Below are 110,361 nucleotides of genomic sequence, written 5' to 3' on the forward strand. Positions count from 1 at the left end.
GTCCGCCTCTACAACGGCCAGCTGCCGCAATCCGTCCTGAAAGGCCGAACGCCCATCGAGGCGCTCAAGGACTGGCATCGCCAGAAGCCGGAACTATTCAAGAAGCGGCCGTACAATCACGCGGGATGCGACACCTAGGTAAATGGCCCGCGCAATCGCGATTAGCAGAAGGCCAAAGAAAACAAGGTGAAGCTTCGATGCCAAATCCAGCCCAAATGCTGAAGGCGAACTTCTTGTTACGGTCTCGAAGCCAAAGTGATCGGTGAGGAGATCATTCAAGAAGATCAGGTATCCGGCAGCAGTTGCAAAAACAGACGACTTGGCAATTCCATTTTCGAAGAGCCAAAAATAGTCGCTCCATGAAAATCGATATATGCGCCAATAAAGCCAGCCGCACCTCTCTGAAAGCCAGAGGGGATTGTCAAATGAGTCTCGAAAGCGGCGATACAGCATTTCGTGTCATCCGAGTAAAGACACTGACTTAAACATCCAGCTCCTCCACGAACCGTGCGTTCTCGCTGATATACTGGAACCGCAGCTCGGGCTTCTTGCCCATCAGGCGCTCCACGAGGTCGCCGGTCTCGCCGGGCTCGTCCTCGTCGATCGAGACGCGGATCAGGCGGCGGGTGGCCGGGTCCATCGTCGTTTCCTTGAGGTCCTTGGCGTCCATCTCGCCGAGGCCCTTGAAGCGCGACACCTCCACCTTGCCCTTGCCGCCGAGGCCGCGCTCGAGGCATGCCTCGCGCTCGGCCTCGTCGAGGCAGTAGACGCGCCGCGCCCCCTGCGTCAGCCGGTAGAGCGGCGGGCAGGCGAGGTAGAGGTGGCCGGCATCGACCATCGGCCGCATCTGCGTGAAGAAGAAGGTCATCAGCAGCGCCGCGATATGGGCGCCGTCCACGTCGGCGTCGGTCATGATGATGACCTTGTCGTAGCGCAGGTCGTCGAGCCGGAACTTCGTGCCGAGCCCGGTGCCGAGCGCCTGGGTCAGGTCGCTGATCTCGGCGTTGCTGCCCAGCTTTGACGAAGCCGCGCCGATCACGTTGAGGATCTTGCCGCGCAGCGGCAGCAGCGCCTGCGTCTCGCGGTTGCGCGCGGCCTTGGCCGAGCCCCCGGCCGAATCGCCCTCGACGATGAACAGCTCCGTGCCCTCGCGGGAGGTCGCCGTGCAGTCGACCAGCTTGCCGGGCAGGCGCAGCTTCTTGGTGGCCGACTTGCGCGCCGTCTCCTTCTCCTGCTTGCGGCGCAGCCGTTCCTCGGCGCGCAGCACGAGGAAGTCGAGGATGGCGCCGGCGGCCTTCGGGTCGGCCGCGAGCCAGGTGTCGAACCGGTCGCGCACAGCGCCCTCGACCATGCGGGCCGCTTCGCTCGTGGCCAGCCTGTCCTTCGTCTGGCCCACGAACTCGGGCTCGCGGACGAAGCAGGAGACCAGCGCGCACCCGCCCGTGACCAGGTCGTCGCGGGTGATCTGCGCGGCCTTCTTCACGTTCGCGCGCTCGCCATAGGCCTTTACCCCCTTCAGGATCGCCGCCCAGAAGCCCTGCTCGTGCGTGCCGCCCTCGGGCGTGGGCACCGTGTTGCAGTAGGAGTGCAGGAACCCGTCGCGCGCGGGCGTCCAGTTGATCGCCCATTCGACCGAGCCGGGCTGGCCGAACCTGTCGGCGAACTCGACCTTGCCGGCGAAGGGCCGCTCGGCATAGGTCGTCGCGCCGCCGAGGCTCTCGGCGAGGTAGTCGGCCAGCCCGCCGGGGAAGCGGAACGTCGCCTCCATCGGCGTGTCGCCGTCCTCGAGCGCCGATTTCCACCGGATCTCGACGCCGGAGAAGAGGTAGGCCTTGGAGCGCGCCATCTTGAAGAGGCGCGACGGCTTGAAGCGCTGGTGGCCGAAGATTTCTTCGTCGGCATGAAACGTCACCGTCGTCCCGCGCCGGTTGGGCGCGGGCCCGGCCTTCTCCACCGGGCCCTGCGGCACCCCGCGGGCGAAGTCCTGCACCCAGAGCTCGCGGTTCCGCGCCACCTCGACGCGCAGGTGATCGGACAGCGCGTTGACCACCGACACGCCGACGCCGTGCAGGCCGCCGGAGGTCTGGTAGGCCTTGCCGGAGAACTTGCCGCCCGCGTGCAGCGTGCAGAGGATCACCTCGAGCGCCGACTTGTCGGGGAACTTCGGATGCGGGTCGACGGGGATGCCCCGGCCGTTGTCGCGGATCGTCACGCTGTCGTCGGCCGACAGCTCCACCTCGATGCGGGTGGCGTGGCCGGCCACCGCCTCGTCCATCGCGTTGTCGAGCACCTCGGCCACCAGGTGGTGCAGCGCGCGCTCGTCGGTGCCCCCGATATACATGCCGGGGCGCTTGCGAACAGGCTCCAGCCCCTCCAGCACCTCGATGGAGGAGGCATCGTAGCCCTGGGGCTCCTGCCCCGACAATAGATCGTCCGGCATGGGATCACTGCTCTTGTTGCCTCTGGCCGCAGACTACGCCACATCTGGTGGGCGAGCAAAGGGTGGCCAGCCGCGCGCGATCTTTCACGAGACGGATCGCACCGGATTTTCGTACGAAGGCTCGCGGCGTGGCGAAGGAAGGATCGAGGTTCATGTGGAACGAGCGTTACGCCGGTGAGGACTACCTGTTCGGGACGGAGCCGGCCGCGTTCCTCGTCGCGCAGGCCGAGCACCTGCCCGATGCCGCGCGTGTGCTCTGCGTGGCCGACGGGGAGGGGCGCAACTCCACCTGGCTCGCCGCTCGGGGCCACGTCGTCACCGCCTTCGATCCGGCGCCCAACGCGCTCGCCAAGGCGCGCAGGCTGGCCGCGGCGCGGGGCGTGACGGTCGACATGCGCGAGGCGGGCGTCGAGAACTGGCCATGGGAGGAGGACGCGGTCGATGCCGTCGTGGCCATCTTCATCCAGTTCGCGCCGCCCGACCTGCGCGCGCGTCTCTTCGCCGGCATGGCGCGCACGATCCGGCCTGGCGGCGTGCTGCTCCTGCACGGCTACGCGCCCCGTCAGGTCGGCTATGGCACCGGCGGGCCGCCGCAGGCGGAGAACATGTATACCCTGCCGCTGCTGCACGCGGCCTTCCCCGGCTGGGCGGTGCTGCACGAGGCCGATTATGACGCCGAGATCGACGAGGGGCGCGGCCATTCGGGGCGCTCGGCGCTGGTCGATTTCGTCGCGCGGCGCCCCGCCTGAGACAGGCGGAATTCCACCGCCCCCCCCACCTGCGCGCATTGCCGCAGGAGGCCCGCGCCGCTATGCTCCCGGCCATGACGCCCCGCCTCGCACCGGTCGCCGCGCTTGTCCTCGCCGTGCCACTCGGGGTGGCCTCTGCCGGGCCGGCCCATGCGCACCCCCACATCTTCGTCGATACCGGCGTGACGCTGATCCATGACGAGCGCGGGCGCCTGACCGCCTTGCGCATCTCATGGACGTACGACGAGCTGTTCTCGCTCCTGATGCTCGAGGATCTCGGCCTCGATGCCGATTACGACGGCGTCCTTTCGCAGGAAGAGACCGACGCGCTGCAGGGCTTCGACATGGACTGGCCCGAATGGTACGAGGGCGATGTCTATCTCGAGGCGTCGGGCACCCCCGTGGCCCTCGGCCCGCCCGAACCCGGCCCCTCGGGGCTGCTGCCCAATGGCATGCTCACCTCGACGCATACCCGCCGGCTCGAGCGGCCGGTCGATGGCGCGGAAGAGAGCGTGGTGGTCAAGGTCTACGACCCGACCTTCTACACCGCCTACTCGATCCTGCCGCAGCAGGTATCGAGCGAGGCGCCCGGCTGCACCACCGCCGTCTTCACACCCGATCTCGATGCCGCCTACGCCTATCTCGATGCCGCTCTGGAGGAGCTCGGCGCGAGTATCGACGATCCCTTCGTCGAGCAGGACTTTCCGCCCGTCGGCGACCGCTTCTCCGAAGAGGTGCGTCTCACCTGCGAGAAGGCGGACGGGTGAGCGCGCCGCCTGACGTCGCCGCGCCGGAGCAGGCCGCCGCCGCCACGCGGGCCACGCCGCGGGGCAGGGGCTGGCGCCGTGCCGCGGGGCTTGCCGTGCTCGTGGCGGCGGCCACACTCGCCTTGTTCTGGGCGGGCGACGGATTCGACCGGCTGGCGCGTTGGGCCGCCGAGGGGCAGCGCGCCTTCCAGAACGCGATGGCGGGGGGGCTGCGCGCGATAAAGGGCGGGCAGCCCGGCGCGGTGGCGACGCTCATGGGCCTCTGCTTCGCCTACGGTTTCTTTCACGCGGTCGGGCCGGGGCACGGCAAGATCCTGATCGGGGGCTACGGGCTCGGTCGCCGGGTGCCGGTGCGCCGGCTCGCCGGCCTCGCCATCGCCTCGTCGCTGGCGCAGGCGGCGACGGCGGTGGGGCTGGTCTATGTCGGCGTTCTCGTCTTCGACTGGTCGCGCGAGCGGATGACGTGGATCGCCGACCACGCGCTGGAGCCGCTCAGCTACGCCGCCATCGGTGCGATCGGCCTCTACCTGCTGATGCGCGGCGGGGGGCGGCTGGCCCGGGCGGTGCGGCCGGTGACGGCCGGAAGCGGCGCGCATGGCCACCACCACGACCACAGCGACCGCCACGGCCATGCCTGCGAGAGCTGCGGCCACGCCCACGGGCCGAGCCCGGAGCAGGCGGCCGGGATCCGCTCCTGGCGCGACGCGGCGTTGCTGATCGGTGGGATCGCCATTCGCCCCTGCACCGGCGCGCTGTTTCTCCTGATCCTGACCTGGCGGATGGACATCGTCGCGGCCGGCATCGCCGGCACCTTTGCCATGGGGCTCGGCACGGCCTCGGTCACGGTCGCGGTCGCCCTCGCCTCGGTCTCGATGCGCGAGGGGGCGCTGATGGCGCTCTCGGAGGGTCGTGCGCTGCGGGTGGGGCTGCCGGTGCTGGAAGTGGCAGCCGGCGCGCTCGTGGCGCTCGTCGCCGGCCAGCTCCTTCTGCGCGCGATCTGAGCGGGGGCGGGCGGCGCATCGCCTTTGGGGCGCAGCCGGCGCTTGCCGGATGCTGCAGGCGGGCGTAGAGGCCGGACCATGCCCGCCACGCCGCTTTCCCGCCGCGCCCATGCGCGGGCCATCCTGACCCTCGGCCTGCCGCTGATCGGCGGGCATCTCGCGCAGTTCGCCATCGGCGTGACCGACACGGTCATGCTCGGCTGGTACGGGGTGGAGACGCTGGCAGCGGGCGTGCTCGCCCATTCCGTCTTCTTCGTGTTCTTCATCATGGGGTCGGGCTTCGCCTGGGCGGTGATGCCGCTCGTCGCGGCCGAGCAGGCCAACGACGGCGGCGAGACCCAGGTGCGACGGGTCACGCGGATGGGGCTGTGGCTGTCGACGCTCTTCGCTGCGCTCTGCCTGCCGGTGATGCTCTTCTCCGAGCCGCTGCTGCTCGCGCTGGGTCAGGCGGAGCCGGTGGCCGAGCGCGCCGCGGACTACCTCGCCATCGCCGGCTGGGGGCTTTTCCCCGCGCTCGTCGTGATGGTGCTCAAGAGCTACCTCGCCGCGCTCGAGCGCACCCAGGTCGTGCTGTGGACGACGGTGATCGCCGCCGTCGCCAACGCGCTGGTCAACTGGCTGCTGATCTTCGGCAACTGGGGGTTTCCGGAGCTCGGCGTGCGGGGCGCGGCCTACGCCTCGGTCGCGGTGCAGATCGTCTCGCTCGCCGTGCTGATCCCCTACGCGGTGGCGCGGTTTCCCGATCATGCGATCTTCGTGCGGCTCTGGCGGGCCGACCGGGAGGCGTTCGGACAGGTCTTCCGGCTGGGCTGGCCGATCGGGCTGACCAACCTCGCCGAGGTCGGCATGTTCTCGGCCTCGGCGATCCTCGTGGGCTGGCTCGGCGCGGTCCCGCTCGCCGCCCACGGGATCGCGCTGCAGGTGGCGACGGCCTTCTTCATGGTGCACATGGGGCTGTCGAACGCGGCGACGATCCGCGCCGGGCAGGCGCTGGGGCGGCACGACATCGCGGGCCTCGCTCGCGGCGGGCAGGTGGCGGTCGGCCTGTCGTTCGGCGTGGCGGCGGTGACGACGGTGATCTACCTCGCGTTCCCGGAGCCGCTGATCGGCCTCTTCCTCGACCCCGACGAGCCCGCGCGACCCGAGATCCTCGCGCTCGGCGTGACGCTGCTCGCGCTCGCGGCGGCGTTCCAGGCGGTCGACGGGGCGCAGGTGGTGGCGATCGGCCTGCTGCGGGGCGTTCAGGACACGCGGGTGCCGATGGTCATGGCCGCGCTCGCCTACTGGGGCGTGGGCCTGCCGGCGAGCTGGGTGGCGGGCTTCGCGCTCGGCTGGGGCGCGGCGGGGGTCTGGACGGGTCTCGTGCTGGGGCTCGCAACGGCGGCGGTGCTGCTTCTGCACCGGTTCTTCCGGGTGACCGTGCCGGCGCTCCGCGCGGGTGCCGCGCCTCCCGACGCGGGTGGCGGGCCGGGCGGCAGAGGCGCGGGCGGGCGTCCGAACGACGCCCTGCCGGGCGCGGTCGCCCCCGCGGCGCAGAAACAGGGCTGAGGGCGAGATACCCGCCCGTCGAGACGGACCGCCGTTTCGAGGGCGTCGTCACATGCCGCCGGAGGCGAGTGCAAAAGGAAGCGCCCCGAAGCATCGCTGCTCCGGGGCGGACTCTTTCATGGTCAGGCAAGGGCCTTTGGGGCGTGCCGCGGTTCGGGGCCGAGCCCCGGCTCCGCGCACACCGGCCTCAGGTCGGCTCCGGCTCCATCCCGCCGGTGTCGTCGCCCGGCTTGGACTTGGGCTTCTTGGTCTTGGGGATCGCGGTGATGGAGGGGGCCGACGGCGCGGGCGCATCGTCGTCGTCGTCGCCGCGGTGGATCGGCTCGCCCTTCATCGCCTTGAGGATCTCGGGGCCGGTCAGCGTCTCGTATTCGAGCAGCGCCTCGGCCAGCCGGTGATGCTCGTCGGCGTGCTCGGTCAGGATGCGCTTGGCCTCGGCATAGCCCTCGTCCACCAGCTTGCGCACCTCTTCGTCGATCTTCTCCTGCGTCTCGGGGCTGACATTGCCGCCGCCCGAGTAGCTGCCGAGATAGCTCTGCTGCTCGTTGGCGTAATCGACGTTGCCGAGCGCGTCGGAAAAGCCGAACTGCGTGACCATGGCGCGGGCGATCTTGCTGACCTGCTGGATGTCCGAGGCCGCGCCCGAGGTGATGTTCTCCTTGCCGAAGATCAACTCCTCGGCGACCTTGCCGCCCATCGCCATGGCGATCTTGGATTTGTACTTGGTGTAGGTCACCGAGTACTGGTCGCGCTCGGGCAGCGAAAGCACGAGGCCCAGCGCCCGCCCGCGGGGGATGATCGTCGCCTTGTGGATGGGATCGTGCTGGGGGACGTAGAAGCCCACCACCGCGTGGCCCGCCTCGTGATAGGCGGTCAGCTTCTTTTCGTCCTCGGTCATGACCATCGACCGCCGCTCGGCCCCCATCATGACCTTGTCCTTGGCGTTCTCGAAATCCTCCATCGTCACGAAGCGCCGGCCGACCCGCGCGGCCATGAGCGCCGCCTCGTTGACGAGGTTGGCGAGGTCGGCGCCCGAGAAGCCGGGCGTGCCGCGGGCGATGATCCGCAGGTCGACATCGGGGCCGAGCGGCACCTTGCGGGCATGGACGCCGAGGATCTTCTCGCGGCCCTTCACGTCGGGGTTGGGCACCTGCACCTGCCGGTCGAAGCGGCCGGGGCGCAGCAGCGCGGGGTCGAGCACGTCGGGCCGGTTGGTGGCGGCGACGATGATGATGCCCTCGTTCGCCTCGAAGCCGTCCATCTCGACGAGGAGCTGGTTGAGCGTCTGCTCGCGCTCGTCGTTGCCGCCGCCATAGCCAACGCCCCGCGAGCGGCCGACCGCGTCGATCTCGTCGATGAAAACAATGCAGGGCGCATTCTTCTTGGCCTGCTCGAACATGTCGCGCACGCGGCTGGCGCCGACACCCACGAACATCTCGACGAAGTCGGAGCCCGAGATGGTGAAGAACGGCACGCCCGCCTCGCCCGCCACGGCGCGTGCCAGCAGCGTCTTGCCGGTGCCCGGCGGGCCGACGAGCAACGCGCCCTTGGGGATCTTGCCGCCCAGCCGCGAGAATTTCTGCGGGTTGCGCAGGAACTCGACGATCTCTTCGAGGTCGTCCTTCGCCTCGTCGATGCCGGCCACGTCGTCGAAGGTGACGCGGCCCTGCTTCTCGGTCAGCAGCTTGGCCTTGGACTTGCCGAAGCCCATGGCGCCGCCGCGCCCGCCGCCCTGCATCCGGTTCATCAGGAACAGCCAGATGCCGATCAGCAGGATGAAGGGCAGGAGCGTGCCGAGATAGGCCAGGATCCCGTTCTGCTGCTGCGGCTCGGCCACCACCTCGACATCCTGCGAGATCAGCCGATCGGCCACGTCGACATCCTGCGGCTTGACCGTGCTGTACATCGTGCCGTCGTTGCCGCGCACGCTCAGGCGCTCGCCGTCGATCGTGACCTGCGCCACGTCGCCGTCATCCACCATCTGCACGAACTCGGAATAGCTGAGCGTGCGGGCGGACATGGTCGCCTGGTTGCCGCTGAACAGGTTGAACAGGGCAAGGATCAAAAGGAAGAGGACGACCCAGAATGCAATGGAACGGGCGTTTCCCAAGAGAGAGCTCCTTCGGTTCGGGCGCGCATCGGAGACGCGGGCGCCGGCGTGGCGCTTGTGCAGCAAGATAGAGACGTGACGCCCCGGTTCAATGTGAAAGAAGCGTGGCGAGGCAGTCGTCGACTGTAAAAGCCGGTTGACACGTCCAGCCCTCGCCCAGCCCGGCGAGCGGCGCGGCCACCAGCCGATCGCCATGCCACAGGGCCGGGCTCGCCATCAGGCTCTCGCGCGGGGGGCGGGCGTGGCCGGTGTCGGGCAGGGGGCCGAGGGCCCGTTGTCCGAGGGCGCGCACGGTGTCGGCACGCGCCGCGCCCTCGGTCCGCTCGAGTTGCCAGAACCCGTCCCACAGGGCGTCGGGCGGGCTCTCGAGTGCCGCAACGGCGGCATATTCGCGCGCGATGCGGATGGTGCCGCGCCGCACGCTCACGAAGCATCCGTGCAGCGTGCCGCCCCGCCCGCGCACCAGCCCCTCGGCCAGCGCGCGCAGCGGGCGGTAGCGCGGGCGGTAGGGCGAATGCGCCCGCCAGCGCAGCAGGTGCGCAAGCAGGCGATGGCGGATCTCGGCCGGCTGCGTGGCGAACGCTTCCTGCGGGAGCGTCAGGTCGCCCCTGTCCAGCGCGAGCGACGACGCGGCGACGTGTCGCGTCATCTCTTCCAGCGCCGCGCGGGCGTCGGCCATGCGCGCCGCGGTCTCGGCCAGCCGCGCGTCGTCGAGCCCCAGCGCCGCGAGCGCCCGCCGCGTGCGCACCCGGTCGAAGGCGGGGTCGTCGTTGGTGGGGTCGTCGGCCCAGGCCTGCCCGCGGGCGTTCAGCTCCTGGCGCAGGGCATATCGCTCGACGTCGAGCAGGGGGCGGAGAAACCGCACACCGTCGGCGACCCGTTCCTCGGCCATCGCCGCCAGCCCGTCGACGCCCGAGCCGCGGGCGAGCCGCATCAGGAGCGTCTCGGCCTGGTCGTTGCGGGTGTGGCCGAGCAGCACGGCGGCCAGCCCCTCGCGCACAGCCCATCCCGCCAGCAGGGAAAAGCGGGCGCGGCGCGCGGCGTCCTGCAGGTTGCCCTTCCGGTCCCACTGCCAGACGAGCACCCGGTGGGGCAGGCCGAGCGCCCGCGCGGCATTGGCCACCATCCGCGCCTCGTCGGCCGCCTCCGGCCGCAGGCCATGATCGACCGTCACCGCCTCGAGCCGCGTGCCCCGCGCCGAGGCCCAGTCGGCGGCGAGGGCCATCAACGCCATGCTGTCGGAGCCGCCCGACACCGCGAGGCCCAGCGCCTCCGGCGCGGCGCCGGGAAAGGCGCGGGCGAGGGCGGTGGCGAAGGCCTCCTTCGGCCCCGGGTCAGCCGCAGCCAAGGCGGGAGAGCTCGGCGGCGGCCTGCCCGGCCGCGTCGCTGCCGGGGAAGCGCGACTGCACTTCGCCGAGCGTCACGCAGGCATCCTGCGTCTGGCCGAGCGCGCCCAGCTTCTGCCCCAGCGCGAGCAGCGCGGCGGGCGCGTTCGGCCCCGACGGCGCCTGGCTGAACGCCTCGAGAAAGGCGCGCGCCGCATCGGCCGTCTGCCCCAGCGCGTCGAGCGCGCGACCGCGCAGGAAATGCGCCTCGCCCGTCAGCGGCCCCCCGGGATAGGTCTGCACGTGCCGGGCGAAGAGGCGCGCGGCCTCGGCGTTGTCGCCCGCCTCGAGCGCGGCGCGGGCGCGCTCGAAATCCTCGCGCTCGCCCACGGCCATCTGCGGACCGTCGCTCTCGGGCGCGGGCGTGATCGCGGGCGGCGGCGCCTCGGGCACCGGCCCGCCCAGCGTCGGCGTGTCGCGGAGGGCGCCGATGTCGCAAGACGGCTCGAGCTCGCAGAGGCGGAATTCGAGATCGCCGATCCGGTTCGTGCCGTCCTGCACGACCTGCTGGATGCGGAACGACAGCTCCTCCGCCCGCGCGGTCAGCCGCTGCAGCTCCTGCTCGATCAGGTCCACCCGCTCGATCAGGCTGCCCGACGCCTGCGGCACGCCCGGCCCGCCGGTCGTCGACAGCTCGCGGTTGAGCCGCTGGATCTCGACGTAAAGCGCCGCGAGATCCTGGCGGATGTCGGCCAGAGTCCCTCCGTCCTGCGCGGGAGCGGTTCCGGGCAGGGCACAGGCGGCGGCGATCAGCAGGGCGGCAGCGCGGCGCATCGGCGTCTCCTCAGCTGCCCGCGCCGGCCTCGAGCACCGTCACCGCGCGGCGGTTCTGGCGGTAGCAGCTCTCGTCGGAGCAGACCGCGATCGGCCGCTCCTTGCCGTAGGAGACGGTGCGCAGGCGAGTGCCGGCGACGCCCTGGCCGATCAGGTATTCCTGCACGGAATTGGCCCGGCGGGCGCCGAGCGCGAGATTGTATTCGCGGGTGCCCTGCTCGTCGGCGTGACCCTCGATGATGGCGCGGTATTCGGGGTTCTGCGACAGCCAGCGCGCCTGTGCCGACAGGGTGTTCCGTGCCACCGAGGTGAGCGACGACTGGTCGACCTCGAACAGCACGCGGTCGCCGACGGTCTCGCGGAAATACTGTGGCGAGTTGGGCGCGGCGGTCGCCTGCGCGCCTGCGCCGGGGCCGCCCGCGCCCCCTGCGCCGCCGAAGCCGCCGGGATTGGCGCAGGCCGAGAGGGCCAGCGCGCCGACAAGGAGCGCCGCGCGGACGACCGGCCGGCGGAGGGGATGGTGGCTCTGGGGTGCCATGGTGCCTGTCCTGTTCTTGTCTGCTTCGTGACTGCCGTGTCTCCGCGCCGCCCGCGGCGCGACCGTTTCCGAACAGTTAACATTTGCCCGCCGCCAAGGAAATGCTCGTCACGCCGGGGTGCGCTGTTCCGGGCGCCAGCTGTCGCTCGCCTCGCGGGAATGGCGGCGTGCTCCCGCTGACCGTCCAGCGCCGCCGCACCCGCCGCACCCGCCGCAGCGGGCGCCGGACCCGACCGGAGGAGCGCCCGCTCGGCGCGAGGGAGGGCGGAAGCCTCCCTTGCCCGATCGCGCCGCGCTGCGCCTCCATCACGGCAGGAGCGGCGACCATGCAGGGTCGGAGGCGGGGCCGGGCGTGGGCACGCGCTTGAGGTTCCGCCCCGACACGTCGACCGAGTAGATCGCGGGCTGCGCCTCGGCGCCCGCCCCCTGCCGGGTGAACATGATGACCCGACCGTTCGGCGCCCATGTCGGGCCTTCGTCGAGGAACGAGGCGGTCAGCAGCCGCTCTTCCGATCCGTCGGTGCGCATCACGCCGATGTGGAACCGCCCCGATGCCTGCTTGGTGAAGGCGATGAGATCGCCCCGCGGCGACCAGACCGGCGTGCCGTAGCGGCCCGGGCCGAAGCTGATGCGCCGGGCCTCTCCCCCGGAGGCGGGCATGACGTAGATCTGCGGCGTGCCCGAGCGGTCGGACTCGAACACGATCCGCGAGCCGTCGGGCGAGAAGGAGGGCGCGGTCTCGATCGAGGGCGCCTCGGTCAGGCGCACCGCCTGCCCGCCGCCGAGCGAGCGCGCGAAAAGGTCGGTGTTGCCCCCGCGCGAGGCGGAATAGACCACCCGGCTGCCGTCGGGCGAGAAGCGCGGCGAGAAGGTCATCGTGCCCGCCTCGTCGGCCAGCACCTGCCGCCGCACCGTGCCCACGTCGAGCAGGTAGATCTGTGGAAAGCCCGTCTCGTAGCTGGTGTAGAGCACGCGGTCGCCCGTGGGCGAGAAGCGCGGCGCGAGCACCAGCGTCGCGTCGTCGGTCAGGAACTGCACGTTCGCGCCGTCGTAATCCATGATCGCCAGCCGCTTGCGGCGCGCGTCCTTCGGCCCCTCTTCGCTCACGAAGACCACGCGGCTGTCGAAATAGCCGCCCTCGCCGGTGATGCGCGAATAGACCTGGTCGGCCACCTTGTGCGCGATCCGGCGCCAGGCCTGCGTGGTGCCCCCCAGCCGCAGGCCCTGGCCCAGCTCGGTGCCCGCGAAGACGTCATGCAGGCGGAACTTGGTCTCGACGCGCCCGTCGGCGCCGACGCTGACCGCGCCGACGATCAGCGCCTGCGCGTTGATCGCCTTCCAGTCGGAATAGGCCACCGGCTGCTCGAACGACGCGACCCGCGCGATATGCGCCTCGGCCGGGATCTCGCGGAACAGGCCGGTGCCCACGAGGTCGGCCGCGACGACACGGGTGATGTCGCGGGCGATCTGCTCGGCGGCGGCGTTCTCGGCCACGAAGACCGGCACCGCGAAGGGCAGGGGCTCGACCACGCCCTCGGTGATCTCGATGCGCAGCGGACCGTCCTGCGCGGGGGCCGGCGTGGCGAGCCAGACCGCCAGCAGGCCGAGGATGGCCATGCCCGACAGGCCGAGCTTCGACAGGAGGGTGGCGAGGACGAATCTCAGGAGAAACATGGCGGCCCCTTTCGCTGGCACCGGTCTTGTAGGGGAAACGGGCGGGGGATGCAGGCCATCGCGCTTACCGCAGCCTCATTTCTTCGGGGTTGAAGACCATCTCGATCTGCTCCCACCGGGCATATTTCTCGGCCGGCAGGTCGTAGCCGCCGCGCTGGCAGCGCAGGATCGCGCGCCGGGCCGACTGGAAGGCCGACTGGATCGCCGCGTCGGACCCGCCCGACGCCTCGAGCATCCGCAGGGTGCCGTCGATCACGGTGCCGTCCGGGCTCATCCGCATGCCGACGGTGACGGTGACGTTCGCCGCCTCCGAGCCGACATCGACCACCCAGCACTCCTGAACGGCCAGCCTCAGCGCGTCGCGCTCTCCGGCCGTCATCGGCGGGCCGGGGTCGCCCGTGGCGGCCCCGCCGCCGGCGACCGCTTCGGCAACGGCATCGGCAATCGCGTCGGCCTGCGGGTCGGCTGGCGGTTCCGGTTCGGGCTCGGGCTCGGGCTCCGGCTCTTGCCGGGCGACCGGGTCCGGCTCGGGCTCGGGTGCGGGCGCGGGGCGGTCGGGCCGGGTGCGCGGGCGGGGCGTGGCGGTCGGCGCGAGCGCGATCTGCTGCGCACCGCCTTCCTCGGTCGCCTCGGTCACGATCCGCGTCGTCGCGGCCTCGGGTGCCTCCGCCTCCTGCGGCTCGGCCGGCTCGGGCGGCGTCTCGTCGGCGGGCACGGGCTCGGCCGCCTCCTGCACCTCGGGCGCCACGGCCACGTCCCGCTCTGGGCGGTCGGCCGGGCGGGGGGCGACGCGGGGCGCCGGCGTCGGCGTGTCGCCCGGCTCTGGCGCCAGCACTGCGCCCGCGTCGTCGGGCACGGACGGGGCCGGGTCGGCCTCGGGCGCGGCGGGCTCGGCCTCCGGCTCCGGTTGTGGCTCCGGTTGTGGCTCCGGCTCGGGCAGAGGATCCGGCTCCGGTTGTGGCTCCGGCGCATCCTCGGGGTCCGCCCCGAGGCTCGGCGTGCCGCTGCCCGACCGCTCGACCAGCGCGGCGAACTCCGCCCCCGAGATCACCGAGACCTCGGTGACCTGCATCGCCTCGTCGAAATCGCCCGAGAAGATGCCCGCCACCAGCGCCCAGAGCACCAGCGCCCCGTGCGCCCCGCCGGAGATCTTGAGGGCAGTTGTCAGTTCCATGGCGGCTCAGCCGTCCCGCCCGTCGAGGCGCGGGCCGCCCGTGTCGGTGACCAGCCCGATGTCGTTGAAGCCGCCGGCATTGAGCGCGCCCATCACCTGCATCACCCGCTCGTAGGGGATCGCCCCGTCTGCCCGAAGGAAGATACGGGTGTCGGCGCGCTCGGCCGCCACCGCCTGCAGGCGGGGCACCAGCTCGCCCTGCCCGACCTCGGTCGTCATGATCGCCACGCCACCATCGGCCGTGAGGGTCACGGTCAGCGGCTCTTCCGTGATGCTCGGCAGTGCTTCGGCGGCCGTCTCGGGCAGGCGCACGGGCACGCCCACGGTCAGCAGCGGCGCCGCCACCATGAAGATGATCAGGAGCACCATCATCACGTCGACGAACGGCGTGACGTTGATCTCGGCCATCGCCTGGGTGCGCCCCCGGCGCCGGCGGCGCGATCCGCTCGCGCCGCCACTCCGGCTGCCCGACATCGCCATGTCAGGCGTCCAGCTGGCGCGACAGGATCGTCGAGAACTCGTCGGCAAAGCTCTCGTAGCCGCCCACGATCCGATCCGAGTCCGCCGTCAGCTTGTTGTAGAAGATCACGGCGGGGATCGCCGCGAGCAGGCCCAGCGCGGTCGCCAGCAGCGCCTCGGCGATGCCGGGCGCCACCACCGCGAGACTGGTGTTCTGCGCGATGGCGATCTGCTCGAAGGCGTGCTTGATGCCCCAGACCGTGCCGAAAAGGCCCACGAACGGCGCGGTCGCGCCGACCGTGGCGAGGAACGACAGGCCCCCGTTGAGCCGCTCGGCCTCGCGCGCGATTGCCACGTCCATCGCGCGCTCGATGCGGGCCTGCGCACCGGGGATGAGCGCGCCATCGTCGCGGTGGCTGCGGCGCCACTCGGTCATGCCGGCGGCGAAGACGCGCTCGGCCGCACACGAGGGCGCGTCGGCGATCTGGTCGTAGAGCTCGTCGAGCGGCTCGCCCGACCAGAACGCCCGGTCGAACCTGGCCGAGGCCCGGCGGGCCGCGCGGTAGTTCACCGTTTTCTGGATGATGATCGCCCAGCCCCAGATCGAGGCGACGACCAGCATGAGCATCGTGATCTGCACGATCGGCGTGGCGCGGGCGAACAGCGCCCACGTGGAGAAATCGACATCCGCGGCCTGGGCGGCGAGTGGTTCCATGGCGACATTCCTGCTCGGGGGGCGCGCGGCCCCGGTCCCGCATCTGACGGCGGCTTGCCGCGGATACTACAGGGTTTGAAGGGCAAAGGCCAACACGAAGCCGTGCGCACGCCCCGCGCTCACCCCTCGGCCGCGAGCCGTGAGCGGAGCTCCGCCGGCAGGCGGGCGGGGCGACCGTCGGTGCCGATGCAGGCCAGGGTCACCCGTGCCGCGAAGCACAGCCGCCCCGTGCCGTCATGCGTCACGCGCTGGTCGAGCACCAGCCGCGCCCCCGTCGCCTCGACCGCCTCGGTCGTCACGGTCAGCCGGTCGTCGAGGCGGGCAGGCGCGCGGAACGCGGCGTCGAGATGGGTGACGGCGAAGACGCGGCCGGCCTCGCGCATCGCGTTCTGGTCGATCCCGAGGCCGCGCACGAGGTCGGAGCGCGCGCGCTCGACGTATTTCAGCCAGTTGGCATGGTAGACGATGCCCGCCATGTCGGTGTCTTCGTAATAGACGGTGACGGGAAAGGTGTGCATCGGCGGTCCTGTGGCAATCTGCGTGCGGGTGTCCGGATCGGGCCGACACCGGCGCGTCTAGCGCGCAACGGGCTGCACGCCAAGATCGCCGCCCGTGACGACGCAGCTTCCCGCGCAATCCGTCTCGCGCACGAGGCGAAAGCTGGGCGGCATCCCCTCGGGGCAGACCCGCGCGTCGGTATACAGGAACGCCCGGTCGCGCCATGTCGTGCAGGCGAACGTCCCGCCCGCGGTGAGTGTGGCGAGCACCCCGGCGACCGTGGCCCATTGCAGGTGGTGGGTGTAGTCGATCGCCACCGGCGCGCCGGAGCGCGCCATCTCGGCGGCGAAGCGCTCGACCCAAGGGGTCGGCGGAACCTGCCTGTATGCATCCTCCGCGAAGACCCGGCCCGGCAGATTCTGCGGAAGCAGGGCGCCGGCGGCGAGTGCGACCGTCGCCATGAGACCGGTCGGCACAAAGACGCCGCGCGCCGGGGCGACAGTCGGGCGCGGGGCTGCGCCGCCACGCGGCAGAGCGGCTGCCTCGGCGATGATCGCCGCGCTCACGGCGCCGGCGACGACGAGCAGCGAGCGCAGGTAGAGCACCGAGTGCGACTCCAGCGGGGCCGGCGTGTCCCAGTAGGCCGCCGCGGTCGCGGCAAGCGAGGCGACACACAGAACCGACAACCGCGCCAGGCGGCCGGCCAACGGGCGCCCGGGCGGGGCGACGGCGAGCAGCGCGACGGCGACGAACAGGGCCGCGAGCAGCAGCGGCAGGTCGGGGCCGAGGCTGCCGTCAATGGCCGCGCGCAGGCCGTCCCATCCCGCCGGCGGAGCCGCGGCCTGCTCGTCGAGCGCCGCCAGGATGTCGGCGAAGTTCCCGCCCGGAAGCTTTGCCGCCTCCACGGCGATCGGAAGCAGGAGCGCCGCGCCGATTGCGAGGGCCGCCAGGCCGTGCAGCGCCAGCTTGCGCCGTGGCGGCCACGGCGCGTCGCTCACGACGGCGAGCACGAGCGCGACGGCGAGCACGAGCGGTATCAGAACCGCCATCGTGACGTAGCCATGTACCAGCAGCCCGCAGGCCAGCACGGCGGGGGCGAGGGCCCGGGCCTCGCGCTCGGCCAGCCAGGCGAGGCTGACAACGAGAAGCAGGAACGGTGCCTCGATCCGGCGCGGCATCCACACCCCGCTCAGGTCGCGCCCGAGAACGGCCACGGCGAGCAGGGCGATGCCGGCTCCAAGCGCGAAAGAGCCGCCGGGCAGGAGCAGCCGCGCGAGGCCGGTGGCGGCGCCGGCGACGAGCAGGGCGTTGAGGGTGACGCTCCCCCACATCCAGGCGTGCAGCCGCTCGACGGGCAACGGCTCGAACAGGACGTTCCAGTAGAAGAAGACCGGCCCCGGATGGTTGAACCTGAAGCGCGAGTAGTGCCCCGTCGTCAGCCACTCCGCGCGGGCGAGGGCGTCGGCATGCAGCATGTCGGCGGCGAGATCACCCCAGACCCCCACCTCGGAGAACAGATCGGGCGCCGAGACATACACGATGAGCCCGAAGCTGACGGCGAAGGCGACGGCGAACTCGGAGACGGCTTTCATGGCGCTACTCTAGGGGCTGCCGTCACCGGCTGCCAGACGGGGCGGTCTTGGCCCGCGGCGCGGTCTCCACGCGGGCGGCTGCCGCAGGGCACGGCCCCGGGCCTACCGCGCGACCACGACGAGCCCCATCCCCTCGCCCCTGGCGCGGCAGGCCCCGTCGCATGTCGCCTCCGGCACGATGCGGAAATCGGCCGCAGAGCCTTCGGGGCAGACATACGCCTCGGTGTAGAGATACGCCATGTCGCGCCACGTCGTGCAGGCGGCGATGCCGCGGGCGTCCAGCTCCACCAGCAGCCCGGCCGACACCTCCCAGTACATGTGCTCGGCCTTGTCGATGGCCACCGGGCCGGGTGCGGCGCGGCGTGGCCCGGCCCGTTCCACCGCGTCGGCCAGGCGGTCGACCACGGGGCGCACGGGATAGTTCCGGTAGACCTGCGGGTCGAACACGCGCGAGGGCAGGTTCTGCGGCAGGGCCGTGGCGACAGCGAGCGCCGCGCCCATGGCCAGCGCGCCCATGGCCGGCGCGGCGGTGCCTGCCACGGCGCCGGGCCGCGCACCGGCAACGGCCCCGTTGGCAAGGCGTCTGTGCAGGGCATCGCGCAGGGCGGCCGTCGCGACGGCGGCGGCCACGATGCCCAGCGTCCTGAGATAATGCACCGAATGTCCCTCCATCGGCGCCGGGGTGCCCCAATGCGCGACCACCACGATGGCGAAGGCGGCGAGCGAGAGGCAAGCGAGGTGCGCCACCCGCACCGCCACGGGCGGGCGGGGCGGCGCCGCGGCCAACAGCAGGACGATCAGCAGTAACACCGGCACGAGGATCGCGACCTTGCCCCCGAGGCTGGCGCCCATCGCCGCGCTGACGCCGCTCCAGCCGGCCTCGGGCGCCGACCCGGATCGGCCGAGCGCCTCGAGAATGGCGCCGAAATTGCCGCCCGGCAGGCGGCTCGCCTCGACCGCGAGAGGCAGCAGGAACAGCGCGCCAACGCCGAGCGCCGCGCCGCCATGCACCAGCAGCGCGCGGCGCGAGGGCCACGGTGCGCGGCTGCCGCGCGCGAGCACGAGCGTGACGGCCAGCAGCGCCGGCACGATCACCGCCATGGTGACGTAGCCGTGCACGAGCATCCCGCAGGCGAGCGCGGCGGGGACGAGGGCGCGCGCCTCGCGCCCGGCCAGCCACGCGAGCGATACCAGCAGCAGCAGGAACGGCGCCTCGAGCCGCGTCGGCATCCATGCCACGCCGAGGTCGCGGTCGAGATGGGCGGCGGCGAACAGCGCGACGGCGACGGCGACCGCCGCCGAGCCGCCGGGCACGAGCAGCCACGCGAGCCCCGTCGCCGCGCCGGCCACGAGCAGGGCGTTGAGCGTGACGCTGCCCCAGATCCAGGCATGCGCCCGGTCGACCGGCAGCGCCTCGAACAGCGCGTTCCAGTAGAAAAAGGCCGGCCCCGGATGGTTGAAGCCGTGGCGCGAGTAATGCCCGGTCGTCAGCCAGTCGCCGCGCGACAGCGCGTTGGCGTGCAGCATGTCGGCGGCCATGTCGCCCCAGGTGCCGACCTCGAGAAAGAGGTTCGGCGCGGCGATGTAGACGATCGCGGCGAAGGCGGTGGCGAAGGCCAGCGCGAAGGATGCGACGGGCGTCATCGGGGCGGCCTCTCGCTGCGGTCGGGGGCGAGGCTACACCGCTTTGGCTGCCGGTGCGATGCCCGGCGCGGCGCCCGGCGCGTCACCCGTAGCGTCACCGGGGGGGCGGGCTCAGGCCAGCGCGCGGGCGGCGGCGACGCCGGCGGCGACCGAGCCCGCGGTCAGCACGGTGCCCCAGGCGATGTCGGCGGCGACCATGGCGGGGTGCCAGTCGCGCATCACCGCCCAGGAGGTGAGCTCGTAGGTGCCGTAGGCGACGAGGCCCAGGATCGCCCCGTTGAGCGCCCCCGCGCCCACGCCCACGCCCTCGCGCAGCCCCGGCAGCCCGGCGAACCAGACCATGCCGAAGAGATAGACGAGGTAGAACAGGATCGCGGGCAGGTAGCGCAGCCCGTCGAGCAGCCCCGCGCCGAGGTGGCGCAGGAACAGCGGCTTCATCACGGTGGAGAGCATGAGCGCGTCGGCCACGAGGAAGACGGCGCCGGTGACGAGGGTGAGAACGAGGATCTGCATCTGGGGCAGGTAGCGGGCACGCTCTTGATTTCATCGGCGCCGTCTCGGCATCTTCCTGTGCATGTCGACGGTGCCCGAAAGATCCCCGCGACCGCGCCCTCGCGGCGACGATCTGTCGGGCGGTCCGTGGGCGGTGTGGGAGCGGCTGGGCGAGTTGTGGGAACGGGTCGAGCCGGTCTGCGCCGCGGCGCGCGCCTCGGAGTGGTTCTGGCCGTCTGTCGCCACGCTCGGGGCGCTGCTGCTCGTAGGGGTGCATGCACGCTGGCGTCGGCGCAGGCGCACCAGAAGCGTGTTCCGCACGGTCCCCGGCAAGCCGTGCGAGTGGTGGCGGCAGCCGGGCAAGCGGACCGACAATCTGCAGCGATGGGTCTGCCGAGCTTGCGGTGTGGATGCCTTCACGAGCACCGGCAAGCCGCCCGTCGAGTGCAAGCGCAACCTGCGTGAGGCGCAGCTCTAGATGGGCGTGCGGCGCGCGGAGGGCCGCGCCCGACCCTGGGTGGGCGCTGCGGGGCGCTTGTGGGGGGCGGTTTATACCGAAAGCCCCGGACGCGGGCCGTGCGGCGGGCGGCATCGCCAATGCGCCCTCCCGGGGGGAGGGTCGGGCGCGGCCCGGGCTGGACGCCCGTGCCCGGGTGGGGCTGGTGACTGGCGCGGGCCATCGGGGTGCCGGCGAACCGGGTGTCGGCCATCGTGGCGGGAAGGCGGTCGGTGACGGGCGACACCGCCCTGCGCCTCGCCGCGGCCTTCGGCACGACCCCCGAGTTCTGGATGAATCTGCAGAGCGGCTACGACCTGGCCGTGGCCCGCGACGCCTTTCCGGGCGGGGTGGAGCGGGTGGCGTGAGGGGGGGGCATGCGAGTTTGTAATTGTGGAGAAATGTCAATTTCCAGACATAATACTGGACATGCTGAGAGTAACAATAATCACAAGCGCACACGCGAGGCTGACGAGGATAACGACTTCAGCAATTTCCAAGGCGATGAAAAGGGCGCGCGCCCGTTTTGAGTTTCGCAAATATCGAGCGGCTGCAGGGTGCTCGCGGTCGTACCTTCTGTTTCTCACGGGAACAGATTGGCCCCCTTCCTCTACAATAATCAACCGAGAAGAGCCTGTGACCCGGTCGCAATTGGCCACTGGCGAAAAATGGAACGCCTCTAGGTAGGTGTCGGGTGGGATTTGGTATTCCTGACGGAAGGGTCCGACATGCTTCTCTAACTCGACTCCATGTCGCGATAGAAAGACCGTGCCAGCGCCAAGGTTTTCAAAATGAATTTTAACTGGTGCGTTCGTGAGATTCTCGATATAAAGTTCCTCAAGCCTTTTCGATTTCGAGAGCACGCCGCCCTCTAAGGCAAGATTTAATGAGAGATCAAGACTCTCTTGAGGTATGTCTCTGTCTCCATCCTTGAGGTCGAATCTTGATATTAGCTTTTTCGCGACCAATTCAGAGTATTCTAAGATCAAAATGCTCAGAACTCGCGGATCAATTGTTACAGTATTGATCGTGAGCGCGACCCTTTCGCGTTCAGCCGGCCGCTTCCATAGCCAAGTGAAAAATCCCAAAATGCATGCCGCAATTATGGCGCCAGCAACTCGAACGAAAGTTTGATTGATTAAGTCGTTGAAGCTCACGTTTAGCCAACCACCTCCAAAAACTCCCGCCATTCCCCCTTCGACATGCCAGATGTCTCCTGGGTCACCTCCTCACCCTTGAGCATCCGCCTGATGCACTCAACCCCCCGGGCGGAGAGGGTGGCGCCGCCCAGGCGGTAGTCCTCGAAGGCGGCGTAGGCGGCGGGGACCCAGTCGGCGACGATCCGGCAGATCGCCTCGGCGTAGACGCGGATCTCGTATTGCGCGTGGGCGTCCGCGCGCAGGCGGAGGAAGTGGAAGAGGTTGTGCAGGTCGCACTTCCAGTACCACTGGGTGTAGATGTTGGCGGGCAGGTTCATCCGCGCGAGCTCGCGCGCGAGGCCCTGCTGGCCCTCCTGGCTCAGCATCGCCTCGTAATGGTCGTAGGCGCGGCCCGCGTCGTCCTTGAGCATCCGCAGCACGCGCTCGGCCTCCTCCCCCTCGAGCACGTCGCCCCGGCCCTGGTTGTTGACGGTCGACTGGGCGGCGAGCGCGTCGGGCGCGGGGATGTAGAACTCGCGGTCGAGGATGGAGTAGCGAGCGGAGTATTCGTTGACGTTGGCGGTGCGGTGGCGGATCCACTGGCGGGCCACGAAGACCGGCAGCTTGACGTGGAACTTGACCTCGCACATCTCGAACGGGGTCGAGTGCCAGTGGCGCATGAGGTAGCGGATCAGGCCCTCGTCGCCGCGCGCGTGCTTCGTGCCGGCGCCGTAGGAGACGCGGGCGGCCTGCACGATGGCGGCATCGTCGCCCATGTAGTCGATCACCCGCACGAAGCCGTGGTCGAGCACCTCGTGGGCGGTGTAGAGATGCGCCTCCATCCCCTCGGAGACGGCGCGGAGCGTGGGGCGGGGCGTGGCGCGGGCCTGGGCGATCTCGGCCTGCTGGTCGTCGGTGAGGGGCATCGGGGCCTCCGGTCTGCTGACTCGGGGCCTACTCTATCTGGTGGGGTGCGCCGGGGGAACCACCAGATGCAGCCGCAGCCCCCACATCTGACGGGTGGCAGAATGGCCGCACTCTGCGGTGGCGGGCCTGCGCATTCCCTTGGCGACGTTGACTTTTCGGGGCGTGGGCGGGAGCGTGCCGCCAAAGACGGGGCTAACCCGAGCAGGCAAAAACCGAATACAGGCAGCGTCATGACCAAGCATTGGCTAATGCTGGCCGCCGTTCTCGCGGTGGCCGCGTGCGACGGCTCATCGCCCAACCCGGTGAACGGGCCGGGGCGCGAGACGGACGAAGGCGGCGAGGGCGGCACCGAGGCCGGTGTCGTCGTGCCCGAGGGCATCGCGGCGAACGTGGGGTCGATCGAGTGGGTCCGCGGCGAGGCGGGCGACGCCGACGACCGGCTGATCATCTCGGGCGTCCCGCTCGACGACAGCCCTGTCGCGGGCGTCTACGAAAGGGCGCCCACGGCCGATCAGGACGGCTACCTTGCCTTTTCCAAGCAGGACGACCGACTCGACCGCATCTTCGTTGCGCTCGCGGGCGAGACGCCCGACGGCGCGGTGCGCGGCGTCGTGGTGGCCGACGGCGGGCAGTTCGGTATCGAATACGGCGGCATCGACTATGCGCGCACCGGCGAGTTCACCCCGCCGGATCCGGGCACGACCAACGGCCTCGTCTCCTATGCCGGGCGCTACGCCGGCGTGACCGACCTCGCCGACCTCGACCAGGACCTGCGGCTGAACCCCGGCGGCAGCGACGGCACCCAGCCGGTGCCGGCCGACGCGGTGCCCGACCAGCCCCGGACGGTCAGGGGCAAGGTGTTCATGAACGTCGATTTCGCCGACAACACGCTCAACGGGGTGATCTACGACCGCACCTACAGCGACGGGGCGCCGCTCGGCGACGAGCAGTTCCTGCGCCTCTCCCCGGGCAACATCGACCAGGCGGGCAACTTCGCGGGCACCGTCGAGCAGAAGGTCGCGGCGGAAGATGCGCCGAGGGTCTACGGCGCCTATGCGGGCACCTTCGGTGGCGAGAACGCAAGCGGCATGGTGGGCGGTCTGCAATCCCAGGAAGGGGTGCTCCGCAGACAAACGGCGGACGGCGATTTCGAGAACATCGAGTTGAGCTCGGAACGCGGCATCTGGGTGATCCCCCGCTGCTCCGGCGCGAACGCCGACCCGGTCTGCGGCGAGGTCAACGACATCGACGGGCTGATCCCGTCCCGATGATATCGGCGCGCGTGCGACCCCTCGCGATGACAACGATCAAGGCCGCCCTCTTCGGGGCGGCTTTGGCGCTTTCGGGCCTCGTCGGCGCTGACCGGGTCGCAGCGCAGGGGGCGGCGGGCGAAAGCGTCGCGCTCAGCTTCGACGAGGCGCTGGCGCTCGGCCAGCGGGCCTGGCTGGCGGGCGATGCCGCGCTGTCGAACCGGATCGCCCGCGCTCTGGCGGAGGCACGCCCCGAGAACGTGCCCGCCCTGCTGATGCTGGCGGCCTCGGAGAACGCGCTCGGCCGGCCGGCCGAAGCGCGCGACGCGGCGCGGCGGGCCTTCGCGCGATCCGAGTCGAACGGCGCGCGTTACGAGGCGTCGTATCTCGTGGCCTCCAGCGCGATGGCCGAGGATCGCTACCTCGCCTCCCAGTTCTGGCTGCGGCGTGCCTACCAGGCGGCCGAGACCGAGGCCGAGCGCGAGACGATCGCCCGCGCCTTTTCGGCCGTGCGCCGCGAGTCGCCCTGGGCCGTGCGCGTCTCGTTCGAGGTCGCGCCCTCGTCGAACGTCAACGGCGGGGCCCAGTCGCCGCTGCTGATCATCGACGATTCGCCCTATGTCGGCTTCCTGAGCGGAGCGGCCCGCGCGCTGTCGGGCACCGAGGCACGCCTTTATGCCCGGCTGGGCTACACCCTGTCGGAGAGCCAGACGCACCGCACCCGGCTGACCTTCCGCGGCTATCGCAGCCTGGTGGCGCTTTCCGACGAGGCGCAGGAGATCGCGCCGCGTGCCAAGGGGCGCGACTTCGAGTACGGCATCGCCGAGCTTGGCGTCCAGCACCGGCTCGCCGAGGTGCCGGGGCCGCTGCCCGACAGGCTCGGCCTCGCGGTCGGGCAGACGTGGTATGGTGGCGAGCCGCTCGACAGCTTCGTGCGGCTGAACTTCGGCCGCACCGTTCGCCTCGCGCCGCGCACGGCGCTTACCTTCGGGGCGGAGAGCGAGCGGCGCTGGTCCGACACCGATGCCGCCGACCGCGTCGGGCGCGAGATCGACGCCTGGGTGACCCATCGCCTCGAGGGGGGCATGCGCCTCCATGCGGGGCTGGCCCTGTCGCGGGTGACGTCGGACGACGCGAACCGGGAATACGAGGCCGCCACCGCGACGGCCGGTTTCTCGATGGGCGAGCCGGTGATGGGCGTGCACCTGTCTGGCAGCCTGTCCTATGCAGAGCGCGATTACGACAGCTACGCGGTCGGCTTCATCGACGTGCCGGGCGGGCGGCAGGACAGCGAATGGTCGGCGCGGCTCGACATCGAGATCCACCATGTCGACGTGATGGGCTTCGTGCCGGTCCTGTCGCTCACCGGGCGGCAATCTGTGTCCAACGTGTCGCGGTTCGAGGGCGACAGTGCGGGCGTCTCGATCGGTTTCTCGTCGGCGTTCTGAGCCGCGCGTGGCGTGGGCCGCGCGCCGCCTTGCGCTCTCGCACCCTCGGGCTAGGGTCGCGGGTGCGAGGCGCAGCACCGCGCCGTGCGACAGCAAGGAGGCCGCCCATGAAGATGGAATATCTGCACACGATGGTCCGGGTGAAGGACCTCGAGGCGTCGCTGGCGTTCTACAAGCTGCTCGGGCTGAAGGAGCGGCGGCGCAGCGAGAACGAGAGCGGCCGTTTCACCCTCGTCTTCCTTTGTCCCGAGGGCCAGGAGGATGGCACCCACGACCTCGAGCTCACCTACAACTGGGACGGCGACGAGGGCCTGCCCTCGGACTCGCGGCATTTCGGCCATCTGGCCTACCGGGTGGAGGACGTCTACGCCAAGTGCCACGAACTGATGGAGGCGGGCGTGACGATCAATCGCCCGCCGCGCGACGGCTACATGGCCTTCGTCCGCTCGCCCGACAACGTCTCCGTGGAATTGCTGCAGATGGGCGATCCGAAGCCCCCGCAGGAGCCCTGGGCGAGCATGGGCAACACCGGTCACTGGTGAGGCGCGCGCGGCCGGGATTGGAGCGGTGATGCGCGCGCTCGCGCTCGCCGCGGGGCTGGCGGCGGCAGCCTCGCCGGCTGCGGCCTGCCGGGTCGCGCTGGCGCTCGCGCTCGACGTGTCGGCCTCGGTCGATTCGGGGGAATACCGGCTTCAGCTCGATGGTCTCGCCGCGGCGCTCAACGCGCCCGCCGTGCAGGCTGCGCTGTTCTCGGGCGGCGGGCCGGTGGCGGTGGCGGTGTATGAATGGTCGGGATGGGAGGACCAGCGCCTGCTGCTCGACTGGACACTGGTGACGGGGCCTGACGTGCTCGCCGGTATCACCGCCCGCCTGGTCTCGACCGGGCGCGAGCGGATGTCGGACTCGACCGCGCTCGGCCAGGCCATGCTCGCGGGCGGCGCCCTGCTCGGGCGGGCGCCGGGGTGCCTGCGGCAGGTGCTGGACGTCTCGGGAGACGGAAAGAACAACGACGGCCCCGACCCCGACATGCTCGACGGCGATCCCGGGCTGCTTGGCGTGACCGTGAACGCGCTGGTGATCGGCAATGACGGGCGGAGACCGGGCGACCTGCGCGCCGTCGAGATCGGCGAGCTTGCGCGGTACTTCGAGACCAGCGTGATCCGGGGGCCCGGGGCGTTCGTCGAGGTGGCGCTGGGCTTTGCCGATTACGAACGGGCGATGACGCGCAAGCTGGTGCGCGAGCTCGCGCCGGCGGCGATGAGCGCGCTGGAGTGATGCCGGTGCCGGCGATGGGAGCATGGCGGGACGGGCGGCGCAGCGCATGGGGCGCGGCATGGACGGTGCCGGCGGCAGGCGAGGCGCAACGCCGGGGGCCGGGGGCAAATCCCTTGCAGAAAGGGATTTTCAAATGCCTTCCTCAAGGCATTTGGCGCCCGTGGCGCCGGGTGCGCTCTGTCCCGCGGGGAGCGCGGGCGGCCGGGCGGCTCAGTAGATGTAGCGGATCTGGTCGGACCAGTAGCGCTCCACCCGGCGGAGCGCGGTCGTGATGTCCTCCATCCCCTGCATGTCGATGATCTCGCGCTCGATCAGGCCGCGGGCATGCCGGTCGAACAGCTCCGACACGATGTCGCGGATCCCGCGGCCCTTCTCGGTCAGGCGCACGCGAACCGAGCGACGGTCGACCTCGCAGCGCTGGTGGTGCATGTAGCCCATGTCCACCAGCTTCTTGAGGTTGTAGCTGACGTTCGAGCCCTGGTAATAGCCCCGCGTCTTGAGCTCGCCCGCCGTCACCTCGTTGTCGCCGATGTTGAACAGCAGGAGCGCCTGCACGGCGTTGATCTCGAGCACGCCGACCCGCTCGAACTCGTCCTTGATGACGTCGAGCAGCAGGCGGTGCAGGCGCTCCACCAGCGCGAGCGTTTCGAGATAGCCCGCGAGAAACGCGCTGCGCTGCCCAGGCACGACCGGGTCGTGTATGCTCATCGAGATCCTCCGAGGCTCCTCAAGCGAGGTGGACCCTAGGCGGACGGATGCGAATGCCCGGTTAATACGCGCAGGAAAAACCGGGAAATTGCGGTAAGTTGGGCCGTGTTTCCTGGGGGCGCCGCGGCGGCGAGGATCGGCGGGCACGGGCGGGGCCCGGCGCCCCGTCGGCACGTGCCCTCAACGCGCGCCGGCATGGGCGGCGATGCGCGCCACCAGCGGCAGGTAGGCGAAGGGTGGCGTGGCGCGTCCGGACACCCAGTCGTAAAGGTCCTGGTCGTTTTCCTCGAGCAGGGCGTCGTAGAGCGCCAGCTCGTCGCCCGAGAGACCCGCGAGCGCGGCATCGGCGAAGCGGCCGAGGATGAGGTCCATCTCCTTGATGCCGCGCCGCCAGCTGCGCATCCGCAGACGCCGCAGGCGGGCGTCGGCGCTCTCGGTCGCCGCCGCAGCCCCGCCGCCCGCCCTGGCGCTCATGCCTCGCGCCCCGTTTCCTTCAGCATCTGGCGCAGACGTTTCTCGATGCGCGCCAGCCGGTCGGCGCCGCGATCCATCTCCGTCTGCACCGCGCGCAGCTCGATCAGCAGGTCGCGGATCTGCTCGGGGGTGCCGGACGCGTCCGCCTGGGGCGGGTCGACCCCCTCGCCCTCGCCGGTGAGCAGCCACATGATCGAGACGCCGAGCAGGCCTGCGAGCATCTGCAGCTTGTTGGCGCGGGGCTCGGCGAGGTCGTTCTCCCAGTCGCGGAGGGTCTTTACCTTGACGCCGAGCCGGCGGGCGAGCTCCGGCTGGCCGATGCCGAGCGCCTCGCGGGCACCGGCCACGCGGTCGCCGAAGGTGGCCGTCTCGGCGCCGTACCAGTTGTCGACGATGGCATCGGCGGTCGTGTCGTGGGCGGTGTCCATGGGCTCTGCTCCTCGCGCGGTCACGCGCCTTGCCGGCGCGCGCGGGGCCGGGGGCGGGACCCTGTCCGGGGGATATGGCTTGAACGGGTTCGGGCGCCAGCCTAAGGGTCCGGACAGGTCAATACAACCGGAGGCGGCCATGACTTTCCTTTCCGCGACGCTCGACCGGGTGAAACCGTCGCCCACGATCGCCGTCACGACGAAGGCCGCCGAGCTGAAGGCCGCGGGGCGCGACGTGATCGGCCTCGGCGCGGGCGAGCCGGATTTCGACACGCCCGAGGGGGTGAAGGCCGCCGCCAAGGCCGCGATCGACGCCGGCAAGACGAAATACACTCCGGTCGACGGCATCCCCGAGCTGAAGCGGGCGATCTGCGACAAGTTCGAGCGCGACAACGGCCTCGCCTACGAGCCGGCGCAGATCTCCGTGGGGACGGGCGGCAAGCAGGTGCTCTACAACGCGCTGATGGCCACGCTGAACCCCGGCGACGAGGTGATCATTCCCGCGCCCTACTGGGTGAGCTACCCCGACATGGTGCTGCTCGCGGGCGGCGCGCCGGTGGTGGCCGAGACCTCGAGCCAGACCGGCTACAAGCTGACGGCCGACCAGCTGGAGGCCGCGATCACGCCGAAGACAAAGTGGTTCATCTTCAACTCGCCGTCGAACCCCACCGGCGCGGGCTATTCGGCGAGCGAGCTGCGCGCGCTGACCGACGTGCTGATGCGCCACCCGCATGTGCACGTGATGTCCGACGACATGTACGAGCACCTCGTCTACGACGATTTCGAGTTCTGCACGCCCGCGCAGGTGGAGCCGGGCCTTTACGACCGGACGCTGACTGTGAACGGGGTCTCGAAAGCCTATGCCATGACAGGCTGGCGGATCGGTTACGCGGGCGGCCCGAAGGAGCTGATCGGGGCGATGCGCAAGATCCAGTCCCAGAGCACCTCCAACCCCTGCTCGATCTCGCAATGGGCGGCGGTCGAGGCGCTGTCGGGCCCGCAGGATTTCATCCCCGCCAACAACGCGATCTTCAAGCGCCGCCGCGACATGGTGGTCGAGATGCTGAACGCGGCCGAGGGCGTGACATGCCCGGTGCCCGAGGGGGCGTTCTACGTCTATCCCACGATCGGCGGCTGCATGGGCAAGACCAGCGCCGGCGGCGCGCGGATCGAGACCGACGAGGACTTCGCCACCGCGCTGCTGGAGGAGAAGGGCGTGGCGGTCGTGTTCGGGGCGGCCTTCGGCCTCTCGCCCTGCTTCCGGGTGAGCTACGCCACCTCGGACGAGGCGCTGCGCGAGGCGTGCACCCGCATCCGGGATTTCTGCGCCGGGCTGACCTGAGCCCCGGTCGGCACGCGGCGACACGCGATGGACGAGCTTCCGCGCCTCTATTTCCGCACGCGCGAGAATGGCGCGGCGGTGTTCCGCGTCGAGACAGCGACGCGGGACGGCCGGCTGGGGCTGCGCCAGATCGCGGTCGTCAACGCGCGCAGCGGCGAGGTGAAGCCGCAGGGCGGGCCGCTCGCGCCGGAAGATGCGGCGGCCATCGGGGCCTGGCTCGCCGAGCGGCGCGCGGAGCTCGCGGCACGGGGCCTGGAGGACGCGCGCGACTGCGTGGAGCGGATTGGGCGCGTGGCGCACTGGGCGCAGTCGAAGGCGTCGCCGGCCGAGCTGGACGAGATAACCGACGCGCTGATGCTGGCCATGCACGATCTGCGCGGCGTACTCCTGCGCCGCAAGGCCGAGCGGATCGAGGCCGCGCGGGCTGCGGGGCACCGAGCGGACGAGCCCGACGACGAGGCGTGAGGGCGCCCCGCCCCGGAGCGGGGCCCCCGTGGCCGCAAAAGGGGGGCGCTGCCCCCCGTCGCCTGCGGCGCCTCCCCCCGGAGTATTTCGGCCAAGATGATGGGGCAGGCCTGCCTGCGCTGCGCCGCCAGCGTCCGGGCCGCGCGGTGCTCACGTGCGCGACGGGCTTGCGGATCGGGCGATGCGCCGGGATGAAGGGGCGGGTTCGACGGAGCCCTGCCAGGCCGGCCTTGATCCCGGCCGAGTTGGCGGCGCGCGTCGCGTGGCTCGGCATTGTCGAGAGCGACGATCGCCGGGAGCGGTAGGCCCGCGCGGTCGACGGACGGGATCTGACCTTGGAGGGTTGCGGGCTCGGTCCATGCGGGGGCGACGCGGGCCGCGTGCTCGCGTGTGACCTCGCAGCACCCGACGGGCCCCACGATCCGCAACTTGCGGCAGCTTTGGATCGCTTCGGCGAAGGAGGTGTCGCGGATCGCCGCCGCGCTCGGCCTGCCCGGGATCGCCCCGGCTGGACCCGGCGCGGCTCGGCGCGACCCTTGTCGTGACGCGGATCGAGGATTTCACCCGTCCGCCGCCGTGTTCACGGCTGCAGGGGGCCTCGGGCGTGACGCTGGTGGTCGACATGCTCAACCAGCCCTGCCGGTTTCCCGCCCGCCCGCCCGCTCGCGTGCACGACGACGCCATCGCACGCGCCGGGCGGGCGGCGGAGGGCAGGTGCGGCGTGACTGCCTGGGTGGAGCGCGAGGGTGCGCTGGCCGTGGGCAACAGGCCCGGGCTGCACGTGCCGGGCCAGCGAGCGTGGCGCGGCGCGGTCGCCGGCGGCACGGACGGCCGCGCCCGCCCGCCTGGGCCGGGGCGTCTGCAGCGGGCCGGAACTGGCCGGGGCGCGGACACCCCGCCCCGCAGGGCGCGCTGCTCTACATCGGCTCGTCGTAGCGGTAGTAGACCACCGGTGCACCGGCGGACGTGTCGGCGCCGGCTTCCCTGGCCCGGGCCTCGGCTTGCTGGCGCTTCCACTGGTGGAAGCTGGCGAACTCGTCGGCGTCGAGCGTGCCCGAGGAATCGGCGTCGGCCTGCTCGAACTCCATGTTGAGCACCTCGGAGAGATCGTTCTTCAGCGCCTCCGCGTCGGCCCACTCCTCGGCCGAGAGGCGGTCGTCGGCATCGGCATCGAGTGCATCGAATGTCATCGCGGCGCGCGCGGCGACCTCTTGCGGCCCCATGCCCAGAACGTCGGTGTCGGTGTCTGCGGCCGGCACGTAGACGAACATTTCCAGCTCGTTCAGCGCCGCCCCCCGCGACATGCTGTCGGCGGCGCTGCGCGCCCCGGCGGCACCGAAGAGGAACTCCACCCGGTCGATCCAGCCGTCGCCATCGGCATCGGCCTGCGGGAAATTGGTCTCGCTGCGGTCGGTGGCGCGCGAGGGCTCGCCGGCGAGGGCGTTGCGGCAGGCCGCGTATTCGGCGGGGGAGACGTCGCCCGAGGCGTCGGCGTCGTAGGCGGCGAAGGCCGCTTGGGCGGCCCGCTGCACCTCGTCTTCGGTCACGGTGCCGTCGTCGTTCAGATCGACGTCGACGAAACCGCTTTCGCAGGGGTCGGTCGCGCCCGACTGATCCTGCGCCGGGGCGGGCGCGCTGGCGAGCGCGGCCAGCGCGAGGCCGGTGGCGGCGGTGCGGAGGGTGGGGGCGGTATGGAGACTCATCTGCTTCTCCTCGTGATCGAATGTCGGGGATCGGGTGCGCCGCCCAGGGGCGGGCGGCGCACGGTCGGTCACATCACGTGCGGGTAGCGGTAGTAGACGACCGGTGGCCCGACATCGCCCCCGGCGTCCTGCCCGCCGGCCTGCTCCAGCGCCTCCGCGGCCTCCTGCCAGCGGCGCCGCTCGCCCTCGACGTATTCCTGTGGGGTCAGCGTGCCCGAGGCGTCGATGTCGTCGCGGTTGAAGCGGGTGGTGAGCAGGTCCGACAGGTCTTGTCTGACGGCGCGGCTCTGCGCCCATTCCACCGGGTCGAGCCGGCCGCTGCGGTCGCGGTCGAGGGCACCGAACATCTGCAGCGCGCGCTGCGTCGCCTCTTCGCGGGGCATCAGCGTCGGGTCGCGGTCGGCCTGCGCCTCGGGGATGAACAGGAAGCGGCGGAGCACCACCACGGGCGCCTCCTCGCCCTGGGCACTGCCGTCACCTGCGACGGTCGGGCTTTCGTCGCTGCCGGTTGCGGAGGCGTCGCCGCCCTGCGCCACGCCGGTCTGGATCTGGTCGCCCGTCGCATCGTCGCCCGTCGCATCGTCGCCCGTCGAGCCATCGCCAGCCGAGCCGTCGCCCGCCGCGGCGGTCTCGGTGCCGTCCCTCGTGCCGCCATCGGTCGAGGCGTCGCCGCTGGTGGCTTCGCTGCCGTCCGGTCCGGGCGCGCCGGCGGCGTCCGGCAGGGTCGCGGACTCGCCGGTATCGAGGTTGGCCTCGATGCGGGCCTGATCGTAGGCGTCGCCGGCCGCGTTCATGAATTCCTGCTGGCTGAGCTGGCCGTCGCCATTGGCGTCGTATTCCGGCAGGTTCGACTTGATCCGCTGCGCGGGCACGCCGACGACGCCGGCGCCGGCATTGGCGCAGGCCTCGTATTCGGCTTGCGTCACGTCGCCCGACCCGTCGGTGTCGAAGCGGGCGAAATCGGCCAGTGCGGCCTCTTCCAGTTCCTCTGCCGTGATCGTGCCGTCGCGGTCTTCATCGGCGAGATAGAAGCCACCCTGGCAGGGGGTGATGTCGTCTTCGCCGCCTTGCTGGGCGAGCGTGGGGCCGGGGGCCGCGAGCGCGGTGCCGAGCGCGAGCAGGGCGATGTGGCGATGCGCCATGATCTCCTCCTTCGGTTGCTGTGCCGTGCCCCTGTCCGCACGTCCCGTCTGGCGGGGCGAACAGGGGGCGGGGCGGCGTGTTCCATTCGGCCCGATTTCGCCGTATGCCGCGGTGGACACGGGATGCGTCGGAAACACGCCCGTGGCGCCGAGCGCCACCCGCTAGAGGATCGGCCGAGAACGCACCGCCAAGCAGGGACAGCCCCCATGAGTTTCAAGTCTGACATCGAGATCGCCCGCGAGGCGCAGAAGCGACCCATCCAGGAGATCGGGGCGAAGCTGGGCATCCCCGAGGGCGACCTGCTGCCCTACGGCCACGACAAGGCCAAGGTGAGCCAGAGCTTCATCGACGGGCTTGCGGGGCGGGCCGACGGCAAGCTGGTCCTCGTGACCGCGATCAACCCCACGCCCGCGGGCGAGGGCAAGACGACGACGACGGTGGGCCTCGGCGACGGGCTCAACCGCATCGGGAAGAACGCGGCGATCTGCATCCGCGAGGCCAGCCTCGGGCCCTGCTTCGGGATGAAGGGCGGCGCCGCAGGGGGCGGCTACGCGCAGGTCGTGCCGATGGAGGACATGAACCTCCACTTCACCGGCGACTTCCACGCGATCACCAGCGCGCACAACCTGCTGTCGGCGATGATCGACAACTCGATCTACTGGGGCAATCCGCTCGACATCGACATCCGCCGCGTGACCTGGCGGCGCGTGATGGACATGAACGACCGCGCGCTGCGCGACATCGTGACCTCGCTGGGCGGCGTGGCCAACGGCTTCCCCCGGCAGGCGGGTTTCGACATCACGGTGGCGTCCGAGGTGATGGCCTGCCTGTGCCTCGCCGCCGACCTCGCCGACCTGCAGGAGCGTCTGGGGCGGATCATCGTAGGCTATACGCGCGACCGCCAGCCGGTCACCGCACGCGATCTCAAGGCCGACGGGGCGATGACGGTGCTGCTGAAGGACGCGATGCAGCCCAACCTCGTGCAGACGCTCGAGAACAACCCTGCCTTCGTGCATGGCGGGCCGTTCGCCAACATCGCCCATGGCTGCAACTCGGTCATCGCCACGAAGACGGCGCTGAAGCTGGCCGATTACGTGGTGACCGAGGCGGGCTTCGGCGCCGATCTGGGGGCCGAGAAGTTCATGGACATCAAGTGCCGCATGGCCGGCCTCGCGCCCGCGGCCGTGGTCGTGGTCGCCACGGTGCGCGCGATGAAGATGAACGGCGGCGTGGCCAAGGCCGACCTCGGTGCCGAGAACGTGGAGGCCGTGCGCGCGGGCTGCGCCAATCTCGGGCGCCACATCGAGAACGTGAAGGGCTTCGGCGTGCCCGTGGTCGTCTCGATCAACCATTTCGCGGGTGACACCGAGGCCGAGATCGCCGCGGTGCAGGACTACTGCACCGCGCAGGGCGCCGAGGCGGTCGTCAGCCGGCACTGGGCGCAGGGCTCTGCCGGGATCGAGCCGCTCGCGCACAAGGTGGTCGAACTGGCCGACACGCCCTCGACCTTCGCCCCGATCTACCCGGCGGAGATGGGCCTGTGGGAGAAGATCGAGACCATCGCAACCCGCATCTACCGCGCCGACGGCGCCTCGGCCGCGGAATCGGTGAAAAAACAGCTCAAGACATGGGAAGACCAGGGCTGGGGGCACCTGCCGATCTGCATGGCCAAGACGCAGTATTCGTTCACGACCGATCCCAACCGGCGCGGCGCGCCCACAGGCTTCGACATCCCCGTTCGCGAGGTGCGGCTGTCGGCCGGCGCGGGCTTCGTCGTGGCGATCTGCGGCGAGATCATGACCATGCCGGGCCTGCCCAAGGTGCCCTCGGCCGAGGCGATCCGGATGAACGTTGCGGGGCAGATCGAGGGGCTGTTCTGATGCGGCGCGCCCGCCGGGCCGGATGTCTGGCCGGCGCGCTCGCCCTCGGCCTCGCGTCGCCGGCACCGGCCTCCGACGGCGCGTGGTTCCTGCATCCCTTCGGCGAGATGCGCGCTTATTTCGGCGACTGGCTCGCCGTCTGCACCGAGGAGGGACGGGGACCCTGCCGCGCCGTGCAGATCCTGCTCGAGGGCGACGAGACGCGGGTCGGCCCTGCGCGTCTCGCCGTGTATCCCCGGGAATCGGGGGGGCACGTCCTGACGCTCTACATGCGCGGGATGCCGGAGGAGGGGCGCGATCCGGTGATTCTCGCGATCGACGGTCATGTCCTGCCACTCTCGGCCGAGGACTGGGCCCCGGGCGAGCCGGGTGCGCCCAACGTGATGGAAACGCTGACGATCGCCGATCCGGACGTCATGGGCGACCTGGTGGCGCGGATGCGGGCCGGCTTGCGACTGACGGCCTCCCATGGTGGAGGAGGCGGGCCGCGGGGCGGGGACCAGACGGTTTTCTCCCTGCGCGGCCTGACGGCGGCCCTCGACGCGATCGAGGCCAGAGCGACGGAGAACGGGGAATGACCAGCGACATCGAAACGGGCTCGAAGCTGATCGACGGCAAGGCGATCGCCGCAACCCTGCGGGCGCGCGTCGCCGAGCATGTCGCCCGCCTGCGCGATACCTACGGGATCACGCCGGGCCTGGCCGTGGTGCTCGTGGGCGAGGACCCGGCGAGCCAGGTCTACGTGCGCAACAAGAACCGCCAGACGAAGGAGGCCGGCATGGCCTCGTTCGAATACCGGCTGACCGAGGACACGCAGGAGCAGGAACTGCTCGACCTGATCGGCCGGCTCAACGCCGATCAGGCGGTGCATGGCATCCTCGTGCAGCTGCCCCTGCCGGCGCATCTGAACGCCGATCTGGTGATCAACGCGATCGACCCCGCAAAGGACGTCGACGGCTTCCACATCTCCAACGTGGGGCTGCTGGCGACGGGGCAGAAGGCGATGGTGCCGTGCACGCCCCTGGGGTGCCTGATGCTGCTGCGCGACCATCTGGGCGATCTGGCAGGGAAGGAGGCGGTCGTGGTCGGCCGCTCGAACATCGTCGGCAAGCCGATGGCGCAGCTTCTGCTGCGCGAGTCGTGCACGGTGACGGTGGCCCATTCCCGCACGCGCGACCTGGGCGAGGTGTGCCGGCGCGCCGACATCCTCGTGGCGGCGGTGGGCCGGCCCGCGATGGTGCCCGGCGAGTGGGTGAAGCCCGGCGCGACGGTGATCGACGTCGGCATCAACCGGGTGGAGCCCGAGGGCGGCGGCAAGGCGCGGCTGGTGGGCGACGTCGACTTCGACAGCGCCGCGCAGGTGGCCGGGGCGATCACGCCCGTTCCCGGCGGGGTCGGCCCGATGACCATCGCCTGCCTTCTGGCCAATACCGTTACGGCAGCCTGCCGCGCCGCCGGCCTGCCCGAGCCGGAGGGGCTGACGGCTTGAGATCGGCCCGGACGGGGGCGGACGGGGGCGCTCCCGCCTCCGCTCGGCGCTGCCGCGCCTCGCTCCGTTGGGCCCGGCACCCGCTGACGCGGGTGCGGGTGAGCGCGGGTGGGACCGGTCGGCGTCGCGCTCCGAAGGGGAGGGCCGATCCCGACTGTGCAGGAGGCAGGAACCTGGAGCCAGGAACCCGGACCCAGGAACCCGGAGCCAGGAACCCGGAGCCGGGAGCCGCGGGCTCTCGGGCCGGGAAGAGAGCGCCCCGGCCGCAGGGGGCGGTCGCGCTCCGGCACGGCTGCGGGAGATGAGGCGTCACCGTGCCATCGCGGGCCCCACTCGCCTGCGCGGCGCACCATAGAAGGCGCGCCCTGCTTCGGCCCGCTTCTTCGGGGTGCGCGCGCGTCAGACGGGGATCATGGTGCCCTGAAGCAGCGCGACCGCACCGCTCTCGGCCGTCACCTCGGCGCGCACGACGATCAGGCGGCGCCCCGCGCGGACGACCTCTCCGGTGGCGACCAGCTCCGCCCCGGTGGCGGGGGCGAGCAGGTTGATCTTCATCTCGACCGTGAGCACCTCGGCCGCCTCGTCCATGAGGGTCAGCGCCGCGTAGCCCGCCGCGCTGTCGCCCAGGGCGAAGGTCAGCCCGGCATGGGCGACCCCGTGCTGTTGCGTGACCGCCCCCGTCACCGGTGCCGCGATCACGCAGCGGCCCGGCGCCACCTCGCGCATCCCGGCGCCGAAGGTGGCCATCAGCGCCTGCCGGGCGAAGCTCGCCCGCACCTTGGCCGCGTAGCCGTCGAACCGGGGGGCGAAGCCGCTCATGCCGGGCCCCTCGCCGCGCCCCGGACCGCGCGGCGCGGCGGGCCGCCCGCCGTGCGGCGGCAGGCGGAGAGCGGCAGCGCCGCCTGCGTCGGCCCCGTCAGGATCGCCCGCGCGCCCGGACCCATCAGCCGCGCGATGGCCGGGTCGGCCGCGTCGAGCCCGCCCGTGTAGGTGCCGAAGGCGGGCAGGATCAGCCGCCGCCCGTCGGTGACGAAGGCCGGCCGCCGCACGCCGTGCGGCCCCGCCTTGGGGTGATAGTGCCCCGAGATCTCGGGCCCCGCCTCGCCCGGCTCGGCCGCGTGGCGCAGGGCGATGCCGCCGAGGCGCAGCTCGGGCGCGCAGGTGCCCCCGAGAGCCGTCGGACCGGGGTCGTGGTTGCCCTGCACCCATGTCCAGCGCCGGCCGGCCATCAGTCCGGCGAGCTCGTCCCGGTCGGCCGGGCCAAGCGCCTCGGCCGCGCGCAGATCGTCGAAGGAATCGCCAAGGCACACGACATGCGCGGGCGCGTGCGCGCGCACGAGCGCGGCGAGGCGGCCAAGCGTGTCGGCGCTTTCGTAGGGGGGCACCAGGGCACCGCCGCGCCGGGCGATCCGCTCGGATTTGCCGAGGTGAAGGTCGCTTGCAACCAGCAGACGCTCCGCCGCCCACCAGAGCGCCCGCCCCGGCAGGAGCGTGAGCGCCGCGCCCGCGATCTCCAGAGATACCCCTGCGCCGTTCATGCTTCGTTCGTGCCCCGGCCGGGCGCCGAAGGCAAGGGGCATGCGCAGCTTTTGCCGGGACCGCCGCGGGAGACGGGGCGCCATGCGTATTTTAAACAGAAAGAAGCCGCCAGGATGCGTCGGGCACCGGCGAGCGGACGCGGGCGGCAGCGGTCGCAATCCTCCTTCGGTGGCTTCGGTGGGCGGTTACTGCCGCTGCCGGCTTCTTTCTGTCCGAAATACGCACGGCGCGCGTCCTCGTCCGGTGCCACGTCATCGCGGCAGGCCCGCCGCCTCCATCAGGCGCTCGGCCGCCTCGGCCACCATGCGCTCGCGTCCCTCGCCCTCGACCGGCACCCGGCCCGGTTCGAGGAAAAGGGGAGCGGCGAGCGGGGTGACACGGTCGAGCGCCACGTGGTCGATGCGCCCCTCGACGCGCGCCAGCATCTCCTCGATGCGGCCGAAATCGACGAGGCCGCGCAACGCCTCCTCGCGGGTGATCTGCATCAGCAGGTGATCGGGGTCGTATTTCAGCAGCGTGTCGTAGAGGATGTCGGAGGAAAACGTCTGCTGCCGCCCCGACTTGCGCCCGCCCGCCCGCGGCGTGTTGCGCTCGATCAGCCCCGCGATCACGGCCGAGGCCTTGAACGTGCGCTTCATCACCGCGTTGCCGGCCAGCCATCGCTCGAACCCCTCGCGCAGCGTGGCCGGCGCGAACAGGGCCCGCGCATCGGGCAGCGCCTCGAGCCCCCAGACGAGCGTGGCATAGTCGGTGGCGACGAAGCCGAGCGGCGCGAGGCCCAGCCGCTCCATCTGCTGCGTCATGATCAGTCCAAGCGTCGCCTGCGCGTTGCGTCCGGCGAAGCCATAGGCGCAGACGTGCTGCCGCCCGTCATGGGGAAAGCTCTCGACCAGCAGACGGTCGGCGCCCGGCATCCGGCTGACCCGGCGTTGCAGGGCGAGCCACTCGGCGGTGTGTCCGGGCAGGTCGGGCCACGTCTCCTGCGCGAGGATGTCGAGGATGCGCCCGGTCAGGCGGGTCGAGGTGGCGAACTTGGTGCCCATGAAGGTGGCGATCTTCGGCTCCCGGTCGGCACGCCGCGTCACCTCGACCGTCAACTCGCGCAGGCCCTCGTAGCGCACCACGCGCCCGCCGATCAGGAAGGTGTCGCCCGGCGTGAGCGTCGCGGCGAACCCTTCCTCGACTTCGCCGAGCGGCTTGCCGCCCGCGCGGTTCTTCAGCCGCACCTTGAGCGTGTCGGTGTCCTGGATCGTGCCCACGTTCATGCGGATCGTCTGCGCGGCGCGCGGGTCGCGCAGTTGCCACAGCCCGTCGGGGCGCCTCACCAGCCGCTGCCAGCGATCGTAGGCGCGCAGCGCGTAGCCGCCGGTGGCACAGAAGTCGAGGCAGGCGTCGAAGGCGTCGCGCGCCAGACCGGCATAGGCGCCCGCGCTCGTCACCTCGGCGTAGAGCGCATCGGCGTCGAAGGGCCCCGCACAGGCGGTGATCAGGATGTGCTGGCACAGCACGTCGCGGGGCCCGTGCGCGGGCGCGTCGCCGTCGAGCGTGCCCTCGCGCACGGCGTCGAGCGCCGCCTTGCACTCGACGATCTCGAAGCGGTTGGCCGGCACCAGCAACGCCTTCGACGGCGCGTTGTAGCGATGGTTCGCCCGCCCGATCCGCTGCACGAGCCGCTTGACGTTCTTCGGGGCGCCGACCTGGATCACGAGATCGACATCGCCCCAGTCGATCCCGAGGTCGAGCGAGCCGGTGCAGACGATCGCGCGGAGCGAGCCCGCCACCATCGCCGCCTCGACCTTCTCGCGACTCTCGCGCGACAGGCTCCCGTGGTGGATGCCGATCGCCAGCCCCTCGTCGTTGGCCAGCCACAGGTGGTGAAAGAAGATCTCGGCCTGCGCGCGGGTGTTGTGGAAGATCAGCGTGGTGCGGTGCCGGCCGACCTCGCGCAGCACCTCGGGTATGGCATGGCGCCCGCCGCCCCCGGCCCAGGGCGGCGCGGCGGCCGTCTGCAGCATCGAGATGTCGGGGGCGGGGCCGGGATCGGCGTGCACGATCTCCACCGGGTCGGGGTGCTTCGCCAGGATCCGGCCCATCGCGGCGGGGTTTTCCACCGTGGCCGACAGGCCCACCCGCCGCAGGCCGGGCCTCAGGCGCGACAGGCGGGCGAGCGCCAGCATCAGCTGGTCGCCCCGCTTGCTTTCGGCCAGCGCGTGGACCTCGTCGACGATCACCCGCTCGAGCCCGGCGAAGATGCGCGGCGCGTCCTCGTAGCTTGTCAGCAGCGCGAGCGATTCGGGCGTGGTGAGCAGGATGTGCGGCGGGTCGGCGCGCTGCCGCCGCTTCTGCGTGGCGGCGGTGTCGCCTGTCCGGTCTTCCACGCGGATCGGCAGCCCCATTTCCTCGATCGGGGCGCGCAGGTTCCGCCGGATGTCCGCGGCGAGCGCCTTGAGCGGCGAGACGTAGAGCGTGTGCAGCCCCTCGCGCGCGCCATCGGCGAGTTCGGCGAGCGTCGGCAGGAAGCCGGCGAGCGTCTTGCCGCCCCCCGTCGGCGCCACGAGCAGCAGCGCGGGCGCGCCGGCCTTTTCAAGCATCTCCTGCTGGTGGGGGTGGATGCTCCAGCCCCTCGCGGCGAACCAGTCGGAAAAGCGGTCAGGCACGAAATCGCGCATGCACGCAATCTAGGCGCTTATGCCGCTCGCGCCAGAGCGGCAGCGCGCGCCGTGCCCGGCCCGGGTTGCGCACGTCACGCCAGTTGTCCTGCCCGGATCGTGCGTGCTCCCGTCGCGCTGGCCCCGTCGCGCTGGCTCCGGTTGCGCCGGCCCCCGTTGCGCCGGCCGCCGTTTTCTTCTTGCTTCAAGTATCCCGGGGGGAGACGGCCCGGAACGGGCCGGCGGGGGGCTGGCCCCCCTGGCGCCCTGTGCCGCGGGCGAGCGGGTGGTGGGTCTCGACCAGCGCGCGCAGGCGTTCCTCCAGCACGTGCGTGTAGATCTCGGTCGTCGAGATATCGGCGTGCCCGAGCAGCGTCTGGATCGCGCGCAGGTCGGCCCCGCCTTCGAGCAGGTGCGTGGCGAAGGCATGGCGAAGGGCATGTGGCGTGACCTTCGCTGGCGAGACGCCCGCCGCGACGGCCAGATCCTTGACCAGCGCATGGAAGCCCTGCCGGGTCAGGTGCCCCGCCGACCCGCGCGAGGGGAACAGCCAGCGCGAGGCGGGGCGACCGCGCGCGCGCGCTGCGTCCTCGGCGGCGTCCCTCTGCGCCAGCCACCCTGCCGTGGCGGCGCGGGCCGGCGGCGAGAGCGGCACCATCCGCTCGCGCCCGCCCTTGCCAGTGACGAGCAGCATCGCCGGGTCCCCCCGGGCCGCCGCCACGGGCAGCGAGACGAGTTCGGAGACCCGCAGCCCCGTGGCGTAGAGCACCTGCATCAGGCAGGTGTCGCGGGCGCGGTCGGCGGCGCTCCGCCCGTGCCGCCCGGCAGCGTCGAGCAGGGCGTCGACCTCGGCATGGCTCAGCGTCGCGGGCAGCGCCCTCGCCTTGCCGGGGCCGGCGATGCGCTGGGCAGGGTCGTCGGCCCGCCAGCCCTCGGCATGGGCGAAGCGGAACAGCTGGCGCGCGGCCGAGAGGCGCCGGGCGCGGGTGGCGCGGGCCAGCCCTTCGGCCTCGGCCGCGATCAGCCAGCCCTCGATGTCGGCACGGGTGGCGCGCGCCAGGCTGCCGCCCCGCGCGGCGAGCCAGTCCGACAGGGCCCGCAGGTCGCGCCCGTAGGCCAGAAGCGTGTTGCGCGCGGCGTTCAGCTCGGCCGCCTGCGCCTCGAGGAACAGCGCGATCCAGCGGTGATCGCCTTGGGGCGCGCTGTCGCTCACCGTCCGGGCCCCAGGAGACGGATCTGCAGGGCCGCGCGGCGGGCGGTGTCCTCGAGCCCGGTCGCCCGAAGGAAGGCGAGCGCGCCCGACAGATCCGCGGGGTCGGCCTGCGCGCCGACGGCCACGGTGGCGAGCGCCTCGATCAGCGCCTCGCCCAGGCGGTCGTCCTCGGCCAGCCGTGCAAGGCGCGCGGGTGCCTCGGGCACGGGGAGGGCGAAGGCCCGGGCGAGGGCGGCGGCGATCGGGTCGTCGCCGGTCACGGCGGTCATCTCGCCGGTCATCTCGTCGGGTCCCCGTTCGGGCAGCATGCCGCGGGCGAGCGCCACGGCGAGCGGGTCGGCGCCGTCGGGCGCCGAGAGGGCCGCCGCCTCGTAGTCGGGGCCGAGCAGCGCGATGCGATGGGCGAGCCGCGCCTCGGGGCCGGCGAGGTCGAGCGCCGCGATGCGTGCCCCGTAGAGCGCGGCGAAGGCGGGGCCGAGGCCCGCGCGCTGCATCTCGCGCCACGCTGCGGGGAGGGCGCGTGCCACGGCGCGGGGCGTGCCGGCCTCGAGCGCCTGCTCGAAGGCCTGCAGCGTGGCCACCCGCTCCCACACTCCGCCCGAGGCCGCGGGCGCGCGCTCGGTATGGGTCGCCGAAAGTCGGCTGGGGGGCAGGGCGCCCGCGCGCACCAGCCGCTCGGTCGCCTCGAGCCGCGCCTTCCACCCGGCGGTGGGGCGCAATTCGGCATGGGCGAAGGCGAGCGGCAGCCCGGCGGTCGACCGTCGCTCGCCGATCGCCTCGAGCATCCGCCAGTCGAGCGGCGTGACGGTGGCGCGGGCGGGCAGGGGCGGCAGCAGGCCGTCGCTGTCGTCGAGCTCGAGGAAGCGGGCGAGCAGCGCCTCCTCCTCCGCGCTCACCTGCCCGAGCGCGTCGGCCGTCTCGAGCGTCAGCGCGGCGGCCGCCCAGTCGCCTGACCGCGCGAGGCAGAAGATGCGCGCGGGAATGGAGGGCGCGATGCCCGGCGCGGTCCGGAGGCGGTCGCAGGCCGCGTTTTCGCGCTCCTGCAACAGCGCGATGTCGAAGGCACGGCGGAAGAGCTCGGGCCGGTCGGTGCCGGCGCGCTCGATCAGCGCCGCGGCCTCGTCGAGCGCCCCCCAGCGCAACAGCGTGTCGATCCGCGCGAGCGCCAGCACGCCCGGCGTGCCGCCGCCCCGCGGCGGGTCGAGCCGGGCCAGAAGCAGCCGCTTGAGCGCGTCGCGCGCCGCCGGCAGGGGCCGGTCGGGCAGGCGCGCGAGGCGGCGCGCGATGTCGTCGGTGCTCGAGGCGCCCCACAGGCCCGGCGGCAGGCCGGCCGCGGCCGGGTCGACGAGGCCCACCGCGTCCGGCGCGGGCGCGTCGAGCGGCGCGACCGTCACCTCCGGGGCGAGGGCGGTGCCGTCGGTCGCCACCGGGGGCGCGCGCCGCTCGGGGCGCAGGGCCACGTCGTCGGCGAGGCTGTCGGACAGCCAGTCGATCGACGAGAGCGGCGGCGACTGGGCCAGCCCCGCGCCCGGCGCGACGGCGAGGGCAAGCGCGAGCGTCGCGGCCAGGACCGGGACCGGGACCCGGCGCGCGCGGCTCATCCCGAAAGCTCCAGCTCGACCGGTTCGGTCACGCGCTCGAGCACCGGGTCGAGATCGCCCAGATAGGCGAATCCCACCAGCCCGATCGCCCCGATCACGATGAGCACCAACAGCAGCTTGAACAGCTTGCCCCACATCCTGCCTGCCTCGCCTGCCTTGTCCGTTCTTCCGGCCCCGCGGGCCATTGTCGCCGGTCGCGCCGCGCCTCTGCCGGGCGCGCTGCCGCCGCGATCATAGCTGGCATCCCGGCAGCTTTCACGTCATTCATGGGCGCGTTTCCGCGAACCGGCGAGAGAGCGCCGGCAGAAAGGAGCCGATGGCCCCCAGACTCCGCAAGACGGTCGCCCTAGTGGGCATGATGGGCGCAGGCAAGACGGCCGTCGGCACCGCGCTCGCCCGGCGGCTCGCGGTGCCCTTCCTCGACAGCGATGCTGAGATCGAGGCCGCCGCGCGCATGGAGATTTCCGAGATCTTCGCCCGCGACGGCGAGGCCTTTTTCCGCCGCAAGGAATCGCAGGTGATCGCCCGGCTTCTCGCGGGGGCGCCCTGCGTGCTCTCCACCGGCGGGGGCGCCTGGCTGCAGGATGCCAACCGGCGCACGATCTCGGCGCGCGGCGTGGCCGTCTGGCTCGACGCCGACATCGAGGTGCTGTGGGCCCGCGTCCGGGGCAAGGAGACGCGCCCCCTTCTGCAGACCGACGATCCCCGCGCGACGCTCGCGGCGCTTGCCGAGGCGCGGCGCCCGTCCTACGCCCGGGCCGACCTCGCCGTGCGCTCCGACGCAGAGACGAGCGTGGCCGACATGGTCGACCGGGTGATGAAGGCGCTGGCGACGCGCCCCGACGTACTGGAAGGAGGCTGATCCGTGGCCGATGCGCAGACAGTCCACGTGCCGCTGGGCGCACGGGCCTACGACATCCGCATCGGCGCGGGTCTGCTGGGCCGCGCGGGCGCCGAGATCGCGCCGCTGCTCGCCCGGCCGCGCGTGGCGATCCTGACGGAGGAGCGGGTGGCGGCGCTGCACCTGCCGGCGCTCGAGGCCGCGCTCGCGGCCGAGGGGATCGAGAGCGCGGCGCTCGCGCTGCCGCCCGGCGAGGCGACCAAGGGCTGGGCCCGGCTCGAGCAGAGCGTCGAGTGGCTGCTGTCGGAACGCGTCGAGCGGCGCGACGTGGTGGTGGCGCTGGGCGGCGGCGTGATCGGCGACCTTGCGGGCTTCGCCGCTGCCATCCTGCGGCGCGGCGTGCGCTTCGTGCAGGTGCCGACAACCCTGCTCGCGCAGGTCGATTCGTCGGTGGGCGGCAAGACCGGCATCAACTCGCCCCACGGCAAGAATCTCGTGGGCGCCTTCCACCAGCCCTCGCTGGTGCTGGCCGACACGGGCCTGCTCGATACGCTGCCCCGGCGCGACCTGCTGGCGGGCTATGCCGAAGTGGTGAAATACGGTGCGCTGGGCGACGCGGAGTTCTTCGCCTGGCTCGAGGCGACCGGGCCGGCCCTCGCCGCGGGCGACCCGGAGGCGCGTGCCCATGCCGTGCGCCGCTCCTGCGAGATGAAGGCCGAGATCGTGGTGCGCGACGAAACCGAGCAGGGCGACCGGGCGCTGCTGAACCTTGGCCATACCTTCGGCCACGCGCTCGAGGCCGCGACCGGCTATTCCGACCGCCTCCTGCACGGCGAGGGCGTGGCGGTGGGCATGGGGCTGGCCGCTGCGCTCTCGGCCCGGCTCGGCCTCTGCCCGCAGGAGGAGCCGTCGCGGCTCTCCGCCCACCTGCGCGCGATGGGGATGCCGGCCGCGCTGTCCGACATTCCGGGCGAGCTGCCTGATGCCGACGGGCTGATGGCACTGATGGCGCAGGACAAGAAGGTGGAGGCCGGCCGCGCCCGCTTCGTGCTGCTGCGGCGGCTGGGCGAGGCCTTCGTCACGGCCGACGTGCCCGCCGGGGCGGTGCGCGCGCTGCTGGCCGAGGAACTCGGTGCCGCCCGCACCTCGGCCTGAGCGCCCCCGCGAGACCGGATCGGGGGCGCTCCCGCCTCCGCTTGGGGCCGTGCGGCCCCTCGCTCCGTTGGGCCCGGCTCGCGCCGGGGCGCGAGCCTGCCGCGCGCCGGGTGCGCCCGCCCGCGTCGTCTGGCCGATGCAGGGCGGGGCGGCGGGCCGAGACGGGCGGCGGGCCCATACGCGGCGGCCCTCGGTCGCGTCCGGCCGCAGGGCGTGTTAGCCGACGGGTCGGGACAGCTCGGCACAGACGGGAGGCAGACATGGACATACCGCGACGGACATTCGGCAGGACGGGCTGGCAGGTGTCGGAGATCGGCTTCGGCGCCTGGGCGATCGGCGGCTCATGGGGCGAGGTGACCGAGGACGATGCGCGCGCCACGCTGCACGCCGCGCTCGATTCGGGGGTGACCTTCCTCGATACCGCCGACGTCTATGGCGACGGACGGTCGGAACGGCTGATCCGCGCCGTCCTCGCCGAGCGAGGCGATCTCGGCCGCGCGCCCGGCGCGCGGCCCGTGGTGGCCACCAAGGCGGGCCGGCGCCTCGATCCGCACGTCGCCGAGGGCTACACCGAGGCCGCGCTCGGCGGCTTCATCGACAGGTCGCGCGACAATCTGGGGATGGACACGCTCGACCTGTTGCAACTCCACTGCCCGCCGCGCGAGGTCTATGAACACGCCGGCGTCTTCGACGCGCTCGACCGCTTCGTCGAGGCGGGGCGTATCCGCCACTGGGGGGTCTCGGTCGAGACGGTGGAGGAGGCGATGCGCGCCCTCGACCGGCCCAATCTCGCCTCGATCCAGATCATCTACAACCTGTTCCGGCAGAAGCCGGCCGAGGCGCTGTTTCCGCTGGCCAGGGAGCGGGGCGTCGCCGTGATCGTGCGGGTGCCGCTGGCGAGCGGGCTGCTGACCGGCAAGATGAGCGCGCAGAGCACCTTCGCCGCCGACGATCACCGCGCCTTCAACCGCGCGGGCGAGGCGTTCGACGTGGGCGAGACCTTCGCGGGCGTGCCCTTCGAGGCGGGGCTCGAGGCGGTCGAGGCGCTGCGGCCGCTCGTGCCCGAGGGGGCGAGCATGGCGCAATGGGCGCTGCGCTGGATCTTGATGGAGGAGGCGGTGTCGGTCGTCATCCCCGGCGCGCGGCGGCCCGACCAGGCCCGCGCCAACGCCGGCGCGGCCGATCTGGCGCCGCTCCCGCCCGAGACGATGGAGGCGGCGCGCGCCATCTATCTCGAGCACGTCGCGCCGCACGTCCATCACCGCTGGTGAGCGAGGCCCGGTCGGGGCCCCGCGGTCAGCAAACCGGGGTCAAGCAACCGGGGCAGGCGAGGCCCGACCGGCACCTCGAGACGTCGCCGCTTCATCGATGCGACCGGTCGCGGGGCCCTGATCGGCCGCCCGCCCGCGTGGCGCCGCGCCGGGCGCGCACCGCCCCGGCTTCTTTCTGTCTCAAATACGCACGGCGCTCCGGCCGCGTCGGGTGGCGCGGAGGGAGCGGCGCGCGTCGCGCACAGCCGCGCGCCTCCGCCGCGGGTCTGGCGCGTGCCCTCAGCCCCGCCCGTCGCGGCCGCCGAGGGCGATCAGCTCACCGATGTTGTCGCGGGTGATGTAGCCCAGGAACACGCCCTGCCGGTCGACCACGGCCACCGCCGGCCGATTGTGCGCGTAGAGCGCGTCGAGCGCCTCGGTCAGCGGCGCGCCGAGGCCGATGGCGGGAATCTCGGTCTCCATCTCGCCGGCCACGCTCGCGCCGCGCCGCTCTTCGTTGACCGCCTTGAAGATGGCGTCGCGCGTCAGCACCCCCACGAGGCGCCCGCCCTCGCCGAGCACCGGAAACTCGTGCTGCGTGGTGCGCAGGAGGGCCGCGGCCGCGGCGCCCATCCGGTCGTCGGGGGCGAGGGCCTCGTAGCCGGTGATCATGGCCTCGCGGGCGGCGACGTTGCGCGCCATGTCGCGCAGCTGCACGTCAGACGCCTCCGAGGCGGCGGCGACGAAGATGAAGAGCGCGATCAGCAGCAGGATGGGCGAGCCGCCGAAGAGCCCGAGAAAGCCGAAGAGGAAGGCCATCGCCTGTCCCGCCCGCGCCGCCGCGCGGGTGGCGCGCAGTCGTCCGAGCGGGATCGACAGCAGCGCCCGGAAGACCCGGCCGCCGTCCATCGGGAAGGCCGGGATGAGGTTGAACACCACCAGGAAGAGGTTGACCGCCGCGAGCCGCCCCCAGAAGCCCGCCGCCGGATCCTCGATGTTCGCCAGCGCGTCGAGGTCGGGCGCGGCGCCGAAGACGAAGACGAGCACCGCCCAGATCACCACGTTCACCGCCGGCCCGGCGAGGGCGACGATCACCTCCTGCCAGGGGTCTTCCGGCATCCGCTCGAGCCGGGCGAGGCCGCCGATGGGCAACAGCGTGATGTCGGGCGTGGCGATGCCGAATCGGCGCGCGGTCAGCGCGTGGCCGAACTCGTGCGCCACGACGCATGCGAAGAGCGCCAGCACGAAGACCACGTTGACGACGGCGGCCTCGGGGCCGGCCGCCGCGTAGGCCGCCGCGCCGACCCAGGCGAGCAACAGAAAGAACGTCGCGTGGATCCGCAGGTCGGAGCCGAACAGGTGGCCGATGGAGAAGGACCAGGTCATGCTCGGTCAGTTGGCCCCGCGCGGGCCCCGGGCAAGGGGTGCGAGGCTGCCTGCCGCAGCGGGCGCGGATGCCCCCTGAGACGGGTCAGAACGGGATCTCGTCTTCCATGTCGCCGCCCGGGGCGTTGCCGCCGCCGCCCGGGCCGCCCCTGTCGTCGTAGCCGCCGCCGTAGCCGCCCGAGCGGTCGTCGCTCCAGCCGCCGCCACCGCCGCCGTAGCCGCCGCCACCGCCCTCGCCGCCGCGACTGTCGAGCAGCGTCAGCTCGCCCTTGTAGGGGCGCAGCACCACCTCGGTGGAATAGCGATCCTGGCCCGACTGGTCCTGCCACTTGCGGGTCTCGAGCTGACCCTCGAGATAGACCTTCGAGCCCTTGCGCAGATACTGCTCGGCGATGCGGGCCAGCGGCTCGGAAAAGATGGCGACCGAGTGCCACTCGGTCCGCTCGCGGCGCTCGCCGGTGTTGCGGTCCTTCCATTGCTCGGAGGTGGCGACGCGCAGGTTGCAGACCTTGCCGCCGTTCTGGAACGTCCGCACCTCGGGATCGCGGCCGAGATTGCCGACGATGATGACCTTGTTGACCGATCCGGCCATGACTGCGCCTCCTTGCCCCTTGGTGCGACTCGCCTCTCGCGCCCATCGTTAGCAGATGCGGCGCCCGAGGCCACGCCGTGCCGTGTCGCGGCACGCGATGCTCGCCAAGCGCGCCGCTTTCGGCTATCCCTCGAAGTAGGTGTGGTTGACGAACGAGGAAGCGCATGGCGGGAAGACCTGTGGCGCTCGCGCGCGCGGTAAGTGCATGTCTCCTGGCGGCCGGGGTTTCGGGGGCGCCGGGGCCCGTCCTGTCGGACACGACCGCCTCGTCGAAGTCTCGGGCGCAACTCTTCGCAAGCCAGACGCGCCTGCTCGACACCCGTGCGGCCACGCAATACGCCAACGCCGCGCGCCTCGCGCCGACCTCGATCGCGCCCGAGCCGGTCCCGCGCTTCGATGGCAGCTACCGGGGCGAGTTCCTGCCTGTGGCCCGCCGCGCCGCCCGCCAGCACGCCATCCCGGAGGATCTGTTCCTGCGTCTCGTGCAGGCCGAGAGCGCGTGGCGCCCGGCCGCCGTCTCGCACAAGGGCGCCATCGGGCTCGCGCAACTGATGCCGGGCACGGCCGCGCTGCTGCGCGTCGACCCGCGCGACCCCCGTCAGAACCTCGAGGGCGGCGCCCGCTATCTGCGGATGATGTATGACCGCTTCGGCACGTGGCGACTCGCGCTCGCGGCCTACAATGCCGGGCCGGGAGCGGTGGAAAGGCATGGCGGCATCCCGCCCTACCGCGAGACGCGCAACTATGTTCGCGTGATCCTCGGCGAGTGAGGGGGAAGGGGGCATTCTGCCCCCTGCGCGCGCCGCGGGCCCGAGGCCCGGTCTCTCGATCTCGTCGCCCCACCCGCGATCTTCCCGGCCACAACGACCGCCGTGCCCTGAGAGACGAGCCCCGGCATCGTGCCGCTGCCCGTCATCCTCTTTGCCGCCGTCGTCTTGGCCGCGCGCGGCCCGTCCGTGCCGCGGCCCGATGCTCCGGCCGACCTGTCCGCCCTGCCGGATCACCGGCACGCGGGAGCCGCCGGCCGCGGTCCGGGTGAGCCGGCACGCCCGCGCGGCAGATGCGCAGCAGCGGCACCGCCCCGAGGACACGGCCGCAGGGGAAACGCCGGAGGATACCGCGCGCGCCACGCCGCGCGGCGCGCGGCGGCAAGGGGGCGGGCCGCGTCCGGGGCCGCGGCGGTCCTCCGCCGGGGAGGGACGGATCGTCACCGGCCGGTTTGCACGCGCGGGCCGGAGGCATAGGTGTCGGCGTGGGCGGCGTCGCCGCCCTGTTCCGCAACCCGAAAGGAGCGACATGACCTTCGGACGTATCCTCGCCACCACGACCGCCACCGCCGCGCTCGCGCTGGCGCCCCTCGCCCCTGCCGTCGCGCAGGACGGCTCCGCCACCGGTTCCGCGCCCGAAAGCGGGGTGCAGGGCGGCGCCGACATGGCCGTGCCCGACGCGCTGCTCGACAGCTTCGTGACCGCCGCGCTCAGCGTCTCGTCGGTCGCGGAAGACTATCAGGGCCGCATGCAGGCCGCCGAGACCGACGCCGCGCGGCAGGATCTCGCGACCGAGGCGCGGCAGGAGATGATCTCGGCCGTCGAAGGCACCGACGGCATCACGGTCGAGGAATACGTCACCATTGCCGAGGCGGCGCAGACAGACGAAAGCCTGGCCTTGCGCTTGCAGGCGGAAGTTGACAGGCGGTCTGGCGCCGAGTGAGCGCTTCCGGCACGGATCGTCGACGCGGCGCTTGATCCGCGCGGCGATCCGTCCATGTTGGTGACGTGATGACGACATTCGCCGCACCTATCGCCCCGCCCTTCGCCCCTGGTTCCGTTCGCCTGCCGGTTGTCGGGGTCGCCCGCGCCGCGCGCGATGCCACCCTGGCCGCGCTCGTCGTGCTGTGCGCGACGGCGCTCGCCTGGGCAGAGATGGCCTTGCAGGACTGGATCCCGGCCGAGCTCGATTTTCCCGCCGACGCCCAGGTGGTGACCGATCGTGAGATCGGCTCGACCGTGCGGATGTTCTCGGTCGCGACCGGCGAGGAGACGGGACCGCTGCTGGAACGTTGGGAAGAGGCGCTGCGCACAAGCGGCTACGCCATCGAGCGCGAGAGCGAGGAGCTGGTCGAGGGGTCGATCGAGTTCTCCGGCCCCGGCATCGCCAATGCCAAGATCGTCGCAAACCGCGTCGCCGAAGACGGCCAGACCCTCATCGAGTTCGACGCGACGCTGGATTGAGCCCCGCGCCTGCGCTCCCGGCCAGCCGATCGGTCGCGGTCCCTTACATCCTCGCGATCGACCCCCTCACTTGCTCTTGGCGCCGGCCCTGAGCAGGCAGACCTCGCCTCGGAGGTCGTGCCCTTCCGGCCGGATCATTTCACCACCGCGCGCATGCCTGCTGCGCGTCTGCTCCGGGGCCGCGCGCTCGTCGTGCCGAGTCTGCCATCGGGACCCACCTGGTGGAGGTGCCTGCCGCGTAGGGGTGGCCTGCCGCCTTGCCTTCGCCATCCCCCGCCGTGTGGTGCGCAAGTTGCGCCAGTGCCGGACAGGTCCGAAAAGAGCGTGAGTTGGCGGCGATGCTCGGGCCGCCCGCGACGTGCTCTGAAAGCACTGGCCCGGGCCGTCACTCGGCCGCGATCTTGATCACCGGCTGCATCTGGTCGAGTTCCGCCTGCGGCAGGTGACACTTGATCTGGTGCCCCTCGGAGAGCGTCACCATCGGCGGCACTTCGGTGTCGCAGAGATTGCCCGGCACCTTCGACTTCCAGCGGCAGCGCGTCTGGAAAGGGCAGCCCGGCGGCGGGTTCATCGCCGAGGGGATCTCGCCCTCGAGCACGATATGCTCCTTGGATACGGAGGTGTCGGCGATTGGCACCGCCGAAAGCAGCGCCTCGGTGTAGGGGTGGTAGGGCGGCGTGAAGACCTGGTCGGTCGAGCCGATCTCGACCACGTGGCCCAGATACATCACCATCACCCGGTCGGAGAGGTAGCGCACGATCGACAGGTCGTGGCTGATGAACAAGAGCGTGGTCTTCTCCTTGCGCTGGATCTCCATCAGCAGGTCGGTGACGGCGGCCTGCACGCTCACGTCGAGCGCCGAGACCGGCTCGTCGGCCACCACCACCTTGGCGCCGCCGGCGAAGGCGCGGGCGATGCCCACCCGCTGCTTCTGTCCACCCGAGAGCTGCCGGGGCATCCGGTCGGCGAACTCGCGCGGCAGCTTCACGAGGTCGAGCAGCTCCAGCATCCGCTCGCGCCGCTCGGCCACCGTGCCGCCGTAGCCGAAGATCTCCAGCGCCCGGATGATCTGCGCGCCCACGGTCATCGAGGGGTTCAGCGTGTCGAACGGGTTCTGGAACACCATCTGCACCGACGAGATGGTGCCCGTGTCGCGCGCCTCGATCGGCACGTCGCCGATCGACCTGTTCTCGAGCGTGATCGTGCCGTCGGTCGCCGTCTCCAGCCCCATCAGCACCTTGGCGAAGGTCGACTTGCCACACCCCGACTCGCCGACGATGGCCAGCGTCTCGCCCTCGCGCGCCTCGAAGCTGATCGTCTCGTTGGCCTTGACCACCTTCTTGTGGCCGCCGCCGAACAGGGCGTTGGCACTGACCTCGTAGTATTTCTTCAGCTCGTCGATCTTCAGCACCGGATCCCCGATGCGGCCTCCCTCGTGGGTGTCGGCCAGTTCCACCGGCGCGTTCCAGTCGATCTCGGAGAAGCGCACGCAGCGCGTCTCGTGACGGTCGTCGCCCTCGACCGTGTACATGGGGATCTCGCCCTTGTCGCAGCGCCCCGCCTCGAAATAGTCGCACCGGGGGCCGAAGTTGCAGCCCGGCGGGCGCTCGTGCGGCAACGGAAAGTTACCGGGGATCGCGCGCAGGGGGCGGGCGTTCTTGTCGGCGCCGGGCAGCGGGATCGAGCGGAAGAGCGCCTGCGTGTAGGGGTGGCGCATCTTGTCGAACACGTCCTCGATAGAGCCCGTCTCGACCGCCTCGCCCGAATACATCACGCAGATCCGGTCGCAGGTCTCGAGCACGAGCCCGAGATTGTGCGAGATGAACAGCATCGAGGTGCCGTATTTCTCGCCCAGCGCCTTCACGAGATCGACGACGGCCGCCTCCACCGTCACGTCGAGGGCGGTGGTGGGCTCGTCGAGGATCAGCAGCGACGGCTTCGACATCAGCGCCATGGCGATGACGATGCGCTGCTGCTGCCCGCCCGACAGCTGGTGGGGGAAGGACTTGAGAATGCGCTCGGGGTCGGGCAGGCGCACGTCGCTCACCACCTCCAGCGCACGCTGCCAGGCCTCCTTCTCGCCGAGCCCCTCGTGGATCATCGGCACTTCCATGAGCTGCTTGCCGATCTTCATGGCGGGGTTCAGCGAGGCCATGGGTTCCTGGTAGATCATGGCGATCTCGCGACCGCGGATCCTGCGCAGCTGGTCGTCGTTCATCTCGTTCAGGTCGCGCCCCTTGAACCTGATCGAGCCGCCCACGATTCTCCCGTTCACGCCGAGGTCCTGCATCACGCCGAGCGCCACGGTGGACTTGCCGCAGCCCGACTCGCCCACGAGTCCCATCGCCTCGCCCGGCTGCACCACGGTCGAGAAGTCCATCACCGCGGGGATCTCGCGCAGGCGCGTGAAGAACGAGATCGAGAGGTTCTCGATCTCGAGGATGGGACCGTCGTAATCGGGGGTGGCCATGGCGTGCTCCTCGGCGGGCGGTGGCTCTTGGTGCAAGGGGCGGACCGGGGGTTTTGCATCCCCGGACCCCCGCAGGATATTTTCAGCAAGAAGAAGGGGCTGGCGCTCGCGCTCCAGTCTTCTTCTTGCTCGAAATATCCCGGGGGGTCCGGGGGGCTGGCCCCCCGGTCCTGTCGGTCGTGGTCGGGCGGGGCGGCCTGTGCATGGTCAGTCCCTCAGGCTCTCTTCGCGCAGGCCGTCGGCCAGCAGATTGAGCCCCAGCACCAGCGTCATCAGGGCCACGGCGGGCACGATGGCGGGGTGGGGGTAGATCGACAGCAGCCGCCGGCCGTCGTTGATCGTCGTGCCCCAGTCGGGGGACTCGGGCGGCAGGCCGAGGCCGAAGAAGCCCAGCGTGCCGAGCAGGATCGTGGTGTAGCCGATGCGCAGGCAGAAATCGACGATCAGCGGCCCGCGCGCGTTGGGCAGGATCTCCCACAGCATGGTGTACCACGGGCCCTCGCCGCGGGTCTGGGCGGCGGCGACATAGTCGCGCGTCTTCACGTCGAGGGCGATGCCGCGCACGATCCGGAACACGGTGGGCGAGTTCACGAACACCACCGCGACGAAGACGATCAGGATGCCGCCGGGAATGTCGAAGAGGTCGAGCGCGTCGGGCCAGAAGTCGATCGGCGTGCGGTCCTGGCTGATGAGCGACAGGTAGAGCAGGCCGCCGATCCCCGCGATCCCGGCGAGGTACACCTTCTGCTTGGCAGGCTGGGTGTAGAAGCGCGAGTTGAACAGCACGCCGAGGAAGATGAGCGGGAACAGGAACAGCACCATCGCCATGAACGAGGGCAGCCCCGTCTGCACGATCTCGGGGGTCACCAGCAGGTAGAAGAGCAGGATGACGGGGAAGGCGAGGATCAGGTTGGCGAGGAACGACAGCACCGTGTCGAGCCGCCCGCCGTAATAGGCCGCCGGCAGGCCCAGCGTGATGCCGACCATGAACGCGAACAGGGTGGCGAGCGGCGCGATCTGCATCACCACGGTGGAGCCCGCCACCATGCGGCTGAACACGTCGCGCGCGAGGTTGTCGCCGCCGAGCAGGTAGTAGGCGCCGCCTTCGGTGCCCTCCGGCACCGGGCTGCCGGGGACGGCGTTCTTCAGCCCCGAGACCTGCGCGAGCGGGTCGTGGGTGACGATGCCGTCGGCGAAGATCGCGGTGAAGACCCAGAACAGCACCAGAGCGAATCCGATCATGCCAATCGTGGAATCGAACAGCTTGCCGTAGAGGCCAAGCCGCCGCTTGAAGGCGATCGACGCCGCGAAGACCGCGACCATCCCGATCCAGACAGGCGTGAACTGGACGAACACCTGGGCGGCGATGGCGCCCCAGCCGAGCGGTTCCATGTCAGTCGCTCCTCACGAGATCCGGATGCGGGGGTTGAGGTAGACGTAGCCGATATCCGAGATCAGCTGCGTCACCAGCACGACGATGACCGAGACGACCGAGACCGCGAGCAGCAGCTCGATGTCGTTGTTGCCGGCCGCCTGCACCAGGGTCCAGCCGAAGCCCTTGTAGTTGAACAGCGTCTCGACGATCACGACGCCGTTCAGCAGCCAGGGGAACTGCAGCATGATCACCGTGAAGGGAGCGATCAGCGCGTTCCTCAGCGCGTGCTTCATCACGATGTTGCGGAAGCTCACGCCCTTCAGCCGCGCGGTGCGGATGTACTGCGCGGTCATCACCTCGGTCATCGAGGCCCGCGTCATCCGCGCGATGTAGCCCATGCCGTAGAGGGCGATGGTGACGACCGGCAGCGTGAAGTTCTGGAACGTCACGTTCTCCATCGCGCTCGTCGCGGTGCCGTTGAACCATCGCAGGCCCACGGCCGACGAGGCGAAGACGGCGATCAGGATGACGCCCGAGACGTATTCGGGCGTGGCGGTGGAGATGATCGAGACGGTCGAGAGCGAACGGTCGGTGCGCGACCCCTCGCGCATGCCCGCCAGCACCCCGATCAGCAGCGCCATCGGCACCATCACCACCATCACCCAGAACATCAGGATGCCGGTCAGGCCGAGGCGGGTCGAGATGATCTCGCCCACAGGGGCGCGGAACACGGTCGACCATCCCCAGTTGCCCTGCAGGACCCCGCAGAAGGCCGGCGGCGCCTCGCCCTCGGCCAGCGGCGGCATCCCCTCCGCCGTGCAGCGGCCCACCGGCTCGCCCTGCGACGTCTCGCCCACCCATCCCGGCAGAACCCCGAGCCACTCGCCGTAACGCACGAACACGGGTCGGTCGTAGCCGCGGTTGGCGAGCCAGATCTCCACCTGCTCGTCGGTCATCCGCATGTTGCCTTGCGTCTTCGCCAGCTTCTCGAGGTTGGGCTGGAGGTTCGTCAGGAAGAAGACGACGAAGGTCAGGCAGAGAATGGTCAGGAGCATCACGCCGAGACGGCGCAGGATGAACAGGGCCATGGGCACTCCTGTCGGTAGGGCGGCCGCGTGGGGCGCGGCCCCCGGTCAGGGGGGCGAACGGGCGGCCGGGGCGTGGTGCCCCGGCCGCCCGGCCGCGTCAGGAGGCGAAGCCGAAGCTGTAGAGATGGAACTCGTGCGACGGGTGCTTCTCGGCGTTCACGACGTTGCCGTTGTGATGATTGTAGAGCGACCGCCAGTAGGGCTGGATGATGACCGCGTCGTCGCGCATCTTCTGCTCGATCTTGGCCATCACCTCGCGCCGCGCGTCGGCGTCGGCGATCGACAGGGCTTCGGCCATCAGCGCGTCGAACTCGGGGCTGGCATAGGCGCTCTCGTTCCACGCCTCGCCCGAGCGGTAGGCCAGCGCCATGACCTGCACGCCGAGGGGCCGGTGGTTCCAGCTGGTGGCGCTGAACGGGTATTTCGTCCAGTCGTTCCAGAAGGTGGCGCCGGGCAGAACCGTGTGGCGGATGTTGATGCCCGCGTCGCGGATCTGCGCGGCAACGGCTGCGCCCGAGTTGCGCTCCCACTCGTCGTCGACGGTGATCAGCTCGTGCTCGAAATCGGCGAACTCGCTCGCGTCCATCATCTCCTTCGCCGTGGCCGGGTCGAAGGGCGCGGGGCCGATATCGGCATAGGCGGGGTGGATCGGGCAGACATGGTGGTTTTCCGCCACCGTGCCGCGATCGGAATAGCCGAGCTCGAGCACGGTCGCGTTGTCGACGGCCAGAGCCAGCGCCTTGCGCACGTCGACATTGGCGTAGGGCACGCGGCCGCCGACCTCGGCGACCTGGTTGGTGCGGAAGACGAGCGTGGCGGCGGTGACCGTCTCGGTGCGGGTCCAGCCGATGCCGTCGAGGATGTCGATGAAATCGCCGACGGATTCATAGAGCAGGTCGACTTCGCCCGATTCGGCGGCCGCCAGCCACGCGGCCGGGTCGGTGCCGTAGTCGATGAACTCGATCCGGTCGAGATAGGGGCCGCCATAGACCTCGGTGCCCCACCAGGTGTGGTCGGTCGCGCGCTCGATCACAGCGCGCACGCCCACTTCCATCTCGACGGGGCGGAACGGTCCGGTGCCGATGCCGTGGTCGAAGACGTCGCCGCCGTCGTAGCTCGCATGGGTGATCGCGGCCGGGTAGTCCGACATGTTGGCGATCACCGAGATGTCGGGCGACGACAGGTTGAGCCGCACGGTCAGGTCGTCGACCACCTCGACCGAGCCCTCGCGGGCCTGGCCGGTGTCGGGGTCGATCAGGCCGGTCATGCGCGCGGCCATCGAGTTGTCTTCCATCGCGGTGTCGCACCAGCCGCGGATGTTGCGCGCCACGTCCTCGGCGGTGAAGGGGTCGCCGTTGTTCCAGGTCACGCCGGGCCGGACGTTGAGGATGTATTGCGTCGCGTCCTCGTTGGCCTCCCAGCTTTCCAGCAGCATGCCCCGGAACGAGCCGTCGCGCTGGTATTCGACGAGATACTCGAGGAATCCGCGCGACTGGTTGCCGACCTCGGACCAGTCGTAGGCGCGCGGCTCCTTCATCGCCTTCACGCTGGTCTGGATGCGCAGCGTCCCGCCCTGCACCGGCGTCTGCTGCGCCTGCGCGGGCCGGGGCACGCCGATCAGCGCGTAGGCGCCTGCCGCCGTCACGCCGAGCGCGGTGGCCCGGGTCAGGAACTCCCTGCGGCTCAGCTTTCCGGCCAGGTGCTCGCGGGCGTACATCTCCGCACCGGGGTGCACGCGCCGCCCCGTGTCGATCGACTTCGTCATGGTTCTCTCCCTGTCACCAACTGTCCTGGACAGTCTCGCATGTTGCCGGCCCGGGCCGGAAACCCCGCACGCCGACCGCAGGGCGGATCTCCGCCGCGTCGCGCAGGGTATCGACAGGTATTCGGCCCCATTAACGGCCGGGCGTCAACCGCCGCGATTGGCGACGCGAGGTCTGGAAACGACGGGTCGATGCGACAAAAACGACATCGGCACGCCTCTGCCGGGCCCGCGCCACGGGCGGCAGAGGGGCGCGCGACCGGGGCTGCACGGGGCGATCACGCGGCCGAGCGGAACTGCGTCGGCGTCTGCCCGGTGCGGTTCTGGAAGGCGCGGGTGAAATAGGCCGCCGAGCCGTAGCCGAGGATCTGCGCCACCTGCTTGACCGGCAGCGTCGTCTCGGCGAGCAGCCGCCGCGCCTCGAAGGTCACCCGGTCGGCGAGGATGTCGGAGGCCGAGCGCCCGCAGGTCTCGCGGCAGACGCGGGAGAGGTGGGTCGGCGTGACGCCGAGCGCCTCGGCGTAGTCGCCCACGCCCTGGCCGGTGTAGAGTTGCGCCTCCACCGCCTCGGTAAAGCGGCGCACCAGCCGCAGGCTGGCCGTGTCGGGGCGCGCGTCGTCGGCCACGGCGATCTGCCGGTCGAGCCAGACCGACATGAGCCCGGCGTGGTGGTGGATGGCGCGTGCGCGCAGCGGGCGGTCGCCCTCGATCTCGCGGCCGAGCTGCTCGAGAATCGTCGTGATCTCGCCCTGCGCCATCGCATCGCGCACCCGCAGGTGGACCGGGTGTCCGGGAAGGGGAAGGCTCGGCGCCTCCTCGAAGAAGACCGCCGTGCCGTAGACCTGCGCCGTGACCTCGAAGCCGTGCATCGTGCGGGGCGGCACGAAGACGGCGTTGTGCGCGCCGTAGCCGCGGGTGAAACCGGCGACCGTGATCCGGCCCTGCCCGCGGGTGAACCACAGCATCAGCGGCATCCGGTAGGAGCGCATCGCCTCGGTCCGCCAGCGCCCGCCCTTGGCCAGCGCCTGCAACGGCACGAGGCGCAGCGTGCCCTCGGGCGGCTGCGGGGTGAGCAGCGTGCCGGTGGGCCGCGCCCCCTCGGGCGGGCGGGGCGAGGCGCCCGAGGCGAGCGGACGGGCGGGCCGTGCCGGCGCGCGGCCGGCGGGGGGCGCCGCCCGCACAGGTGCCGCCTGTCGCCGCGGCGCGTCGGCCGGGCTCGGCTCCGCCGGGGCGGCGGTGTCCGAGACCGGCCCCGCCTTTTCGGCGGCTGGGTGTTGCTCGCCGCCGGTCGGCGCGGCAGTGGCGCTCCGATCCGGGTCGCGGCCGGCGCCGCCGTCGAGGTCGGCCGCCCCGCCGCTCGGCGTCTCCGCCTCGCGGCGGATCTGCACAGGCTGGGCGCCCTCGCCCGAAAGGTCGGTGGAATCCGACCCGACGCCGGGAGCGGCGAGCGACTGGGCGGCCGGCGCGACCGCCGGCGACGCTCGGTCATCTGCCGGGTCCGCCGGCGTTTCGGGCGTGCCTTCGCCGGCCCCTTCCACGTCTCGCCGGGCCTGCGGGGGCGGGACCGGCATCTGCGAACGGGAGGCGGGCGCCGGGGCCTGCAGCGACTCCGCCGAAGGGGCGGGCGGGCGCGCGAGGGCGCGGGCGCCCGGCGCCCTGAAGATCCCCGGACGCGGCGGGCGGCCCTCGAAACCGGCGGGTTCCTCGGCCATGCCCCGCGCCTCGGCATCGCGCGGCTCCCGGACGCTCCCGGCGGCCGGTTCTTCCGGCGCGGGGGAGGCAGCCCCGGGGGTAGCGGGCCGACCCGCCGCGCCGGAGCTCTCGCGCGACGGTCTCCGCTCCCGCGCAGCCGCGTCGTCGCGCGGCGGCTCCGCGCGGCGGGCGGCGGCGCGGTCGGCGAAGGACCGGGCAGAGAACAGCGAGCGCATGGGCGACCTCCGGTCGGTTCGGGGCGGGCTGGCCAGTCGGCGCGGGGGGCGCGCCGGGCGGCCGGCGTCGAAACCCGTGCAAGGTCTCCCCAAGAGCGCGTCGCATCAAGCCCGAATCACTCCGGAGACCTCCATGCGCGGAAAGGTGCGGCGCCGGTGCCCCGGCCTCGGCCATCGCGTGCCGGTGCCACCTCATGGCATCGCCAGCCGGTCCCAGCCCTTCATCCGGGCGCGGAACCATGTCCGCTGCCGCTTCGCATAGCGCCGTGTGGCCACGATCGCGGCTTCGCGCGCCGCCTCGAGCGTGATCTCGCCGCGCAGATGCGCGACGAGTTCCGCGGCGCCTATGGCCCGGTCGCCCGGGCGGCGCGGGGTCCAGCCGGGCAGGGCGGCGCGCACTTCCTCGAGCGCCCCGCCCGCGAGCATCGCGTCGAAGCGGGCGGCAAGCCGGGGGGTCAGCCGCTCCTTCGGCGCCTCGATCACGAAGGTCGCGACGCGCTCGGGCGGCAGAAGCGGCGGCGGCGTCGCATCCTGCCATCGGGCGAGGCCCCGGCCCGTGGCGCGCAGCACCTCCCAGGCGCGCCGCAGCCGGGCAGGGTTCGCGCTGTCGATCCGCGCCAGGGTTTCGGCGTCGAGGCCCGCCCGCAGCGCCTCGGGCGACAACGCCTCCGCCTCCGCCCGCACCTCTGCCGGCACCTCGGGGATCTCCGCCAGCCCCTCGGTCGCCGCGGTGAGGTAGAGGCCGGTGCCGCCCACGACGATGGGCCGCTCCGGCCCGGATAGAACCGGCGCCACCTCGCGCAGCCAGTGGCCGACCGAATAGGGCGCGGTGCGCGCCACGTGCCCGTACAGCGCGTGGGGAACGCGCCTCTCCTCCCCGGGCCCCGGCCGGGCCGTCAGCACCCGCCAGTGCGCGTAGACCTGAAGCGCGTCGGCGTTGACGACCACGCCGCCCGCCCGCTCGGCCAGCGCGAGCGCGAGGCCCGACTTGCCCGAGGCCGTCGGACCCGCGATGATCACCGGCCGGTCGGCCGGTACGGCGGCCAGCGCGGGCGGGAGGTCTGGCGGCCGGTCCTGCGGCCGATCTTCGGGCGAGGGCACGCACGCTCCTTGACGGTTGAAGCCCACGCGCTTTTCCGACACAGAAGCGCCGGACGAAAGAGGGAAGCGCGCGCATGGGCGAGATCGCCGAAGCAGAGGCCCGACCGACGCCGCCGCCCCGCTATTCCCGTGTTCTGCTGAAGATCTCGGGCGAGGCGCTGATGGGCGACCAGGGCTACGGCCTGCACCCGCCCACCGTGAATCGCATCGCCCGCGAGGTGAAGAGCGTCCACGATCTCGGCGTGGAGATCTGCATGGTGATCGGCGGCGGCAACATCTTCCGCGGCCTATCGGGCGCCGCGCAGGGGATGGAGCGGACCACGGCCGATTACATGGGCATGCTGGCCACCGTGATGAACGCGCTCGCCATGCAGTCGGCGCTCGAGACGCTGGGCGTCTTCACCCGGGTGATCAGCGCCATCCCGATGGACCAGATCTGCGAGCCCTACATCCGCCGCCGCGCCGTGCGCCACCTCGAGAAGAAGCGCGTCTGCATCTTCGCCGCCGGCACAGGAAACCCGTATTTCACCACCGACACCGCGGCGACGCTGCGCGCCAACGAGATGGCCTGCGAGGCGATCTTCAAGGGCACCAAGGTCGACGGCGTCTACGACAAGGACCCGATGCAGCACGCCGACGCGGTCCGTTTCGACCGCGTCAGCTACGACGACTGCCTCGCCCGGCACCTCAAGGTGATGGACGCCTCCGCGATCGCGCTGGCCCGCGACAACGACCTGCCGATCATCGTCTTCTCGCTCGACGAGCCGGGCGGGTTCGCCGGCATCGTCGCCGGGCAGGGCACCTACACGATCGTGGACTAGGGCCTCCGTCGCGACGCGGGCAAATCCCTTGCAAAGGGATTTGCAAATTCCTTTCGGAAGGAATTTGCGCCGCGCCCGGAGACGGCCCCGGCGGGGTGCGGCGCGGGGGCGTCACCGACAAGGCGAACTGCCATCGCGCCTATACAAGGGATGCACTTGCGGCTATGACGCCGCGGGCAGTCAGTGACCCAACGAGACGCGGAAAGGAACGCGCGCATGTCCGACTACGAAGATCCCGACATCGACGATCTCAAGCGCCGCATGGACGGCGCGATGACGGCGCTCCGGCACGAGTTCGCCTCGCTCCGGACGGGCCGCGCCTCGGCCAGCATGCTCGAGCCGGTCATGGTCGAGGCCTATGGCCAGATGACGCCCCTTAACCAGGTGGGAACCGTCAACGTGCCAGAGCCGCGCATGATCACGCTCAACGTCTGGGACAAGTCGCTCGTCGGCAAGGTCGAGAAGGCGATCCGCGATTCTGGCCTCGGCATCAACCCGGTGGTGGACGGCACGATCATCCGCCTGCCGATCCCGGAGCTGAACGAGGAGCGCCGCAAGGAACTGACCAAGGTCGCCGCGCAGTACGCCGAGAACGCCCGCGTCGCCGTCCGGAACGTCCGCCGCGACGGGATGGATCAGATCAAGAAGGCCCGCGCCGACGGCATGGGCGAGGACGAGGAAAAGGTCTGGACCGACGAGATCCAGACCATGACGGACGAGCATATCGCCGCCATCGACGCGGCGCTCAAGGCCAAGCAGGCCGAGATCATGCAGGTCTGAGGGCGGCGCACCGGGCGGCCGACGCCCGCCGCCTCCCGCTCGCCGCAGAAGGACGTTCAATGACAGACCCCGCGCCGTTCTCTCTCCCGCCTGACGCGCCCTGCGGCGAGGACGCGGCCCGCGAGCAGCCCGCCTTCGGACCCCGCCATGTCGCCATCATCATGGACGGCAACGGCCGTTGGGCGCAGCAGCGGGGGCGGCCGCGCCTGTTCGGCCACCAGGAGGGCGCCCGCCGCGCCGCCGAGGTCGTCGAGGCATGTCCTGCGCTCGGCGTGCGGTACCTGACCGTCTTCGCCTTCTCGACAGAGAACTGGAAGCGCACCCAGGCCGAGGTGGCGGGCCTGATGACGCTCTTCCGCCGCTACATTTCCAAGGAGGCCCGCCGCCTCGTCGAACACGGGGTGCGCGTGCGCTTCATCGGCGATCGCGATCGGCTCGAGCCCAAGCTCGTCCAGGTGATGGACGATCTCGAGGCGCTGACGGAGGACAACGCCACCCTCCACTTTACCGTCGCCCTGAACTACGGCGGGCGCGACGAGGTGACCCGTGCCACCCGCCGCCTCGCGCGCGAGGTCGCGGCGGGCCGCATCGCGCCCGACGCGGTCGATGCCGAGACGCTCGCGCGCTTTCTCGACACCCACACGCTGCCCGACCCCGACCTCGTGATCCGCACGTCGGGCGAGGCGCGCATCTCGAACTTCCTGCTCTGGCAGTCGGCCTATGCAGAATACGAGTTCGTCGACACCCTCTGGCCCGACTTCACCGCCGACCATTTCGAGCGGATCGTGGGCGAATACGGCACGCGCGAGCGCCGTTTCGGTGCCGTGCGCGGCTGAACAGCCCTCTGCGCCACTGCCCCGCGCGGCCGCCGAGCCCGTGTCCGCGAACGGCCGGCGCGCCCCGGCCGAGCGCCGGGCGGGCCTCGCCGAGCGGCCCCGCACCCGGCGTGCTCCGCGCGCCACGTGCCGGTCGCGCCATTCTCGGGCGGCCGTGTCGCCGGTGCGGTCCCTGTGTCGCCCGCTCGGATCGCTTCCTCCTTCTTTCTGTTCCAAATACGCATCCGCCGCCGGCCGTGCGGCGCTGCCCCGTGCCCTCGGGGCAGACCGGCGCCCCCTGTTCCTCGCGCGCCGGGCGGGGTAGGTCGAGGCGACGACACGGCGAGCCCGAGGCCCCATGACCGAGACCGACCCGCGCCGATCCCCCTCCCGCTGGACGGACCTGCGGGCGCGCATGGCGTCGGGCGCGGCCATGGTCGTTCTGGGAATCGTGGCGATCCGGCTGGGCGGGGTCTGGTTCCAGATGCTCGCCGTCTTCGTCACCGCCGTCATGGTGTGGGAACTGGCCCGCATGATTCGCCCCGCCGGCGACGTGGCGGCGATGCTGCTCGCGGCGCTCACCGCCTCGGTGTTGTCGGGGCTGTTGTCGACCGATGCGGGCTGGCACCTGCTGCTGCTCTTCGTGCCCGCGGCACTGGGGGCGGCGGCGCTGCCGCGCGAGCGCTTCACCTTCTTCCTGTTCGCGCTCGGCATCGTCACCGCGGGCTGGGGGCTGGTGACCTTCCGCGAGGTTCATGGCGGCACGTGGCTGTTCTGGCTGGTCTTCGTTGTGGTGGCGACCGACATCCTTGGCTATTTCGGCGGACGCCTGATCGGCGGTCCCAAGTTCTGGCCGCGCGTCAGCCCCAAGAAGACGTGGGCGGGCACCGTGGCGGGTTGGCTCGGCGCGGGCGCGGTGGGTGCGCTATTTCTCGCATTCACGGATGCGGGCCGAGACCTGATACTGATCTCCATGGTGCTGTCCTTCGCCTCCCAGATGGGTGATATCGCCGAATCCGCCGTGAAGCGGCGGATGGGGGTAAAGGATTCCTCGGCGCTGATTCCCGGCCACGGCGGGCTGTTCGACCGGTTCGACGGCCTGCTCGGGGCGGCGCTGTTCATGCTGCTGACGGCGCTGGTCGTCGATGTGCCGGAGGTGCGGATATGAGGGGCGAGGCCGAGCGCGCGCCGCGGCGCGTCACCATCTTCGGGTCGACCGGCTCGATCGGGGTCAGCACGGTCGACCTGATCGCGCGCGAGCCGGAGCGGTTCAAGGTGGTCGCGCTGACCGGCGGGCGCAATGTCGGCCTGCTGGCCGAGCAGGCGGTCGCGCTCGGTGCCGCGCACGCCGTGACCTGCTGGCCCGAGTGCCTGGCCGAACTGCGCGAGCGGCTCGCGGGCACCGGCATCACGAGCGCGGCCGGCCCGGAGGCGGTCGAGGAGGCGGCGACGCGCCCCGCGGACTGGATCATGTCGGCCATTGTCGGTGCGGCGGGGCTCGCTCCGGGGCTGCGCGCGCTCGAGCAGGGCACGACGCTGGCGCTCGCCAACAAGGAGAGCCTCGTCACCGCGGGGCCGCTCCTGATGGGCACGGCGGCGCGGCACGGCGCGCGGGTGCTGCCGGTCGACAGCGAGCATTCCGCGATATTCCAGGGGCTTGCGGGCGAAAGCTCGAGCGATGTGGAAAGAATCGTCATCACGGCTTCCGGCGGGGCCTTCCGCGACTGGCCGCTCGAGAGCCTCGCCGCCGCCACGCCCGAAGAGGCCTCGACCCATCCCAACTGGGCCATGGGGCAGCGGATCACCGTCGATTCCGCCTCGATGTTCAACAAGGCGCTGGAAGTCATAGAAACAAAAGAGTTCTTTGGTATCGACCCCGCGAGGATCGAGGTCGTCGTGCACCCCGAGAGCCTGGTGCACGCGCTTGTCGGCTTCCGCGACGGGGCGCTGATGGCGCATGTCGGCCCGCCCGACATGCGCCACGCCATCGGCTACGCGCTCAACTGGCCCGAGCGGCGGCACCTGCCGGTGGCCCGGCTCGACCTCGCGCAGATCGCCACGCTTACCTTCCGCGCACCGTGCGAGACGCGCTGGCCGGCGCTCAGGCTGGCGCGCGAGGTGATGCAGACCGGCGGGCTGGCGGGCGCGGCCTTCAACGCGGCCAAGGAGGCGGCGCTCGACCATTTCCTCGATCGGGCCATCCGCTTCACCGACATGGGGCCGGTGGTCGAGCGCGTGCTGGAGCGCATGGATGCCGAGAATGCCCTGAAAACTGACGGATTGAGCCTTGATGCTGTCAGGCAGGCAGACCATCTGGCAAGGGCGCGCGCGGCCGAGGCCGCGGCCGATCTGGCCACCACGGCCTGACCCCGCAGGACAGGGCCCGCTCGACAGGGTTCCCCAGGAAAGGACGCCGCGACCGCATGGACCTCACCAGCCTGATTCCGACCTTTGGCGGCCTGATCTGGACGCTCGCCGCCTTCGTCGTCGCGCTGTCGATCATCGTCGCGGTGCACGAGTTCGGCCACTACATCGTCGGGCGCTGGTCGGGTATCAAGGCCGAGGTCTTTTCCATCGGCTTCGGCCCGGTGCTGTTCTCGCGCACCGACCGGCGTGGCACGAAATGGCAGTTCGCGGCGTTGCCTTTCGGCGGCTACGTCAAGTTTCTCGGCGACGCGTCGGCCGCCTCCGACAAGGCGGCCGACGATTACGACGAGCTGCCCGAGGCCGAGAAACGGCACACGATGCACGGCGCGCCGCTCTGGGCGCGGGCGGCGACGGTCGCGGCGGGGCCCGCGTTCAACTTTGTCCTGTCCATCCTTGTCTTCGGCGCGATCGGCATGGCGCAGGGCACGCCGCGCGAGCCGGTGGTGATCGACGACCTCAAGCCGCTGCCCGCCGAGATGGAGCGGCTGCACCCCGGCGACACGGTGCTCGCGGTGGGCGGCACCGAGGTCGGCACCTACGAGGAGTTCTACGCCGCCATCGACGCGCTGCCCCCCGAGCCGACCGTGTCCTACACGGTCGAGCGCGAGGGCCGGGTGCAGCAGGTCGAGGCGGCCTATCCCTTCCCCCCGCTGATCGACCAGGTCCAGCCGCGCTCTGCGGCGATGGATGCCGGGCTGGAGCGCGGCGACGTGATCGTCTCGGTGGACGGCGAGTCGATCGCGGCCTTCCGCCAGCTGCAGGAGATCGTTGCGGAATCGGAGGGCCGGGCGCTGCAGCTCGACGTGTGGCGCCCCGACCGCGACGGCGCGGGCGGCGAGGTGCTGGAATTCGCGCTCGCACCCCGCTCGGTCGATCTGCCCACGGGCGATGGCGGGTTCGAGACGCGCTGGCTGATCGGGATGACGGGGGGCCTCGCCTACGAGCCGGCCACCGCCATGCCGGGCCTGTTCCAGTCGCTGGGCTACGGGGTGAACCAGACGCTGTTCATCATCGAAAGCAGCCTGTCGGGGCTGTGGCACATGATCACCGGCGCCATCTCGACCTGCAACCTGTCGGGGCCGATCGGCATCGCCGAGGCGTCGGGCGCGGTGGCGAGCCAGGGGGCGCAGAGCTTCATCTGGTTCATCGCCGTGCTGTCGACGGCGGTGGGGCTGCTCAACCTCTTCCCGATCCCGGTGCTCGACGGCGGGCACCTGGTATTCCACGCCTACGAGGCGCTGCGCGGCCGCCCGCCCTCGGACAAGGCGTTGCGCATCCTGATGGGGGCGGGCCTGACGCTGATGCTGGCGCTGATGCTGTTCGCCATCACCAACGACATCTTCTGCCCCTGAGCGGCGCGCCGGCCCACCTCTGCCGCTGACACGCCGGCCGAACGCTGCCGATCCCCGGTGCAGCGCCCGACACGCCGCCCGATACGCCGCTCACGCGCCGGGATCGCGCCCAAAATCCGCCTCATTGGCGGGCGATCTCTCGCAGACGAACGAGGGAGCGTATCCATGCAGACCATGACCCAGGGCTACCGCAGTCTCAGCCTGATCATCGACTTGCACGGCGACAAGCTGCTCTACGCCGCGACAGTCGCCGCGGCGCTCGCGCTCGGCGCGGGTGTGGGCACGGTGTTCGCGCCGGCACCCTGATGGCCTTGCCTGCTGCCCTTTTCCCGGCATTCCTCTCGCCCCGGCGCCCCTCAGCCGGAAGCTGTGGCGTGGCGCCCCTGGCCTGACTGACCCAGACGGCCCGACGCTGATGCCCCGGTCCGTGGCCCCCCCGGTTCCACGGGTTGCGCGGGTTCGCCAGTTCCTGCGGCCGGCCAAGGCCCAAGCTCTCAGCGGGCGCATCGACCGTCGACCGGATGCCGCTTTGCACCGATCCTGCATCCGGTGTGCCGAGGCGTTTTGACAAGGCGCCGCAGGCCCGGTAGCAAGCTGGCAGTCGGGGTGCGCGAGGGGGCAGCGACATGTGCGATCGTGGCGGAGCATCGGTCGGCGGGGCGCGGCCCGTTCAACCTCGCCCCTCCTTGCGGATGGCGCTTCTGGCCTCGGCCGTCGCCGTCGCACCGGCCCTTGCCGTCGCGCAATCCTTCGTGTTCGACCGGCTCGAGGTGGAGGGTACCCAGCGCATCCAGCCCGCCACGGTGGCCGAGTTGGCCGGTATTCCGCGGGGCGAGCCCGTGGGCGCCGCCCAGGTCAATTCCGCGCTCCAGAATCTGCAGAACTCGGGCCTCTTCGAAGAGGTCGAGGTGGTGCCGCAGGGCCGCACGCTCGTCGTGCGGGTGCAGGAATACCCGACGATCAATCTCATCGCCTTCGAGGGAAACCGCTCGCTGTCCGACGACGAACTGGCCGAGGTGGTGCAGTCGCGCTCGCGCCGGGTCTACTCGCCCGCCCAGGCCGAGGCCGACGCCGCGCTGATCGCCGAGGGCTATCGCCAGCAGGGCCGGGTGGCCGCATCCGTCACCCCACGGATCATCCGCCGTTCGGAGAATCGCGTCGATCTCGTGTTCGAGATCCAGGAGGGCCGCGTCACCGAGACCGAGCGGATCTCGTTCGTCGGCAACCGCGCGTATTCCGACCGTCGCCTGCGCCGGGTGATCGAGAGCAAGCAGGCCGGCGTTCTGCGCGCCTTCATCCGGGCCGACACCCTGATCGAGGACCGCATCGACTTCGACCGTCAGCTTCTGACCGACTTCTACCAGTCGCGCGGCTACGTCGACTTCCAGGTGCTCTCGGCCACGCCCCAGGTCGACCGCGAGCGGGATTTCTTCGCCATTACCTTCACCGTGCGGGAAGGACAGCAATTCAGCGTGGGCGACGTGGGCGTGAGCAGCGAGATCGCGGCGATCGACCCCGACGTCTACGCCGACGCGATCCGCCTGCGCGAGGGTGTCACCTATAACCCCGCCCTCGTCGAGCGCGACATCGCCCGGCTCGAGCGGCTGGCGGTGCGCGAGGGGCGCAACTTCGTGCGCGTCGAGCCGCGGGTGACGCGCAACGACCGCGACCTGACGCTCGATATCGACTACGTGCTCACGCGCGGCCCCCGCGTCTTCGTCGAGCGGATCGACATCGAGGGCAACACCGCCACGCTCGACCGCGTGGTGCGGCGGCAGTTCGACGTGGTCGAGGGCGACCCGTTCAACCCGCGCGAGATCCGCGCCGCGGCGGAGCGGATCGAGGCGCTCGGTTTCTTCGCCGAGACGGACGTGAACACCCGCGAGGGCACCGCGCCCGACCAGGTGATCGTCGACGTCGACGTGGAAGAGCAGCCCACAGGCTCGCTGGGCTTCGGCGCGAGCTATTCGAGCGTCGATGGCATCGGCTTCTCGGTCAATTTCTCGGAGCGCAACTTCCTCGGCCGCGGACAGGCGTTGTCGTTCGATCTCAACGCCACCGGCGACACGACGAGCTTCGGCTTCAACTTTGCCGAGCCGGCCTTTCTCGGGCGCGACCTGACCTTCGGCATCTCGGCCTTCTACCGCGAGAGCGAGCAGAACTTCACCCGCTTCGACACACGCCGCGCCGGCATCGCGCCGCGCCTCGCCTTTCCCATCAGCGAGTCGACCCGGCTGGAGCTGCGCACCGAACTCGGCTATGCCGAGGTGTTCAACGTCGATCTCGGCTTTCCGGTCGACAGCGACGAACCCGGCGATACCGGCTCGTCGGCCATCCTGCGCGCCGAGGAAGATCTGGGCGGCCTCTACACCGCCTCGGTCGGCTACAGCCTGTCCTACGACAGCCGCCGCATCGGCCTCGACCCGACATCGAGCATCCAGCTGCGCTTCAGCCAGGATTTCGGCGTGCGCGACGACGACGCGAGTTTCATCCGGTCGGAGCTGCTCGCCCGCGGCAGGCGGGAGATCTTCAACGAGGAAATCTCGCTTCTGGCGGAGTTCGAGGCGGGCTCGCTCGCCTATTCGGGCGGCAGCTCGATCGTGACCGAGCGCTTTTCGCTCGCCCGCAAGATGCGCGGCTTCGAGCCCAACGGCCTCGGCCCCCGCGACCTCGCCGTCGAGAACGAGGACCCGCTGGGAGGCAACCTCTATGCCGTCGCCCGCTTCGAGGCGGGTTTCCCGCTCGGCCTGCCAGAGGAATACGGCATTTCGGGCGGCCTGTTCTACGACATCGGGTCGGTCTGGTCGCTCGACGACACGGCCGGCGGGCCCGACGGCAACGACGAGGTCGACGACAGCCTGATCTGGCGATCCGCGGCGGGCTTCTCGATCTTCTGGGACACCGCGCTCGGGCCGCTCCGCTTCAACTTCTCTCGGGCCCTCATGAAAGAGGATTACGACGAGGAGCAGAACTTCGAGTTCACCATCTCGACCCGGTTCTGATGGCGCGCGCCCGATGAGAGGGCGGGCGCTGATCCTCGCGGCGCTCGCGGCCGCGCCCGCTCAGGCGCAGCAGGGCGACAGCGGCATGTCGGGGCTCGTCCCCGCGCAGGGACGCGGGTTCCCCGAGTTTCCGGTCGCGCGGCCGCAGGCGCCGGTGCTGACGCTCGATCAGGAGCGGCTTTTCGCCCAGTCCGAGTTCGGCCAGAGGGTGCTGGCCGAGATCGACGCCGCCTCGAAGGCGCTGGCCGCCGAGAACCGCGAGATCGAGGCGGAGCTGCTGGCCGAGGAGCGCGAGTTGACCGAGCTGCGTGCAGAGCTTCCGGCCGACGAGTTCCAGGCGCGCGCGCAGGCCTTCGACGACAGGGCCGTCGGCTTCCGCCGGCAGCAGGATGCCAAGGCCCGCGCGCTCCAGGGGCGCGATGAGGCCGAGCGCGCGGCCTTCTTCCGCGCCGTCTCGCCGATCCTGTCCGAGCTCGTGGCCGAGCTGGGTGCGGTGGCGATCCTCGACGATCGCGCCGTGCTCTTCGCCGCGCCCGCGATCGACGTGACCGACCGCGCGATCGCCCGCGTCGACGCGCGGATCGGCGCGGGCGAGGCGCTGTCGCCCGAGGGCCCGATGGTGCCCGAGAACCCGCCCGTCGAGCCTGCCATGGAGCTCGACGACGCCGAGGGAGACGATGGCGATTCGGCCGGGCCGGGCCTCGTGCCTGGGGGTGCAGGGCCCGAGACCGGGGCCGCGCAGGGCGCCGGCGACTGAGCTGCCGGGCGCGCCCGACCAGCGCGCGCGCGGTGGTCATGCTCGTCCGGCCCCGCTCGTCCGGCCCCGCGCGTCGCGTGCCCGTCGCCTTGCCGGCCCCGTGCCGCCCGAGGTCCGCATGCCGTGCCGCGCGCGCCTCTTCGGGCAGGCCGTTCGCTTGCCGCCCGCCGCGCCGGGGTGCTAGGGGAGAGCCGAGCTTTTGCGGGGCGAACGGCCCCGCCCTGACCGAGTAGGCCCGATGAGCGCACCCGAGCACGCCGCCACGCCGCAGGTGGCCGAGCTGGACCTGATCCAGAAGATCCTTCCCCACCGCTACCCCTTCCTGCTGGTCGATCGCGTGCGCGACATCGTGCCTTTCGAATCCTGCGTCGGGATCAAGTGCGTGACGGCCAACGAGCCGCAGTTCCAGGGCCATTTCCCCGGCAACCCGGTCATGCCGGGCGTGCTGATGATCGAGGCGATGGCGCAGACCTCGGGCGTGCTGATCGGCGTGTCGCGCGGCCTGACCTCGACGCTGATGATGTTCTTCACCACTGTCGACAAGGCCAAGTTCCGGCGCGTGGTCGGCCCCGGCGACGTGCTCGAGATGCATGTCGCCGGCAAGCGCATCGGCAGCAAGGTCGGCAAGTTCGAGGGCCGCGCCTATGTCGGCGACGAGCTCGCCTGCGAGGCGGAGTTCTCGGCCATGCTGCAGGGCGCCGAGGGCGGCGCCTGATGGGCGTCGCCCCGTCCGCCATCGTCCATCCCACCGCCCTCGTCGAGGACGGCGCCGAGATCGGGGAGGGCGCCCATGTCGGCCCGTTCTGCGTGGTCGGGCCCGAGGTGCGCCTCGGCGCGCGCGTGACGCTCAAGAGCCATGTCGTGGTGACGGGCGACACCCGCATCGGCGACGAGACCGTCATCTTTCCCTTCGCCGTTCTGGGCGAGATCCCGCAGGACCTGAAGTTCGGCGGCGAGAGAACACGCCTTGAGATCGGGGCGCGCAACCGTATCCGCGAGCATGTCACGATCCACACCGGCACCGGCGGGGGCGGAGGGCTGACGCGGGTGGGCGACGACTGCCTCATCATGGCCGGCGCGCATGTAGCCCATGACTGCCGGGTGGGCGACGGGGTGATCCTCGTCAACAACGCGGGCATCGCGGGGCACGTCACGATCGAGGACGATGTGATCGTGGGCGGCCTGTCGGGCGTGCACCAGTGGGTGCGGATCGGGCGCGGCGCGATGATCGGCGCCGTCACCTTCGTCGCGCACGACGTCATGCCCTATGGTCTCGTGCATGGCGAGCGGGGGCGGCTCGACGGGCTCAACCTCGTCGGGCTGAAGCGCAAGGGGCGGAGCCGCGAGGAAATCGCCGCGCTGCGCGCCGCCTTCGCGGCGCTTTCGGGCGGCGCGGGCGCCTTCCAGGAGCGGGCGCGCGCCCTCGACACCGACAGCGCGCTGGTGCGCGAGGTGGTGGATTTCGTCACCGCCGCGAGCGGGCGCTCCTTCCTGACGCCGCAGAGGGGCGAGGCGTGACCCATATCGCCCTCGTCGCCGGACGGGGGGCGCTTCCGGCCCGGCTGATCGCCGCCTGCGAGGCGCGGGGCGACAGTGTGACCGTCTGCGGGCTCGACGGCTTTGCCCAGGACCTGCCGCGCAACGACAGGCCCTTCCGCCTCGAGACGCTGGGCCGCCTGCTGGCCGATCTGCAGGCCGAGGGCGCGCAGGAGGCCTGCCTCGCCGGCGCCGTGCAGCGCCCCCAACTCGACGCCTCTTGCATAGACCCGGCGACCCGGCCCCTCATGGAGCGCGTGACGGGGGCGCTCGCCGCGGGCGGCGACGACGGGGCGCTGCGCGTGCTGCTGTCGCTGTTCGAGGAGGCGGGGCTGGCCGTGCGCGGCGCGGCCGATCTCGTGCCGGGCCTCCTGCCGCCCGAAGGCGTGCTGACGGCACGCGACCCCGCCGAGGGCCATGCCCGTGACGCCTCCCGCGCCGTGGAGACGCTCGCGCTCATGGGCCGGGCCGATGTCGGTCAGGCCTGCGTGGTGCGCGGCGGCCATGTGCTTGCCGTCGAGGCGCTGCCCGGCACCGACTGGATGCTCGAGAGCCTCGCCGCGCTTCCGCCCGACCTGCCGCAGCACCTCTGCGCCGGGGGTCTGCTCTACAAGGCGCCGAAGCCGGGGCAGGACCGGCGGGTCGACCTGCCGCTGATCGGCCCCGACACGGTCGCTGCCGCCGCGCGCGCCCGCCTCGACGGCATCGCGCTCGAGGCGGGCGGCGTGATGGTGCTCGACCGGGAGGAAACGGTGGCAGCGGCCGACGCGGCCGGCCTCTTCCTGTGGGTGCGCCGCGCCCAGCCCGACCCGGAATGATCCGTGCCTTCCTGATCGCGGGCGAGCCCTCGGGCGACCGGCTGGGCGCCGCGCTCATGGCGGGCCTTGCGGAGCTCGCGCCGGGCACCGCGTTTTCCGGCGTGGGCGGGCCGGAGATGGCGGGGCAGGGGCTGCGCTCGCTCTTCCCGATGGAGGAGCTGTCGGTGATGGGGTTGGCCGAGGTGCTGCCGAAATACGTCGCGCTGAAGCGGCGGATCGCGCAGACCGCGGAGGCGGTCGTCGATGCGGCGCCCGACGTGCTGATCGGCATCGACAGTCCCGATTTCTGCCTGCGGGTGGCAAGGGCGGTGCGCGCGCAGCGCCCCGGCCAGCGGATCGTCCATTACGTCGCGCCCTCGGTCTGGGCGTGGCGGCCGAGGCGGGCGGAGAAGATGGCGGACCGCGTCGACCAGGTGCTCGCGCTCCTGCCCTTCGAGCCGCCGCTGATGGAGGCCGCCGGCGTGCGCTGCGATTTCGTGGGCCACCCCGTGGCCGCCGAGCCGGTCGCGACCGCGGCAGAGATCGCCGCCTTCCGCAGCGCCCACGCTCTCGGCGACGCGCCGATCCTCGCCGTGCTGCCGGGCTCGCGGCGGGGCGAGATCGCCCGGCTCGTCTCGCGCTTCGGCGCGGCGCTCGCGCGTGTCGCCCGGCCCGACCTGAAGGTGATCGTGCCGACGCTGCCGCATCTGGAGAGCCGGCTGCGGCAGGAGGTTGCAGGCTGGCCGGGCGCCCCGGTCGTGCTCGTGCCCGACGCGGCCGCCAGGCGCGCCGCCTTCGCAGCGGCCGACGCCGCTCTGGCCGCCTCCGGCACGGTGTCGCTCGAGCTCGCCGCGGCCGACACGCCCATGGCCATCGCCTACGACATGGCGCCCCTGACCCGCGCCATCGTCTCGCGCATGCTGCGGATCGACACCGTCACGCTGGTCAACCTCGTCTCCGAGACGCGCGTCGTGCCCGAATGTCTCGGCCGCGATTGCACCCCCGATTGCATCGCCCGTGCCCTCGCCTCGGTGCTGGCCGAGCCCGCCCCACAGCGCGCCGCCATGGCCCTCACGATGGAGCGGCTGGGAAGGGGAGGCGCGCCGCCCGGCCTGCGGGCCGCCCGGGCGGTGCTCGACGGGCTGGAGCAGGGGGCGCCTCCCGCCTGATTTCCGGTCACGGACGCCTGCCGACTGCCTGCCGCAAGGGCAGGTGTCGCGCCGCGGCGCGGCGATGTCGTTTTCGCTGCGTCTGCCGCCGATCATCCGTGACACTGGGCCCGTATCGGCCTGGCCGCGCCGCCCGGTGCCGACCCCGCGAAAAGAGACCTCACCGGCCCGGACAGGCCGGCCGCGTCCCACCGCGCGCCCCGAGGGGCGCCCCGTCGAGAGGTGTCCGCCCATGATCGTCTTCGTCGACATGGAGCCCCACGGCTCTCACATCGCCCCCGGGATCAGCCGGATGTGGGCGGAGCATACGCTCAAGGCCAAATACCGGCTGGAAGAGATTGCCGCGTGCCCGGTGCTCATCGTCCGCCACGATCGCTTCACGGCCGACATGCCGGCGCGAATGGGGGCGCGTGCGGTCATCCTCGGCGGCCACATGACCGAGGTGTCGGATTACGCCCCCGGCACGCGCGACGCGGTGCTGGCCTATGCGCGCGATCCCGACCTGCCGCTCCTGGGCATCTGCGGCGGCCACCAGCTGATCGCCGAGGCGCATGGCGGGCGCACCGGGCCGATCACGCCGGGCACCGTGCCGGCGGCCGACCTGCCCTGCCTCGCCTCGTCCGACCTGCGCGAGCTCCGGGTCGAGAGCCCGCACGGCCGGGTGGGTTATCTCGCCGCCCACCGCGCCGAGGCGCACCCGCTGTTCGACGCGCTGCCCGAGAGCCCGCGCTTCCTGCATGTCCATTACTGGCACGTCTGCGAGGTGCCGCCGGGCTTCCGCGTGCTGGCGCGCTCGGCCGACGGGGTCGTGCAGGCGATGGCGCACGAGAGCCGGCCGATCTTCGGCACCCAGTTCCACCCCGAGGGGTTTTCCGCCGACGTGCCCGAGGGCGCGGCGCTGCTCGCCGCCTTCCTGCACGGCGACTGGACGGCGCCGCGCCCGACGCATATGCCCGAGGCGCCCGCGCCCCGCCCGCTGCCGGCCATGATGCACCCGGCCGCGATCGGGGCGATGCCGACCACGGTCGCCGATCCGCTGGGCCACGCGCCCGAGCACCACGCGCCCCTGCACGCCCCCGCGACCGAGGGCTGATCTCCGCGGGGGGCGGGGCATGCGCGCTGCCTCGCGCGCCCGTGCCCCGCCCCCTGCTTCTTTCTGTTTCAAATACGCATGGCGAGGCGCCGGCCCGAGGACGCGGCGGTCAGCCCTTGTGGATCCAACCGCCGCCGAAGACGCGGGTGCCGCCCGTCGCGTGGAAGACGCAGGCCTGGCCTGGGCTGACGCCTTCCTCGGCCACGATCAGCTCCACCTCGCCCGTGGTCGGGCCGGTGGGGCGCAGGATCGCCTCGCGCGGCGGCCGGGTGGAGCGGATCCGGGCCGAAAGGTGCCATTCGGCGCGCGACTCGAGGGCCGCGTCGCCCAGCCAGTTGATCTCCTTCACGGGGACGGTGCGTGTGGCCAGCGCCTCCTTCGGGCCAACGATCACGCGCCGCGCCTCGGGGTCGAGCTTGACGACGTAGAGCGGCTCGGACAGCCCGCCGATGCCGAGACCCCGCCGCTGCCCGATCGTGTAGTGGATCACGCCGCGGTGTTCGCCCAGCACCCGTCCGTCGAGATGCACGATCTCGCCCGGCTCTCCCGCGCCGGGGCGCAGCTTCTCGATGACGGAGGCGTAATCGCCGTTCGGCACGAAGCAGATATCCTGGCTGTCGGGCTTGTCGGCCACCGCCAGCCCGTGCTTCGCCGCCAGCGCCCGTGTCTCGGCCTTGGTCGCGAGCCCGCCCAGCGGGAAGCGCAGGAAGGCGAGCTGCTCGGCCGTCGTCGAGAACAGGAAATACGACTGATCGCGCGCGGGGTCGGCTGCCATGTGCAGCTCCGGGCCGCGCGGTCCGGCCTCTCGGCGAATGTAGTGCCCCGTGGCCATGCAGTCGGCGTCGAGGTCGCGCGCCGTCTCCAGCAGGTCGCGAAACTTCACCCGCTCGTTGCAGCGGATGCAGGGCACCGGCGTCGCCCCGCCCAGATAGCTGTCGGCGAACTCGTCGATCACCGCTTCGCGAAAGGCATTCTCGTAGTCGAGCACGTAATGGGGAAAGCCCATAGCCTCGGCCACGCGGCGCGCATCGTGGATGTCGCGCCCCGCGCAGCAGGCGCCCTTTTTCGCCAGCGCCGCGCCATGATCGTAGAGCTGCAGCGTCACGCCCACCACGTCGTAGCCCTCGGCCGCGAGCTCGGCCGCGACCACGGAGGAATCGACGCCGCCCGACATCGCCACCACCACCCGCGTCTCGGCGGGGGGCTTGGCGAAGCCGAGCGAATTGGTCGTCACGTCGGTGTCGAGCGCCATGGGACAGGTCCGATCGGTGGGAGGGCAGGGCGGAACCGCGCGGGGAATATAGGAAAATTGCCCATACTCGCAACCGGCGCATTCAGCCAGCGTTAAGCGGCGCACGCCAAGCCTCCCTTCTGCGAGTTGGGAGATCGAGCGGATGTTCATCAAGAAGATCGACGGCCCGCGTGCCGTGACATTGCCCGACGGCTCGATCATGACCCGGGCCGACCTGCCCCCCGACGACACGCGCCGCTGGGTGGCCAGCCGCAAGGCAGCGGTCGTGCGGGCGGTGCGCTACGGCCTGATCACGCTGGACGAGGCGAAATCGCGCTACGGCCTGTCGCAGGAAGAGTTCGAAAGCTGGGCCAACGCCGTTGCCGAACATGGCGAGCAGGCGCTCAAGACGACCGCCCTGCAGAAGTATCGCTCGCCCCAGCCCCCGTCGGAGTGACCGGCCCCGCTTCCCATGGGCCGACACAGCACCGCTCGCGGCCCGCGAGACCCGGCGGCGCGATACGCTCGGAAGGCAAGAATGTCCGCCGTTCCGCGCGACCGGAGGCGCGTTGCGGCCGTGTTCGGACCTTCCTGGTGCGGCAAAACCACGCAGACCTGCGGATCGGCTGGCTCGGGGGAACGGTTTTGGCAACCATGAGTTGTGCCGATTCATGCTCAAGGCGAGTAACGACAAATTAACCATTTGCGGGGAATGTTCGTCGCGTAAGGGACGGCTAGCGGAGGTTGACGAGATGCGCGTTCTGCTCGTGGAAGACGATCCTGCGACGGCGAAGAGCATCGAGATGATGCTCACCCACGCCAATCTGAACGTCTACACGACGGATCTGGGCGAAGAGGGGATCGATCTCGCAAAGCTCTACGACTACGACCTGATCCTGCTGGATCTCGGCCTGCCCGACATGACGGGCCACGAGGTGCTGCGCGCGCTGCGCCTCGCCCGGGTCGAGACGCCGATCCTGATCCTGTCGGGGGCCGACGACACCGACAACAAGGTCAAGGGCTTCGGCTTCGGCGCCGACGACTACCTCACCAAGCCGTTCCACCGCGAGGAACTCGTCGCGCGGATCCATGCCATCATCCGCCGCTCCAAGGGCCATGCGCAGTCGATCATTCGCACCGGAAAGGTGACGGTGAATCTCGACGCCAAGACGGTCGAGGTGTCTGGCCGGCCCGTGCACCTGACCGGCAAGGAATACCAGATGCTCGAGCTGCTGTCGCTGCGCAAGGGCACCACGCTGACCAAGGAGATGTTCCTCAACCATCTCTACGGCGGCATGGACGAGCCCGAGCTCAAGATCATCGACGTCTTCATCTGCAAGCTGCGCAAGAAGCTCTCCGCCGCCACCGACGGCGACAACTACATCGAGACGGTCTGGGGCCGGGGCTACGTTCTGCGCGATCCCGAACCCGGCGTCGACGCGGGCGACGCGGTGGCGCTCGGCGCCTGAGCCGCGGCGGCCGTCGCGCCGACGCGCCTGTCCGCCCTCTCTCTTGCCCGTCTTTCGAAGCGGTGGCCGATGGGCTAAGGCCGCGCCATGTCCGACCCAGACGCGGCGCAGCCGCCTTTCGACATCGTGCCCGAACCGCTCTGCATCGCGGGCCTCGCCGTCGCCCGCGGCGGGGTGCCGGTGCTTGCCGGCCTCGAAGCCGAGGTCGCCCCGGGGGAAGCGCTGATCCTGCGGGGGCCGAACGGGTCGGGCAAGACGACGCTCCTGCGCACGCTCGCCGGCCTGCAGCCGCCCGCCGACGGTATCGTCGCCCCCGGGGCAGACGCGATGGCCTATGCCTCGCATGCCGACGGCATCAAGGCGACGCTCACGGTGCAGGAAAACCTCCGGTTCTGGGCGCGCATCCACGGCCACGCCGAGATCGCCCCCGCGCTTGCCGCCTTCGACCTAGCCGCCCTCGCCGACCGGCCGGCCGCGGCGCTCTCGGCCGGGCAGAAGCGCCGGCTCGGCCTCGCCCGGATGGTGCTGACGCGCCGCCCCGTCTGGCTGTTCGACGAGCCGACGGTCTCGCTCGACCGCGATGCCGTCGCCCGCTTCGCCACCGCCGTGACCGCGCATCTGCGCCGGGGCGGCCTCGCCGTGATCGCCACCCACATCGACCTCGGTCTGCCGCACGCCCGCACGCTAGACGTCACCCCCTTCCGCGCTACCGCGCTGCCCGGCAAGGCGGCACATGCCGCCGACGCCTTCGGCGACGACGACGGGAGCGCCTACCTGTGATCGCGCTGCTGGCCCGCGACCTGAGGCTCTCGATCCGGGCCGGCGGCGGCTTCGGCCTGGCGCTCGCCTTCTTCCTGATCGTCGTCACGCTCACGCCCTTTGCCGTCGGCCCGAACACCGCGACGCTCTCTCTCATCGCGCCCGGCATCCTTTGGCTCGGCGCGCTGCTGGCCTGTCTGCTCTCGCTCGACCGCATCTTCGCGCTCGACTGGGAGGACGGCGCGCTCGACCTCGTCGCCACCTCGCCGCTGCCGCTCGAGGGCGCCGCAGCGATCAAGGCCGCGGCCCACTGGCTGACGACGGGCCTGCCCCTGACGCTCGCCGCGCCCGCCCTCGGCGTGTTGCTCAACCTGCCGCCGCAGGGCTTTGTCTGGCTCGCGCTGTCGCTCGCCCTCGGCACGCCGGCGCTCTCGGTCATCGGCACGTTCGGCGCGGCGCTGACGGTCGGCGTCAAGCGCGGGGGCCTGCTGATGTCGCTGATCGTGCTGCCGCTCTACGTGCCCACGCTGATCTTCGGCGCCGAGGTGGCCCGCCGGGGCGCCGAGGCGCAGGCGACCGCCACCCCGCTCGCCGCGCTTGCCGCCATCTCGCTCGCCTGCGTGGCTTTGCTTCCGTTCGCGGCGGCCGCCGCGCTCCGCGTCAACCTGCGCTGAGGGAGCACGACCATGTCAGTTGCCCCCGCGTGCCCGCGCACATAAGTTCCGCCCATGTCGATCTGGGAATATGCCAACCCCACCAAGTTCATGCGCGTCACCGGCGTCGCGTTGCCCTGGCTCTGGGCGCTGACCGCGGTGTGCCTGACCGTGGGTCTGACCTGGGGCTTTTTCTTCACGCCCGACGATTTCCGCCAGGGATCGACGGTCAAGATCATCTACCTGCATGTGCCCTCGGCGCTGATGGGCATCAACGCGTGGCTTATGATGCTGGCGACCTCGCTGATCTGGCTGATCCGCCGGCACCATGTCAGCGCGCTCGCCGCCAAGGCCGCCGCGCCCGTCGGCGCGACGTTCACGCTGATCGCGCTGGCGACAGGCGCGCTCTGGGGGCAGCCGATGTGGGGCACATGGTGGGAATGGGACCCGCGGCTCACCTCGTTCCTCGTGCTGTTCCTGTTCTACCTCGGCTACATGGCGCTCTGGGCCGCCATCGAGGACCCAGACACCGCGGCCGACCTGACCTCGGTGCTCTGCCTCGTGGGCTCGGTCTTCGCGGTCCTCAGCCGTTACGCGCTGGTGTTCTGGAATCAAGGGCTGCACCAGGGCGCCTCGCTCAGCCTCGACGCGGAGGAAAACGTGGCAGACGTGTTCTGGTACCCGCTGCTCGTCTGCATCGCGGGGTTCGTGCTGCTCTTCGTGGCGCTCGTCTTCCTGCGCACGCGGACCGAGATCCGCGCCCGCCGGATCAAGGCGCTGGAAACCCGGGCGAGGATATCGGCCGCATGATGCCCGATCTTGGAAAATACGCGCTGTGGGTTCTGTCGGCCTACGGCGTGTCGATTGCCCTGCTGGCCTCGATCACAATGCTGTCGATCCTGCAGGCACGGCGGACGCGGCGCGCGCTGCAGGCGATGGAGGAAGGGCGCAAGCCCGGTCGCCGCGATGGCGCCCGATCAGAGGCCCCCGGCACCGTCAAGGAGGCCGCCAATGGCTAGGCTCTCGCCGCTCGTTCTTGCGCCGCCGCTGCTCTTTGCCGGCCTCGCGGCCTTGTTCTACGTCGGCATGAACCGCGAAGACCCTGACGCGCTGCCCTCGGCGCGGGCCGGGCAACCCGCGCCCGCGGTCGATCTCGTGCCGCTCGGCGACCGGCCGCTGCTGACCGACGCAGTGCTGGAGGAGGGGGGGGCAAAGCTCGTCAACTTCTGGGCGAGCTGGTGCGGCCCCTGCCGGGCGGAGCACCCGCTGCTGATGGACCTTGCCGAAGAGGGCGTGCCCATCCACGGGGTCAATTACAAGGACGAGGAGCGCAACGCGCTCGGCTTTCTCGCCGAGCTCGGCACACCTTACGAGACCAATGGCGCCGACCCGTCGGGTCGGACCGGCCTCGAATGGGGCCTCTACGGCGTGCCCGAGACCTACGTGATCGGCGCCGACGGAACGGTTCTGCTCCGTTATGCCGGCCCGCTCACGCCCGAGGTGATGGAACGCCGGATTCGCCCGGCGCTGGCCGAGGCCGGCGACACGGCCCCCCCCGTCAACTGACCGATCGCGTCACCTGGCCGAACCTGACCCATCGTGCTGCCCTGGCCCGGGGCCGTGTTGTGCTGTCCTGGCCCGGCGCCGTGTGCCGATCCACGGTCGCCGTGGCCATTATTGCATCAGCAAAATGCGGGCGGCCGGTGCACGTCCGCCCGAGTAGACGCGGGTGCGGCGGCAGATCAGGCCTCGTTCGCCTCGGCCTTGGGGGCGCTGTTTGCCGGCGCCGCAGCCCGCTTCGCCGTGCCCGATGCGGTGCCGCTCCCCGACGCGCCGGCGTTCAGCGGATCCTCCTGCCGTTGGACCGAACCCTCGAAATGGGCACCGGACTCGATGGCGATGGTCTTGTGGATGATGTCGCCCTCGACGCGGGCGGTGGAGGTGAGCCGCACCTTGAGGCCCCGAACGCGCCCCACGATGCGTCCGTTCACCACCACGTCGTCGGCCATGCACTCGCCGCGGATCGTGGCGCCCTCGCCAACGGTCAGCAGGTGGGCGCGGATGTCGCCCTCGACCGTGCCCTCGACCTGGATGTCGCCGGTCGTCTTGAGGTTGCCGGTGACGGTGAGGTCGGAGGACAGGATGGATGCCGGCGGCTTCGACTTCGGCGCCGCGGGGCGCGAGTCGGTGCCGGCGGCGGGCGCGTAGGACGGCTCGGCCGTCTTGGGGGCCTCGCCCTCTCTGGTGCCGGGACCGGGCTCGTTGATTCGGCTCTTAGAAAACATCGCGGGCTGCCCTTATGAAGTTCATGGGGTTGATCGGCTCGCCGTTCACGCGCGTCTCGTAGTGGAGATGCGTTCCCGTGGACCGTCCGGTGTTGCCCATATCACCGATGCGCTGGCCTTTCACTACCCTTTCGCCGTCGCTCACGCGGATTCGGCTCATGTGAGCGTAGCGCGTTTCGATGCCGAACTCGTGCTGGATCTTCACGAGCCGCCCGTAGCCCGACAGCCAGCCCGCATGCGTCACCACGCCGTCGGCGGTGGCGTAGATCGGCGTGCCGTGCGCCCCGGCAAAATCGGTGCCCGCGTGCAGCCGTCCCCAGCGCTGGCCGAAGCCCGAGGTCAGGCGGTACCCCGATTTGACCGGCATGGAAAACGGCGCCTTCTCCGCTGCGAGACGGTACAGGTTCATGCGGTCGAGCCCCCTGAGGATGGCGTTGGCGCGCAGCTCCTCCTCGGTGGGCTCGGCGGCCTTGGTCGAGAAGCTGATCGGCGTAAGCGGGCCACCGGTGCCCGAATAACCTTGCCGCACCGCGTCGAGCAGGCGCTCGGGCGGCAGGCCGGCGGCCGAGAACATCTTTTCCAGCGGCTCGACCGAGACGGTCAGCGCTTCTTCGAGCTGGGCGAAGATCTTTTCGTTGCGTGCCCGCGACAGGTCGCGCTCGAACTCCAGCTCCTCGGCGAGCGCCAGGGCCTCGGCGGCCTCGTCGGCCATCCTGTCGCGCTCGGCCGCGGTCGCTTCGAGCGCGGCGTTGAGGAAGGCGAGCGTCGTCTCCACCTCGGCGAGCTCGGCCTCGCCCTCGGGCCCCGGCATCTCGCCACCCTCGAGCGCCGCGACGAGACGGTCGCGCTCGCCGCGGGCGGCATCGCGCTCGTCCATCGTGCGGCGCAGGGTGGCCTGGATCACCCCGATGCCCGTTTCCAGCTCGCGTCGCCTGTCCTCGGAGGCGAGCAGCTGCGACTGCATCACCGAGATCTGCTCGAGCGCGGCGGCGAACCGCTCCTGCGCGGCCCGTGCCTCCTCCGCGCGGGCATCGCGGGCGTCAGAGAGGGCGTTGAGCCGCTGCTCGTAGAGCGCCTGGTTGCGCAGCGCCTGCTCGCGTGCGTCGCCGGCCGAGATCGAATCCATCAGCAGGATCGCGGTGGCGATGATCGCCCAGCCCACCACGGCGGCGGAGCCGAAGATCGCCGCGGCCTGCGTTCCGGGAGAGAGGCGGATGAAGCGGGTCTGGTCGGTATCCGACCTCAGGTAGAGCCTCTGTTCGGGCAGATAGCCCTCGAGAATGCCGCGGAAGCGGTGTGCCAAGATCCCACGCAAGACCTGTCCCCGTATGTCGCGTCGCTGCTCGATCCGGGCGTGGCGCCGTCCCCACGCGGCCGCCCGGTTCACGATCTCGATACGCAAAGCGCCCGCATTGGGCAAGTTGGCTGTCCAATTCCGGCCTCAAGAGGCCCGAAATCGGCGGCTTGCCGCCGAAAGCGCGGCCGCAGAGCCACGCCAAGGCGGCCACTCGTCGAGCGTGGCGCGCGGCGGTTCGGCGTCAGGCGCCGCCCGCGAGCGGCCAGTAGAAATCGGGGGGCAGGCCGGCCTCGGCGCGCTTTTCCTCGTTGAAAGGCGGCTTTGTGCCGCCGCGGAAGTAGCGGCGCACGAGGGCGTGGAACGTCTCGGTCGGGTCGAGGCCGTCGCGCCCGCACAGCCAGTTGAACCATTTCGAGCCGTAGGCGACGTGGTGGACTTCCTCTGCGTAGATGACCTCGAGCGCGGCGACCGCCTCCTCGGCGCCCGCTTTCCGGAAGATGTCGATCATGCCTGGCGTCACGTCGAGCCCGCGCGCCTCGAGCACCATCGGCACCACCGCGAGCCGGCCGAGCAGGTCGCCCGCGGTGTCCTCGGCCGCGCGCCACATGCCCGCATGGGCGGGCAGGGCGCCGTAGTCGCTGCCCATCGCCGCGAGGCAGTCGCAGACGAGGTTGAAGTGCTTCGCCTCCTCGTCGCCCGCGCGCACCCAGTCGTCGAAGAACGACAGCGGCACTGGGGCATCGGCGAACCGCGCGACCACGTCCCAGTGCAGGTCGACCGCGTTGAGCTCGATATGGGCGACGGCGTGCAGCAGCGCGATGCGGCCCGCCTCGGTCCCCGGTCGGCGCCTGGGCACGTCGCGCGGGTCGAGCAGCTCGGGCCGCTCCGGCCGGGCGGGGCGGTCGGGCGGGCGCGCCTGACCCAGCGGGATCGTGCGCCCCGCGGCCCGTGCCTCGGCCCAGGTGGCGGCATGGGCGCGGGCGCGGGCGGTCTTTTCTCGCCCGTCGGCGGTCGTGAGCACGTCGACGGCCATCTCGGTGAGGGTCTGCATGATCGGGGCTCTCGCGTGGCTGTGGGCTGCATCGCCCGGGGCCGATACACGGCCCGCCCGCGCGAGGGAACCGTGCGGGCCGCCTCAGGCCCTGCGCCGCCGCCGTCGCCCGCCCGCGGCCTCGCCGCCGCCGGTATTGAACGACACGTCCGGCAGCGGCACGATGCTGGCAAGTTCGGGGAACGGGTCGACCGAGTGGGGCAGCGCGTTGGCCGCCACGAAATGCTCCTGGAAGCGGGGCTCGATCGCAGTCTCGATCTTGGTGATCCGGCGCACCGTTCGTTCTATCTCGGCCCGGAGCCGCCGGTTGAGCAGCGCCATGCGCGCGCCGGTGCCGGCGGCGTTGCCGGCCGAGGTGACGTGTTCGAGCTTCGCGTCGGGGATCATGCCGAGCACCATGGCGTGCCTCGGCGAGATATGCGCGCCGAAGGCGCCGGCGAGCACGATGCGCTCCACCCGGTCGACGCCGCGCGCATCCATCAGCAGGCGCGCGCCGGCATAGAGCGCCGACTTGGCGAGCTGGATCGCGCGGATGTCGCCCTGCGTGACGGCGATGCGGGGCCCGCCCGCCGCGCTGTCGTCGTGGATCAGGTAGGCGTGCGTGCGCCCCTCGGCGACGCAGCGCGGGGTGCCGACCTGCTCGGCCGACCCGATCAGGCCGCTCGCGTCGACGATGCCCGCCATGCGCATCTCGGCCACGGCCTCGATGATCCCCGAGCCGCAGATGCCCGTCACGCCCCCCGGCCCGACGGCCTCGGCGAAGCCCGGCTCGTCGGACCAAAGCTCGCAGCCGATCACGCGGAAGCGCGGCGCCTTCGTGGCGGGGTCGATCTCGATCCGCTCGATGGCGCCGGGCGCGGCGCGCTGGCCTGCGCTGACCTGCGCCCCCTCGAAGGCGGGGCCGGTGGGCGACGAGCAGGCGAGCACCCCCTCGCGGTCGCCCAGCAGGATCTCGGCGTTGGTGCCGACATCGACGATCAGGGTGAGGGCGTCGGCCTTGTCGGGCGCCTCCGACAGCACCACCGCGGCGGCATCGGCACCGACATGACCGGCGATGCACGGCAGGATGTGTGCGCGCGCGCCGCGGCTGATCGCGGCCAGGCCAAGCTCGGACGCCGCGAGGCTCACCGCGTCGGATGTGGCCAGAGCGAAGGGCGCCTGGCCGAGCTCCACCGGGTCGATGCCCAGCAGAAGGTGGTGCATGACCGGGTTGCAGACGATCACCGCCTCGACGACCGTGCGGGGATCGACCTGCGCCTCCTCGGCGATGGCGCCGGCGAGCTCGTCGAGCGCGGCGCGCACCGCGACGGTCATCTCGCCCGCGCCGCCCGCGTTCATCATCGCGTAGGAGACGCGGCTCATCAGATCCTCGCCGAAGCGAATCTGCGGGTTCATCACGCCCGACGAGGCGAGAACGCGGCCCGTGACCAGCTCGCACAGATGCGCGGCAATGGTGGTCGAGCCGAGATCGATGGCGAGGCCGTGCAGCGGCCCCTCGACGAAGCCGGGCCAGACGTCGACGATGGTCGCCGGCCCGTCGGGCTCTGGCTGGTGAAGGGCGACGGTGACCTGCCAGCCGCCCTTGCGCAGAACCGGCTGAAGGCGGGCGAGCACCGGCAGCGGGCACTCGGCGCGCTCGATGCCCCAGCTCTCGCGCAGTGCGACGCGCAGGCGCTGCAGGTCGCCGGCCGGGTCGTGCATGTCGGGTTCGGGAACCTCGACGAAGGCAAGCCGTGTCGCGGGGGCCATCTCGATCGCGCGCTCCGTCGCTGCCTTGCGCACGACCTGCCGGTGCACCTGGCTCTCGGCGGGGATGTCGATCACCACGTCGCCCTGGATGGTCGCCTGGCAGCCGAGGCGCCGCCCGGGTCTCAGGCCCCGCTTGTCGTGGTAACGCTGCTCGACTGCGTTCCATTCCGAGAGCGCGCCCTCGCGGGAGATCACCGCGTGCTTGGCGAAGTCGCCGAAGGCGGGCGCGACTTGGCAGCGCGAACAGATTCCGCGCCCGCCGCAGACCGAGTCGAGGTCGACGCCGAGGCGGCGCGCGGCAGCGAGCAAGGGCGTGCCCACCGGGAACCTGCCCCGCTTGCCCGATGGGGTGAACACGAGGAGCGGATCCGTCATGAGCGGCCCCGGGACCGGGCCCCCAAAATTCTTGGCCAAGAATTTTGGTTAACCAGAATATTGGGCAATATTCTGGTCAGCAGATCACCGTCATGTGCCCGCGATTGCAGAGGATGACGAACTGTCCGCCAACCTCGACCATGTGAAACCCGCGCCGTCGCACCTCCAGTTCGAGGCGATCGCGGCCCAGATGCCGCTCGACGTCGCTCACTTTCCGGCGCACCACGCCGCCGGTCTGCGCCGCCTTGGCGGAGAAGATCTGCTCCAGCCAGTGCTGACTGGCCGACGTGACGGGGGGCGCTGGCATCATGTTCATGTTGCCAGACTGACCCGACCATGGTTAACGCCATGCTAACCGTCATGCGCTGCGCCGCCGGCCGCGGCGGCCGCCCCGGCCGGCGCCTGCGTCCGCGGCGGCGCGGGCGGCGTCGGGAAAGCTTGCGCCCGCGTTTACCGCTTCCGCGACGCGCGAGAAGCCGATCCACCGGCCCCCGTTCGGGTCGTGATCCATCAACAGGTTCGCCGCGCGGATCGCCTCCATCTCGACCAGGCGCACCGGGTTCATGATGGCAGACGTCATGCCTGCCCCGATCGCCATCGGCAGGAACGCCGCGTTGATCCCGTGCCGGTTCGGCAGCCCGAAGGAGATGTTGGAGGCGCCGCAGGTCGTGTTCACGCCCAGCTCGTCGCGCAGCCGCCGCACAAGGGTGAAGACCTGCCGCCCGGCGCTGGCCATCGCGCCCACGGGCATCACCAGCGGGTCGACCACGATGTCGTGCGGCCTGATGCCGTGATCCGCGGCGCGCTCGACGATCTTCTTCGCCACGGCGAAGCGCACGTCCGGGTCCTCGCTGATCCCGGTGTCGTCGTTCGAGATCGCCACGACCGGCACGTCGTATTTCTTGACAAGCGGCAGGATCGCCTCCAGCCGCTCCTCCTCGCCGGTCACCGAGTTCAGCAGCGGGCGTCCCTCGACCTCCTCCAGACCAGCCTCGAGCGCGGCAGGAACGGACGAGTCGATGCAGAGCGGCACGTCGACCAGCGCCATCACCGTGCGCAGCACCTGCCGCATCAGCGGCGGCTCGGTCTGGTTGGGGTCAGGGTTGGAATTGTAGACGACCCCCGCGTTGATATCGAGGACCATCGCCCCGCAGGCGACCTGCTCCAGCGCGTCCTTCTCGACGGTCGAGAAATCGCCCGCCTCCAGTTCGGCGGCCAGCTTCTTGCGGCCGGTGGGATTGATCCGCTCTCCGATCACGCAGAACGGCTCGTCGAAGCCGATGGTGACGGTGCGGGTCCTGCTCTCGACGACGGTGCGCGCCATTCTTGTCTCTTTCGCAGTCTCTGGGCCCTTGAGGGCGGGGGGGTCAGCGGGCGGCGGCTTCGCGCGGGCCCGGCGCGGCGGCGAGCAGGCGCGCCGCCCACTCCGCCGAGGCGGCGATGCCGCCGAGCGGGAAGACGTGGACCTGCGCGACCTGGAAGGCCGGATCGGCCCGCTTGTGCGCTGCCAGCTCGCCCAGCATCTCGTTGGGCTCGTAGGGCTTGACCAGCTTCGTGACGTCCTTCGCGCGCCGCTGCAGCACGCGCAGCGAGGGGCCGACGCCGCAGGCGATGGCATACTTGATCATCGTCTGCAGCTTCGCCGGGCCGGCCACGCCCACATGGATCGGCAGGTCGATGCCCTCGCGCCGCAGCCGGTCGGCCCACGCCACGATCGGTGCCGCTTCGAAGGCGAACTGGGTGACCAGCCCCATCTGCGCGTCGGTGCGCTCGGAGAACGCCTGCTTCCAGCGCAGCGCCTCGGTCACGCCCCGCTCGCCGCCATCGGGGTCGATGTCGCGGTTCCCCTCGGGGTGGCCGGCCACGTGAAGCCGGGTGAAGCCGGCCTTGTCGAACAGCCCCGTCTCGAGCAGCTGCATCGACGAGTGCAGCGCACCGGCAGGCTGCGCCTCGCCGCCGGCGAGCAGCAACGCCTCGCGCACGCCCGCCTCGCCCTGATACCGGGCGATCCAGTCATCGAGCGTGGCGATGTCGGGGATGTTGCGCGCAGGAAAATGCGGCATCACCTCGTAGCCCGCGCGCGCCAGCCGCTTCGCCGTCGCCACCATGTCGTCGATGGGGGTGCCGGCGATATGGGCGATGTAGACTCGCGTGGCCTCGGGCAGGAGCGCGTGGAAATCGGCTACCTTCGCGGCCGTGCGCGGCATCACCTCGATCGAGTAGCCCTCGAGGAAGGCCGCTGTGGCGGCCGGCGTGGGCGCGGGGTCGCGCATCTTGAAGCTCAGCAGGGCCATCGGGGCCTCCCATGCAACGGTGGGGTCAGGGTGTCGGTCCGCTCGCGGTGCTCACGGACCCGTCCCGGAGACGCGGGGGCGGGGCGCGGCCTCGGTGGCGAAGCCGTCGTTCTCGATCAGGGCGCGAAGCGCGGCGGCGTCGCAGGCCGCCTCGATCCGGGCGGCCTCGCGCGCGGCGATCTCCCCGGGCACGCCGTCGGCCGCGTAGGCCGGCGCCTTGCGCCATTCGGCGAGATAGGCGTCGGCGTCCTTCGCGCCGATCCGCATCGCGCAGCGATCGATGGCCTGCTCGAAGCGCTCCGGCAGCGCGACCTTCGCCGCGCGCCGGCCCTTGCCCACGATCACCTGGGCGGGAATGTCGCGCCAGTAGACGACGGTCACCTCGGGCATGGGGCGGCTCCTTGAATTCGCCCGTCCTGCATACGCGGGCATGCGGCGGCGCTCCGGTTCGTTTTCGACATGGTGAGGCGCCTTGGCGACCTCCGCGCCGCGTCGGGACACGCGGGGCAGCGCGCGCGGGTGGCGCCATCGCGCGAATCTTGCGCGGCGCGCCTTGAGCGACTACGTTCGAGACAACTCGAAAAGGAGGGCGCGACGATGGCGCCCAGGCGTCCCACGGGTGCGGGCGCGTTCCCGAGACCGGTCGATACCCCCGCGCCGACACCGCCCGATCCGGTGCAGCCCTACGCTGCGCTCGATCTGGGCACGAATTCATGCCGGATGCTGGTGGCCCAGCCCAAGGGCGCCCAGTTCCACGTCGTGGATTCGTTCTCGAAATCGGTGCAGCTCGGCGCCGGGCTGGAAGGGACGGGCCGGCTCAGCCGTGCCTCGATGGCGCGCACCGTGCAGGCGCTGAAGATCTGCAAGACGAAGTTCGTCAAGCACAACGTCCGCCGCATGCGGCTGGTGGCGACAGAGGCGTGCCGGCGGGCGACCAATGCGCGCGACTTCATCGCCTATATACGCCGCGAGACGGGGCTGGAGCTCGAGATCATCGAGCCCGAGGAGGAGGCGCGCCTCGCCGTCGTCTCCTGCGCGCCGCTGGTCTCCACCAAGACCGAGCAGCTGCTCGTGGTCGATATCGGCGGCGGCTCGACCGAGCTGGTGTGGATCGATCTCTCCCGCGTGCCGAGTCCCGAGCGTCCGCGCGCGATCATGCGGCTGCACAAGGGCTTCCAGTCGGCCTTGCACCCGGGCGCCGACCCGTTCCCCACCGCCAGGGTCGTCGACTGGATCAGCGTGCCGCTGGGCGTGGCGACGCTGCGCGACCAGTTCCGCGACGTGGCCGACGATTCGGGACGCTTCGCGCTGATGAGCTGGTATTTCGAGGAGCAGCTCGCCGAGTTCACGCCCTACCAGGCCGATCAGACGCGCGAGGGCTTCCAGATCATCGGCACCTCCGGCACGGTGACGACGGTCGCGGCCTCGCACCTGGGCCTGCGCCGCTACGACCGCTCCAAGGTCGACGGGCTGCGCATGACATCCGACCAGATCGACGCGGTGATCCGCGACTATCTCTCTCTCGGCGAGGAGGGGCGGCGCACCGATCCGCGCATCGGCAAGGACAGGCAGGCCCTGATCATGTCGGGCGCGGCGATCCTGCAGGCGCTGATGCGCGTCTGGCCCACCGACCGGCTGTCGGTGGCCGACCGTGGCCTGCGCGAGGGCCTGCTCTACGCGCAGATGTCGGCCGACGGCGTGCTGGAAGAGGGGCCGTTCTGAGAAAGCCGCCCTGCGGCGGCTTGCCTCCGGCGGGGATATTTTCGGCAAGAAGAAGGGGCGGGGCGTGCGCCGGGCTTCTTCTTGCTTCAAATATCCTCGCCGAAGGCAGCGAAGTTTCATCGCAACGGATGGCACGGGCGCGAGGATGGCGAAGAAGACGAGCGGGCGCGGGCAGCGCGAACTGCGGGTAAAGGTCAGGACGGCACGGGGGCGGAAGCTGTCGTCGACGCGCTGGCTGGAGCGACAGTTGAATGACCCCTATGTGGCGCGGGCGCGCCGAGAGGGGTATCGGGGCCGGGCCGCCTTCAAGATCATCGAGATCGACGACAGGTATCGCTTCCTCCGGCCGGGGGCGCGGGTGGTCGATCTGGGCTGCGCGCCGGGGGGCTGGAGCCAGGTGGCCGTGGCGCGGGTCAACGCCCTCGGCAAGGCGACGGGCAAGCCGGTGGGGCGCGTGCTCGGCCTCGACCTGCAGGAGGTCGAGCCGATCCCGGGGGCCGAACTCTGGCAGATGGATTTTCTGGAGGAGGGCGCGGACGACGCGGTCAAGGCGTGGCTCGGAGGGCCGGCCGACGTGGTGATGTCGGACATGGCCGCCGCCGCGTCGGGCCACAAGCAGACCGACCACCTTCGGATCGTGGCGCTCGGCGAGGCGGCCGCCGCGCTCGCGTTCGACGTCCTGGAGGAGGGAGGCACCTTCGTCGCCAAGGTGCTGGCGGGCGGCGCCGAAGCCGACCTTCAGGCCGAGTTGAAGCGCCGGTTCGCGAAGGTGGCCAACGTGAAACCGCCGGCGAGCCGTTCGGACAGTTCGGAGAAGTTCGTCGTCGCCACGGGCTTTCGCGGGCCGCGGAGGCAGGAGGGCGAGCCCGGGGCGGCGCCGGGAAGAGAGGAGACTCGGCGCGCCCCGGACCGCTGAGAGGTCAGGCGGTCTCGGTCTGCCCGGCGGACCCGGCCGGTACACGGCGGCGGGGGCCGTCGGCGGCGAGGGTCGATTTCGGGCCGCCCTCGCGGCGCTGCTTCTCGATGGCGCGCACGCTGAGATAACCGAAGGCCACCATGAAGCCAAGCGTGCCGAAAGTGAGGATGCCAAGTCCGAAGTCCATTGCCGTCTCCTTGCAAAGCTTCGTTGCGTGTCTGTCGTCTCACCGGCCGGCAACGCTGCCGTGGTGAATGTCCGGCTAACGATGGCGCAGGCGCGCCGGATCACCGGCGCGGGCCGTTCTGCCAAAGAATACAATGGCATACAGGGGCCGCGCGCCGGCGCGGTGTAAACCGACGCCGAAAAGCCGTCTCGAACGCGCACGTTATCGGGTGTCAGCGCCGCAGGACGGTCAGGTCACGAGAGTGTGAGGGGGCGGCGCGCTCAGCGCGCGACGACGACGACGGCGAGGCCGTAGAGCGCCAGGCCGACGATGCCCGCCTGTGCCGCGAGGAGGGCCAGCAGGAACAGGGCGGCGAGCACGGCGCCGACGATCGCGGCCTGCTCGCCCGTCGAGCGGGCGGCGAGGCGGCGCTCGACCTCGGCAAAGTCGCGCCCCGTCAGCCAGCCCGAAAGCAGCGTGATCGCCACCGCGCGGCAGGCGAGGCCGGCGCCACGAAAGATATCCGGAAGACTCCCGTTCATGGCTGTCGAAATAGCATGCGGTCGCATACGCCGCAACGGGAGGGCCGGGGCGCGCCCTGCGGCGGGCTGTCCCGCGACCCCGCGCCGGGCTCGCCGCCGGCGTTCCGATGCGACACGATCATCGCCGGCGCCCCTGCGGCGCCATGCCCGCCTGCCGGGGCTGGCGCGCCGCGCCTATCCCGACTATATTTGTAGGTAACCAGAGGGACGCTGCACCGCCAATGACTGCCACCGCCCGAACCGACGCCCTTCGCCTTCTTTCCCCCGCCGAGCGGCGCCGCGAGATCGCGCCGCCCCCCGCCGTTCCGGTCGAGGCGCTGGCGGGAGAGGCGCCGATGCTTGAAAAGCTGCGCCAGGCGGCACGCCGCGCCCGCGCGGGGCGCCAGATGTCGCTGGCCGAGGCGCAGGCCTGTCTCGCCTGTCCGGGCGCCGCCTCTGGCGCGGCCGAGGTGCTGGTGCGCGTGCTGGCCGAGGTTCTTGGGCGCCGCCCCGTCTTTCACGCGCCGGGCGCCCGGATGGCGTCGTTCGACGAGGCGTGGCTGTGCCGGTGCCGGGCCGCGCAGGCCGCCCGCGACAGTGACAGTCTTGCCCTGCTGACCGGTCGCCGGGTTCACCCGGCCATGCGCCGCGCCTTCCTCGATCTGTTGCGCGTGGTCTGAGCGGGGCGGTCGGGATAGGTCTGTGCCGCGTCGTTCCGGGCGGCGATGGCGCGGCGCGCGTTTTTTCTCCGGTCGGGGCTGGACGCCGGAGAAAGACTAATTAGAATAATTCCAAGCTAGCCGCCGCCAGCCACAGACCGTCACCGGGCAGTCCCGCGCGGGCGGCATCCAAACGAGGGCGCCAGACGCGCCCTGACGCGACCGAGAGGACACGATAGATGACAAGCACCGCCGCCGATCTCAGCCCCGATTCCACGACCGCCATCTGCGAGGCGCTCAACCAGTCCGTCGCCGAGACCGTCGTCACCACGATGCTCGCGCAGAACTTTCACTGGAACGTGACCGGCATGGCCTTCGGCCCGCTGCACGAGATGTTCCAGGACATCTACGAGGACCATTTCGAGGGGCAGGATGATCTGGCCGAGCGGATCAAGGCGCTGGGCGGCCATGCCGAAGGCACGCTCAAGGGCATGCTCGCCCGCTCGAAGGTGACCGAACACGAGGGCCGCGCGACCGACCGCGAGATGATCGCGAAGATGCTCGAGGCGCAGCAGATCGTGGCCGCCACGCTTGCCCAGTGCGGCGAACTGTCGGCCGAGCACGGCGACACGCTGACGGAAGACCTGTGCATCGCGCGTGGCCAGAAGCACGAGAAGTTCGCCTGGATGCTGCGCGCCCATCTCGAGTGAGCGCCGCGCGCCTGCGCGGAAGCAAAAGCGCCGCTGCGTCTCGCCGCGGCGCTTTTCGACTCCGTGCGCAAGATCAGGCCCGGCACGAACGGGTCAGGCGGCGTCGCGCACCGGTTTGGGCGGCTTGATGCCCTTCTTGAGACAGCGGCGCAGATAGGCCGGCGCCCAGGCTGAATACTTGCCCATCTGCGCCTGCTGGGCGCGGATCAGGGCGATGAAGGCGATGCGCTGGTCGTCCTTCTTCAGCCCCTTGAACATCTTCTTCTGCACCTTCGTCATCGAGCAGCCGATGCAATGCTCGCCCGCCGGCCCGTCGCGGCGGAACTTGCAGACATCGATGCAGGGGCTGGGGGTTTTCCTGGCCAAGGCGATCGTCCTCTTACTTGGTGAGAATCAGCTTTCCCGCCCGCGTGATGCGGAGCGAATAGGCGGTGCCGTCGAGCATGAGCACCGCCTGGGTGCCGTTGCGCATGAGCTGACGAACGTCGTGGGCGGGCAGGGCGCGCGCGGCCCCGCCGACCGGCGGCGGGGCGGCTGCGTGCGGGGCGGGCTCGCCCGGGCTGCGCCGCGCCCCGCCCCGGCCGTCGTGCCAGCCATGGCCGGCGCCGCGCTGTGTCGCGTCGTCTCGCCGGGCGGGGGCGCCGCGAAAGTCTCCGTCCATGGGCCTCTCCTGTCGTGGTCTCGGGCGCACGCTGTCCGCTGCCGTGCGCGCCCGTGCTGTCGGCGCTGGCTCCCGTCGGGTGGCTGCAGATAACCTTAGTGAAACGCTCGGGCTTGTAAAGCGCCCGCGCCTGCGCGTTTCGGCGCAGGTCGGGGCCGGGCACCGGGCAGGGGCCGGCGGGGCGAACACGGGGGGCGCGACGCCCGATCCCGCGCCACCGGGCCCGGTCCGCGCCGCCGGGGCAGGCAGGAGTGCGGTATGCCGAAGTATATGCGTTCTGCGCCACCGGCCCGCGTTTACAGGGCGTCAGGCGGGCGCTATCTGCCGCCCATGGATGATGCCGCCCCCCCCACCGCGCTCGCCGATCACCCGCTCCGCTACGAGCTGGCCAACGAGCTGCATGCGCGGCCCTTCCCCTCGCTCGACGCGCCGTGCCGGGTCGTCTACCTCGCCATCAAGCAGCCCAGGGAGGCCGCCGCGCGCGACCGCGGCGCCGACCGCGCCCACCTGCTCGAGCTGCTCGATCGCTTCGGCGCGACCCACCCCAAGCCCGGCGCGACCCACTATTTCGGCGATCTCGGCAAGCACCAGATCAAGTGGGAGTGCCATACCGAGTTCGTCACCTACACGATCTTCACTCCCGACGTCTCCGAACGGCCGTTCGACCCCAAGGCGTTCGAGGTGCTGCCGGCCGACTGGCTGGCGCGGGCGCCCGGCGCGCGCATCACCTCGGCGCTGATCCGCGTCGAGGAGGTGGCCAAGGCCGACGAGGCGAGCGTTCTGCCCAAGGCATTTTCGTGGTTCGTGCCCGAAAGCCTCGCCGTCAGCCGCGTGCTCGACGACACCGCGATCATGGCGGGCGATTTTCGCATCGACGAGGGCGGGCACATGCGCTTTGCCGTCTTCGTGCGGCCCGACACGGGGGCGCGGCGCATCGGGCGGATCGTGCAGCGCCTGACCGAGATCGAGACCTACAAGACCATGTCGATGCTCGGCTACCGCCGGGCCCGCGACCTGTCGGCGCGGATGGGCGAGCTCGACCAGGCGCTCACCGCCCTCGTCACCGACATGACCGGCCCGATGGAGACGCCCGAGCACTCGCTCGAGAGCCTGCTGCGCGTCGCCTCCGAGCTCGAGGCGCTGCGCGCGCAGGCGACCTTCCGCTTCGGGGCGACCGCGGCTTACGAGGCCATCGTCAACGACCGCGTGCGCGTGCTGCGCGAGCAACGCTTCGAGGGGCGCCAGACCTTCCAGGAGTTCATGGCCCGCCGCTTCGACCCCGCGATGCGCACCGTGAAGTCGACCGAGGGGCGGCTCACCGAGATGGCCGAGCGGGCGATGCGGGCGGGCGACCTGTTGCGCACCAAGGTCGATGTCGAGCGGCAGGCGCAGAACGCCGACCTGCTCGCCTCGATGGACCGCCGAGCCGATCTGCAACTGCGCCTGCAGCGCACGGTCGAGGGCCTGTCTGTGGTGGCGATCAGCTATTACGCGGTCAATCTCGTCGCCTACCTCGCCTATCCGGTGACGGCGCCCCTGGGGCTGTCCGAGGGGCTCGCCACCGCGCTGCTCACTCCGCCGGTAGTGCTCGGCGTGTGGCTGATGGTGCAGCGGATCCGGCGCCACCTCGAGTGAGCAGGGCGTCGGCCGCGCGCGCGCCGGCCACGATTGCGGCGAGCGCGAGCAGGGCAGACACCCCCAGGGTGGCCACGCCCGACAGCCCCGCGCCCACGGTGCAGCCCCCCGCAAGCACGCCGCCCACCCCCATCAGCACGGCGCCGAGGGCATAGCGGCCGGTCTGGCGCGGGCTCTCGAAGCTCTCCCACCGCGCCTCGCGGCGGAGCACGGCGGCGACGAGTGCGCCCGCGAGCGTCCCCGCCAGCAGCCCCACGCCGAAAGTCGCGGGCACGGCGGTCGAGGCGATGGCGAAGAAGAGCGAGTCGGCCGCGGGCGCGGTAAAGGAGAGCGATTCGAGCGCCACCGGGTCGAAATCGTCGAACAGGACGTGGCCCGTGCCGACCCAGCCCGCCGGCACCAGCGCGCCGATCAGGGCGCCGAGGGCGAGGTCGCGGGGCCGGGCGCCGGCGCGCCAGGCGAGCGCGAGCGCGCCCGCGGCGAGCAGGGCCGCCCAGGCGAGGCCGTCGCCGGGCAGGGCGCCGAGCGCGGCGACATCGCCGAGCGGCACGGTCACGCCGCCCAGCGCCACGCGCGCCGGCGCGAACACGCCCTTTAGCGTCGCATGCGCCACGAGGGCGAAGACGACGATCACCGAGAGCGCGCGCAGGTTGCCGCCCGCGCCCAGCACCAGCAGGCGAGAAGGGCAGCCGCGCGTCAGGACCATGCCCGCGCCGAAGAGCGTGCCCCCGAGCAGCACCGCCAGAACCGGCAGCTCGGCGGCGTGAAAGCGGTGTGCGCCGAATGCCACCAGATCCGCCGCGACGGCCGCCTGCGTGCCCAGCACCGCCACCGCCAGCCCCGCGGCCCAGACGGCCAGTGCCGCCCGTCGCTCCGGCCCGGCGACGAGGCCGCGGCGCAGGCAGAAGCGGCTCACGGCAGCCGCCGCCCCGAAGGCGAGGCCCAGAAGCGCCCCCAGCCACACGGCCGCCTGCGGCGCCGTCAGTGTCTCGAAGCCCAGGGATGCATACATGGCGCGTCTCCCGCGAATGCCTGTCCGGTTCCGGCCGGGGCATACGGGGGCACGCCAGGGTTGGACAAGCGCCGCCCGGCGAACGCCCGTTCGCCCCGCGGGGCGGCTGCCGAACGGCCGTTCCGCCGTCGGGATGGGCCGGAACGCTCGGTCCGGCGGGTCGCCCGCGCGTGGAAAGCCGGTCCTTTCCGCAAGGCTGGCGCAGAGGCTGGCGGCGTCCGTTGCGGATTGCGTCTCCGCGTCCGCCGCCCCGAAGTAAGAGCGGACGCGGCGAGGCGGGTATGGTAGTTTCTTATTCGAATGTAATCAGGAGCGTGGCGCGCATGCTTCGTCGCCTCGTCTATCGCAGTGCGCCGCTCAGGCCCCCCGAGGCGGTGATCCTCGACATCCTGCGGGTGTGCGATGCCCGCAACGCGCCACTCGGTTGCTCCGGCATGCTGTACTACGACGACGGCACCTTTGCCCAGCTCATCGAAGGCCCCGAGGAGGGGCTCGCCGCGCTCTGGCGCTCGATCGAGGCCGATTCGCGCCACCGCGTGCTGTGGCATCGCACCCTCCCCGCCACGGCCCGCGAGATCGGGAAAGGTCTGCCGATGGGGTTCCTGTCGAAGCGCGAGGCCCGCGCCGACCCGCGATACGCGCCCCTTGACGCCGTGTTGGCCGACGACGTGCTATCCGCCCCGGGCGGCCCTGTCCGCGGGCCCGGGCTCGGGCAGGCTCTCGCAGCGGCCGCGCGCCTGAAATACCCCGTCGCCGCGATGCCCGACGCCGGCTGAGCGGCGCACGCCTCGACCGAGCGCGCCTCGACGGCTGGAAGCGGGCGCGATCCGCGCGTATCTCTGCGCTGTCACCCGCACCCAGGAGGCCCCATGCCCATCAAGAACCGCTTCGCCGAGCTGCACCCCGAGATCGCCGAGTGGCGGCGCGATATCCACGCCCATCCCGAACTGGGCTTCGAGACGCATCGCACCGCGGTGCTCGTGGCGGAAAAGCTGCGCGCCTTCGGCATCGACGAGGTGGTCGAGGGCGTGGGCCGCACCGGCGTCGTCGGCGTGATCCGTGGTCGTTCCACCGCGTCGGGCAAGGTGGTCGGCCTGCGCGCCGACATGGACGCGCTGCCGATGACCGAGGTGACGGGCGCCCCCTACGCCTCGAAGACGCCCGGCGCCATGCATGCCTGCGGCCATGACGGCCACACCGCGATGCTGCTCGGCGCGGCGCGCTACCTCGCCGAGACGCGCAACTTCGACGGCACGGCGGTGGTGATCTTCCAGCCCGCGGAAGAGGGCGAGGGCGGCGGCCGAGAGATGGTCGAGGACGGGCTGATGGAGCGCTTCGGCATCCAGGAGGTCTACGGCATGCACAACTGGCCCGGCGTGCCGGCCGGCACCTTCGCCATCCGCACGGGGCCGTTCTTCGCTGCGGCCGACCTCTTCGAGATCGAGGTCGAGGGCAAGGGCGGCCACGCCGCCAAGCCGCACGAGGCGACCGACACGACGCTGATCGCCTCGCACATCGTGGTGGCGCTCCAGTCGGTGGTGGCGCGCAATGTCGATCCGGTCGAGCAGGTGGTCGTCTCGGTCACCTCGTTCGAGACCGAGTCGAAAGCCTTCAACGTGATCCCGCAGAAGGTGACGCTGCGGGGAACCGTGCGCACGCTCTCCGAGCCGATGCGCGACCTCGCCGAGACGCGGCTCAAGGCCGTGGCCACCGGCACGGCGGCCGCCTATGGCGGCGAGGCGATGGTGCATTACAAGCGCAACTACCCGGTCACGGTGAATGCGCCCGAGCAGACCGACTTCGCCCGCGACGTGGCGCGCGCGGTGGCCGGCGACATCAGGGAGGCGTCGGTGACGATGGGGGGCGAGGATTTCTCGTTCATGCTCAACGAGCGGCCCGGCGCCTACATCCTCGTCGGCAACGGCGAGACGGCGATGGTCCACAACCCCGCCTACGACTTCAACGACGAGTCGATCCCGGCCGGCTGCTCCTACTGGGCCGAGGTGGTCGAGCGGCGGATGCCGGCGGCCTGACCGCCCGCACTCATGGCGCTGGCCCGGGGGCGCTCCCGCCTCCGCTCGGGCGCGCGGGCGCGCCTCGCTCCGTTGGGCCCGGCCGCGCGCAGGGGCGCGCGGCGGGAGCCGCGGGACGGCCGAGTCGCGAGCCGCTCGGTCGTCGGCTGGCGGCGGCTCGCCGAGCGGGGTAGGGGGGCGCATGACCGCCACCGTCGCCTGCATCAAGTGGGGCACCCTCTTCGGGCCCGAATACGTCAACCGTCTCTATTCCGGCGTGCGGCGCAACCTCTCGGTGCCCGTCCGTTTCCTGTGCATGACCGAGCGGCCCGAGGGGCTGCACCCCGACATCGAGGTGCTGACGCTGCCGGACGAGCCCTTCCGCGCCGAGATGGACGCCGCCCTCGCCGTGGCCGACCGCAAGGGTGCGATGCGCAAGGTGAGCCTCTTTCGCCCCGGCCTGATCGCGGGGCTCGACGGCCCCGTGCTCGGCTTCGATCTCGACGTGGTCATCACCGGACCGCTCGACGACCTGCTGGCCCATGCGCCGGGCACGGTCGCCATGCGCGCCGACTGGGTGGAGGCGCGGCGCGGCCGGCCCACGGGGCACGGCTCGGTCTTTCGCTTCGACCCTGCCCTGCACCCGTGGCTCTACGACCGGCTCGCCGCCGACCCGGCCGGCGAGGTTGCCCGCGCGCGCGGCTCCGAGCAGCGCTACACCTCGACGCTCGCCCAGGAGAAGCGCGCCTTTGCCTACCTGCCGCCGGAGCAGGTTGTCAGCTTCAAGCACGACTGCCTCGACCTGCCGCCCTTGAACTGGATTCGCCCCGCCCGTCTGCCGCGCGAGGCGCGGGTGGTCTGCTTTCACGGGCACCCAAAGATGCACGAGGCGGTGGCGGGCTGGTGGGGCAGCCCCCTGCGTGCCTGCCGCGCGGTGCCGTGGCTGCGCGAGCACTGGATCGACCGCGCGGCCCGAGACCTCGGCGCGGGCTGGGCCTGACAGCCCCCTCCGCTCGCAGGTCGACCGAACGGTGTTGCCGATGGCCGCCGGCCCGGCGTGGAGGGAGGGGCGCGCGCGACGAGACGCGGGCAGCGCCAGCGCAGCCCCGGCGCGGCACCGAGCAGTCCCCGCCCCTGTCGTCGGCTGCCCGACCGCTCGCGCGATCTGCCAGACGGAGGTGCCGCCGTGCCCGTGCCATCGTGCCCGCCGGCCAAACGGCGCTGGCCGGGGCGGGCCGGTGCCACCGCCACGGGCGACCGCCGGCCACCGTCCTGTGGCCGACCGCTCTGCCCCGGCCGAGGCTCTCCGGGAGCATGTCGGAGAACGGCGCGCCGCGCGCTCGCCGCTCGGCACATCCGACATCCGGGTCCGGCGACACGGCCCCGGCGCACGCTCCGCGACCTGTCGCCGTCGGGGCGGGGCGTCTCAGGCGGGCGGATCGCTCCATCGGGTGACGGGCCCCGAAACGCCGGCCCAGTCGCCGCGTCCGAGCACGCGATCGGGGTTGGTGGGCGGCGGCATCTCGACGGCGGAGAGCCGGGAGAAGCCGAAGCGGCCGTAATAGGGCGCGTCGCCCACGAGCAGCAGGCGCGACCAGCCGAGCGACGGCGCGCGCTCCGCGAGATCGCCGATGAGCGCCGCGCCGAGGCCCTCGCCCTGCCGCGTGGGGTGCACGGCCACCGGGCCGACCAGAGCGGCCGGCGCCCCGCCCACGCGGACCGGCCACGCCCGGATGGCGCAGGCAAGCGCGCCATCGCCGCGCCCCACCCTGCAGAGCGGCGCGATCGGCGCCACGCCCTCGCGCAGACGATACGAGGAGAGCGCCTCGCGCCCAGGCGCGAAGCACAGGTCGAACAGGGCCTCGACCTCCCACCAATCCTCCGGGCTCTCCTGCTCGAGCTCCACCCCACCCTCCGCTGCCCTGCGCCCGCGCAGCCCCGCCGGGCGGCGGTTTCGGCTGGCGCGGCGCCTAGCACGCGGCTAGGGCGGGGGCAAAGGCGGGCGCGATCCCGCGCGCCGGGCGAGGCAGGGCGGAGGCAGGAGGCAGGGCATTGTTCTATCGGCCGGACGAGGGGCACGGGCTGCCCCACAACCCCTTCGGCGCCGTGGTGGCGCCGCGGCCCATCGGCTGGATCTCGACCCGCGGCGCCGACGGGGCCGAGAACCTCGCGCCCTACTCGTTCTTCAACGCGGTCGCCTACGTGCCGCCGCAGGTGATGTTCGCCTCGACCTCGGCCAAGCCCGACCGCGACGGCACCAAGGACAGCGTTGCCAACATTGCCGAGACGGGCGTGTTCTGCGTCAACGTCGTCGAATACGCCGCCCGCGCGGCGATGAACGCCACCTCCGGCCCCTGGCCGAAGGAGGTGGACGAGTTCGACCATGCGGGGCTGGCGCGGGCGGAGTGCGAGACGATCACCTGCTCGCGCGTGGCCGGGGCGCCGGCGGCGCTCGAATGCCGGCTGACACGGATCGTGGATCTGCCCGGCGAGGCGAACAAGGTGGTGTTCGGCGAGGTGACGGGCGTGCACCTGCGCAACGACTGCCTGCGCGAGGGTCGCTTCGACATCACCGCGGTCCAGCCCCTCGCCCGCTGCGGCTACCGCGACTACGCGGTGGTGCGCGAGGTGTTCGAGCTCAAGCGCCCCGGCGAGTAGCATGGACAGCGCCCGGCACCCTGCCTGACGCGCCGCCGACTTGGCCTCTGCGACGGAGCGCGGCGCCACGGGCCGACCCACGTGGACAGGCAGCGACCGTGGGCTTGCAACGGCTCGTAGGTGCCCGTTACGGCTGCGCATCTTCTGGATCGGGGCACCCGCCCGCCACCGTGCGTGGCCGCGGCCTCAGAGGCCGGTGACGGTGAGTTCCGGCAGGGCGGTCAGGGGCGCGCCGAGCACGCGGAAGGCGGGCAGCGAGACGCGGCTGCCCGAGCCGGGCGCGCCGCCAGAGGGGCGCAGCTCGACCTGCACCGAGGCGCCGGTGGCGGGGTTGGTGAGCCGCCCCGGCCGAACGGCGGAGACGAGCGGCGTCTCGGCCCAGAAGCCGGGCTCGGCCGGGCTGCCGAGGGAGGCGACGGTGGTGCCGAGCGCGTCCTCACCGCCGGCGGTGGGCGCGGCGGCCGCGGCGCGTTCCTCCGGCGTGGTGGTGTCGAACTCCTCGACCGTGACCGCGCTGGCGGGCGGTGCGCCGGCGGCGGCCCCGGGCGAGGCGGCCGCACCCGGCGGCGGGGCGACGGCGACGGGCCGTGCGGCGCTCTCGTCGCGCGGCTCGAGGAAGGGGATCTCGGCGCAGCCCGCGAGCGACGCGAGCGCCAGAGCCGAGGCCCCCGTCGCGATGATCCGTCTGGCCGTCATGCGCCCCTCCTTTCGCGCGGCGTGTCCTTTCGGTGGTAGCCGTCCGGCCCTTCCCGCGCAATCGCGGGCGGCGATAGAGGCCGGCTATGGGCCGATACGTCCGGGCCGCTTGCCCGTGCGGGCGCATGGCCTTAGCCTGCGCGCCATGAACGCGCCATTGATCGATCCCTTCGCCCGCCCCATCACCTACCTGCGGGTCTCCGTCACCGACCGCTGCGACTTTCGCTGCGTGTATTGCATGGCGGAGAACATGACCTTCCTGCCCAAGAAGGAGCTCCTGACGCTGGAAGAGCTCGACCGCGTGTCGTCGGCCTTCGTCCGGCTGGGGGTGCGCAAGCTGCGCATCACCGGGGGAGAGCCGCTCGTGCGGCGGGGGATCATGACCTATTTCGAGGCGATGGCGCGGCATCTCGAGTCGGGCGCGCTCGACGAGCTGACGCTGACGACCAACGGCTCGCAGCTCGCCCGCTTCGCGCCCGATCTGGCGGCGCTCGGGGTGCGGCGGGTCAATGTCTCGCTCGACACGCTGGACGAGGAGAAATTCGCCCGCGTCACCCGCTGGGGGCGCCTGCCGCAGGTGCTCGAGGGGATCGAGGCGGCGCAGAAGGCCGGGATTCGCGTCAAGATCAACGCGGTCGCGCTCAAGGGCTTCAACGAGGGGGAACTGTTCGACCTGCAGGCATGGTGCGCGCGCCGCGACATGGACCTGACCTTCATCGAGGTCATGCCGATGGGCGATCTCGGCGGCGAGGACCGGATCGGCCAGTACTGGTCGCTCAAGGATCTGCGCGCGCGTCTGGCCGAGCGCTTCACGCTGGTCGATCTCGCCGAGCGGTCGGGGGGCCCGGCGCGCTACGTCAAGCTGGCCGAGACGGGTCAGAAGATCGGTTTCATCACGCCGCTCACGCACAATTTCTGCGAAAGCTGCAACCGGGTGCGGCTGACCTGCACGGGCGAGCTGTTCATGTGCCTCGGCCAGGAGGACAACGCCGACCTGCGCGCGCCCCTCCGGGCGCACCCGGGCGACGACGCGCCGCTGGAGAGCGCCATCCGCGCCGCCATCGCGCGCAAGCCGAAGGGCCACGATTTCGACTATTCCCGGCAGGAGGTCTCGGGACAGGTGCCGCGCCACATGAGCCACACCGGCGGCTGAGCGGAGGCGCCGGTGGGGTCGCGGTGCCCCGTCCCGCCGCGCGCCGCGAACGCCAGCCGCGTGGCTCGGAGCAGATCGGTGGCGATGTCGGAGGCGAAGGCCCCGCAACGGATCGAGGCACGTCGCCCGGATCTCCCCGACGACACGCGAGGCAACACACGAGGCAACGTCGCCCGATCCACGCGCGCGCCTCGGCGTGCCCGGCGCGAAGGGCCGTGGCAGCCGCGCCTCCGGATACCCCGAGGGGGCCGCCCGGGCGCAGCCGATCGCGGCTCTCACCCGCTCAGCCCTGGGCGCGGAGCCACTCCATCACTGCCGGGCGCACCGATTGCGCGCCCGAGCCGCGCGCCTCGTCGATCACCTCGCGCACCTCGGCGAGGTTCGTGCGCCTGAGCAGGTGCTTGACCGGGCCGATCGAGGCCGGCCGCATCGACAGCGTGCGGAACCCCATCGCGGCGAAGCACATCGCCTCGACCGGGCGGCCGGCATCCTCGCCGCAGAACGACAGGGGCGTGCCCGTGTCCTCGCAGCGCTGCACGATCCATTCGAGGAAGGTCAGGTAGGAGACGTTGAGCGAATCGTAGCGCCGCCGCACCCGTTCGTTCTCGCGGTCGGCAGCGAAGAAGAACTGCTTGAGGTCGTTGCCGCCAACCGAGATGAAGTCGGCCGACTCGAAGAAGCGCCGCGGCGAGAAGGCGAGGCTGGGCGTCTCGAGCATCGCCCCGATCTCGATCTTCGAGGGCAGGGGGCGGCCGAGCCGTTCTTCGCGCTCCAGCTCGTCGTGCACGGCGGCCCTGCCGGCGAGAAACTCGTCGAGCTGTGCGATGAAGGGGAACATGATCGCCAGCGGCCGCCCGGCCGCCGCCCGGATCAGCGCCTGAAGCTGCATCCGCATCACGCCCGGCCGGTCGAGAAAGACGCGGATCGCGCGCCAGCCGAGCGCGGGGTTCGGCTCGTGATCGCGCTTCATGTAGGGCAGCACCTTGTCCGATCCGATGTCCAGGGTGCGGAACACCACGCGCTTCCCGTCGGCGGCGTCCATCACGCGGCCATAGAGCATGGCGAGCTCGTCGCGCCGCGGCACGTGGTTGCGGATCAGGAACTGCAGCTCTGTGCGGAACAGGCCCACCCCCTCGGCGCCGGAGTTCTTCAGCGAGGGCAGGTCGGCCATGAGGCCGGCATTCATGTGCAGCGCGATGGTGGGGCCGTAGACCGTGGTCGCGGGCACCCTGCGGATAGAGGCATACCGCTCCTGCGCCTTGGCCTGCATCGCGATCTTGTCGCGGAAGGCCTTGGCGACGTTCTCCTCGGGGCGCAGGTGCACGATCCCCTGTTCGCCGTCGACGAGCAGCGCGTCGCCGTTCAGCGCCTCCTGCAGGATGCCGCGCGCGTTGATGACCAGCGGGATCGCCAGCGCCCGCGCCACCACCGCCGCGTGGCTGCCGACCGAGCCCTCCTCGAGCACGAGCCCCTTCAGCGTGCGCCCGTAGGAGAGCAACTCGCCGGGGCCGATGTTGCGCGCCACGAGGATGGGGCTTTCGGGCATCTCGGCGCCGGTCTCGTCGCCCTGTCCCGTCAGCAGCCGCAGCAGGCGGTTCGACAGGTCGTCGAGATCCTGCAGCCGCTCGCGCAGGTAGGCGTCGGGAACCTGCTCCAGCCGGGTGCGCGCGCGGGTCTGCTCGCGCTCCACCGCCGCCTCGGCCGACAGGCCGCGCGCGATGCTCTCCTCCATCCGCCGCATCCAGCCCTTGGAATTGGCGAACATCCGGTAGGCCTCGAGCACCTGCCGGTGGTCGCCGTCGGGGGCATGGCGCGGATCGCCCAGCATCTCGTCGACCGAGACGCGCAACCGGTCCACGGCGTCGCGCAGGCGCGCCGTCTCGGCGGCGGAATCGTCGGCGAAGGGGTTGGTCACGATCACCCGCGGCTCGTGCAGCCACGCGGCGCCCATCGCCGTGCCCTCCTGCCCGACGGTGCCGCGCAGCAAGACCGCCTGCTGGTGCAGGGGCTTGAGCGCCGCCCCCTCGCCGACGAACGCGCCGAGCTCGGCCATCTCGGCCAGCACCATGGCCACGACCTCGAGCGCGTAGAGCTCGTCCTCGGAATAGGCGCGTGCCTCCTTCGACTGGACGACGAGCACGCCCAGCCGCTCGCCCAGCCGCTGGATCGGCACGCCGAGGAACGCCGAATAGATCTCTTCCCCCGTCTCGGGCATGTAACGGAAGCCCGGCTCGCCCGGCGCGTCGGCGGTGTTGATCGGCTGCGCCTTGCGCGCCACCCGGCCCACCAGGCCCTCGCCGAGGCGCATCCGCGTCTTGTGGACGGCCTCGGCATTGAGCCCCTCGGTCGCGCAGAGCTCCAGCGTCTCGGGGTCGCGGAAAAGGTAGATCGAGCAGACCGGCGTCTGAATCTCCTCGGCGATGAGCCGCACGACACGGTTTAGCCGCTCCTGCCCCTCTGCGGGCTCGGCCAGCGCCGCCTTCAGGCGGCCGAGCAGCCTGCGGCTGCCGCTTTCGCTGTTGCTGCCGTCTGCCATTGTGCGCGTGCCCCACGAGCGGCCGGCTTCTCCGGCCGGCCTCAGGTTAGACCACAGCGCGGCCGCCGGGGAAAGCCGGTGATGTGCAGCTGCAGCGACGGTTGTCGTGCTCCGCCGCGCCGCCCGGAGCGGTCTCCCGCGGCGCCACCGCCTTGCCACGCTTTCGCCGGGAGCAGGCGCCACGCCCGGAGAGATTGCAGCCGGAACGACGCCGAGGAACACGCATGACACCCAGCGCACGCGCCGCAGCGCGACCGCGGCCCGTCGCCGGCCTCGCCGGGTTCGCGCTCGCCGCCGCCGCCCTCGTTCTCGTGCTCGTCCACTTCTGGGCCGGGCCGTTGGCGCCGCAGAAGGCTGCCGGGGGGAGCCTGGGCGAGCTCGCGGCGGAGGTCCGCGATCCGGCCCTGCGGGAGATGCGCGGCGCGCCGCAACCGGCGCCGGAGCCTGTCCCGTGGGATATCGACCGCCTGCTTTCGGCGGTCGCGGCGGTGCTCGCGGGCCGCGCCGTGGTGAGCGCGCTCTACGGGCTGATCCGGCATGAGGCGAAGCGGCCCGCCGTGGCCGGGATGGCGCTCGGTGCCTCGGCGATCCTGTTCCACATCTTCAGCGTCATGGTGCTGGCGATCGCGGGTGCGATCGTGGTGGCCGCCCTGGTGAACGCGGTCGGGCAGGACCTGTTCGGCTAGCCCCCGCGGCCCGGCTCAGCCCTGCGCCGCGTCGGGCGCGCGGTCGAGGCCGAAGGCGTTGTGCAGCGCCTGCACGGCCAGCTCGAGATACTTGCGGTCGACCAGCACCGACACCTTGATCTCGGAGGTGGTGATGACCTTGATGTTGATACCCTCGTCCGACAGCGCCCTGAACATGCGCGAGGCGACCCCGGCATGGCTGCGCATCCCGATCCCCACGACCGAAACCTTGCAGACCTCGGTGTCGACCACGAGGTCGTGGAAGCTGATCGCCTCGTGCTCGCGCGCCTCGTTCAGGGCGCGCTCCGCCCGCATCACCTGGTCGGTGGGGCAGGAGAAGGTGATGTCGGTCCGCCCCTCCTCGGAGATGTTCTGCACGATCATGTCCACGTTCACCCCAGCCTCGGCCAGCGGGCCGAACACGGAGGCCGCGATGCCGGGGCGGTCGGCGACCGACATGAGCGTCATCTTCGCCTCGTCGCGGCTGTAGGCGACGCCGGAGACCACGTTGCTTTCCACGATATCCTCCTCTCGGCAGACGAGTGTGCCGGCCTCGTCGCCCCCCTCCTCGAAGCTCGACAGCACTCGCAGCCGCACGCCGTAGCGCATCGCCAGTTCCACCGAGCGCGTCTGCAGCACCTTGGCTCCGAGGCTGGCGAGCTCCAGCATCTCCTCGAAGGCGATGCGGTCGAGGCGGCGGGCCTTCCTGGTGATGCGGGGATCCGTCGTGTAGATCCCGTCGACATCGGTGTAGATGTCGCACCGCTCGGCGCCGAAGGCGGCGGCGAAGGCGACGGCGGTGGTGTCCGAGCCGCCGCGGCCGAGCGTGGTGATCCGGCCCTCGGGGCTGACGCCCTGGAAGCCCGCGACCACCGCCACCTTCATGCCCTCGGCGAACTTGGCGCCGAGGTTGTCGGTCGGGATGCGCTCGATGCGCGCGGCGGCGTGGGCGGCGGTGGTCTGCAGCGGCACCTGCCAGCCCTGCCAGGAACGCGCGGGGATGCCCATTTCCTGCAGGGTCAGCGCCATCAGACCGGCCGTGACGTTCTCGCCCGAGGAGACGACGGCGTCGTATTCGCGGGCGTCGAAGAGCGGCGAGGTCTCCTGCACGTGACCGACGAGCTCGTTGGTGACGCCGGCCATGGCCGAGACGATGACGATGACCTCGTGACCGTTCGCCACCTCGCGGCCGACGCGCTTGGCAGCGCGGCGAATGCGGTCGAGCGTGGCGACGGAGGTGCCGCCGAATTTCATCACCAGAAGCGCCATCGCGGCTCCCCGTCAGGTCGCCGGGGCCTTAGGCGAAGGGGCGAGAGGGCGCAAGGGCAGCCCTGTCGCGCCCCGGCCGGTCGCGGGCGCAAGAGCCTTCGAAGGCTCTTGGACCGTCGCGCGGGGCGTCCGCGGAGCAAGCGCCGGGCGGGTGCCCGGAGCGGCCTTCGGAGAGGGCGCGCGTGCGCCGCCCGCGCGGGGCAAGAGCTTTCGAAAGCTCTTGCGCGCTCCGCCTCAGCCGGCCTGCCGGTCGCCGAGCCGGGCGAGCACGCTCTCGCGCGTCACGCGGCCGATGGGGCGGCCGCCCTCGGCCACAATCAGGCAGGGCGCCGTCTGGAGGGCCGCCATCACGTCGCGCACGGGCGTCTCTGCTTCGACCCTGGTTCCGGCGTCGCCGCCTTCGCCCGCGTCCGGCCCCATCACGTCGCGGGCGGTCAGCACCCCGAGCGGGTTCATGTGGGCGACGAAATCCGCCACGTAACCCGTTGCCGGCGCGGTGTAGATGTCACGCGGGCGGCCTTCCTGCACGATCCGCCCGCCCTCCATGATCGCGATCCGGTCGCCCAGCTTGAACGCCTCGTCGAGATCGTGGCTGACGAACAGGATCGTCCGCTTCAGCGCGCCCTGCAGCTCGAGAAGCTCGTCCTGCAGTCGGGTGCGGATCAAGGGGTCGAGCGCGGAAAACGGCTCGTCCATCAAGAGGATGGGCGCGTCGGTCGCGAAGGCGCGGGCGAGGCCGACGCGCTGCTGCATGCCGCCCGAGAGTTCGGCCACCCGCCGGTCGCCCCAATCGGAAAGGCCCACGAGCTCGAGCTGCCGGGCCACGCGTGCCCGCCGCTCGGCGCGCCCGAGCCCCGACACTTCCAGGCCGAATCCCACGTTCTCGGCCACGCTGCGCCAGGGCAGCAGCCCGAATTGCTGGAACACCATCGCCACGCGGTTGCGCCGGATCTCGCGCAGGGTGGCGGCCGAGCAGGTGGCGACGTCGGTCATGCCCTCCGCACCCCGGACCTCGACCGCGCCGCGCGTCACCGGATTCAGCCCGTTCACGGCGCGCAGAAGGGTGGACTTGCCCGAGCCGGACAGGCCCATCAGGACGACGATCTCGCCCTCGGCCACGTCGAGCGTGCAGTCGTGCACGCCCAGCACTTGGCCGGTCGCATCCTGGATCTCGGCGCGCGACTGGCCCGCGTCGGCGAGGGGCATCGCCCGCTCGGGCTGCTCGCCGAAGACGATGGATACCCGCTTGAAGGCGACGACGGCGCTCATCGCTCCACCCGCAGCATCCGGTCGAGCACGATGGCCACCACCACGATCACGAGGCCCGATTCGAAGCCGAGGGAGGTGTTCACCTGGTTCAGCGCCCGCACCACCGGCACGCCCAGCCCGTCGGCGCCGACGAGCGCGGCGATCACCACCATCGACAGCGAGAGCATGATGGTCTGGTTGAGCCCGGTCATGATCTGCGGAAAGGCCGAGGGCAGCTCGACCTTCCAGAGCTTCTGCATCGGCGTCGCGCCGAAGCTGTCGGCGGCCTCGAGCAGGGGCTGCGGGGTGGAGGAGATGCCCAGATGCGTCAGCCGGATCGGCGCGGGAAGCACGAAGATCACCGTCGCGATCAGCCCCGGCACCATGCCGATGCCGAACAGCACGATCGCGGGGATGAGGTAGACGAAGGTGGGCAACGTCTGCATCAGGTCGAGCACGGGGCGCAGCCAGTCGTAGACGCGGGGGCGGTGCGCCGCCCAGATGCCGATGGGCACGCCGAGCCCCATGCAGACGAGGCAGGCCGACAGCACCAGCGTCAGGCTTTCGGCCGTTTCTTCCCAGTAGCCCTGGTTGACGATGAAGAGGAAGCCGAGCGCGGTCAGCAGGCAGACTTTCCAGTTGCGCTGCAGCGCCCAGGTGATCGCCGTGAACACGGCGATGACGATCAGCGGGTGAAGCTCCTCCGGCCAGAGCGTGGCGCCCTCGACGCCGGTGAGCCATGCCGTGCCCGGCGGATCGAGGAAGAGCGACAGGATCGCGTCGATCACCTCCTCGAGCCCGATCGAGATGGCGTCGAACAGGCCGGCCCCCGCCGTCTGCAGCCAGTCGAAGAGCGCCGCCGCGCCGTCGCCCACGGGGATCTTGCGGTCGGTCAGCCAGTTCAGCATGGACGCTCCCGGACGAGCGACCCCGGACGGGCGGCGGCGCGACGCCTTGCGCGAGGCCGGTATGGTCTTGCCGTGAGGCGCGAAACGCCCCCGAGGCGCACTCGGAGGCGCCCCCCGAGGTGCCCCCTGACACGGCCGGTGACGGGGGCCTCACCGCACCGCGCCGGGCCTGCGCCGGGAGACGCGCCGCGTTTTCGCGGGAGCGGATGCCTCGGGGCGTGTCCGGGGCCTTGGCCCCGGACCCTGGCGCAGGGCCTCATTCGGCCAGCATCGCCTCGACGGCGGCCGGGCCGTCGCCGCCATCGGCCGTCTCGACGCCCTCGACCCACGCCATCACCGCCTCGGGGTTGCCCTTCATCCAGGCGAGCGCCGCGTCGCGCGGGTCTTCGCCGTCGTCGAGGATCGCGCCCATGATCTCGTTCTCCATCTCCAGCGTGAAGGAGAGGTTCTGCAGGAACGCGCCGAGGTTGGGGCATTCCTCGGAGAGGCCCGCGCGGGTGTTGGTATAGACGGTCGCGCCGCCGAGGTTGGGGCCGAACCAGTCGTCGCCGCCCTCGAGGTAGGTGAGGTCGAAATTGGCGTTCATGGGGTGCGGCTCCCAGCCGAGGAACACGACCGGTTCGTCGCGCCGCGTGGCCCGCTGGACCTGCGCCAGCATCCCCTGCTCGGAGCTTTCGACCACGTCGAACCCGGCATCGCCGAGGCCGAAGGCGTTGTCGGCGATCATGTCGAGGATCAGGCGGTTGCCGTCGTTGCCCGGCTCGATGCCGTAGATTTCGGACTCCAGCGCCTCGGCCTGTCCGGCGATGTCGCCGAAGGTGGCGATGCCGAGCGCGGCCCCGGCGGCGTTGGTGGCCAGCGTGTATTTCGCACCTTCGAGGTTGGCCCGGATCGTCTCTACCGTGCCGGCCTCGCGGTAGGGGGCGATGTCGGCCTCCATCGTTGGCATCCAGTTGCCGAGGAACACGTCGACGTCGCCCTCCGCGAGCGAGGTGTAGGTCACCGGCACCGACAGCACCTTGACGTCGGTCTCGTAACCCAGCGCCTCGAGCACCAGCGTGGTGGCTGCGGTGGTGGCGGTGATGTCGGTCCAGCCGACATCGGAGAAGACGACCGTCTCGCATTCCTGCGCGAGGGCAGGGCCGGCGAGCAAGCCGGCGAGGGCGGTCGAAAGGGCGATGCGTTTCATTCGTGTCTCCCTGTGACGTGTTTGTTGATTGACGAGTCAATAAACATCGGGCTACGCGCGCCCTGCACGATCGCAGCACGGAGCACGCATGCCCAAGGTCGGACAGGAGCCTATCCGCAAGGCGGCTCTGGTGAAAGCCGCCATCGCCGAGGTCGCCCAGGCGGGCTCGCTCGAGGTGACGATGGCGCGGGTCGCACGGGCGGCAGGCATGTCGGCACCGCTCGCACACCACTACTTCGGGGGCAAGGAGGCGCTCTTCGAGGCCGCCATGCGGGCGATCCTGTCGGACTACGGCGCCGCGGTCCGGGCATCGCTGGCGGGGGTGCAGGGCCCGCGCGCGCGGCTCGACGCGGTGATCGGCGCCTCGTTCTCGGCGCCGAACTTC

At 71.5% G+C, this 110,361-nt stretch carries 109 protein-coding genes and 1 pseudogene (1 of these 110 only partly in view); 55 read left to right on the forward strand and 55 right to left on the reverse strand.

The genetic code is table 11. From position 1 onward, the window contains the following. Positions 1-138: pseudogene (locus DLJ49_RS22365) on the forward strand (IS481 family transposase); the annotation flags it as partial. Positions 139-481: 343 nt separating this feature from the next. Here the strand turns inward: DLJ49_RS22365 and parE are convergent. Further along, positions 482-2,440 (reverse strand): DNA topoisomerase IV subunit B, encoded by a 1,959-nt coding sequence (parE, locus tag DLJ49_RS06940; RefSeq protein WP_115392817.1) that lies wholly within the window; start codon positions 2,438-2,440, stop codon positions 482-484. A 152-nt stretch (positions 2,441-2,592) separates the two neighbouring features. On the opposite strand from parE, the gene DLJ49_RS06945 reads away from it, so the two are divergent. The 4 genes from DLJ49_RS06945 (at position 2,593) to DLJ49_RS06960 (ending at position 6,505) form a co-directional block, all read left to right on the forward strand. Beyond that, positions 2,593-3,189, forward strand: a complete 597-nt coding sequence (locus DLJ49_RS06945; RefSeq protein WP_115392818.1) for a class I SAM-dependent methyltransferase — start codon at positions 2,593-2,595, stop codon at positions 3,187-3,189. A gap of 74 nt (positions 3,190-3,263) precedes the next feature. Beyond that, positions 3,264-3,956, forward strand: a complete 693-nt coding sequence (locus tag DLJ49_RS06950) for a DUF1007 family protein (protein ID WP_158547416.1) — start codon at positions 3,264-3,266, stop codon at positions 3,954-3,956. Positions 3,957-4,051: 95 nt separating this feature from the next. Beyond that, on the forward strand, positions 4,052-4,957 hold the full coding sequence (locus tag DLJ49_RS06955) for a nickel/cobalt transporter (protein ID WP_369932504.1): 906 nt from the start codon (positions 4,052-4,054) through the stop codon (positions 4,955-4,957). Between the two features lie 78 nt (positions 4,958-5,035). Then, positions 5,036-6,505, forward strand: coding sequence for an MATE family efflux transporter (locus DLJ49_RS06960; protein ID WP_115392821.1), 1,470 nt, complete (start codon positions 5,036-5,038; stop codon positions 6,503-6,505). Positions 6,506-6,692: 187 nt separating this feature from the next. Here DLJ49_RS06960 and ftsH read toward each other — a convergent pair whose 3' ends face one another. The 12 genes from ftsH to DLJ49_RS07020 form a co-directional block, all read right to left on the reverse strand. Further along, positions 6,693-8,615 carry an ATP-dependent zinc metalloprotease FtsH gene (ftsH, locus tag DLJ49_RS06965; protein WP_115392822.1) on the reverse strand — a complete coding sequence of 641 codons (1,923 nt, stop codon included), beginning with the start codon at positions 8,613-8,615 and terminating at the stop codon, positions 6,693-6,695. An 88-nt stretch (positions 8,616-8,703) separates the two neighbouring features. Beyond that, positions 8,704-9,963, reverse strand: coding sequence for a tRNA lysidine(34) synthetase TilS (gene tilS / locus DLJ49_RS06970; protein WP_233488818.1), 1,260 nt, complete (start codon positions 9,961-9,963; stop codon positions 8,704-8,706). Next, on the reverse strand, positions 9,950-10,774 hold the full coding sequence (gene ybgF, locus DLJ49_RS06975) for a tol-pal system protein YbgF (RefSeq protein WP_115392823.1): 825 nt from the start codon (positions 10,772-10,774) through the stop codon (positions 9,950-9,952). The genes tilS and ybgF overlap by 14 nt, the downstream gene beginning before the upstream one ends. A gap of 10 nt (positions 10,775-10,784) precedes the next feature. After that, on the reverse strand, positions 10,785-11,312 hold the full coding sequence (gene pal, locus DLJ49_RS06980; RefSeq protein ID WP_115392824.1) for a peptidoglycan-associated lipoprotein Pal: 528 nt from the start codon (positions 11,310-11,312) through the stop codon (positions 10,785-10,787). A gap of 306 nt (positions 11,313-11,618) precedes the next feature. Continuing rightward, entirely contained in the window at positions 11,619-12,986 is a 1,368-nt protein-coding gene (gene tolB / locus DLJ49_RS06985; RefSeq protein WP_115392825.1) for a Tol-Pal system beta propeller repeat protein TolB, read from the reverse strand. A gap of 64 nt (positions 12,987-13,050) precedes the next feature. Beyond that, positions 13,051-14,160 carry a cell envelope biogenesis protein TolA gene (locus DLJ49_RS06990; protein ID WP_115392826.1) on the reverse strand — a complete coding sequence of 370 codons (1,110 nt, stop codon included), beginning with the start codon at positions 14,158-14,160 and terminating at the stop codon, positions 13,051-13,053. Positions 14,161-14,166: 6 nt separating this feature from the next. Then, the gene (locus tag DLJ49_RS06995) at positions 14,167-14,634 is read right to left on the reverse strand and encodes an ExbD/TolR family protein (protein WP_115392993.1); all 468 of its coding nucleotides are present in this window, start codon (positions 14,632-14,634) and stop codon (positions 14,167-14,169) included. A gap of 7 nt (positions 14,635-14,641) precedes the next feature. Then, the gene (tolQ, locus tag DLJ49_RS07000) at positions 14,642-15,334 is read right to left on the reverse strand and encodes a protein TolQ (RefSeq protein WP_115392827.1); all 693 of its coding nucleotides are present in this window, start codon (positions 15,332-15,334) and stop codon (positions 14,642-14,644) included. Positions 15,335-15,453: 119 nt separating this feature from the next. Further along, the gene (gene ybgC, locus DLJ49_RS07005; protein WP_115392828.1) at positions 15,454-15,852 is read right to left on the reverse strand and encodes a tol-pal system-associated acyl-CoA thioesterase; all 399 of its coding nucleotides are present in this window, start codon (positions 15,850-15,852) and stop codon (positions 15,454-15,456) included. 57 nt (positions 15,853-15,909) lie between these two features. Continuing rightward, a complete protein-coding gene (locus DLJ49_RS07010) occupies positions 15,910-17,424 on the reverse strand; it encodes a hypothetical protein (protein ID WP_115392829.1) in 1,515 nt (504 codons plus the stop codon). Between the two features lie 102 nt (positions 17,425-17,526). Beyond that, on the reverse strand, positions 17,527-19,068 hold the full coding sequence (locus tag DLJ49_RS07015; protein ID WP_115392830.1) for a hypothetical protein: 1,542 nt from the start codon (positions 19,066-19,068) through the stop codon (positions 17,527-17,529). A gap of 111 nt (positions 19,069-19,179) precedes the next feature. After that, complete coding sequence (locus tag DLJ49_RS07020) at positions 19,180-19,581, reverse strand: DUF2177 family protein (protein WP_115392831.1); 402 nt, start codon at positions 19,579-19,581, stop codon at positions 19,180-19,182. 61 nt (positions 19,582-19,642) lie between these two features. Here DLJ49_RS07020 and DLJ49_RS07025 point away from each other — a divergent pair, with 61 nt between their 5' ends. Both DLJ49_RS07025 and DLJ49_RS07030 read left to right on the forward strand, forming a co-directional pair. Beyond that, on the forward strand, positions 19,643-20,038 hold the full coding sequence (locus DLJ49_RS07025; RefSeq protein ID WP_147277276.1) for a hypothetical protein: 396 nt from the start codon (positions 19,643-19,645) through the stop codon (positions 20,036-20,038). A 200-nt stretch (positions 20,039-20,238) separates the two neighbouring features. Further along, the gene (locus tag DLJ49_RS07030) at positions 20,239-20,424 is read left to right on the forward strand and encodes a HigA family addiction module antitoxin (RefSeq protein WP_255566586.1); all 186 of its coding nucleotides are present in this window, start codon (positions 20,239-20,241) and stop codon (positions 20,422-20,424) included. A 36-nt stretch (positions 20,425-20,460) separates the two neighbouring features. On the opposite strand, the gene DLJ49_RS21425 is transcribed toward DLJ49_RS07030, so the two are convergent. Together DLJ49_RS21425 and thyX are read right to left on the reverse strand one after the other, a co-directional pair. Continuing rightward, positions 20,461-21,213 carry a hypothetical protein gene (locus tag DLJ49_RS21425; RefSeq protein WP_147277277.1) on the reverse strand — a complete coding sequence of 251 codons (753 nt, stop codon included), beginning with the start codon at positions 21,211-21,213 and terminating at the stop codon, positions 20,461-20,463. Between the two features lie 2 nt (positions 21,214-21,215). Next, positions 21,216-22,121, reverse strand: a complete 906-nt coding sequence (gene thyX, locus DLJ49_RS07035; RefSeq protein WP_115392834.1) for an FAD-dependent thymidylate synthase — start codon at positions 22,119-22,121, stop codon at positions 21,216-21,218. Positions 22,122-22,352: 231 nt separating this feature from the next. Here thyX and DLJ49_RS21705 point away from each other — a divergent pair, with 231 nt between their 5' ends. The 4 genes from DLJ49_RS21705 to DLJ49_RS07050 all read left to right on the forward strand — a co-directional run bounded on the left by DLJ49_RS21705 (position 22,353) and on the right by DLJ49_RS07050 (position 26,095). Further along, on the forward strand, positions 22,353-23,393 hold the full coding sequence (locus DLJ49_RS21705) for a hypothetical protein (protein WP_158547417.1): 1,041 nt from the start codon (positions 22,353-22,355) through the stop codon (positions 23,391-23,393). A 26-nt stretch (positions 23,394-23,419) separates the two neighbouring features. Next, positions 23,420-24,820: a surface lipoprotein assembly modifier gene (locus DLJ49_RS07040; RefSeq protein ID WP_147277278.1), complete on the forward strand. Its 1,401-nt coding sequence runs from the start codon at positions 23,420-23,422 to the stop codon at positions 24,818-24,820. 107 nt (positions 24,821-24,927) lie between these two features. Further along, complete coding sequence (locus tag DLJ49_RS07045; protein WP_115392836.1) at positions 24,928-25,362, forward strand: VOC family protein; 435 nt, start codon at positions 24,928-24,930, stop codon at positions 25,360-25,362. A 28-nt stretch (positions 25,363-25,390) separates the two neighbouring features. After that, on the forward strand, positions 25,391-26,095 hold the full coding sequence (locus tag DLJ49_RS07050; RefSeq protein ID WP_115392837.1) for a DUF1194 domain-containing protein: 705 nt from the start codon (positions 25,391-25,393) through the stop codon (positions 26,093-26,095). A gap of 210 nt (positions 26,096-26,305) precedes the next feature. On the opposite strand, the gene DLJ49_RS07055 is transcribed toward DLJ49_RS07050, so the two are convergent. From DLJ49_RS07055 to DLJ49_RS07065, 3 genes are all read right to left on the reverse strand, one after another. Then, the gene (locus tag DLJ49_RS07055; protein ID WP_115392838.1) at positions 26,306-26,803 is read right to left on the reverse strand and encodes a MarR family winged helix-turn-helix transcriptional regulator; all 498 of its coding nucleotides are present in this window, start codon (positions 26,801-26,803) and stop codon (positions 26,306-26,308) included. Between the two features lie 180 nt (positions 26,804-26,983). Then, positions 26,984-27,277, reverse strand: coding sequence for an FAD assembly factor SdhE (locus DLJ49_RS07060; protein ID WP_115392839.1), 294 nt, complete (start codon positions 27,275-27,277; stop codon positions 26,984-26,986). Beyond that, a complete protein-coding gene (locus DLJ49_RS07065) occupies positions 27,274-27,705 on the reverse strand; it encodes a helix-turn-helix domain-containing protein (protein ID WP_115392840.1) in 432 nt (143 codons plus the stop codon). The genes DLJ49_RS07060 and DLJ49_RS07065 overlap by 4 nt, the downstream gene beginning before the upstream one ends. Before the next feature lie 139 nt (positions 27,706-27,844). Here DLJ49_RS07065 and DLJ49_RS07070 point away from each other — a divergent pair, with 139 nt between their 5' ends. Beyond that, entirely contained in the window at positions 27,845-29,047 is a 1,203-nt protein-coding gene (locus DLJ49_RS07070; RefSeq protein WP_115392841.1) for a pyridoxal phosphate-dependent aminotransferase, read from the forward strand. 27 nt (positions 29,048-29,074) lie between these two features. Next, on the forward strand, positions 29,075-29,512 hold the full coding sequence (locus DLJ49_RS07075; RefSeq protein ID WP_115392842.1) for a hypothetical protein: 438 nt from the start codon (positions 29,075-29,077) through the stop codon (positions 29,510-29,512). 917 nt (positions 29,513-30,429) lie between these two features. On the opposite strand, the gene DLJ49_RS07085 is transcribed toward DLJ49_RS07075, so the two are convergent. Continuing rightward, positions 30,430-31,215 carry an EF-hand domain-containing protein gene (locus DLJ49_RS07085; RefSeq protein ID WP_115392843.1) on the reverse strand — a complete coding sequence of 262 codons (786 nt, stop codon included), beginning with the start codon at positions 31,213-31,215 and terminating at the stop codon, positions 30,430-30,432. Between the two features lie 68 nt (positions 31,216-31,283). Beyond that, positions 31,284-32,357, reverse strand: a complete 1,074-nt coding sequence (locus DLJ49_RS07090) for an EF-hand domain-containing protein (protein ID WP_115392844.1) — start codon at positions 32,355-32,357, stop codon at positions 31,284-31,286. A gap of 207 nt (positions 32,358-32,564) precedes the next feature. Here DLJ49_RS07090 and DLJ49_RS07095 point away from each other — a divergent pair, with 207 nt between their 5' ends. Genes DLJ49_RS07095 through folD form a run of 3 tightly spaced genes read left to right on the forward strand, consistent with a single transcriptional unit; the run spans position 32,565 to position 35,727 of the window. Beyond that, positions 32,565-34,238 (forward strand): formate--tetrahydrofolate ligase, encoded by a 1,674-nt coding sequence (locus DLJ49_RS07095; protein WP_115392845.1) that lies wholly within the window; start codon positions 32,565-32,567, stop codon positions 34,236-34,238. Beyond that, a complete protein-coding gene (locus DLJ49_RS07100; RefSeq protein WP_115392846.1) occupies positions 34,238-34,816 on the forward strand; it encodes an invasion associated locus B family protein in 579 nt (192 codons plus the stop codon). Before DLJ49_RS07095 ends, DLJ49_RS07100 begins: the two co-directional genes overlap by 1 nt. Further along, on the forward strand, positions 34,813-35,727 hold the full coding sequence (folD, locus tag DLJ49_RS07105; RefSeq protein ID WP_115392847.1) for a bifunctional methylenetetrahydrofolate dehydrogenase/methenyltetrahydrofolate cyclohydrolase FolD: 915 nt from the start codon (positions 34,813-34,815) through the stop codon (positions 35,725-35,727). Before DLJ49_RS07100 ends, folD begins: the two co-directional genes overlap by 4 nt. Before the next feature lie 399 nt (positions 35,728-36,126). Here folD and DLJ49_RS07110 read toward each other — a convergent pair whose 3' ends face one another. The 6 genes from DLJ49_RS07110 to DLJ49_RS22040 form a co-directional block, all read right to left on the reverse strand. Continuing rightward, positions 36,127-36,546, reverse strand: a complete 420-nt coding sequence (locus DLJ49_RS07110; RefSeq protein WP_115392848.1) for a PaaI family thioesterase — start codon at positions 36,544-36,546, stop codon at positions 36,127-36,129. Further along, complete coding sequence (gene pdeM / locus DLJ49_RS07115) at positions 36,543-37,265, reverse strand: ligase-associated DNA damage response endonuclease PdeM (protein WP_115392994.1); 723 nt, start codon at positions 37,263-37,265, stop codon at positions 36,543-36,545. Before pdeM ends, DLJ49_RS07110 begins: the two co-directional genes overlap by 4 nt. Before the next feature lie 252 nt (positions 37,266-37,517). After that, a complete protein-coding gene (locus DLJ49_RS07120) occupies positions 37,518-39,935 on the reverse strand; it encodes a ligase-associated DNA damage response DEXH box helicase (protein ID WP_115392849.1) in 2,418 nt (805 codons plus the stop codon). Positions 39,936-40,119: 184 nt separating this feature from the next. After that, positions 40,120-41,127: a site-specific tyrosine recombinase XerD gene (locus DLJ49_RS07125; RefSeq protein ID WP_115392850.1), complete on the reverse strand. Its 1,008-nt coding sequence runs from the start codon at positions 41,125-41,127 to the stop codon at positions 40,120-40,122. Then, entirely contained in the window at positions 41,124-42,728 is a 1,605-nt protein-coding gene (locus tag DLJ49_RS07130; RefSeq protein WP_115392851.1) for a hypothetical protein, read from the reverse strand. The genes DLJ49_RS07125 and DLJ49_RS07130 overlap by 4 nt, the downstream gene beginning before the upstream one ends. Beyond that, positions 42,725-42,865 carry a hypothetical protein gene (locus DLJ49_RS22040; protein WP_199533322.1) on the reverse strand — a complete coding sequence of 47 codons (141 nt, stop codon included), beginning with the start codon at positions 42,863-42,865 and terminating at the stop codon, positions 42,725-42,727. Before DLJ49_RS22040 ends, DLJ49_RS07130 begins: the two co-directional genes overlap by 4 nt. Before the next feature lie 125 nt (positions 42,866-42,990). Between DLJ49_RS22040 and DLJ49_RS07135 the strand changes: the two genes are divergently transcribed. The 3 genes from DLJ49_RS07135 to DLJ49_RS07145 all read left to right on the forward strand — a co-directional run bounded on the left by DLJ49_RS07135 (position 42,991) and on the right by DLJ49_RS07145 (position 45,995). Beyond that, a complete protein-coding gene (locus tag DLJ49_RS07135) occupies positions 42,991-43,590 on the forward strand; it encodes a shikimate kinase (protein ID WP_255566587.1) in 600 nt (199 codons plus the stop codon). A 3-nt stretch (positions 43,591-43,593) separates the two neighbouring features. Beyond that, entirely contained in the window at positions 43,594-44,724 is a 1,131-nt protein-coding gene (gene aroB / locus DLJ49_RS07140) for a 3-dehydroquinate synthase (protein ID WP_115392853.1), read from the forward strand. A gap of 260 nt (positions 44,725-44,984) precedes the next feature. After that, entirely contained in the window at positions 44,985-45,995 is a 1,011-nt protein-coding gene (locus tag DLJ49_RS07145) for an aldo/keto reductase (RefSeq protein WP_115392854.1), read from the forward strand. Between the two features lie 279 nt (positions 45,996-46,274). Here the strand turns inward: DLJ49_RS07145 and DLJ49_RS07150 are convergent, their stop codons facing one another. Both DLJ49_RS07150 and ssb read right to left on the reverse strand, forming a co-directional pair. After that, positions 46,275-47,360: a site-2 protease family protein gene (locus tag DLJ49_RS07150; protein WP_115392855.1), complete on the reverse strand. Its 1,086-nt coding sequence runs from the start codon at positions 47,358-47,360 to the stop codon at positions 46,275-46,277. An 85-nt stretch (positions 47,361-47,445) separates the two neighbouring features. Continuing rightward, positions 47,446-47,952 (reverse strand): single-stranded DNA-binding protein, encoded by a 507-nt coding sequence (gene ssb, locus DLJ49_RS07155; RefSeq protein WP_115392856.1) that lies wholly within the window; start codon positions 47,950-47,952, stop codon positions 47,446-47,448. Positions 47,953-48,116: 164 nt separating this feature from the next. Between ssb and DLJ49_RS07160 the strand changes: the two genes are divergently transcribed. The 3 genes from DLJ49_RS07160 to DLJ49_RS07170 all read left to right on the forward strand — a co-directional run bounded on the left by DLJ49_RS07160 (position 48,117) and on the right by DLJ49_RS07170 (position 50,183). Next, a complete protein-coding gene (locus DLJ49_RS07160) occupies positions 48,117-48,722 on the forward strand; it encodes a lytic transglycosylase domain-containing protein (RefSeq protein ID WP_115392857.1) in 606 nt (201 codons plus the stop codon). Between the two features lie 526 nt (positions 48,723-49,248). After that, positions 49,249-49,662, forward strand: a complete 414-nt coding sequence (locus DLJ49_RS07165) for a DUF4168 domain-containing protein (RefSeq protein ID WP_115392858.1) — start codon at positions 49,249-49,251, stop codon at positions 49,660-49,662. A 68-nt stretch (positions 49,663-49,730) separates the two neighbouring features. Then, positions 49,731-50,183, forward strand: a complete 453-nt coding sequence (locus DLJ49_RS07170) for a hypothetical protein (protein ID WP_115392859.1) — start codon at positions 49,731-49,733, stop codon at positions 50,181-50,183. 385 nt (positions 50,184-50,568) lie between these two features. Here the strand turns inward: DLJ49_RS07170 and DLJ49_RS07175 are convergent, their stop codons facing one another. The 6 genes from DLJ49_RS07175 to miaA all read right to left on the reverse strand — a co-directional run bounded on the left by DLJ49_RS07175 (position 50,569) and on the right by miaA (position 59,907). Beyond that, positions 50,569-52,653 (reverse strand): dipeptide ABC transporter ATP-binding protein, encoded by a 2,085-nt coding sequence (locus tag DLJ49_RS07175; protein WP_115392860.1) that lies wholly within the window; start codon positions 52,651-52,653, stop codon positions 50,569-50,571. 207 nt (positions 52,654-52,860) lie between these two features. Next, entirely contained in the window at positions 52,861-54,045 is a 1,185-nt protein-coding gene (locus DLJ49_RS07180; protein WP_115392861.1) for an ABC transporter permease, read from the reverse strand. A gap of 12 nt (positions 54,046-54,057) precedes the next feature. Then, positions 54,058-55,116, reverse strand: coding sequence for an ABC transporter permease (locus tag DLJ49_RS07185; protein ID WP_115392862.1), 1,059 nt, complete (start codon positions 55,114-55,116; stop codon positions 54,058-54,060). A gap of 97 nt (positions 55,117-55,213) precedes the next feature. Continuing rightward, positions 55,214-56,881 carry an ABC transporter substrate-binding protein gene (locus DLJ49_RS07190; RefSeq protein ID WP_115392863.1) on the reverse strand — a complete coding sequence of 556 codons (1,668 nt, stop codon included), beginning with the start codon at positions 56,879-56,881 and terminating at the stop codon, positions 55,214-55,216. A gap of 275 nt (positions 56,882-57,156) precedes the next feature. After that, the gene (locus DLJ49_RS22370; protein WP_233488823.1) at positions 57,157-58,449 is read right to left on the reverse strand and encodes an AraC family transcriptional regulator; all 1,293 of its coding nucleotides are present in this window, start codon (positions 58,447-58,449) and stop codon (positions 57,157-57,159) included. A 549-nt stretch (positions 58,450-58,998) separates the two neighbouring features. After that, entirely contained in the window at positions 58,999-59,907 is a 909-nt protein-coding gene (gene miaA, locus DLJ49_RS07200; protein ID WP_115392864.1) for a tRNA (adenosine(37)-N6)-dimethylallyltransferase MiaA, read from the reverse strand. 74 nt (positions 59,908-59,981) lie between these two features. On the opposite strand from miaA, the gene pyrH reads away from it, so the two are divergent. The 14 genes from pyrH (at position 59,982) to DLJ49_RS07265 (ending at position 74,456) form a co-directional block, all read left to right on the forward strand. Beyond that, positions 59,982-60,728 carry a UMP kinase gene (gene pyrH, locus DLJ49_RS07205; RefSeq protein WP_115392865.1) on the forward strand — a complete coding sequence of 249 codons (747 nt, stop codon included), beginning with the start codon at positions 59,982-59,984 and terminating at the stop codon, positions 60,726-60,728. Between the two features lie 216 nt (positions 60,729-60,944). Next, entirely contained in the window at positions 60,945-61,508 is a 564-nt protein-coding gene (frr, locus tag DLJ49_RS07210) for a ribosome recycling factor (protein WP_115392866.1), read from the forward strand. Between the two features lie 59 nt (positions 61,509-61,567). Further along, complete coding sequence (gene uppS, locus DLJ49_RS07215; RefSeq protein WP_115392867.1) at positions 61,568-62,344, forward strand: polyprenyl diphosphate synthase; 777 nt, start codon at positions 61,568-61,570, stop codon at positions 62,342-62,344. Between the two features lie 337 nt (positions 62,345-62,681). After that, entirely contained in the window at positions 62,682-63,491 is an 810-nt protein-coding gene (locus DLJ49_RS07220; RefSeq protein WP_115392868.1) for a phosphatidate cytidylyltransferase, read from the forward strand. Continuing rightward, complete coding sequence (dxr, locus tag DLJ49_RS07225; protein WP_115392869.1) at positions 63,488-64,690, forward strand: 1-deoxy-D-xylulose-5-phosphate reductoisomerase; 1,203 nt, start codon at positions 63,488-63,490, stop codon at positions 64,688-64,690. Before DLJ49_RS07220 ends, dxr begins: the two co-directional genes overlap by 4 nt. Positions 64,691-64,746: 56 nt before the next feature. Next, entirely contained in the window at positions 64,747-66,102 is a 1,356-nt protein-coding gene (gene rseP, locus DLJ49_RS07230) for an RIP metalloprotease RseP (RefSeq protein ID WP_115392870.1), read from the forward strand. Between the two features lie 165 nt (positions 66,103-66,267). Then, on the forward strand, positions 66,268-66,408 hold the full coding sequence (locus DLJ49_RS22045) for a hypothetical protein (RefSeq protein ID WP_199533323.1): 141 nt from the start codon (positions 66,268-66,270) through the stop codon (positions 66,406-66,408). 386 nt (positions 66,409-66,794) lie between these two features. Further along, positions 66,795-69,104 carry an outer membrane protein assembly factor BamA gene (bamA, locus tag DLJ49_RS07235; RefSeq protein WP_115392871.1) on the forward strand — a complete coding sequence of 770 codons (2,310 nt, stop codon included), beginning with the start codon at positions 66,795-66,797 and terminating at the stop codon, positions 69,102-69,104. A gap of 13 nt (positions 69,105-69,117) precedes the next feature. Next, positions 69,118-69,861, forward strand: coding sequence for an OmpH/Skp family outer membrane protein (locus DLJ49_RS07240; RefSeq protein WP_115392872.1), 744 nt, complete (start codon positions 69,118-69,120; stop codon positions 69,859-69,861). Positions 69,862-70,099: 238 nt separating this feature from the next. Beyond that, positions 70,100-70,576: a 3-hydroxyacyl-ACP dehydratase FabZ gene (gene fabZ, locus DLJ49_RS07245; protein WP_115392873.1), complete on the forward strand. Its 477-nt coding sequence runs from the start codon at positions 70,100-70,102 to the stop codon at positions 70,574-70,576. Beyond that, positions 70,576-71,379 (forward strand): acyl-ACP--UDP-N-acetylglucosamine O-acyltransferase, encoded by an 804-nt coding sequence (gene lpxA / locus DLJ49_RS07250; RefSeq protein ID WP_115392874.1) that lies wholly within the window; start codon positions 70,576-70,578, stop codon positions 71,377-71,379. The genes fabZ and lpxA overlap by 1 nt, the downstream gene beginning before the upstream one ends. Then, complete coding sequence (locus DLJ49_RS07255) at positions 71,376-72,215, forward strand: LpxI family protein (protein WP_233488825.1); 840 nt, start codon at positions 71,376-71,378, stop codon at positions 72,213-72,215. The genes lpxA and DLJ49_RS07255 overlap by 4 nt, the downstream gene beginning before the upstream one ends. Next, on the forward strand, positions 72,212-73,363 hold the full coding sequence (gene lpxB / locus DLJ49_RS07260; RefSeq protein ID WP_369932501.1) for a lipid-A-disaccharide synthase: 1,152 nt from the start codon (positions 72,212-72,214) through the stop codon (positions 73,361-73,363). The genes DLJ49_RS07255 and lpxB overlap by 4 nt, the downstream gene beginning before the upstream one ends. A gap of 232 nt (positions 73,364-73,595) precedes the next feature. Continuing rightward, complete coding sequence (locus tag DLJ49_RS07265) at positions 73,596-74,456, forward strand: type 1 glutamine amidotransferase (protein ID WP_158547418.1); 861 nt, start codon at positions 73,596-73,598, stop codon at positions 74,454-74,456. A 109-nt stretch (positions 74,457-74,565) separates the two neighbouring features. Here DLJ49_RS07265 and mnmA read toward each other — a convergent pair whose 3' ends face one another. Next, on the reverse strand, positions 74,566-75,708 hold the full coding sequence (gene mnmA / locus DLJ49_RS07270; RefSeq protein WP_115392876.1) for a tRNA 2-thiouridine(34) synthase MnmA: 1,143 nt from the start codon (positions 75,706-75,708) through the stop codon (positions 74,566-74,568). Positions 75,709-75,850: 142 nt separating this feature from the next. On the opposite strand from mnmA, the gene DLJ49_RS07275 reads away from it, so the two are divergent. The 7 genes from DLJ49_RS07275 to DLJ49_RS07305 all read left to right on the forward strand — a co-directional run bounded on the left by DLJ49_RS07275 (position 75,851) and on the right by DLJ49_RS07305 (position 80,134). Further along, positions 75,851-76,144 carry a CtrA inhibitor SciP gene (locus DLJ49_RS07275; protein ID WP_115392877.1) on the forward strand — a complete coding sequence of 98 codons (294 nt, stop codon included), beginning with the start codon at positions 75,851-75,853 and terminating at the stop codon, positions 76,142-76,144. 295 nt (positions 76,145-76,439) lie between these two features. Further along, positions 76,440-77,156: a response regulator transcription factor CtrA gene (ctrA, locus tag DLJ49_RS07280; protein WP_115392878.1), complete on the forward strand. Its 717-nt coding sequence runs from the start codon at positions 76,440-76,442 to the stop codon at positions 77,154-77,156. An 87-nt stretch (positions 77,157-77,243) separates the two neighbouring features. Beyond that, positions 77,244-77,936 carry a heme ABC exporter ATP-binding protein CcmA gene (ccmA, locus tag DLJ49_RS07285; RefSeq protein WP_115392879.1) on the forward strand — a complete coding sequence of 231 codons (693 nt, stop codon included), beginning with the start codon at positions 77,244-77,246 and terminating at the stop codon, positions 77,934-77,936. After that, positions 77,933-78,589, forward strand: coding sequence for a heme exporter protein CcmB (gene ccmB / locus DLJ49_RS07290; RefSeq protein WP_115392880.1), 657 nt, complete (start codon positions 77,933-77,935; stop codon positions 78,587-78,589). Before ccmA ends, ccmB begins: the two co-directional genes overlap by 4 nt. Before the next feature lie 54 nt (positions 78,590-78,643). Further along, on the forward strand, positions 78,644-79,378 hold the full coding sequence (locus tag DLJ49_RS07295; protein WP_115392881.1) for a heme ABC transporter permease: 735 nt from the start codon (positions 78,644-78,646) through the stop codon (positions 79,376-79,378). Continuing rightward, positions 79,375-79,587, forward strand: a complete 213-nt coding sequence (gene ccmD, locus DLJ49_RS07300; RefSeq protein ID WP_115392882.1) for a heme exporter protein CcmD — start codon at positions 79,375-79,377, stop codon at positions 79,585-79,587. Before DLJ49_RS07295 ends, ccmD begins: the two co-directional genes overlap by 4 nt. Beyond that, complete coding sequence (locus tag DLJ49_RS07305; protein WP_115392883.1) at positions 79,580-80,134, forward strand: DsbE family thiol:disulfide interchange protein; 555 nt, start codon at positions 79,580-79,582, stop codon at positions 80,132-80,134. The genes ccmD and DLJ49_RS07305 overlap by 8 nt, the downstream gene beginning before the upstream one ends. Before the next feature lie 176 nt (positions 80,135-80,310). Here the strand turns inward: DLJ49_RS07305 and DLJ49_RS07310 are convergent, their stop codons facing one another. The 8 genes from DLJ49_RS07310 to DLJ49_RS07345 all read right to left on the reverse strand — a co-directional run bounded on the left by DLJ49_RS07310 (position 80,311) and on the right by DLJ49_RS07345 (position 88,009). Continuing rightward, positions 80,311-80,853: a bactofilin family protein gene (locus DLJ49_RS07310; RefSeq protein ID WP_115392884.1), complete on the reverse strand. Its 543-nt coding sequence runs from the start codon at positions 80,851-80,853 to the stop codon at positions 80,311-80,313. Continuing rightward, positions 80,843-82,168, reverse strand: coding sequence for a DUF5930 domain-containing protein (locus DLJ49_RS07315; protein WP_369932502.1), 1,326 nt, complete (start codon positions 82,166-82,168; stop codon positions 80,843-80,845). The genes DLJ49_RS07310 and DLJ49_RS07315 overlap by 11 nt, the downstream gene beginning before the upstream one ends. Before the next feature lie 223 nt (positions 82,169-82,391). Next, positions 82,392-83,201 carry a ferritin-like domain-containing protein gene (locus DLJ49_RS07320; protein WP_115392886.1) on the reverse strand — a complete coding sequence of 270 codons (810 nt, stop codon included), beginning with the start codon at positions 83,199-83,201 and terminating at the stop codon, positions 82,392-82,394. An 84-nt stretch (positions 83,202-83,285) separates the two neighbouring features. Next, on the reverse strand, positions 83,286-85,325 hold the full coding sequence (locus tag DLJ49_RS07325) for an ASKHA domain-containing protein (RefSeq protein WP_115392887.1): 2,040 nt from the start codon (positions 85,323-85,325) through the stop codon (positions 83,286-83,288). Positions 85,326-85,401: 76 nt separating this feature from the next. Continuing rightward, positions 85,402-85,641 (reverse strand): N-(5'-phosphoribosyl)anthranilate isomerase, encoded by a 240-nt coding sequence (locus DLJ49_RS07330; protein WP_115392888.1) that lies wholly within the window; start codon positions 85,639-85,641, stop codon positions 85,402-85,404. 42 nt (positions 85,642-85,683) lie between these two features. After that, entirely contained in the window at positions 85,684-86,649 is a 966-nt protein-coding gene (locus DLJ49_RS07335; RefSeq protein WP_115392889.1) for a methyltetrahydrofolate cobalamin methyltransferase, read from the reverse strand. Between the two features lie 43 nt (positions 86,650-86,692). Beyond that, positions 86,693-87,619: a methylenetetrahydrofolate reductase gene (locus DLJ49_RS07340; protein WP_115392890.1), complete on the reverse strand. Its 927-nt coding sequence runs from the start codon at positions 87,617-87,619 to the stop codon at positions 86,693-86,695. Positions 87,620-87,670: 51 nt separating this feature from the next. Further along, positions 87,671-88,009, reverse strand: coding sequence for a virulence factor (locus DLJ49_RS07345; RefSeq protein WP_115392891.1), 339 nt, complete (start codon positions 88,007-88,009; stop codon positions 87,671-87,673). Positions 88,010-88,216: 207 nt separating this feature from the next. Between DLJ49_RS07345 and DLJ49_RS07350 the strand changes: the two genes are divergently transcribed. Both DLJ49_RS07350 and DLJ49_RS07355 read left to right on the forward strand, forming a co-directional pair. After that, on the forward strand, positions 88,217-89,341 hold the full coding sequence (locus tag DLJ49_RS07350) for a Ppx/GppA phosphatase family protein (protein WP_115392892.1): 1,125 nt from the start codon (positions 88,217-88,219) through the stop codon (positions 89,339-89,341). A 145-nt stretch (positions 89,342-89,486) separates the two neighbouring features. Continuing rightward, positions 89,487-90,257 (forward strand): RlmE family RNA methyltransferase, encoded by a 771-nt coding sequence (locus DLJ49_RS07355; RefSeq protein WP_115392893.1) that lies wholly within the window; start codon positions 89,487-89,489, stop codon positions 90,255-90,257. A 4-nt stretch (positions 90,258-90,261) separates the two neighbouring features. On the opposite strand, the gene DLJ49_RS07360 is transcribed toward DLJ49_RS07355, so the two are convergent. After that, on the reverse strand, positions 90,262-90,444 hold the full coding sequence (locus DLJ49_RS07360) for a hypothetical protein (RefSeq protein ID WP_115392894.1): 183 nt from the start codon (positions 90,442-90,444) through the stop codon (positions 90,262-90,264). Between the two features lie 260 nt (positions 90,445-90,704). Beyond that, complete coding sequence (locus DLJ49_RS07365) at positions 90,705-90,965, reverse strand: hypothetical protein (RefSeq protein ID WP_115392895.1); 261 nt, start codon at positions 90,963-90,965, stop codon at positions 90,705-90,707. A 221-nt stretch (positions 90,966-91,186) separates the two neighbouring features. Between DLJ49_RS07365 and DLJ49_RS07370 the strand changes: the two genes are divergently transcribed. Both DLJ49_RS07370 and DLJ49_RS07375 read left to right on the forward strand, forming a co-directional pair. Next, the gene (locus DLJ49_RS07370; protein ID WP_115392896.1) at positions 91,187-91,624 is read left to right on the forward strand and encodes a hypothetical protein; all 438 of its coding nucleotides are present in this window, start codon (positions 91,187-91,189) and stop codon (positions 91,622-91,624) included. A 218-nt stretch (positions 91,625-91,842) separates the two neighbouring features. Beyond that, the gene (locus DLJ49_RS07375; protein ID WP_115392897.1) at positions 91,843-92,313 is read left to right on the forward strand and encodes a Dps family protein; all 471 of its coding nucleotides are present in this window, start codon (positions 91,843-91,845) and stop codon (positions 92,311-92,313) included. Between the two features lie 93 nt (positions 92,314-92,406). Here DLJ49_RS07375 and DLJ49_RS07380 read toward each other — a convergent pair whose 3' ends face one another. Together DLJ49_RS07380 and hemP are read right to left on the reverse strand one after the other, a co-directional pair. Beyond that, positions 92,407-92,679 (reverse strand): DUF1289 domain-containing protein, encoded by a 273-nt coding sequence (locus tag DLJ49_RS07380; RefSeq protein ID WP_115392898.1) that lies wholly within the window; start codon positions 92,677-92,679, stop codon positions 92,407-92,409. Positions 92,680-92,692: 13 nt separating this feature from the next. Further along, positions 92,693-92,812: a hemin uptake protein HemP gene (gene hemP / locus DLJ49_RS22375; protein ID WP_233488853.1), complete on the reverse strand. Its 120-nt coding sequence runs from the start codon at positions 92,810-92,812 to the stop codon at positions 92,693-92,695. A 492-nt stretch (positions 92,813-93,304) separates the two neighbouring features. On the opposite strand from hemP, the gene DLJ49_RS07390 reads away from it, so the two are divergent. After that, a complete protein-coding gene (locus tag DLJ49_RS07390) occupies positions 93,305-94,609 on the forward strand; it encodes a DUF3422 family protein (protein ID WP_115392900.1) in 1,305 nt (434 codons plus the stop codon). Here DLJ49_RS07390 and DLJ49_RS07395 read toward each other — a convergent pair. Further along, positions 94,545-95,621, reverse strand: a complete 1,077-nt coding sequence (locus DLJ49_RS07395) for a YeeE/YedE family protein (RefSeq protein ID WP_115392901.1) — start codon at positions 95,619-95,621, stop codon at positions 94,545-94,547. The two genes, DLJ49_RS07390 and DLJ49_RS07395, sit on opposite strands and share 65 nt — an antisense overlap. A 323-nt stretch (positions 95,622-95,944) precedes the next feature. On the opposite strand from DLJ49_RS07395, the gene DLJ49_RS21710 reads away from it, so the two are divergent. From DLJ49_RS21710 to DLJ49_RS07410, 3 genes are all read left to right on the forward strand, one after another. Beyond that, a complete protein-coding gene (locus DLJ49_RS21710; protein ID WP_158547419.1) occupies positions 95,945-96,397 on the forward strand; it encodes a BLUF domain-containing protein in 453 nt (150 codons plus the stop codon). Between the two features lie 93 nt (positions 96,398-96,490). After that, on the forward strand, positions 96,491-97,654 hold the full coding sequence (locus DLJ49_RS07405) for a M20 aminoacylase family protein (protein WP_115392903.1): 1,164 nt from the start codon (positions 96,491-96,493) through the stop codon (positions 97,652-97,654). A 181-nt stretch (positions 97,655-97,835) separates the two neighbouring features. Next, complete coding sequence (locus DLJ49_RS07410; RefSeq protein ID WP_115392904.1) at positions 97,836-98,633, forward strand: glycosyl transferase; 798 nt, start codon at positions 97,836-97,838, stop codon at positions 98,631-98,633. Between the two features lie 426 nt (positions 98,634-99,059). On the opposite strand, the gene DLJ49_RS07415 is transcribed toward DLJ49_RS07410, so the two are convergent. Continuing rightward, a complete protein-coding gene (locus DLJ49_RS07415) occupies positions 99,060-99,539 on the reverse strand; it encodes a GNAT family N-acetyltransferase (protein ID WP_115392905.1) in 480 nt (159 codons plus the stop codon). A gap of 146 nt (positions 99,540-99,685) precedes the next feature. On the opposite strand from DLJ49_RS07415, the gene DLJ49_RS07420 reads away from it, so the two are divergent. Continuing rightward, on the forward strand, positions 99,686-100,291 hold the full coding sequence (locus tag DLJ49_RS07420; protein WP_115392906.1) for a flavin reductase family protein: 606 nt from the start codon (positions 99,686-99,688) through the stop codon (positions 100,289-100,291). A 186-nt stretch (positions 100,292-100,477) separates the two neighbouring features. On the opposite strand, the gene DLJ49_RS07425 is transcribed toward DLJ49_RS07420, so the two are convergent. Then, complete coding sequence (locus DLJ49_RS07425; RefSeq protein WP_115392907.1) at positions 100,478-100,987, reverse strand: hypothetical protein; 510 nt, start codon at positions 100,985-100,987, stop codon at positions 100,478-100,480. 145 nt (positions 100,988-101,132) lie between these two features. Here DLJ49_RS07425 and moaA point away from each other — a divergent pair, with 145 nt between their 5' ends. Then, positions 101,133-102,140: a GTP 3',8-cyclase MoaA gene (moaA, locus tag DLJ49_RS07430; RefSeq protein ID WP_115392908.1), complete on the forward strand. Its 1,008-nt coding sequence runs from the start codon at positions 101,133-101,135 to the stop codon at positions 102,138-102,140. Positions 102,141-102,423: 283 nt separating this feature from the next. Here moaA and ptsP read toward each other — a convergent pair whose 3' ends face one another. Continuing rightward, on the reverse strand, positions 102,424-104,676 hold the full coding sequence (ptsP, locus tag DLJ49_RS07435) for a phosphoenolpyruvate--protein phosphotransferase (protein ID WP_115392909.1): 2,253 nt from the start codon (positions 104,674-104,676) through the stop codon (positions 102,424-102,426). Positions 104,677-104,900: 224 nt separating this feature from the next. Between ptsP and DLJ49_RS07440 the strand changes: the two genes are divergently transcribed. Beyond that, entirely contained in the window at positions 104,901-105,362 is a 462-nt protein-coding gene (locus DLJ49_RS07440; RefSeq protein ID WP_115392910.1) for a hypothetical protein, read from the forward strand. A gap of 15 nt (positions 105,363-105,377) precedes the next feature. On the opposite strand, the gene DLJ49_RS07445 is transcribed toward DLJ49_RS07440, so the two are convergent. From DLJ49_RS07445 to choX, 4 genes are all read right to left on the reverse strand, one after another. Then, complete coding sequence (locus DLJ49_RS07445) at positions 105,378-106,631, reverse strand: aspartate kinase (protein ID WP_115392911.1); 1,254 nt, start codon at positions 106,629-106,631, stop codon at positions 105,378-105,380. Positions 106,632-106,865: 234 nt separating this feature from the next. Beyond that, the gene (gene choV / locus DLJ49_RS07450) at positions 106,866-107,900 is read right to left on the reverse strand and encodes a choline ABC transporter ATP-binding protein (protein WP_115392912.1); all 1,035 of its coding nucleotides are present in this window, start codon (positions 107,898-107,900) and stop codon (positions 106,866-106,868) included. Further along, positions 107,897-108,784, reverse strand: coding sequence for a choline ABC transporter permease subunit (choW, locus tag DLJ49_RS07455; RefSeq protein WP_115392998.1), 888 nt, complete (start codon positions 108,782-108,784; stop codon positions 107,897-107,899). The genes choV and choW overlap by 4 nt, the downstream gene beginning before the upstream one ends. 259 nt (positions 108,785-109,043) lie before the next feature. Further along, complete coding sequence (choX, locus tag DLJ49_RS07460) at positions 109,044-109,976, reverse strand: choline ABC transporter substrate-binding protein (protein WP_115392913.1); 933 nt, start codon at positions 109,974-109,976, stop codon at positions 109,044-109,046. 88 nt (positions 109,977-110,064) lie between these two features. Here choX and betI point away from each other — a divergent pair, with 88 nt between their 5' ends. Continuing rightward, positions 110,065-110,361, forward strand: partial view of a choline-binding transcriptional repressor BetI gene (betI, locus tag DLJ49_RS07465; RefSeq protein ID WP_115392914.1) — the 5' portion only. The gene runs 285 nt beyond the window's last position; 297 of the gene's 582 nt are visible here — the first part of the coding sequence; it begins with the start codon at positions 110,065-110,067; the stop codon falls past the right edge of the window.

This window comes from Rhodovulum sp. 12E13 (assembly GCF_003340565.1).
Classification (GTDB): domain Bacteria; phylum Pseudomonadota; class Alphaproteobacteria; order Rhodobacterales; family Rhodobacteraceae; genus HLUCCA09.

Bases quoted from the DNA above. Each gene is read 5' to 3' on its own strand.
- parE (WP_115392817.1), bottom strand. From the start codon at position 2,440: ATGCCGGACGATCTATTGTCGGGGCAGGAGCCCCAGGGCTACGATGCC.
- DLJ49_RS06945 (WP_115392818.1), top strand. From the start codon at position 2,593: ATGTGGAACGAGCGTTACGCCGGTGAGGACTACCTGTTCGGGACGGAG.
- DLJ49_RS06950 (WP_158547416.1), top strand. From the start codon at position 3,264: ATGACGCCCCGCCTCGCACCGGTCGCCGCGCTTGTCCTCGCCGTGCCA.
- DLJ49_RS06960 (WP_115392821.1), top strand. From the start codon at position 5,036: ATGCCCGCCACGCCGCTTTCCCGCCGCGCCCATGCGCGGGCCATCCTG.
- ybgF (WP_115392823.1), bottom strand. From the start codon at position 10,774: ATGCGCCGCGCTGCCGCCCTGCTGATCGCCGCCGCCTGTGCCCTGCCC.
- pal (WP_115392824.1), bottom strand. From the start codon at position 11,312: ATGGCACCCCAGAGCCACCATCCCCTCCGCCGGCCGGTCGTCCGCGCG.
- tolB (WP_115392825.1), bottom strand. From the start codon at position 12,986: ATGTTTCTCCTGAGATTCGTCCTCGCCACCCTCCTGTCGAAGCTCGGC.
- DLJ49_RS06990 (WP_115392826.1), bottom strand. From the start codon at position 14,160: ATGGAACTGACAACTGCCCTCAAGATCTCCGGCGGGGCGCACGGGGCG.
- DLJ49_RS06995 (WP_115392993.1), bottom strand. From the start codon at position 14,634: ATGTCGGGCAGCCGGAGTGGCGGCGCGAGCGGATCGCGCCGCCGGCGC.
- tolQ (WP_115392827.1), bottom strand. From the start codon at position 15,334: ATGGAACCACTCGCCGCCCAGGCCGCGGATGTCGATTTCTCCACGTGG.
- ybgC (WP_115392828.1), bottom strand. From the start codon at position 15,852: ATGCACACCTTTCCCGTCACCGTCTATTACGAAGACACCGACATGGCG.
- DLJ49_RS07010 (WP_115392829.1), bottom strand. From the start codon at position 17,424: ATGAAAGCCGTCTCCGAGTTCGCCGTCGCCTTCGCCGTCAGCTTCGGG.
- DLJ49_RS07015 (WP_115392830.1), bottom strand. From the start codon at position 19,068: ATGACGCCCGTCGCATCCTTCGCGCTGGCCTTCGCCACCGCCTTCGCC.
- DLJ49_RS07020 (WP_115392831.1), bottom strand. From the start codon at position 19,581: ATGCAGATCCTCGTTCTCACCCTCGTCACCGGCGCCGTCTTCCTCGTG.
- DLJ49_RS07025 (WP_147277276.1), top strand. From the start codon at position 19,643: ATGTCGACGGTGCCCGAAAGATCCCCGCGACCGCGCCCTCGCGGCGAC.
- thyX (WP_115392834.1), bottom strand. From the start codon at position 22,121: ATGCCCCTCACCGACGACCAGCAGGCCGAGATCGCCCAGGCCCGCGCC.
- DLJ49_RS21705 (WP_158547417.1), top strand. From the start codon at position 22,353: ATGACCAAGCATTGGCTAATGCTGGCCGCCGTTCTCGCGGTGGCCGCG.
- DLJ49_RS07040 (WP_147277278.1), top strand. From the start codon at position 23,420: ATGACAACGATCAAGGCCGCCCTCTTCGGGGCGGCTTTGGCGCTTTCG.
- DLJ49_RS07045 (WP_115392836.1), top strand. From the start codon at position 24,928: ATGAAGATGGAATATCTGCACACGATGGTCCGGGTGAAGGACCTCGAG.
- DLJ49_RS07050 (WP_115392837.1), top strand. From the start codon at position 25,391: ATGCGCGCGCTCGCGCTCGCCGCGGGGCTGGCGGCGGCAGCCTCGCCG.
- DLJ49_RS07055 (WP_115392838.1), bottom strand. From the start codon at position 26,803: ATGAGCATACACGACCCGGTCGTGCCTGGGCAGCGCAGCGCGTTTCTC.
- DLJ49_RS07060 (WP_115392839.1), bottom strand. From the start codon at position 27,277: ATGAGCGCCAGGGCGGGCGGCGGGGCTGCGGCGGCGACCGAGAGCGCC.
- DLJ49_RS07065 (WP_115392840.1), bottom strand. From the start codon at position 27,705: ATGGACACCGCCCACGACACGACCGCCGATGCCATCGTCGACAACTGG.
- DLJ49_RS07070 (WP_115392841.1), top strand. From the start codon at position 27,845: ATGACTTTCCTTTCCGCGACGCTCGACCGGGTGAAACCGTCGCCCACG.
- DLJ49_RS07075 (WP_115392842.1), top strand. From the start codon at position 29,075: ATGGACGAGCTTCCGCGCCTCTATTTCCGCACGCGCGAGAATGGCGCG.
- DLJ49_RS07085 (WP_115392843.1), bottom strand. From the start codon at position 31,215: ATGAGTCTCCATACCGCCCCCACCCTCCGCACCGCCGCCACCGGCCTC.
- DLJ49_RS07090 (WP_115392844.1), bottom strand. From the start codon at position 32,357: ATGGCGCATCGCCACATCGCCCTGCTCGCGCTCGGCACCGCGCTCGCG.
- DLJ49_RS07095 (WP_115392845.1), top strand. From the start codon at position 32,565: ATGAGTTTCAAGTCTGACATCGAGATCGCCCGCGAGGCGCAGAAGCGA.
- DLJ49_RS07100 (WP_115392846.1), top strand. From the start codon at position 34,238: ATGCGGCGCGCCCGCCGGGCCGGATGTCTGGCCGGCGCGCTCGCCCTC.
- folD (WP_115392847.1), top strand. From the start codon at position 34,813: ATGACCAGCGACATCGAAACGGGCTCGAAGCTGATCGACGGCAAGGCG.
- DLJ49_RS07110 (WP_115392848.1), bottom strand. From the start codon at position 36,546: ATGAGCGGCTTCGCCCCCCGGTTCGACGGCTACGCGGCCAAGGTGCGG.
- pdeM (WP_115392994.1), bottom strand. From the start codon at position 37,265: ATGAACGGCGCAGGGGTATCTCTGGAGATCGCGGGCGCGGCGCTCACG.
- DLJ49_RS07120 (WP_115392849.1), bottom strand. From the start codon at position 39,935: ATGCGCGATTTCGTGCCTGACCGCTTTTCCGACTGGTTCGCCGCGAGG.
- DLJ49_RS07130 (WP_115392851.1), bottom strand. From the start codon at position 42,728: ATGAGCCGCGCGCGCCGGGTCCCGGTCCCGGTCCTGGCCGCGACGCTC.
- DLJ49_RS22040 (WP_199533322.1), bottom strand. From the start codon at position 42,865: ATGTGGGGCAAGCTGTTCAAGCTGCTGTTGGTGCTCATCGTGATCGGG.
- DLJ49_RS07145 (WP_115392854.1), top strand. From the start codon at position 44,985: ATGGACATACCGCGACGGACATTCGGCAGGACGGGCTGGCAGGTGTCG.
- DLJ49_RS07150 (WP_115392855.1), bottom strand. From the start codon at position 47,360: ATGACCTGGTCCTTCTCCATCGGCCACCTGTTCGGCTCCGACCTGCGG.
- ssb (WP_115392856.1), bottom strand. From the start codon at position 47,952: ATGGCCGGATCGGTCAACAAGGTCATCATCGTCGGCAATCTCGGCCGC.
- DLJ49_RS07160 (WP_115392857.1), top strand. From the start codon at position 48,117: ATGGCGGGAAGACCTGTGGCGCTCGCGCGCGCGGTAAGTGCATGTCTC.
- DLJ49_RS07165 (WP_115392858.1), top strand. From the start codon at position 49,249: ATGACCTTCGGACGTATCCTCGCCACCACGACCGCCACCGCCGCGCTC.
- DLJ49_RS07170 (WP_115392859.1), top strand. From the start codon at position 49,731: ATGACGACATTCGCCGCACCTATCGCCCCGCCCTTCGCCCCTGGTTCC.
- DLJ49_RS07175 (WP_115392860.1), bottom strand. From the start codon at position 52,653: ATGGCCACCCCCGATTACGACGGTCCCATCCTCGAGATCGAGAACCTC.
- DLJ49_RS07180 (WP_115392861.1), bottom strand. From the start codon at position 54,045: ATGGAACCGCTCGGCTGGGGCGCCATCGCCGCCCAGGTGTTCGTCCAG.
- DLJ49_RS07185 (WP_115392862.1), bottom strand. From the start codon at position 55,116: ATGGCCCTGTTCATCCTGCGCCGTCTCGGCGTGATGCTCCTGACCATT.
- DLJ49_RS07190 (WP_115392863.1), bottom strand. From the start codon at position 56,881: ATGACGAAGTCGATCGACACGGGGCGGCGCGTGCACCCCGGTGCGGAG.
- DLJ49_RS22370 (WP_233488823.1), bottom strand. From the start codon at position 58,449: ATGCCGGTCCCGCCCCCGCAGGCCCGGCGAGACGTGGAAGGGGCCGGC.
- pyrH (WP_115392865.1), top strand. From the start codon at position 59,982: ATGGGCGAGATCGCCGAAGCAGAGGCCCGACCGACGCCGCCGCCCCGC.
- frr (WP_115392866.1), top strand. From the start codon at position 60,945: ATGTCCGACTACGAAGATCCCGACATCGACGATCTCAAGCGCCGCATG.
- uppS (WP_115392867.1), top strand. From the start codon at position 61,568: ATGACAGACCCCGCGCCGTTCTCTCTCCCGCCTGACGCGCCCTGCGGC.
- DLJ49_RS07220 (WP_115392868.1), top strand. From the start codon at position 62,682: ATGACCGAGACCGACCCGCGCCGATCCCCCTCCCGCTGGACGGACCTG.
- dxr (WP_115392869.1), top strand. From the start codon at position 63,488: ATGAGGGGCGAGGCCGAGCGCGCGCCGCGGCGCGTCACCATCTTCGGG.
- rseP (WP_115392870.1), top strand. From the start codon at position 64,747: ATGGACCTCACCAGCCTGATTCCGACCTTTGGCGGCCTGATCTGGACG.
- DLJ49_RS22045 (WP_199533323.1), top strand. From the start codon at position 66,268: ATGCAGACCATGACCCAGGGCTACCGCAGTCTCAGCCTGATCATCGAC.
- bamA (WP_115392871.1), top strand. From the start codon at position 66,795: ATGGCGCTTCTGGCCTCGGCCGTCGCCGTCGCACCGGCCCTTGCCGTC.
- DLJ49_RS07240 (WP_115392872.1), top strand. From the start codon at position 69,118: ATGAGAGGGCGGGCGCTGATCCTCGCGGCGCTCGCGGCCGCGCCCGCT.
- fabZ (WP_115392873.1), top strand. From the start codon at position 70,100: ATGAGCGCACCCGAGCACGCCGCCACGCCGCAGGTGGCCGAGCTGGAC.
- lpxA (WP_115392874.1), top strand. From the start codon at position 70,576: ATGGGCGTCGCCCCGTCCGCCATCGTCCATCCCACCGCCCTCGTCGAG.
- lpxB (WP_369932501.1), top strand. From the start codon at position 72,212: ATGATCCGTGCCTTCCTGATCGCGGGCGAGCCCTCGGGCGACCGGCTG.
- DLJ49_RS07265 (WP_158547418.1), top strand. From the start codon at position 73,596: ATGATCGTCTTCGTCGACATGGAGCCCCACGGCTCTCACATCGCCCCC.
- mnmA (WP_115392876.1), bottom strand. From the start codon at position 75,708: ATGGCGCTCGACACCGACGTGACGACCAATTCGCTCGGCTTCGCCAAG.
- DLJ49_RS07275 (WP_115392877.1), top strand. From the start codon at position 75,851: ATGTTCATCAAGAAGATCGACGGCCCGCGTGCCGTGACATTGCCCGAC.
- ctrA (WP_115392878.1), top strand. From the start codon at position 76,440: ATGCGCGTTCTGCTCGTGGAAGACGATCCTGCGACGGCGAAGAGCATC.
- ccmA (WP_115392879.1), top strand. From the start codon at position 77,244: ATGTCCGACCCAGACGCGGCGCAGCCGCCTTTCGACATCGTGCCCGAA.
- DLJ49_RS07295 (WP_115392881.1), top strand. From the start codon at position 78,644: ATGTCGATCTGGGAATATGCCAACCCCACCAAGTTCATGCGCGTCACC.
- ccmD (WP_115392882.1), top strand. From the start codon at position 79,375: ATGATGCCCGATCTTGGAAAATACGCGCTGTGGGTTCTGTCGGCCTAC.
- DLJ49_RS07305 (WP_115392883.1), top strand. From the start codon at position 79,580: ATGGCTAGGCTCTCGCCGCTCGTTCTTGCGCCGCCGCTGCTCTTTGCC.
- DLJ49_RS07310 (WP_115392884.1), bottom strand. From the start codon at position 80,853: ATGTTTTCTAAGAGCCGAATCAACGAGCCCGGTCCCGGCACCAGAGAG.
- DLJ49_RS07320 (WP_115392886.1), bottom strand. From the start codon at position 83,201: ATGCAGACCCTCACCGAGATGGCCGTCGACGTGCTCACGACCGCCGAC.
- DLJ49_RS07325 (WP_115392887.1), bottom strand. From the start codon at position 85,325: ATGACGGATCCGCTCCTCGTGTTCACCCCATCGGGCAAGCGGGGCAGG.
- DLJ49_RS07330 (WP_115392888.1), bottom strand. From the start codon at position 85,641: ATGAACATGATGCCAGCGCCCCCCGTCACGTCGGCCAGTCAGCACTGG.
- DLJ49_RS07335 (WP_115392889.1), bottom strand. From the start codon at position 86,649: ATGGCGCGCACCGTCGTCGAGAGCAGGACCCGCACCGTCACCATCGGC.
- DLJ49_RS07340 (WP_115392890.1), bottom strand. From the start codon at position 87,619: ATGGCCCTGCTGAGCTTCAAGATGCGCGACCCCGCGCCCACGCCGGCC.
- DLJ49_RS07345 (WP_115392891.1), bottom strand. From the start codon at position 88,009: ATGCCCGAGGTGACCGTCGTCTACTGGCGCGACATTCCCGCCCAGGTG.
- DLJ49_RS07350 (WP_115392892.1), top strand. From the start codon at position 88,217: ATGGCGCCCAGGCGTCCCACGGGTGCGGGCGCGTTCCCGAGACCGGTC.
- DLJ49_RS07355 (WP_115392893.1), top strand. From the start codon at position 89,487: ATGGCGAAGAAGACGAGCGGGCGCGGGCAGCGCGAACTGCGGGTAAAG.
- DLJ49_RS07360 (WP_115392894.1), bottom strand. From the start codon at position 90,444: ATGGACTTCGGACTTGGCATCCTCACTTTCGGCACGCTTGGCTTCATG.
- DLJ49_RS07365 (WP_115392895.1), bottom strand. From the start codon at position 90,965: ATGAACGGGAGTCTTCCGGATATCTTTCGTGGCGCCGGCCTCGCCTGC.
- DLJ49_RS07370 (WP_115392896.1), top strand. From the start codon at position 91,187: ATGACTGCCACCGCCCGAACCGACGCCCTTCGCCTTCTTTCCCCCGCC.
- DLJ49_RS07375 (WP_115392897.1), top strand. From the start codon at position 91,843: ATGACAAGCACCGCCGCCGATCTCAGCCCCGATTCCACGACCGCCATC.
- DLJ49_RS07390 (WP_115392900.1), top strand. From the start codon at position 93,305: ATGGATGATGCCGCCCCCCCCACCGCGCTCGCCGATCACCCGCTCCGC.
- DLJ49_RS07395 (WP_115392901.1), bottom strand. From the start codon at position 95,621: ATGTATGCATCCCTGGGCTTCGAGACACTGACGGCGCCGCAGGCGGCC.
- DLJ49_RS21710 (WP_158547419.1), top strand. From the start codon at position 95,945: ATGCTTCGTCGCCTCGTCTATCGCAGTGCGCCGCTCAGGCCCCCCGAG.
- DLJ49_RS07405 (WP_115392903.1), top strand. From the start codon at position 96,491: ATGCCCATCAAGAACCGCTTCGCCGAGCTGCACCCCGAGATCGCCGAG.
- DLJ49_RS07410 (WP_115392904.1), top strand. From the start codon at position 97,836: ATGACCGCCACCGTCGCCTGCATCAAGTGGGGCACCCTCTTCGGGCCC.
- DLJ49_RS07425 (WP_115392907.1), bottom strand. From the start codon at position 100,987: ATGACGGCCAGACGGATCATCGCGACGGGGGCCTCGGCTCTGGCGCTC.
- moaA (WP_115392908.1), top strand. From the start codon at position 101,133: ATGAACGCGCCATTGATCGATCCCTTCGCCCGCCCCATCACCTACCTG.
- ptsP (WP_115392909.1), bottom strand. From the start codon at position 104,676: ATGGCAGACGGCAGCAACAGCGAAAGCGGCAGCCGCAGGCTGCTCGGC.
- DLJ49_RS07440 (WP_115392910.1), top strand. From the start codon at position 104,901: ATGACACCCAGCGCACGCGCCGCAGCGCGACCGCGGCCCGTCGCCGGC.
- DLJ49_RS07445 (WP_115392911.1), bottom strand. From the start codon at position 106,631: ATGGCGCTTCTGGTGATGAAATTCGGCGGCACCTCCGTCGCCACGCTC.
- choV (WP_115392912.1), bottom strand. From the start codon at position 107,900: ATGAGCGCCGTCGTCGCCTTCAAGCGGGTATCCATCGTCTTCGGCGAG.
- choX (WP_115392913.1), bottom strand. From the start codon at position 109,976: ATGAAACGCATCGCCCTTTCGACCGCCCTCGCCGGCTTGCTCGCCGGC.